Below are 115,343 nucleotides of genomic sequence, written 5' to 3' on the forward strand. Positions count from 1 at the left end.
CCCCCAAGCAGATCATTTGTGCTGCGATGCGCAAGCTGCTGCATTTTGTTTACGCCGTGCTCAAGTCGGGCCAGCCTTATGACCCGAATTTTGCTCTTGTCCGGTGAGGTTCAAGACGGTATCTACGAATACCAACCCCATCAAGGCCCACCCCCGTAGCAGCTGCCGAGCGCAAGCGAGGCAGCGTCAGGCGCGCTGCCGATTCAAGCCCGAGTCGCGGCCAACGCAGCCTCGCCGGGGCTCGGCAGCTGCTACGAATGCCAACCCCATCAAGGCCTCCCCCCGTAGCAGCTGCCGAGCGCAAGCGAGGCTGCGTCAGGCGCGCTGCCGATTCAAGCTCGAGTCGCGGCCAACGCAGCCTCGCCGGGGCTCGGCAGCTGCGAATGCCAACCCCATCAAGGCCTCCCCCCGTAGCAGCTGCCGAGCGCAAGCGAGGCTGCGTCAGGCGCGCTACCGACTCAAGCTCGAGCCGCGGCCAACGCAGCCTCGCCGGGGCTCGGCAGCTGCTACGGGGTTTTACGCGGTGCTGGATAAGACGGTATCTACGCAAGGGAATCGAGTCGGGTGCTCAGCAGGTTTCCCGATACTGCCTCGGCGTAAACCCGGTCGACGCCTTGAACTGCCGCGTAAACGCGCTGTGGTCGGTATAGCCGCATTGCAGCGCCACTTCGGTAATCGGCATGTCGCTGTGCAACAGACGATGGGCGTGTTCCAGGCGCACTTTCTGGATCATCTGCCGGGGCGTCAGGTGGAACACGCGCTTGCAGTAGCGCTCCAGTTGCGCCACGGAAATCCCGGCGATGCGCGTCAGCTCGCCAAGGGTGACGCGACGATTGAAGTGCGTGCGGATGTGCTCGTCCACGGCGGCCAGGCGTTGGTAGGCCGGGTGGGTTTGGCTGGCCGATTGCAGGTCGACCGAGATCCCGGCCAGGCCGATGATGCGGCCCTCGTGGTTGTACAGCGGCCATTTGTGGGTGAGGCACCAGCCGGGTTCTCGGCTGCCGTAGAGGTGCAGTTCGAGTTGGTCTTCCAGCACAAAGCCCTGCTCCAGCACGCGCCGGTCCTGCTCGGTGTAGCCCGGCCCCAATTGCGCGGGAAAGACGTCGGCGCTGGTCTTGCCCAGCAACGGCTGCAACTGCTTGAGGCCGCAACGTTGCACCAGGGTGCGGTTGGCGAGGACGTAACGGGCGTCCAGGTCCTTGATGAAGATGGCGGCATTGGGGATCACGTCCAGCATCGGCAGCAGTTGCACCACACCGGCTAATAGCTGCTCGATGCTGTGGGGAGGGCTAGCCCCGTGCCCTTGGCAAAGGCTCGCAAACGCGCTTTGAAGCATGAGTGTCACTCCCCGCCTTTCACCTCGATGGCAAGCAGATTGCCCCATGCCCGGGGTGCTGTCGAGCGTGGCGAACTGTGCTGAATTCGTCATCGTTGCCGGCAAAAAACATCAATCGCCGCCGCGCTTGCGCGTTCACGATAGGGCCGCTGCATACCTATCCATACACTCACAAGAAGGCCCCCCACAGCTTTCATAGAGGGCGCGCGTTATGAAGCGACTGCATGTGATCGACTCCCACACCGGCGGCGAACCCACGCGCCTGGTGATGACCGGCTTCCCCGCGCTCAAGGGTGCGAGCATCGCCGACCAGTTGGAAAACCTACGCACCGAGCACGACCCATGGCGCCGCGCCTGCCTGCTGGAGCCGCGTGGCAATGACGTCCTGGTCGGCGCGCTGTACTGCGCACCCGTCACCCCAGGCGCCACCTGCGGGGTGATCTTCTTCAACAACGCCGGTTACCTGGGCATGTGCGGCCACGGCACCATCGGCCTGGTGGCGTCCCTGCACCACTTGGGGCGCATCCAGCCGGGCGTGCATACCCTCGACACCCCGGTGGGGCCGGTGGTCGCCACGTTGCACGACGACGGCGCCGTGACCCTGCGCAACGTGCCTGCCTATCGCTACCGCCAGCAGGTAACGGTGGATGTGCCGGGCCATGGCGCAGTCCAGGGCGATATTGCCTGGGGTGGTAACTGGTTCTTCCTGGTTTCCGAGCACGGCATGGCGCTGGAGATGAACAACGTCGACGCCCTCACCGACTACACCTGGGCGATGCTCAAGGCCCTCGAGGCCCAGGGCATCCATGGCGCAGACGGCGCCCTGATCGACCATATCGAGTTGTTCGCCGACGACGCCGACGCCAACAGCCGCAACTTCGTCATGTGCCCCGGCAAAGCCTATGACCGCTCACCCTGCGGCACCGGCACCAGCGCCAAGCTGGCGTGCCTGGCAGCCGACGCCAAACTCGCCCCCGGTGCAACCTGGGTACAAGCCAGCATTACCGGCAGCCGCTTTGAAGGCCGTTATGAATGGGACGGCACACGTGTGATCCCCTTCATCACCGGCCGCGCCTACATGACCGCCGACAGCACCTTGCTGATCGACGAGCAAGACCCGTTTGCCTGGGGCATCTGAGCCCCTCCCTTTTGATTGAACGCTGTAAGGAGCTAGCACCATGAGCGACAACATCTTCACCGGCTGCATCCCCGCGCTGATGACCCCGTGCACCGCCGCGCGCAAGCCGGATTTCGACGCGCTGGTCGCCAAGGGCCGCGAGCTGATCGATACCGGCATGAGCGCCGTGGTGTACTGCGGCTCCATGGGCGACTGGCCATTACTCACCGAAGCCGAACGCCAGGAAGGCGTGGCGCGCCTGGTGGCGGCCGGCGTGCCGACCATTGTCGGTACCGGCGCGGTGAACAGCCGCGAGGCAGTGGCCCACGCCGCCCACGCGGCCAAGGTCGGTGCCCATGGCTTGATGGTGATTCCGCGCGTGCTGTCCCGTGGCGCTTCGGCCACCGCGCAAAAGGCGCATTTCTCGGCGATCCTCAAGGCCGCGCCCAACCTGCCGGCGGTGATCTACAACAGCCCCTACTACGGCTTCGCCACCCGCGCGGAGTTGTTCTTCGAACTGCGCCGCGAACACCCGAACCTGATCGGCTTCAAGGAGTTCGGTGGCGGCGCCGACCTGCGCTACGCCGCCGAACACATCACGTCCCAGGACGACAGCGTGACCCTGATGGTCGGCGTCGATACCCAGGTGGTGCACGGTTTCGTCAACTGCAACGCCACCGGCGCGATCACCGGTATCGGCAATGCCTTGCCCCGCGAAGTACTGCAATTGGTGGCCCTGAGCAAGCAAGCGGCCAAGGGCGATGCCAAGGCCCGGCGCCTGGCCCGTGAGCTGGAAGCCGCGCTGGCGGTGCTGTCGTCCTTCGACGAAGGCTGCGACCTGGTGCTGTATTACAAGCACCTGATGGTACTCAACGGCGACCAGGGCTACGCCCTGCACTTCAACGAGACCGATGTGCTCAGCGATGCCCAGCGGCGTTACGCCGAGCATCAGTACGCGCTGTTTCGCCAGTGGTATGCCAACTGGTCGAGAGAGGCGTAGCTGATGCACGACCCTGACCCTGCAGATATCGCCGTAATCGGAGCCGGCATCATTGGCGTTGCCTGCGCCCTGCAGCTGGCGCGCCAGGGGCGCAAAGTGCTGGTGATCGACCAGCAGGCACCCGGCATGGGCGCCTCCTATGGCAACGCCGGGCACCTGGCGACCGAACAGGTGTTCCCGATCGCCGACCTGTCGATCCTCAAGCGCTTGCCCGCCATGCTCATGGACCCCATGGGCCCGCTGCGCCTGGACTGGAAATACCTGCCGCGCGCCCTGCCCTGGTTTATCCGCTTGCTGCTGAACCTGCGCCCGGCGAATTACCAGCGCACGGTGACGGGGATTCGCGCGCTCAATGAAGCAAGCCTCGGCGCCTGGCAGCGTTTGCTGGCAAGCCTCCAGCGCGGGCACCTGTTGCGTGAAGACGGCTCGCTGCTGGTATTCGAACGTTCGGACTCGCGCGCAGCCATCGATGGGTTGCAACGCCGCATGCAGGCGCAAAACGTGCCGGTGGATTTCTGGTCGGGGGATGCCATACGCGAGGTGGCCCCGCAATTGAGCACGCAGATCCAGGGCGGCCTGTTTTTCCCAGGGACAGGGCACTTCCTCGATCCTTACCAACTGGTCTGCGAACTGGTGGAGGCGGCCAAGGCCAGTGGCGTGCAGTTCCTCAAACGTCAGGTGCTGGATGCGCGGGTTGAAGCCGACGGCGTCACCGTGAACACCGATCAAGGCACCTTTGCCGCCCGCCAGGTACTGATCGCCTGCGGCGCCCACTCGGCCAAGCTCACCGCCGCCCTGACCGGCAAGAAAGTCCCGCTGGACACCGAACGGGGCTATCACCTGATGCTGCCCCATGAACAACAACGCCTGCCGTTTGCCGTCACGTCCCTGGAACGCAAGTTCATCATGACCCCAATGGCAGGCGGCCTGCGCCTGGCCGGCACCGTTGAATTCGCCGGCCTCGACCGCCCACCGAACATGGCCCGCGCGTGGCAGTTGCATCGGTTGAGCCGGGGGCTGTTTCTTGAGGACCTGAGCGTCGAGGATGCGACGCCGTGGATGGGCTTCAGACCGTCGCTGCCGGATTCGCTGCCAATTATTGATCGGGTGTGTGACGGGAAGGTGCTGCTTGCGTTTGGGCATCAGCATTTGGGGCTGACCCAGGCGGCGGTGACGGCGGAGATGGTGGGGCAATTGGCCTCAGTGGCGCCTGTGTGTTCAGGGTTGCCGGCGCTTGCGCCCTATCGACTGGAGCGGTTTTGAATCTTCGACGCAGCGCTGTCGCGCAGCAAACTGGGACCTCTGTGGCGAGCGGGCTTGTCGAATCGTCGCACCGCCTGCGTTGGGGGGCGAAGCGCCCCTGATGAAGGCGAATGCGGTGTATCAGGCACTCCTCTGCGCCTGGTTTTGGGGCTGCTGCGCAGCCCCACGCGGGACAAACCCGCTCGCCACAATTCAGCTCGACAACTCCCACATTTGAGCTTCAGGGTTTTGCAGACGGTGCTCGTTTCACTGAACGAGATTTCGGGTCGCGGCCGCCAACAGGGCATCCGCCATGCCTTGGATTTCCTCGCGCATCCACAGCTTTTCCAACCAGCCGCCAGGAATCGCTTGGGCGCCATAATACGCACCGGCCAGTTGGCCAACGATGGCTGCGGTAGTGTCCGCGTCATCGCCCAAATTGGCCGCCATCAGCACTGCCGCCGCAAAGCTGTCGGTATGCTGGAAGCACCAGAGTGCCGCCTCAAGCGAGGCAACGGCGTAGCCGGTGCCGACGATGTCATCACGTGACTTCTCCCGGTAGTCCCCTTTCGCAATGCCGGCGACTTTGGCGGTCACGAGGTCCATGTGCGCCAAGTGCAATACCTGATCCTTTGAAACACCCTCAAGCGCATTGCTGATTGCCTGTGCCAGCACCAGGCAACATTCGATGGCCTCCTGAGCCGCGTGAGTGGTGCGCGAGCTTTCGGCGGCGTAATGGCGGATACGTTGAAGGTCAGGAAAGTAAAACAACACCACCGGTGCGAGGCGCATCATCGAACCATTCCCGGCGGAATACGGATCCGTAGAGCCTGAAAATGGGTTTGCACTGTCTTGATAGGCCGTCAGCGCATTGCTAACCGTCAGGCCAATATCGAAGCAGTCGCCGGTGGAGCTCAAATAGCCCCATTTCCACCAATTCAGATAGCGGCCCATCTGGTCTGCCGCGTCAAAACCCTCTTTGCGCAGCAGACTTTCAGCCAGGCACAGCGCCATTGAGGTGTCGTCGGTCCACTGGCCAGGCTTGAGGCTGAAAGGCCCGCCTCCCACCAAATCGGTGAGCGGTGTAAAGGTGCCACGGGGCATGAACTCGACCGTGGTACCAACTGCATCACCACAGGCCAAGCCCAGCAGACTGCCGCGATAACGATCCAAACGTGTCAGAGACATCGGTCTTCCTTGAAAAATCATGCCGGGATGCATGAAACGGCAGCCACTTTACTTGACCAACCGCTTCTCCTTGGAGGGGCGATATCCGAAATATGAGCTGTAGCACTTGCTGAAGTGGCTCGGCGAGACAAACCCGCACGCCACCAGCACTTCCACCTGTGACAGTTCGGTGTGCTGCAACAACCGGCGTGCTTCGGTGACGCGCAGTTCCATGTAGTAGCGCTGCGGCGTGGTGCCCAGTTGTTCCTTGAACAGGCGCTCCAGTTGGCGGCGCGAGCGGCCGGCATAGACGGCGAGTTGGTCGAGCTCCAGCGGTTCTTCGAGGTTGGCGTCCATCAGCTTCACCACTTCGCGCAGGGGCGCGCTGACGCTGACGTTTTCGGTGGGTTTGATGCGCCGGTAACGCGACTCTTCGAAGGCCAGGATGTCTTCGATACCTTCGACCAGAGCCTTGTCGTGCAAGCTTTTGATCCAGTCCAGGGCCATGTGGAAGGCACCGGAGGGGCTCGACGCGGTGAGGCGGTCGCGGTCGATCACGTAGGGTTCGCTGGTGACGTGGGTGGCCTTGGACACTTCCGCCAGGGCCGGGCGGTGTTCGGGGTGGATGGCGCAGCGGTAGCCTTGCAACAGGCCGGCACGGCCGAGGAACCATGCGCCGTTCCACAACCCCGCGAGGCTCACGTCCTGCTCGGCGGCGCTGCGCAGCAGTTGGATCAAGTGGTCGTCGGCCTTGAGCTCGGTGCGAAAACCGCCGCAGATCACCAACAGATCCAGGCCGTGCAGCGCAGAGGCATCGAGACGCGCATCCGGGCGGATCACCAGGCCCAGGTCGCTGATCACTTCCCCGTCGTCACAACCGAAGGTACGCGTGGCGAACAGATCAGGCCGCAGCAGGTTGGCGGTGACCACGGTGTCGAGCGTCTGGGTGAATGCTGGCAGGGAGAAATGTTCGAGCAGCAGGAAGCCGACGCGAGTGACCGCCGCCGGCTGGGAGGTTTCGTTGAGGTAGCGCAGGTTCTTGCCTTTCATGCCACCGCTGAACTGGCGTCTTTCCATCGAGGGTTGGCCCACTTTTATTGTTGATGCAATGGGCGCCATCTTAGGGGGAAAAACGCTGGCTGTCTCAGGCACTGATCTTGAAAAAACCACAGGCCCCAAAAGCCCGTGACAGAACACTCGCAAGCGCATCTGATACGGTTTTTTCTTTGTTATCTGCGCCTGTATTGAAAACCCGACCGGGCGGACAATAGCCCACATCCCCACCCCCTTCCCTTCGGAGGCCTTATGACCAAGATGGCGATTTTCCTGTTCGGTTTTTTAGTGCTGACCATCGGCATCGGCCTGCTGGCGACCATCTCGCCGGTCTGACGCCTAGCCGGCAAACAACATCGGGTACAGCGACAGCACCAACAGCCCGGCCATGGACCAATTGAACAGCCTCAACCAGCGCGGCTCGCGCAGCACATTACGCAAGCCGCTGCCACATCCGACCCACACGCACACGCTGGGCAAGTTGACCACGGCAAAGACCAACGCAATCACCAGCACGTTGGTGACATACCCCTCAGCCGGCGTATAGGTGGTGATGGCCCCCAGCGCCATGATCCACGCCTTGGGGTTCACCCACTGAAACGCCGCCGCGCCGAGGAAGGTCATGGGCTTGCCGTGTTCATCATTGCTATCGGACATGCCGCCCGCCGTGGCGATCTTCCAGGCCAGGTACAGCAAGTACGCCGCCCCCACGTAGCGCAACACCGTGTAGGCCCACGGGAATACCTTGAACACTTCGCCCAGCCCCAGGCCGACCGAAATCACCAACAGCATGAAACCGATACTGATCCCCAGCGCATGGGGCATCGAGCGGCGAAACCCGAAGTTCACCCCCGAGGCGAGCAACATGGTGTTATTCGGGCCAGGGGTGATCGAGGACACGAAGGCGAACAGCACAAAGGCTGACAACAGGCTGGTAGACATGAACATGGTGCGGCATCCGAGCGGTGTGATATGCCTGCGACAGTAGTGGGTTATGCGCCGCGGCGCCCCGTACAGCCAGGCACGGATCGAGGCATACACTTCTGGTGCAAAATGGCTCAGGCGCTTTCACAAACCTTTCACAGACGCCCCCTTATGGTGAACCCAGCTCCTAATGAACATCCCTTTTAGCCCGTGCTCCCCATCGCGGGCTTTTCTTTGCCTGGGATTTATCCCGAGCAAAAAAAGAGGTGGGTCATTGTTCATGGCCCACCTCTCGTTGACTGACCGTTAACGCGGACCGCCACCAGGGCCGCCGCCTTGACCATGACCACCACCGCCATGGCCACCCCCACCGCCCGGCGGCATGAATATCCAGCAGCCCGACAAGGTCGACAACAGCGCGACAACAACAGCCGCCTTGGTTAGGTAATTCAACTTCATGACAACGCTCTCTGCTTTACAAGGTTGGGTGTACGTAAAGTAAGACCGCCGCCACTGAAGTCCGTCACGGGTTTCGTGTAACGTCTTGGTAGGGTTTGTGTGGGGGTGGATACACGTCAATTCATTGGGTACGCGTTAACCGGGGGAAGAACATGCTCAACATTCGTGCAGCGACTAAGGCCGATCTCGATAGCCTGCGTGCGGTCGGCTGCGAGACCTATCAAGCGCATTTTTCGACACTCTGGTCTCCCGCAGGCATGCAGGACTTTCTCGAACAGGATTTCTCACGGGATTCGCTCAGCCGCTCACTTGACCGGCCCGCCCGTCATTCGTGGCTTATCGCCTCAGACAACGAGGGTGCACCCCTGGGCTTCGCCAAGGTCAACTGGTCAACGCCGGCACCGATCACCGGTGAACTGGGTGCAGAGCTGCAAAAAATCTACTTTCTCAAATCTGCTGCGGGGCTTGGCTATGGCAGGCAACTTTTGCAGTTTATCTGCGATCAGGCGGTGCAGCGCGCTGAACACTTGCTGTGGCTGGATGTGCTTAAGAGCAATTCAAATGCCCAGCGATTTTACGCAGGGTTTGGGTTTCGACGGATCGGTGAAATCCCCTTCAGCACGGATTTGGCAGAAATAGGGATGGTGGTCATGGGCCTTGAACTGAATCAGCACCAGGCGGAGAAGTAGATGAAAGAGTTGATACAGGGCCTCGACGGACCCAGGACTGCCCAGCAGGAATTGTTTTATGACCTGGAAGATGCAGCGGCCGTTATTGGATGGTCGGTGATGGAACTGACCACCCTGGCGGCGAGTGACAAGGCGCCGAATGACACAATGGCATTGCAGAAGATATGTGCGTTGCTGAAGGCTCAGCAGGACAAAATAGTGGCGTATGCAGGTGAAGTTAAGCGCCAGCGTATTAACAGGTCTGAGGTGATTGGCTGAAGCAACTTACTTATCAGATAGTTGCATCAGCATCAATTCCGCGCCGCCACTATTTACACGGTGCCAGAGCCTTTGCCCTACTTTTAAAGCCTGTTGCTATATCGGGCCTTTGATTATGGTTTGCTCGCACTTTCTTCTTCCCGACGTATCAGCCACGATAGCAATAACCCAGGAATAACGAACCCCACGGAAACAAGAAACCCGTGAATCAAGTGAGCGTAGGGCTCTTGGAGCTGTGCAGCAATTTTCATTGGCGACGCGATGGGTGATAACTGGAGAAACAGTAAGAGCAAAACCAGCGCGGGCCATTTAAGGCTAATTCCCTTACGTGCGCTGAGTGTCCAGGCATATCCCATCAAAACTGCTGAGAATAACCCCTCAAGCAACCAGGAAATATTGCCGAGCTTACCCCATAGCCCATAGCCATAATGTTCGGTAGAAAATGGGTAGAGGGCTAAATCCGCATTATGCATCGGCCAATCAGCGATAAAGTGGGAGAAGGCAGCCAAACCAGCAATAACAGCAACGGGACGATTCTTTAAGAAGAGCAATCCCCACACAGCTGACCAGAATAGCGCGGCGACCAGCGAATGATCCCAATCGATAAACGTCAAATCGAAGAACAGGTAGGGGCCACTGTTTAGATTGGGGGTAACCGTGTTCAGCCCCAGCATGATAAAGATACCGTCGAGCAGGTCGAGGAAGCCGACCCCCATCATGATCGGAATGGCTGGGATCTTCGGATAACGGGCTTTTAAAGCCAGGCCGATGGCGAAATGACCCACATACATATAGCGATTCCCTTGAAAAATTTTTGGCTTGGGGTGGATAAGCACTACTGATAATATCAAGCGCGCACCCGCCGAATTGTCAAATTATGGCATTTGATCATGACTCCTTTCTCCGCTGATCCGTCGCTTGTCCTGCCCGCTGAAATCGACAGGCTGCTGCTTGCGCATTGTTCAAGACGAAATCTCGTGTCGCACGAAGCTGTGTTCGCAAGAGGTGTCCAGCCAGCCACAATGTTTAAGGTGACGAGTGGCAACCTGCAAGTTACAAGCATTGGCAGCCGAGGCGATGAACTGACGTTGGCGACGTTGCGACCGGGGGATTGGTTCGGGGAGGTTCCTCTTATTGATAACCTTCCCAGGTACTATGAGGTGAATGCCTGTTGTCAGTCGGAGATCGCAGTCCTCCCAGGTAACGCCCTATGGCGAGTCGCACAATCAAATCCGGAAGTATGGCCCGCTTTATGCCAACTGGTTTGCCGGAAGCTCCGCTCTGCACTCTCCTGGATTGAAGGATCTGCGCTTTCTCCGTTACCCATCAGGCTGGCTAATCTAATCATTCGGCTGGCAGCTGATTCTCAAGGAGAGATTCCCGTGATTAATCTTTCCCAAGGCGAACTCGCGAAACGGCTAGGGGTTTCGCGGCAAACCGTTAACAATCAACTTCGTATTTGGGAGAAGTCTGGATATTTAGAACTTCGCTATCGTGGGGTATATCTCACCGATCCAGACTCCTTGGCCCAGCTTATGTCAGATCCGAAACCGTCCAACCAGATTGGTCAGCTCTACGGCAAGACGTGAAAGCTCATGACTGGCTGCATTGGTCTGCATTGATCCGGCCGCCGATTGCGCCGAGAGATCGCGAATGGCAACCAGGTTGCTGTCCACTTCACGCGCGACCTGGGCCTGCTCTTCGGCGGCAGTGGCGATCACCAGGTTGCGCTCGTTAATCTCCCCGATAGCGACGAATATATCCTCCAACACAACTCCAGAGGCTTGGGTGATCTCCAAGGCGCCATCAGCGCGTGCCGCACTGCTGCGCATCGACTCGACCGCCTGCTCAGCGGTATTTTGCACATTACCGATCATCTGCTCAATTTCCCGGGTCGACTCCTGAGTGCGATAGGCCAGTGTCCGCACTTCGTCCGCCACTACCGCAAAACCACGCCCAGCCTCACCTGCACGAGCCGCCTCAATCGCCGCGTTGAGCGCCAGCAGGTTGGTCTGTTCCGACACTGCACGGATGACATCCAGAACCTTGCCAATGTCGCGCACTTCTTCGGCCAAACGCTGGATGCGCCGAGCACTGTCCTGAATGTCGGCAGTCATCGATAAGGTGCCGTCTATGTTCTGCCTGACCTGCTGGCGGCTCTTTTCGGACAGGGTGTTGGAGGCCGTCGCTGCTTGGGAGGTAGAAACCGCATTGCGTGCCACCTCCTCCACGGCGCTTGTCATTTCGTTGACCGCTGCAGCGGCCTGCTCCAATTGCAGATCCTGCTGTTGCAAGCCGCGGCTACTTTCCTCTGTCACCGCGTGAAGTTCTTCAGCGGCCGAGGCCAGCTGGGTAGCGGACCCGTTAATCAAGGTCAACGTGTCACGGGAGCTGGCTTGCATACGCTGCAGCTCTGCAAAAAGTTCTCCAATCTCGTTGCGGCTCGGCACCCCCACTTCCTGAGTCAGGTCGCCACTGGCGATGCGCTTGAAATGCTCGCCGGCATCACGCAATGGGCGTAGTACGCGTCCGGCGATAAATATCCAGCACAGCACCACCAGCACCAGAGTGACTAAACCCAGGACGATTGCCAGGGCCTGCGAACTATTCAGGCGGCCTGCCGAATCTTCAGTAATGTCCTGGGCACGGGCATCCAGCGCGGCCACTAGATCCGTCCGAATCTTCTGAAGCTTAGTCATGCTGTTGCCAGCGTCGATATTGACTTGGAAATACTGGTCGGCAGAGCGTGCCCGGGTGGCCTTTCGCTGACCTGCGATGGCTTCGCCGTATTCACTAAAGGCCCGTTTCAACTCGTCAGACAAGGCCGCGAATTTGGGATCGCGAATATCAGCAGTAGCAGAAGTTACCTTGGCCATCGCATCTGTCCAGATACCCTCACTGCGCACCAGGCGCGCCTCGGCGGCGTCAAAGCGACTGCCCACGGTCTCTATGAAGGCTGACGATACGTTGGCGCTTGCACGAATCGCCAGCAAGAAAGCATTATTGATTCCATCAATTTGCTTAGACGTGCGGCTCAACTCATCAATTTGATCAAAGCTGCGCATTGCTGCCCACCAACTGGTGAGCACGGAGTACAGCAAGGCAACGGTGAACAGCAACAAGACTCCAGCCATACCCGTACGGATTTTGAGATGGGTGAACATTAGGAGCGCTCCGGAACATATGAATAGGGGTAACACTTCTATCCACCCGGACCGCCTAAACTTTAACTGCCCGACAGCCAATTTGTGCGATTAACGCACAGCATTACTAAGCGTCGTTATATTGGATTATTGTAATCAGCAGCAGGTAGGCCACAGCGCTCAAATAAAGCGAGAAATGAACTTAGACCCCGACCAACACATTACCGGATATGGTTGGAAGCCTTAACAACTCAAAGGACCGGCGTCAAAACATGCACTTGCCCTGGAGCATCGCAAACCTTAGTGACTCACGTGAATCGAGGGGGGGTGCGGGCGCGACCATCTTATTTCGAACAATAAAAAACCCCGTAGACGTTAATCTACGGGGTTTCTAAGAGTGGAGGCCGAGGTCGGAATCGAACCGGCGTAGGCGGATTTGCAATCCGCTGCATAACCATTTTGCTACTCGGCCTCAAACGATCAACGCCCTTGCTGCTGACATTCACCGCATAAAAACTTGAGTGGGCTATAAAACCCTGCCTCTACTCTAACTCATTGAATACATTGAAGTTTTTAATGCTTCGTTGCGTTCGATGGGCGCCATTATGTACTCATTTGCTTTTGCCTGCAACCCCTTGATTTCAAAAATATTTCGCATTGGCATCAAGGGGTTGCGTGCCTGCCCTACTCCTTGATGAGCTGCTGCTGGTACTGCGGGTCGGCCTTGATCTGGGCGTCGGTGAACGGCAGCGGGCGCAGCTTTTTTTCGGAGAACGCTTGGGTCTGGTCCTTCGAGTATGTCGAGGCCGGGTTGCTGGACAGGGAAAACGCGAGCACGCCTTGGGCGTGTGGGCCCTGGTCGTCGAAGGTGACGATCTGCAGGTAGCTGCTGCCGCTGACCACTTCGCGCTTGCCGTCGGCCCGGGGCACGGTTTGCATGGCGTTGTAGATCCCCAGCGCCTGCGGGCCGCCGTGGATTGGGGTCTGGCCGCTGACCTGGACATCTCCCCATTTAGTGTCGGCGCCAAGGCCGAGTTTGGCGACGGTTGCGGTGGAGGCCAGCATGGCTTCGCGCAGGGCCTTGGCCACGGGCGCACGGTCGATGGCCAGGCCGCGTGGGGTGGTCAGGGGCTGGGCCGGGTCGAACGGGACGCGCCAGGCATCGGGGATCTGTTGCAGGTGTTCGATCAGGTTGATGAAGTGCACCAGGCCCAGGCCGCTGTCGAGGTTGGCGTGCCGGTCCCAGTCGTTGAGGCTGGTGCACAGCGGCGTCAGGGCAGCCGTGTCGGTGCCGAGGTGTTTGGCGCAGAACGCCAGCAGGTCGGGCATGACTTGGCCGGCAAGGTAGACCTCATTGTCCATCACCATGTTTTGCAGGTCGGCGACGCTGATCGGTCGGCCCTCCAGGGATTGCAGGCGTTGCACGGCGAAGCGTGCGCGTGGGCCGAGGCCGATGTGGTCCTGGCTGATCACCGGGGAGAAGCCGGTCAACGGCGCCTTGGGGTTGGCCATCCAGGCCGAATCGTTGGAGTGCTGCACGTAGTCGCTACGCTCCAGCTGCGGCAGCTGGTCGGCGGGGAAGATGCCGGCCTGGGCGGCGCGCGGGTCGACGTCCCAGGCGCAGGCGCTGTGGGCACCGTCGAGCATGATCATCTGCAGGCCGGCACGCGGGTCGCTGCATTGCGCCAGTTTGGCCGCGCTGACGTTGGGCACCACCGACAGGTTCATGTACAGGCTCTGGCCCTGGTCATCGGCGGCCAGGGTGTTGACCCACGGGATGCCTTGCAGGGTGTGCACCGAGGCTTGCAGGTCCTTGAGGCTGGTGGCGCGGTTCATGGCGTACCACTGTTGCAGCACGCGGTCGTTGCCCAGGTTGGCATCGCGCAGGCTGAAGGCGTAGTGATTGTCCCAATCCAGCTTGCCAGGCCATTGCACCACGGGGCCGAACTGCGAGCTATAGACCGGATGGGTCACCGGTTTAATGCTGCCGTCCGCTTGCTTGACCTGCACCGTCACCGAGGTTTTTTCCAGGGGGATGGATTTTCCATCCAGCAGATAGCGCGTGGAATCCTTGGGATCCAACGTCAGGCGATACAGGGTGAAGTGCTTGGACGTATCAACGGTGTGCGTCCACGCCACATGCTGGTTGAAGCCGATATTGATCACCGGCAGGCCCGGCAACGCGGCGCCCATCACATCCAGCTGGCCGGGGATGGTCAGGTGCATTTCATAAAAACGCATGCCGCCCACCCACGGGAAATGCGGGTTGGCCAACAACATGCCACGCCCGTTAAACGAACGGTCACGCCCCACCGCCACGGCATTGCTGCCGCGATCGAGGCTGAAGCGCTGTTGATTGGCGGCGGCCAGTTCAAACGCCTTGGCGCTGGGCTGCACACTCGCCGTTACCTGAGGCGGCTTGGCGCCGACCAGGGCCTCGGCGAATTGGCCGACCCCGCCTTCCACCAACAGCCTGCGGGTCAATTTCACCAGGTCTTCAACCACCAGCGGCCGCACCCAGGCGGCCTGGCACTGGGCCGGCGCGCCCTGCTCTTTGAGGTAGCGGTTGTAACCGGCCACATAGCCTTCCATGCGCTGCTGGATCTGCGGGCTTTGCGCCTTCCAGAAGGCCGCCACGGCACCCGGCGTATTCAGCCAGGTAAAAAACACATCACTGGCCAGGTTGTTGCGTTCTTCCAGGGTCGACTGCTCGGGGCCGAAGAACCTGGCCCGTTCGCCGTTCACCGTGACCACTTCATTGGCCAGCAGGCACAGGTTGTCCTGGGCATAGGCGTAACCGATGCCCAGGCCCAGGCCGCGCTCATCGTTGGCGCGAATATGCGGCACGCCGAAACTGGTACGCCGGATGTCCGCCGACGCTTGCGTCACCTGTTCCCGCGCCGATGCAGCCAGGCTCAACCCCAGCAACAGCCCCGCCACGCACACCCTGGACAACCCGTTGGAAATAATCACACAGACTCCGCAGTCAAATTGAACACCCTCACCCGGGATTGCTACCCCACCGTAAGGACGCAAAAAACCGCGAAGAATTTAACCAGGCCAGACGTTTATTTAAGGCGCTACAGATGTGACAAAACCGATACCGACAAAATTTCTACATCGCTCACTTCATGATTTCGCTCGCTCGTTCGTCTTATTGGATAAGAGCGCCATCATTTTCCTGATCAGGCTCTGATAAGGAGTTTTTTGCATGTACAACCCGCAAGTGCCCACGGACGGACATTCATCGGTCGCCGAAGCCAATTTTGGCAACGGCGCGCAAGCATTCGGCAAATCGCCCGAACAGCAAGGCAACCAACGTATTCGGCATTTACTCAAGTGTTTTGGTTTACGCACCAGCCTGATTCGGCTGAAGGTCATCGACGCCCTGCTCACCGCCGCCGACAACCAGCGCGCCCTGGGGGTACGCGGCGTACACAGCCACCTGCTGGCGCTGGGCATCCCGTTGTCGTTCCTGAGTGTGCGCGAGGTGCTCAAGCGCCTGTGCAGCGAGGGGGTGATCACCCTCAATGCGGATAAAAGCTACAGCCTCCATGAAGAGGCTGCGAAGGTACTCGAAGGTCGGGCTTAGAGCTTGACCTTGCGGCGCATGATGCCGTTGATCACCACCACGACCACGGCGACGGCAATGGCGATGGTCTGGAACGTCTTCTCACTGATAAACCCGATGTTCTGCAGATAGGACAGGCCAAACATCGTCGCCAGTACCGCCAGGGCGATCAGAATCGAGTATTTCAAGCGTTGCTTTTGTGTCATGACGGGTTCCTGAACCGGAAGAATTATCCACTGTGTAACGCCGAACAGGCCGGGGCATACCCGGGCGACGGGATACACCGAGGTCGACAGGGGCTTATGTTACAGGTGATGAAAAGCTTTGGCTCGTCCGACCTGCCGCTCACTACGACAGCAATGGGGCCCCGGGCTCAGGCTATGTCTTCACTGGCTCCCCCCATGCACCCACCGCTGATGCAACCCGCGTGCAAGCGCATCCAGGGCAAACCCCAGCAGCCCGATCAACAACACCATCGCCATCAGTTCCGAATAGGCCAGACGATCACGCGTATCCAGGATGTAATAGCCAAGCCCTGCACTGACCCCGAGCATCTCGCACGGCACCAGCACGATCCACAGGATCCCGATGGCCAGCCGCACGCCGGTCAGCACGTGACCCACCACACCGGGGATGATCACTCGGCGCAAGGTTTCCCAGCGCGTGGCGCTCAGGCTGCTGCTCAACTGCAACCAGCGCGGGTCGAGCTGGCGCACGCCGGCCGCGGTGTTGAGCATGATCGGCCACACTGCGGCAAACGCCAGCAGGAAGTAGATCGGTTGGTCCCCTACCCCCATCAGCATCACCACGATGGGCATCCAGGACAGCGGCGAGATCATCCGCAGAAACTGGAAGGCTGGCGTGGTCGCCGCTTCCAGGTTGCGCGAACTGCCCACCAGCAGCCCAAGTGGCACCCCCACCAGCAAGGCCAGGAACAGCCCGACGAAGATACGCTTGAGGCTCACGGCGATATGCAGATACAGCTCACCGCGCCCCAGCAATTCCCACAGGCTGCTGCAGGTGGCCGCCAGCGAAAAACGCGCCGACAGGCCACCCGCATCCCCCCACACCTTCACCCCCAGCCACCACAGCAGTAACAAACCGCCCAGGCCACTCAGCCCGAGCAACCAACCCGGGATTCTGCGGTTGTTCAAACGCCAATCTCCTCGGTCCGCTCAAAGCCGTCGGGCAAGCCGAAGGTGCGCATGCCGCCGACCGCTTCGATGGCGTTGCGCACAAAGCGGTCATCCACCAGATCCTTCGCGACAAAGGCCGGGTCCAGGTCGGCGAGGAATGTCTTGTTGCCCTCGATCAGCGTGTCTTTCAAGCGCCGCACCAGTTCCTCGGTGTAGCTGGGGAATGGATAAGGTTGGAAGTCGATGCGGTGCTCGTCCCAGTTGGCGTGCTGGATCGCGCCATCAGCCAGGTAGGCAGCGCGGTCGGCAGCGGTCGGCGCCAGGACTTTGCTCAACACCGGCTCGGCATGTGGTGTGTAGCGGTTCGGACCGTCCTTGGACAGCAGCTTCACCGCCTCTGCGCGGTTATCACGGGTCCAGACCTGTGCCTTGACGATGGCGTTCACCACTTTCTGCGACCACTCCGGGCGATTGGTCAGGTCGTGTTCGTGCATGAACACCACGCAACAGGCATGGTTGCGCCAGACATCCCCGGTAAACCGCTGCACACGCCCGACCTTGAGGTTCTCCGCCAGGGCGTTGAACGGCTCGGCGACGATATAACCGTCGATGCGCTTGCTGGCCAGGGCCGGCGGCATGTCCGAAGGCGGCAGCACGATCAGGTTGACTTCGTTGGCGCCAATCGCACTACCGGCGGCACGCGCCACCGGGGTCAGGCCGTTGTCGCGGAACAGTTGCTGCACCACCACGTTATGAATCGAATACCAGAACGGGATCGCCACCGACTTGCCGCCCAGTTGTTTCACTTCGGTAATGCCCGGTGCCACGGTGAGGCCGGAACCGCCCACATGGTTCCACGCCACCACCTTGGCCGGCACCTGACTGCCATAACGCGCCCACACGGTCATCGGCGACAGCAGGTGGATCACGTTGACTTGCCCGGAGATAAACGCCTCGATCACCTGCGCCCAACTGCGCAGTAACACCGGGCGCTCGGCCTTGATGCCTTCGGCTTCGAACAGGCCGTTGTTATGTGCCACCAGCAAGGGCGTCGCGTCGGTGATCGGCAGGTAGCCGATGCGCACCGGCGCATCCGGCTCGCTGGCGGCACGGGCCTGCAGGCTGCTCAGCAGCGGCAAGGCACCGGCGGCACTGAGGACTGCGGAAAGTTTGAGAAAGTCACGCCGCGAGTGGGTCAGGTCATCCAGGCACATGGCTGGGCTCCAGCAGGTCAAGGGATTGGGGTTGAGGGCGGCTCGCCTGCCGTAGGGTTTTAAGAATCTCGATGCGCAGAGCGCCGATGGCTTCTACCTGTTCTTCGCGCGGTTGCGGCAGGTCGATGCGCCATTCGCCCAGCGTCCGCGCCGGGCGGTTGCCCAGTAGCAGGATGCGGTCGGACAACAACAGCGCTTCGTCGATGTCATGGGTGATCAACACCGCCGCCGAACCCTGCTCACGGTTGACCTTAAGCAACAGGTGCTGCATATCGGCACGGGTCACTTCATCCAGCGCACCGAAGGGCTCATCCAGCAACAGCACCTGGGGCTGGCGCGCCAGGCAACGAGCCAACGCGGTGCGCTGGGCCATGCCGCCGGACAACTGTGACGGAAATTGCTGGCGTGCGCGCTCCAGGCCGACCGCTGCGATGGCATGGTCGACGCGCTGGCGGCGCTCGTCAGCGCTCAGGTGCGGCTGGCGGGCGAAATCCAGGCCGAACGCAACGTTCTTTTCCAGGCTCAACCAGGGCAACAGACTCGGGTCCTGGAACGCTACGGCGACACGTGGATGGGGTCCGTTCAACGGCTCGCCCAACACCTGCACCTTGCCATCCTGGGGCGCCTGCAATCCGGCGAGCACACGCAACAGGCTGGACTTGCCGACCCCGCTGGGACCCAGGATCGACACCACTTCACCTCGCTGCAATTGCAGGTCGAAGCCTTGCAACACCGGGCCGCTGGCATACCCCAGGCAAATCCCCCGGGCACTCAATACCGCCCGGCTCACAGGTTGGCCTGGCGCTGCAACTCGGTGCGCAATTGCACCAGGCTGGGCGTGACGATCGGTACAAACGCCGACTCACGCCAGCGCCGCGCAAACCCACTGCCATGGGCTGTGAGGTAGGCCTTGCCACCGCTGGCCTGCAATTCCAGCTGTACGGCGCTGGCGGCGGTTTCGGCCAGGCCAATGCGCAACTTGAACAACGGCACCGGCTCAGCGGCGAAGCGCCCGGCGAGCAGGCCACTCTTCAGTTCGTTCACCCAGTGATCCAAGGTCACGCGCAACCCGTCAAGCTCTTCGCGCAACACCGTGCGTGCAGCGCCTAAGTGGTTGGCGACTTCCGCCAACGAGCGACGCGCCAGGCCGATCGACATACCGCACTGCAAACCGAGGAACGCTGGACGCACGGCCGGCAGGAACCTGCGTGCATCCTCGTGCAGCAACCAGTCGCGACTCAGCTCGACGCCTTCGAGGCCCAGTGCTGCGGTGTTGCTCGATTGCAGGCCGAGCAGTTCCAGGTCGCCGGAACGTTGCAGGCCCGCCACCGAATCCGGGATCGCCAGGATAAACGGCGCGCCGCCGCCGGTATGCTCGATCGCCGCCGCTGCCACAAAGCCGTTCTTGCGCAGGTTGGTCACCCAGTGCAGGCGACCGTTGAGGGTCCAGCCGTGATCGTTCGGCTCGGCGCTGATCTGCAGCGTCTCGATGCCCGACAGGAACTTCATCGCATTCGACAAACCGGTGGCCCCCGCCAGCCTGCCGCTGAGCAGGTCCGGCAACAATTGCTCGCGCAGCCGCTCATTCGGGCTCTGCAACAGATACTCGATAAACGAACGCTGGCCCCAGCACACAAAGGCCGCCGCCAACGAATGGCTGGCGACATTGGCGATGGCCTCGACCGCGCCCGCCACATCGCCGCCCAGTCCACCGAAGGCTTTAGGCACGCCGATACGCAGCACATTGGCTTGCGCCAGCCGTGGCAGCACTTCCTGGGGATCGCAACTGCCCACATCCAGGGCCTGCGCTTGAACATCGAGCCAACGGCTCAAGATTGGGTCAAGCATTCATGTTTCTCCTTGTCAAAGCAGCGGGACCACCAGCCATTCAGCTGGCCGGTTTTTCCCAACGGTATTGCGCCAACTCCGGGTTCAGCGGGGTACGGGCAAACACGTTAGCGAAGTTGCACAGGGTTGCCAGGCTCACCCCCAAAATAACTTCCAGGGCCTGGCCTTCGGTGAAACCGGCGGCGCGGAACGCGTCAAACCCTGCATCGCTGACATCGCCACGGGTAGCAATGACTTCCCGCGTGAAGGCGGCGAGTGTCTCATAACGGGCGTTGGGCAATTCGCCACGCTGGCGCAAGGCGTCGATGACGTCTTCCGGCAGCTTGGCCTTGTTGCGCGCCACGGCGGTGTGGCCGGCGACGCAGAAATCGCAGCCGTGGGTGGTGGCGGCAATCAACTGCACCACTTCGCGATCGGCCAGGCTCAGCTCGGCCTTGGCGTTCAGGCCCGAAACGGTGATGTAGGTTTCCAGCGCCGCCGGGGCATTGGCCAACACGGCCAGCAGGTTGGGGATGAAACCCGAGGCTTTCAGCGCGTTTTCCAGCAACGGCTTGGCGGCGGGTGGCGCGGTTTGCGGGGTGAGCAGCGGTACACGGGACATGGAGCGGTCTCCTGAGGGTTCGTGCATCCAGTCTGTTGGTTATAAGAAATCCTCTCAATAGGCTAAAGTAGCGATTACTTGCTCTTGAGTCTTTCCATTAGATGAATTCTTCCAGTGCACTTGTCGATTGGTTATTAGATAGCCTCGAACTCAACACCAGCCTGTTTCATGTGGGGCGCTACTGCGGTGACTGGCACGCCAGCACCCACGGCCTGGCGCGAGCGAGTTTCCACCTGGTCGTGCAGGGCGAGTGCTGGCTGCATATCGACGGCGAACCCACGCCCGTCGAGTTGAACAACGGCGACGCGGTGTTCCTGCTCCGTGACCTTGAGTATCGGTTGTCCGGGGAAGCCACGGCGGCCGGCGCGCGGGAATGTCCACGACGCCCGATGCTGCCCCTGGACAGCGGCGCCAGCGACGGCGTGGGGCTGGTGTGCGGGTTCTTTCACTTCCAGTCCGGTTTGTCGGCGATGATCGTCGATACCCTGCCCGCGTGGATCGTCCTGCGGGCCGGTGACCCGTCGCTGACGGCGGCACGCAACCTGTTCGAACTGATCCTGCAAGAGTGCAAACGCACCCCGGCACCTTCTAGCGCCTTGCTGGAGCGCCTGTGCCACCTGCTGTTCCTGTATGTACTGCGCCAGCAAGTGCTCGATAACAACGAACTCGGTGGTCTGGCCGCACTGGGTCGTCAGCCGGCGTTCGCGAACCTGCTGGAACGTTTGATCGCCCGTCCGGCGGACGCCTGGACGCTGGAAAGCATGGCGACCTGCACCGGCTTGTCGCGCTCGGCGTTTTTCAAGCGTTTCACTGAATTGTGCGGGCAGTCGCCCGGCCAGGTGCTGCTGATGATGCGCATGCGCCACGCCTGCCAATTGTTCAAACAGGACCAGACGGTGGCAGATGTGTCACTGGCGGTGGGTTATCAGTCCGTGGCAGCGTTTACCCGAGCCTTCCACAAAGTGACCGGGCAGCAGCCCGGCGCTTATCGCAAGGCCCAGGCCTAGCGTTGCAAACCGGTGCCAGGCCGGCCGCACAGCTCAACCAGCCAATCCACAAACACCCTCACCCGCTGTGACAGTTGACGATGGGGCGGATACAGCGCCGTCAGTGCCATTTTCGGCACTGGCAACTGCGCCAGCACGGGTACCAGGCTGCCCTGGGCCAGTTGCCGCATCGCGTGATAGTGCGGCGCCTGAATCAGGCCGTAGCCCGCTTCGCACGCGGCGAAATAGCCGTCGGAGCTGTTGACCGCCACGCGCTTGGACAAATGGATCGGGTGCACGGCGTTGCCGATCAGAAACTCCAGGCCGAACCGCTTGCCGCTGGCCGTGGAGACGTACTCGACCATCTGGTGATTGGCCAGGTCCTCGAGGGTCGCGGGTATGCCCGTGCGTTCCAGATACCCCGGGCTCGCCAAGGTCAACTGGTCCATCATTGCCAAAGGCCTGGCCACCAGCGACTCATCCAGGGCCAGGCCGCCACGCAGCACACAATCCACACCTTCACGGATCAGGTCCACCGGGCGGTCGTTCAGGCCTATGTCCAATTCGATCTGCGGATAGCGCGCGGTGAACGCCGGCAACGCGGGAATCACAATCAAGCGCCCGATGCCCGAAGGCATGTCCACACTCAAGACGCCGCGCGGGTTCTGCCGTTGGGTGGAGAACACCGCCTCGGTTTCTTCCAGGTCCGTGAGTAACTGCACGCAACGCTGGTAATACGCCGCGCCGTCGAGGGTCGGGCTGACCTGGCGCGTGGTGCGCTGCAACAGCTGTACGCCGAGGTGCGATTCCAGTTGCTTGATCAGGACGGTCACCGAGGCGCGAGGCAATTGCAGGCTGTCGGCGGCCTTGGCGAACCCGCCCAGCTCGACGATCCGAGTGAATACGCGCATCGCGTTAAAACGGTCCAAGGGCCACTCCCGCCTTCAATTATTTAGATATTACGAATAGTGATAGTGGTTTTAGCCTGTTTATCCCGATTTTGTCGAGAGCAACAATGGACGCCTTCATATAAAGGAGCTGAACCCCATGCACACTCGTCAACTCGGTAAAAACGGCCCACGTGTTTCCGCCATCGGCCTCGGTTGCATGGGCATGACTGATTTCTACACCCCCGGCAGCGACACCACGGAGGCCACCGCCACCCTGCACCGCGCCTTGGAACTGGGCGTCAACTTTCTCGACACCGCCGACATGTACGGCCCGCATACCAACGAACAATTGATCGGCAAAGCCATCGCCGGCAAACGTGACCAGGTGTTCCTGGCGAGCAAGTTCGGCATCGTGCGTGACCCGGCGAACCCGGCGCTGCGCGGCGTCAATGGCCGTCCCGAGTACATCCGCGACGCCATCAACGGCACCTTGCAGCGCCTCGGCGTGGAAACTCTGGACCTGTACTACCAGCACCGCATCGACCCGGACGTGGCCATCGAAGAAACCGTCGGCGCCATGGCCGAGCTGGTCAAACAGGGCAAGGTGCGTTACCTGGGACTGAGCGAAGCCTCGGCGGCAACACTGGAGCGGGCGCACAACGTGCATCCCATCAGTGCGCTGCAAAGCGAATATTCCCTGTGGAGCCGCGACCAGGAAGACAACGGCTGCCTCGCCGCCTGCCAACGCCTGGGCATCGCGTTTGTGCCTTACAGCCCCCTGGGCCGGGGATTCCTCACGGGTGCGCTGAAAAGCCCGGATGACTTCGGCGCCGATGACTACCGCCGCACCAACCCGCGCTTCCAAGGGGAAAACTTTGCCAAAAACCTGCAACTGGTTCAGCAGGTGCAAACCCTGGCGGCGGACAAAGGCGTTACCGCCGGGCAACTGGCGCTGGCCTGGGTATTGGCGCAAGGCGACTACATCGTCCCGATCCCCGGCACCAAGCAGCGCAAGTACCTGGAAGAAAACGTAGCCGCCGTGTCGATTGACCTCAGCCCGGCCGAGCTGGCGGCACTCGATGCACTCTTTCCCGCCAATGCAACTGCCGGCCTGCGCTATCCCGAAGCCGTGATGGCGATGCTGGACATCTGATCAGACTGCACAGGAGCACCGTTAAGCGGCGCTCCTGCTTTCTTGTACCACTGCGCCTAAAGCTCTTCCTTGCCAAGCCGATAGCCCTACGAAGCTCCAAAAAGCCGCGTCGATAATAAACGCTTCGTAAGGACGATCCCCATGCCCCCACTGCGCTCCATTCAAGCTCGCTATACCCTGTTTCTGGTGCTGTTCGTCCTGGTGCTATTCGTGTTGACCGTCGTCGGTATCGGCCAGTTGGTCGCGCCCACGCTGCGCCATACCGAAGAACAGGTGGTGCTCAACCGCATCAGCGAGGTGGCCGAACAGATCCAGGGCGAACTGAACAAGGTTCAGTCCCAGCAACGCACCATCACCCAAACCATTCCGCTGCTCGACAGCGATGCCATCGACAAGGTCCTGCCCGGCCTGGTCGACCAATACGGTGAGCTGAAGGTGTTCGGCGGCGGTATCTGGCCGCTGCCCAACCAGCGCACGCCGGGGCGCAACAAGCACAGTACGTTCTGGCACCGTGATGCGTCGGGCAAGCTGGCGGTGAACACGTTCTGGAACAGCGACCCCGCCCCCAATTATTACGACCAGAGCTGGTACAAGGGCGGCCTCGCTTCGCCACGCGGCCAATGTGCCTGGGCCGCGGCCTACAAGGACGACGCCAGCCAGGAGCCGCGCACCAACTGCGCCATGGCGATCCAGCGTGACGGCGCGGCGTACGGCGTGGCCACCATCGACGTGACCCTCGGCTTCTTCAACGACTTGGTTGCCAGCAAGGAAAAGGACATCGGCGGGCAGATGCTGATCGTCGAAGGCGACGGCAAGATCATCAGCAACAGCACACGCCTGAACAGCCCGGTGGTCCTGAAGAACATCAGTGAATTGACCGGCACCTCGGCCTTTGCCTCCCAGGTCAGCAAAGCCCTCGCCCATCGCGACCAGGCCTTGCAGCGCAGCGAGTTCGACAACCAGGGCGTGGCCAGCACCTTCTACATGCGCCCTATCGAAGGCACACCGTGGTTCCTCGCCACCGCCCTGCCCACCTCATTGATCACCGCCCAGCGCGATGACGTGCTCGGCAGCCTGGCCTTGCTGCAAATTCCCATGGTGTTGCTGCTGGTGCTGCTGGCGGTGTATGCGATCCGCCAATTGGTGCAGCGCATGAAAACCCTGAAGACCAACATCGACGCGCTGTCCACCGGTGATGCCGACCTGACGCGGCGTATCACCATCCGCGCCGAAGACGAACTGGGCGCCATCGGCCATTCGGTGAACCGCTTTATCGTCTACCTGCAAGACATGATCGGCGAAGTGACCCAAGCTACCGGGGCCATGTCATCGGGCCTTGAGCAATTGCAGCACACCTCGGCGCACACCAACAGCATCCTGGTGCGCCACGCCTCGGAGACCGACCAGACCGTCACCGCCATCACCGAAATGAGTTCCACCGCCGATACCGTGGCGCAAAACGCGGCGGAAACCGCCTCGTTCACCCAGCGCGCCAACGAACACGCCGACCGCTCCCGCGTGGTGGTGGGTGAAGCGTCCACCAGCGTCAGTGCGCTGATCGGCGAAGTCGCCAGTGCCACCCACACCGTCGAGAACATGCGCCAGGACGCCGCGCGCATCACCGAAACCCTCGGCGTGATCGGCGCGATTGCCGGCCAGACCAACCTGTTGGCCCTCAACGCCGCGATTGAAGCCGCACGCGCCGGCGAGCAAGGTCGTGGTTTTGCGGTGGTGGCAGACGAAGTCCGTGCACTGGCGGCGCGTACCCAGGCCAGCACCTCGCAGATCAATGAAATGCTCGCGCGCCTGACCACCGGGGTCAGTTCATCGGTGGCGGCCATGGAAAACACCCAAGCCAGTTGCCAGTCGGCGGCGGATGCCACGGCACGGGTGAACACCGGCCTCGACGAAATGGCCGGCTCGGTCAGCCATATCAATAACCTCAGCACCCAGATCGCCACCGCTGCCGAGCAGCAAAGTGCGGTGACCGAGGAGATCAACCGCAGCATGGTGCATATCCGACATATGGTCGAAGAGCTGGTGCAGAGCGGCCATGCCACCGAAACCAACACGCAGAGCCTGCTGGACGCCAATGGCCGGGTGATTGCGTTGATGAGCCGTTTCAAGGTGCGCTGATACATGGCTGAAACACTCCCGTGCAATGTGCGGGAGTGGGACTATTCTGACAGTTCACAGCCACACAGGAGGTGTGCCATGCGTGCTGTCAAGCAGTCGGTCCGCGTGGAGCGGATCAGTCAGGAACGTTTTATCCAGGCGCCTATCGATGCCATTTACGACTATGTGACCCAGCCGGATCGCTGGCACGAATGGCACCCCACCTCCCTCGGTGCCGACACCGGCACCACCGGTTCCCTCCCCGCCGGGGCGCGTTTTACCGAAATGATCGACTTACTGGGAGTGCGCGTGCCCATGAGCTACCGCGTGCAGATCGCCCGGCGTCCCGACGAGTTCAAGACAGTGTTCACCTCACTGGCCGTCGATGGCTCGATTCACTACTTCTTGCAGCCCTTTCGCGACGGCACACTGTTCAAGCGCGTGCTGACCTATGAAACCGAATTGCAGTTGGCCAGCCTCCATGAACGCATGATCGAGCTGTCGGCGATTGCGTTGGACCGGCTCAAGCAGCGGATGGAAAACGCACTCTCCGTATAATTTTGAAACATTAACCCAACGTCCCACGGATAAAAGCAGGGAGAATGCCCGGCTTACTGCCCGGTATTGGACGAGACCTCAATGAAAACCCCGTTGCGATTGGCCCTGCTTTCAGCGTTGTTCACCACCACCCTGGCCCAGGCCGCCGACCTGATCCCCATCGACGTGCACCGCGACGCCAATTGCGGCTGCTGCAAAAAGTGGATCAGCCATTTGGAAAGCAACGGCTTCAAGGTCAATGACCATGTCGAAGCCGACATGAGCGCGGTCAAACAACGGCTGGGCGTGGCCCCGCGCCTGGGCTCGTGCCATACCGCCGTGATCGACGGCAAGTTCGTCGAAGGCCATGTGCCCGCCGAGCAGGTGCTGGCGTTGCGCAAGCGCGACGACCTGCTGGGAATCGCCGCACCGGGCATGCCCATGGGTTCGCCGGGCATGGAAGTGGATGGGCGCGGTGAGGCGTATCAAGTCATCGGCCTGACCCACGACGGGCAGGACGTGGTGGTGGCGGACTACCCGGCGCACTGATCGGTGCTGATGGGTTACCTGGGGCTGTTTCTCGCCGCGTTTGGCGCGGCGACCCTACTGCCATTGCAATCGGAGGCGGTGCTGGTTGGCCTGCTGGTCAGCGGGCGTTACAGCCTGTGGTTGCTGCTGGGGATTGCCACCTTGGGCAATGTCCTCGGCTCGCTGGTCAATTGGTGGCTGGGACGCTGGGTGGAGCACTTCAAGCAGCGTCGCTGGTTTCCAGTCAGCGACAAGCAGCTGGAAAAAGCCCGCAACCATTACCAACGCTGGGGCCATTGGACGCTGCTGCTCAGTTGGGTGCCCGTCATTGGCGACCCGCTGACGTTGGTGGCCGGGGTGATGCGTGAGCCGGTGTGGCGATTCCTGCTGCTGGTGACCCTGGCTAAGGGCCTGCGTTACGCGGTGCTCGCCGCCGTGACCTTGCAGTGGTTGTTAATCCCCCGTTAATCCCCCGCAAACAGCATCCGGGCACCCTGTTCGGAGCCCCGCCCATGCCTCTATCCCGCGTCTTTTGCATCGCCGGCCTGCTGACGGCCAGCATCTCCCCCGCGTTCGCCGCCAGCTATGGCCCTGAGCTGCAAGGCTTCCAATACCCCTATCCCCTGGAACATTTCCACTTCCAATCCCAAGGCAAAGCCCTGCAAATGGGCTACATGGACGTACCGGCCAAAGGTCAGCCCAACGGGCGCAGCGTGGTACTGATGCATGGCAAGAACTTTTGCGGCGCCACCTGGGAAGGCACGATCAAGGCCCTGAGCGACGCCGGTTATCGGGTGGTCGCACCGGACCAGATCGGTTTCTGCAGCTCCAGCAAGCCCGACCACTACCAGTACAGCTTCCAGCAGTTGGCCCTCAACACCCATCAACTGCTGGAAAAACTTGGCATTCAAAAGGCCACGCTGCTCGGCCATTCCACCGGTGGCATGCTCGCCACCCGTTACGCGCTGATGTACCCCGAGCAGACCGAGCAGCTCGGGCTGGTGAATCCCATCGGCCTGGAAGACTGGAAAGCCTTGGGCGTGCCCACCCTCAGCGTCGACCAGTGGTATGCGCGGGAGCAGAAAGTCAGCGCCGAGGGGATTCGCAAGTACCAGCTCAACACCTATTACGTCGGACGCTGGAAGCCCGAGTACGAGCGTTGGGTCGACATGTATGCGGGCCTGAGCAATGGCCCCGGACACACGCTGGTCGCATGGAACTCGGCGTTGATTTACGACATGATCTTCACCCAACCGGTGTACTACGAGTTCAAGAATCTGCAGATGCCCACCCTGTTGCTCATCGGTACCGCCGACACCACCGCCATAGGCAAAGACATTGCGCCGCCGGCGGTCAAGGCCAGGATCGGCAACTACGCGGTATTGGGCAAGCAAGTGGCCGAGCTGATTCCCCGCGCGACCCTGGTGGAGTTCCCAGGCCTGGGCCATGCACCGCAGATGGAAGAGCCCGCGAAGTTTCACCAGGCGCTGTTGCAGGGCTTGAACGCCCTTTAATCCAACTTTTTCGAGGCACGCGTGAATGTCGGTACAGATCGCAGTCATTGATGATTGGCAGAATGTGGCCAGTGACGTGGTGGATTGGTCGGTACTGGAGGCCGTGGGACGGGTGCACTTCCTGCACGACTACCCGGCCGATACCGCCACGATGATTGAGCGTTTGAAGGGGTTCGCGGTTATTTGCGTCATGCGCGAACGCTCGACCTTCGACAAAGCCCTGCTGCAAGGTTTGCCCCACCTCAAGTTGCTGGTGACCGGCGGCATGCGCAATGCCGCCATCGACATTGCCGCCGCCAAGGCCCTGGGCATCCAGGTGTGCGGCACCGACAGCTATAAGCAGGCGGCGCCGGAGCTGACCTGGGCGCTGATCATGGCGTCTACGCGCAATCTGCTGGCCGAAGCCAACTCACTGCGCGCCGGTGGCTGGCAGGTCGGCCTGGGCGGCGACCTGTATGGCAAGACGTTGGGGGTTCTCGGGCTGGGCAGCATTGGCCAGAAGGTCGCGCAGTTCGCCCAGGTATTCGGCATGCGGGTGATTGCCTGGAGTGAAAACCTCACGCCGGAGCGCGCCGCGCAAACCGGGGTGACCTGGGTCAGCAAGCGCGAGCTGTTTGAGCAGGCCGACATACTCAGCGTTCATTTGGTGCTCAGCGACCGCAGCCGTGGCCTGGTCGACGCCGAGGCCTTGAGCTGGATGAAGCCGACCGCCCGCTTGGTGAATACCGCGCGCGGGCCGATTGTGGATGAGCAGGCGCTGGTGCAGGCCTTGACCGCTGGTCGCCTGGCGGGCGCGGCACTGGACGTATTCGCCGAGGAGCCGCTGCCGGTCGATCACCCGTTCCGCCACTTGCCCAACGTCCTCGCCACGCCTCATGTGGGGTACGTGAGCGAGCAGAACTACCGGCAGTTCTATCAGCAGATGATTGAAGACGTCCAGGCCTGGGCCAAGGGCGCGCCCATTCGCGTGCTCGGCTGACGCACCAATACAGGGCAGCCGCACTCCTATGGAGAGGGAGCTTGCTCCCGTTGGGGCGCGAAGCGGCCCTGAAATCCAGGGAGCACTTCGCACTCCAGCGGGAGCAAGCTCCCTCGCCACAGGCCCCCCGCCCCCCGCAGAAATCTCGTCGCGTACAACTTCGCATATCGTTACAAGTTTTTTGTCCTACAAAATTCCCACATAAACCCTACAGGCTCTAGGATCTGTCCTAGACTGATGACCGATGGGTCCGTTCCAAAACAAAAACCCCGCAAAAAATCGAAACTTTCGAACTCTGCCGTAGGTCCAGTTTTAAGGTAAGGCGAGCGCACACGGTTCAGACCCGATGCCCGTCTATCCAATCTATTTAAGCCGACCGTGCAACTGGCATAAGCCTTGCCAGTTTGTATAGCGCTTGTGCGCCTGGCCGCAGGATGCGGTCTTCGGAGCTAGTGGCAGCGGGCCACTAGCCAACCAACATTGGGAGAGAACTATGATCAGTGCCGCTGTAGATACTCAGGGAGAGCGTTTTAGTAAGGCGGCAGAGGGGCCAACGTCACTGGCCGACCTGCCCAACACTGTGCGGCCGATCGTGAGTAATAATCCCAATCGAAAGAAGGTATTGTTCGTCACCTCCGAGTTTGCCGACCTGGTGAAAACCGGTGGCCTGGGCGACGTGTCCGCGGCCCTGCCCCGCGCCATGGCCCACTTGCACGATGTGCGCGTCCTGATCCCCGGTTACCCGCAGGTGATGGAAAGCGACAACCCGATCCATATCATCGGTGAACTGGGTGGCCACGCCGCGCTGCCGCCGTGCAAGATCGGGCGCATGGACCTCAAGGACGGCCTGGTCATCTATGTGTTGATCTGCCCCGAGCTCTACGAGCGCGAAGGCACGCCGTACGGCGCCAACAACGGCCGCGACTGGCCGGACAACCATATTCGCTTCGCCCGCCTGGGCCTGGCCGCTGCCGACATGGCCGCCAACCTCGCGCAAATCCACTGGTGCCCGGACCTGGTGCACGCCCACGACTGGCCCGCCGGCCTGGCACCCGCCTATATGCACTGGCGTGGGTCACGCACACCGACCCTGTTCACCATTCATAACCTCGCCTATCAGGGCGTGGTCAGCCTGGCCTCGACGCCGGAGTTGGGGATTCCGCCCCACGCGCTGCAGCAGGAAGGCATGGAGTTCTACGGCAAGATGTCGTTCCTCAAGGCCGGCATGGCGTATTCCAGCCATATCACCACCGTGAGCGCGACCTACGCCCAGGAAATCACCACCCCGGAATTCGGCTGCGGCCTCGACGGTTTCCTCGCCGCCAAGACCCAGCAAGGCCTGCTCAGTGGTATCCCCAACGGCATCGATGAAAGTTGGGAAACCTCCACCGACACGCACCTGACCCACAACTTCAATATCGGCGACTGGGAAGGCAAGGCCATCAACGCCGACCACGTGCGCGAACTGTTCGGCCTGCATGACTCCAGCGGCCCGCTGTTCGCCGTGGTCTCGCGCCTGGTTTACCAAAAAGGCCTGGACCTCACCGAAGCGGTGGCCAGCTTTATCGTCGAGAACGGTGGCCAGATCGCCATCATTGGTCGCGGCGAGCCAGAAGAAGAACAGGCCATGCGCGAACTGGCGTTGCGCTTCCCCGGCCAGGTCGGTGTACGCATCGGCTTTAACGAGACCGACGCGCGCCGCATGTTCGCCGGCAGTGACTTCCTGCTGATGCCTTCGCGTTACGAGCCTTGCGGCCTGAGCCAGATGTATGCCCAACGCTTCGGTTCGCTGCCGGTGGCACGCAATACCGGCGGGCTGGCGGACACCATCGAGAATGGCGTCACCGGCTTCCTGTTCAATGAATCCACGGTAGAAAGCTACGAAGAAGCCCTGAGCCGCGCGTTCCGGGTATTCGCCAATAAAGGCCTGCTCAACGCCATGCGCAGCCGCGCCATGACCCAACCCTTCAACTGGTGCCAGGCGGTGGAACCGTACGCCGAGCTGTATGAACAACTGGTCGCCAAGGCCTTGGGGAAATCGACTAAATAATCAAGGGAGGTCTTCATAGATGCCGTTACGGACTTTGGAAACCTGGCCCCACGGCGCAATCATGCTGGACGCGCAACACACGCGTTTTGCCTTGTGGGCGCCAGACGCGTTTTATGTCAGCGTTGAATTGGAAACCGGTAAATCCATCGCCATGCTGCCCCAGGCAGATGGCTGGTTCGAGACCGAAGTGAAGTGCCCGGCGGGCACGCGCTACCGCTACAACATCGATGGGGAAATGGAGGTTCCCGACCCCGCGTCCAGGGCCCAGGCCTCGGATGTGCATGGCTGGAGCCTGGTAGTCGACCCGCTCGCCTACTCCTGGCGCCACGCCAATTGGCAAGGCCGCCCCTGGCACGAAGCCGTGATCTACGAACTGCACGTAGGCGCGATGGGCGGCTACGCCGAAGTCGAAAAACACCTGCCACGCCTGGCTGAGCTGGGCTTTACCGCGATCGAATTGATGCCGCTGGCGCAATTTCCCGGTGAGCGCAATTGGGGGTATGACGGCGTGCTGCCCTACGCACCGCAATCCTCCTACGGCTCCCCCGAGCAACTCAAACACCTGATTGACAGTGCCCATGAGCACGGCCTCGCCGTGATCCTCGACGTGGTCTACAACCACTTCGGCCCTGACGGCAATTACCTGGGCCAATACGCCAAGGGCTTCTTCCAGGAAGACGTGCACACGCCGTGGGGCGCCGGTATCGACTTCGAGCGGCGTGAAGTACGGAATTTCTTCCTCGATAACGCGCTGATGTGGCTGCTCGAGTACCGCTTCGACGGCCTGCGCCTGGACGCGGTGCACGCCATCGACAACCCCGGTTTCCTCCAGGAACTCGCGCATCGCGTACGCCAGCAGTCGGACATCGGGCGGCATGTGTGGCTGGTGCTGGAAAACGAGCTGAACCAGGCCAGCCTGCTCAAGGAGGATTTCGACGCGCAATGGAATGATGACTTCCATAACGTGCTGCACGTGTTGCTGACCGGCGAAACCGATGCCTATTACAGCGACTTTGCCCAAGACCCCACGGCCAAACTCGCCCGTTGCCTGGGCGAAGGGTTTATCTACCAGGGCCACACTACCCGTCATGGTCATGAACGTGGCGAACCGAGCGGTGAACTGCCGCCCACGGCGTTTGTTTCCTTCCTGCAGAACCACGACCAGATCGGCAACCGCGCCCTGGGCGAACGCCTGCACCAGCTCTGCTCGCCACAAGCGCTCGAGGCCGCGACCGCCCTGCTGCTGCTGTCGCCGATGATTCCGCTGATGTTCATGGGCGATGAAGTGAACGCGCGCGAGCCGTTCCTGTTTTTCACCGATCACCACGGCGAACTGGCCGAAGCGGTACGTGAGGGCCGGCGCAACGAGTTTGCCGACTTCGCCGCGTTCCACGATCCCGAGCGACGTGAACGCATCCCGGATCCCAACGCGCTGTCGACATTCGAGCAATCGGCCCCGGTGATCGCCGACCACCCACACGCCCAGCTCTATCGCCAACTGCTCAGCCTGCGCCACCGGCATATCGTGCCGCACCTGCCTGGCGCTCGGGCATTGGGTGCGCAGGTGCTGGCCGACAGCGCCGTCAGTGCGCGCTGGCGCCTGGGCAATGGCAGCCTGTTGCAGATCGACCTGAACCTGAGCGCCACGCCGCTGGATCACCCGGCGACCGCGCCGGTCCTGTTTCAAACGCCGGCCCTGCAAGGTGCGCAACTGCCGCCCTTCAGCGCCCGCGTCACCCTATCCCCTGTTGGAGAGCAGCCTTGAGCGAAGCGAACCTGGAAATCCTCGCCAGCCGCGCGGGCCTGGCCGTCGATTGGATCGACGCAAACGGCCGCCCGCAACGAGTGACACCCGACGCCTTGCGCGCGGTTCTCAAAGGCCTGGGCCACCCGGCCGACAACGATGCCGACATCAACGCCAGCCTGCTTGAACTGGAGCGCGTACAACAAGACAAACACCTGCCGCCCCTGATGACCGTCGACAGCGGTGAAGGCCTCGACCTCGCACGCTACTTCGAGCCCGACACCCTGTGCCGGGTCAACCTCGAAGACGGCGAGGCCCTGGAGCTGCGCCTCGACGGCGACTCGGTGTTGCCCGGCGTTATCGCCCTGGGCTACCACCAGGTGCATATCAACGACCAAAGCTTCACCCTCGCGGTCGCACCCAGCCATTGCTACAGCGTGGCCGAAGCGGTGGACAACCGGCCCGCCCGCGCCTGGGGCCTGAGCGCCCAGCTGTACTCCCTGCGCCGTTTGGGCGATGGCGGTTTCGGCGACACCCTGGCCCTGGAACACCTGGCCCGTTCCGCCGCCGAACGCGGCGCCGATGCTCTGGCGATCAGCCCGATGCACGCGATGTTCAGTGCCGACACCGAGCGCTACAGCCCGTACTCGCCGTCCAGCCGACTGTTCCTCAACAGCCTGTATGCCTCGCCCGCCTGTATTTTGGGTGAACGTGAGGTGCGCAATGCGATTGAAGCCATTGGCCTGGAAGAAGAGTTGCACGCGCTGGAACAGCACACCCTGATCGACTGGCCCGTCGCCGCCCAGGCCAAACAGCGCCTGTTGCGCGCGCTGTATGAAGACTTCCGCCACGGCCATCACCCGCAGCACGCGGACTTTCTGAGTTTCCGCCAGGCCGGCGGCGAAGCCTTGGAAAACCATTGTCGCTTCGAAGCCATACAGGCTGTGCGCGCCGCTGCGGGCGAGGACCTGGACTGGCGCCACTGGCCTGAAGAGTGGCGTTCGCCGCAGAGCCCTGCTCTGGCTTCGTTCGCCGAAGAGCACCACGCCGAGATCGGCTTCTACGCCTTCGGCCAATGGCTGATCGCCCGTTGCCTGGAGCGCGCCCAACAAGCCGCCAAAGGCAGTGGCATGGGCGTTGGCTTGATCGCTGACCTGGCCGTCGGCGCCGACGGCGGTGGCAGCCAGGCCTGGAGCCGCCAGGATGAGTTGCTGGCCGACCTGACCGTGGGCGCGCCGCCCGACATCCTTAATCGCGCCGGCCAAGGCTGGGGCATTTCTGCATTCTCGCCCGAAGGCCTCAAGCGCAACGGCTTCCGCGCCTTTATCGAGATGCTGCGGGCCAACTTCGCCCATGCCGGCGGCTTGCGCATCGACCATGTGATGGGCCTGCAACGCCTGTGGGTGATCCCCATGGACGCCTCGCCACGCGAGGGCGCTTACCTGTATTACCCGGTGGACGACCTGTTGCGCCTGCTCGCGTTGGAATCTCACCGCCACCAGGCCATCGTGCTCGGTGAAGACCTGGGCACGGTCCCCGATGGGCTGCGCGAAAAACTCATCGCCCGCTCGATCCTCGGCATGCGCGTGCTGCTCTTCGAACAAGGCCACGACGGCCAGTTCAAGCCGATCCTCGACTGGCCGGACAACGCCCTGGCCACCACCAGCACCCACGACTTGCCGACCCTCAACGGTTGGTGGCACAGCCGCGATATCGACTGGAACGTCCAGTTGGGCCTGATCGATGCGCCCACCGTGGAGCAATGGAGCGAACACCGCTTGCGTGAACGCCAGGCGCTGCGCCAGGCATTGAGCCAGGACCCGCAGAACTTCGTCGATGAGATCCGCAACGAAACCGACCACATGATCGACGCCAGCGTGCGCTACCTCGGCCACACCCGTGCGCCGCTGGTGCTGTTGCCGCTGGAAGACGCGCTGGGCCTCGAAGAACAAGCCAACCTGCCCGGCACTACCGATACCCACCCTAATTGGCGCCGCCGTTTACCGGGCGAGGCCTCGAGCCTGCTCGACAACGCCGGTGCCGCGCGCCGCCTCGAACTGCTGGCGGTCGCACGCAACCAAGCCTATGAGCGTGACCGATGAAAGCCCTGCCCCTGCGCGCTACCCAGCGCCTGCAATTCCACAAAGGTTTCACCCTGGATGACGCGGTCCCCCTGGTACCGTATTTCGCCCAATTGGGCATCAGCCACCTGTATGCCTCGCCCTTGTTGAGCGCCCGCGCCGGTTCCATGCACGGCTACGATGTGGTCGACCCCACCAGCGTCAACCCCGAGTTGGGCGGCGAACCGGCCTTGCGCCGTCTGGTCGCGGCCCTGCGTGAACACGATATGGGGCTGATCCTCGATATCGTCTCCAACCATATGGCCGTGGGCGGCGCCGACAACCCTTGGTGGCTGGACCTGTTGGAATGGGGGCGCCTGAGCCCCTACAGCGAGTTCTTCGACATCCAGTGGCATTCGCCCGACCCGCTGCTCAAGGGCCAATTGCTCATGCCCTTCCTCGGCAGCGACTACGGCGAAGCCTTGCAGAGCGGCACGCTGACGCTGCATTTCGATGCAACCCACGGTGCGTTTTACGTTGAGCATTACGAACACCGCTTCCCGATCTGCCCACGGGATTACGCGGCGATCCTCGGCTCCGATGAACGACTCAAACCCCTGGCCGACCGCTTCAGCGCCCTCGCCTATCAGGATGACGCCTACGCCGAAGCCGCCTGGCTCAAGCAGGTATTGGCCGAGCGCGCCACCGAAGTCCTGGAGGTCATCGAACAGCGGCTGACCGAGTTCGACGCACGCACACCCGAGGGTTTCCAACGCCTGCATCACCTGCTGGAGCAACAGGCCTATCGCCTGGCCAGCTGGCGCACGGCGGCGGACGACATCAACTGGCGGCGCTTCTTCGACGTCAACGAACTGGGCGGGCTGCGGGTCGAACGCACGGCGGTGTTCGAAGCCACCCACGGCAAGATCTTCGAACTGATCAGCGAAGGCCTGGTGGATGGCCTGCGCATCGACCACATCGACGGCCTGGCCGACCCACGCGGTTATTGCCGCAAGCTGCGCCGTCGGGTGGACGCGTTGTCGCCCGAACGGCACTTGCCGATCTTCGTCGAAAAGATCCTCGGTGAGGGCGAAACCCTGCGGCGCGACTGGCAGGTGGACGGCACCACCGGCTACGAATTCATGAACCAACTGTCGCTGCTGCAACACCATCCCGAGGGCTTTGCGCCACTGGCGGACTTATGGACGCGCCATAGCGAACGGCCTTCAGCGTTTATCGAAGAGGCGCGGCTGGCCCGCCAGCAAATCCTCAACGGTTCCTTGGGCGGCGACTTTGAAAGCGTGGCCCAGGCCCTGTTACAAGTAGCCCGCGACGACGTGATGACCCGCGACCTGACCCTCGGCGCGATCCGCCGCGCGTTGCAGGAACTGATCGTGCATTTCCCGGTGTACCGCACTTACATCAGCGCCCGCGGCCGTAGCGCCGATGACGACACGGTGTTCCAGCAGGCCATGGACGGTGCCCGCACGACCCTCGGCGAGGGCGACTGGCCGGTGCTCGAACATCTGGAAAAATGGCTCGGAGGCCAACCCTGGCGCAATCGCCCGGTGGGCCGTGAGCGCAAGATCCTCAAGCATGCCTGCGTGCGCTTCCAGCAACTGACCTCGCCGGCTGCGGCCAAGGCCGTGGAAGACACCGCGTTCTACCGCTCGGCCGTGCTGCTGTCGCGCAACGACGTGGGCTTCAGCACCGAGCAGTTCTGCGCGCCGCTGGCCGAGTTTCATGCCGTCAACCAACAGCGTTTGCAGCGTTTCCCCGACAACTTGCTGGCTACCGCCACCCATGACCACAAGCGCGGCGAAGACACCCGTGCGCGCCTGGCAGTGCTCAGCGAGTGCGCGCCGTGGTACGTCGAGCAAGTGGAGCATTGGCGCACCCTGGCAGCGCCGTTGCGCGACGACGCGACCACACCGTCGGCCGGCGATGAGCTGATCCTGTATCAGGTGTTGCTGGGCAGTTGGCCGCTGGACCAGGCCGAGGACGTCGAGGGGTATCACCAGCGTCTGTGGCAGTGGCAACAAAAAGCCCTGCGCGAAGCCAAGTTGCAGAGCAGCTGGAGCGCGCCCAACGAGGCCTATGAACAAGGCGTCGAGGCGTTTCTTACACGCCTGCTGCTGACTGAGGAAGGTCGGCCGCTGCGCAACGCAATCGGCAGCGCCGCCCAGGCCATCGCCCCCGCCGGCGCGGTAAACGGGCTGGCGCAAACCTTGCTTCGCATTACCGTGCCGGGTGTGCCGGACCTGTACCAGGGCGATGAGTTCTGGGACTTCAGCCTGGTGGACCCGGACAACCGTCGCCCGGTGGATTTCACCGCGCGGCAACACGCACTCAACACCCCGCCGGACATCGGCGAACTGTTGTTCAACTGGCGTGACGGGCGTATCAAACAGGCATTGATCGCCCAAGTACTGGCCTTGCGCAAGGCCCATCCGGACGTGTTCCGCAGCGGCCGCTATACACCGCTGGAAGTCGTCGGCGAACACGCCGAGCGGGTGGTCGCGTTCTGCCGTGAACACCAGGGCAAACGCCTGCTGGTGGTGGTGCCACGTTGGCCTTATCACCTGCTTGAAAACGGTGTGCATCCCCAGATCAATGCGCAGGTTTGGGGCGATACACGGGTGAAATTACCGTTCGCCGCGCCAACGCAAAACTGGAAGGGACTTTTTCATACAGGCGCAGTCACACCAGACAAGGAGCTGTTGATCAGCACTGCCCTGGGGGATTTCCCGGTCAATGTCTTTATCAATCCTGATGATCAAGAAAGCTGAAAATTTTCTGTGAGGAGCATTGTGATGAGTACTGAAGACAAACGCATACGCGAACTGGCGCATCAGATCTGGGAGTCTGAAGGTAAACCCCACGGGGAAGACGCGCGCCACTGGGAGATGGCGCGCAAGCTGGCCGAAGCCGAAGCGCTGACGCCGAGCAAACCCAAGCCCGCCGCCAAGCCCAAGACCGCACCCAAGCCTGCGGCGAAGGCCAAGCCACCGGCGCCCGCCGCAAGCAAACCGGCGCCCCCGGCGGCCAAGAAGCCGCCAGCGCCGAAAAAGCCCAAGGCTTAACGCGCACGGGGCCACGAACCTTTTGCCGGCGCTGTCGGCAAAAGGTGATTTCACTCTTCTTCTCATCCGCTGAAAACTCGTCAGCAGGGCCGCGTTCGGCCCGAAAAAAAATAGCCTTGCAGGAGCAACAAAATGAGCAAACCCCATAAGACCCCATCGACGCCGGGTAACGAGCCGTCGCGGATTCGTGAAGGTTTGCCCTTCCCCCTCGGCGCGACCTGGGATGGCCTGGGTGTCAACTTTGCGCTGTTCTCGGCCAACGCCGAGAAAGTCGAACTGTGCCTGTTCGACGACAGCGGCGAAGTGGAACTCGAGCGCATCGAATTGCCCGAATACACCGACGAAATTTTCCACGGTTACTTGCCCGACGCCCACCCTGGGCTGATCTACGGCTACCGCGTGTACGGTGCTTATGACCCGGCCAATGGGCATCGTTTCAACCACAACAAATTGCTGATCGACCCCTACGCCAAACAGTTGGTGGGCGAACTCAAATGGTCCGAAGCGCTGTTCGGCTACACCATCGGCCACCCGGATGACGACCTCAGTTTCGACGAACGTGACAGCGCGCCATTCGTGCCCAAATGCAAGGTCATCGACCCGGCGCACACCTGGGGCAACGACCAGCCGGTGCGGGTGCCGTGGGACCGTACGATCATCTACGAAACCCACTTGCGCGGCATCAGCATGCGCCACCCCTCGGTGGGTGAATCGGTGCGCGGCACCTGTGCCGGGTTGATGGAAGATGACGTGCTCAAGCACATCCGCCAGTTGGGCATTTCGTCCGTGGAACTGCTGCCGGTGCACGCCTTCGTCAACGACCAGCACTTGCTGGAAAAAGGCATGACCAACTACTGGGGCTACAACAGCATTGCGTTCTTCGCTCCTGACCCGCGCTACCTGGCCAGCGGCAAGATCGCCGAGTTCAAGGAGATGGTCGCGCACCTGCACGAGCAGAAGCTGGAAGTGATCCTCGACGTGGTCTACAACCACACCGCCGAAGGCAACGAGCGCGGCCCGACCCTGTCCATGCGCGGCATCGACAACGCCTCCTACTACCGGCTGATGCCCGACGATAAACGCTTCTACATCAACGATTCCGGCACCGGCAATACCCTCGACCTGAGCCACCCGTGCGTGCTGCAGATGGTCACCGACTCCCTGCGTTACTGGGCCACCGAGATGCACGTCGACGGTTTCCGCTTCGACCTGGCGACCATTCTCGGCCGCTACCGCGACGGCTTTGACGAGCGTCACAGCTTCCTCGTGGCCTGCCGCCAGGACCCGGTGCTGCGCCAGCTGAAAATGATCGCCGAGCCTTGGGACTGCGGCCCCGGTGGCTACCAGGTGGGCAACTTCCCACCGGGCTGGGTTGAATGGAATGACCGTTTCCGTGACACCGTGCGCGCCTTCTGGAAAGGCGATGACGGCCAGTTGGCAGACTTCGCCGGGCGCATGACCGCCTCGGGCGAGATGTTCAACCATCGCGGTCGCCGCCCGTACAGCTCGGTGAACTTCATCACTGCCCACGACGGTTTCACCCTGCATGATCTGGTGTCGTACAACGACAAGCACAACGAAGACAACGACGAGAACAACCAGGACGGCAGCAACAACAACCTGTCCTGGAACCATGGCGTCGAAGGCCCTACCGACGACCCGGAAATCAACGCACTGCGCCTGCGTCAGATGCGCAACTTCTTTGCCACGCTGCTGTTGGCCCAGGGTACGCCGATGATCGTGGCCGGTGATGAATTCGCCCGCACCCAGCACGGCAACAACAACGCCTACTGCCAGGACAGCGAGATCGGCTGGGTCAATTGGGAACTGGACGACGACGGCAAGGCGCTGCTCAAGTTCGTCAAGCGCCTGATCAAGCTGCGCCTGGCCTATCCGATCCTGCGTCGTGGGCGCTTCCTGGTGGGCGACTACAACGAAGATATCGGCGTGAAGGACGTCACCTGGTTATCGCCGGACGGCAATGAGATGACCACCGAACAGTGGGAAGACAGCCACGGCCGTTGCCTGGGCATGCTGATGGATGGCCGCGCCCAGGAAACCGGGATCCGCCGTGCCGGCGCCGACGCTACCCTGCTGCTGGTGGTGAATGCGCACCACGACATGGTCAATTTCCGCCTGCCACCGGTGCCGGAGGGAGAGTTCTGGACCTGCATGCTCGACACCAACGAACCGGCGGTGCGCGGCCAGGAACGCTTTGAGTTCGAGCACGAGTACGGCGTGACCGGCCGCTCGCTGCTGCTGTTCGAACTGCAGCGTGACGACGAGGTGTGACATGGCGTTGCATGCATTACTTCAAGACTACGAGGGCTACGCGGACACGCAGGCCCTCGGCGAGGTCCTGAAGGCGCTCCAGAGGGAGGGGCTGGACCAACTGCCCCTGCCCGGCAGCGGCCAGACGTTGGTGCGGCTCAGTCAGCTGGCGCAGGTGGCCAGCCATGACCTGCGCCTGTGCAAGTTGTTCGAAGGCCACACCGATGCGTTGGCAATCATGGCCGAACTCAACTGCTCGTTGCCGCCGCTGGGCAGCATCTGGGGCATGTGGGCCGCGGAACCGCCGAACGCCAAAGTCCAGGTGCGCCAGGACGGTCGACGCTTGCGCCTGGAAGGGCGTAAAGCCTGGTGCTCCGGCGCAGCCGTGGTCAGCCATGGGTTGTTGACGGCCTGGGATGATCAGGGGCGCCAGCAACTGGTCGCGGTGCAAATGGACCAACCCGGCGTCAGGGTTACAGACGAGGGTTGGGACGCAGTGGGCATGGCGGCCACCGGCAGCGTCGAGGTCATATTCGACGGCGCCAGTGGGATTGCGGTCGGTGGCCCCGGCGACTACCTCGCTCGCGCCGGGTTCTGGCACGGCGGAATCGGTATCGCGGCCTGCTGGTACGGTGCTGCACAACGCCTGGCTCAAGCCTTGCGCGATCATTGCCGCAAGCGCCCGGAGCCCCATGCCCTCGCCCACCTTGGCGCGGTCGACAGTGCGCTGCACAGCGCCGCGTGTGTGCTGCGGGCCAGCGCCAAACAGGTGGATCGCACGCCCAAGGCCGATGCCCGACAACTGGCCCAGCAGGCCCGGGCCTGTGTCGAAGACAGCGTTGAACAGGTGATCCGCCATGTTGGCCGGGCTGTGGGCGCGGGGCCGTATTGCAAGGACCGGCACTTTGCCCAGTTGATGGCGGACCTGCCGGTGTATGTACGCCAAAGCCATGCCGAGCGTGACCTCGCGGCCCTCGGTGAACGGGTTGCCGGCGAATCCTCAGGGAGGTGGCAGCTATGAAACCCAACCCCATCGTTGGCCAGGGCACACCGTTGCATCGCTGGCAGGACTCGCCGCTGATGGCCGACCTGCCGACGATCAGCGTCGAACAGTTGGTGCCCGAGGGCCATCGCGCCGTAATCATCGCCCCGCACCCGGACGACGAAGTGTTGGGCTGCGGCGGCCTGCTGCAAGGCTTGGCGGCGCTGGACCGGCCTATTCAATTGATTTCGGTGACCGATGGCAGCGCCAGCCATCCGGGCTCCACCCACTGGTCGGTGGAGCGCTTGAGCGTGGTACGCCCGCAGGAATCGGCGCAGGCCCTGCATCGCCTCGGTGTACCGTTGCACAGCCTGAAATGGTTGCGGGCCGGTTTCACCGACAGCCAGGTGGCGGCGCGGGAAGAACAGCTCAGTGCTTTTATCCAGCGCCACCTCAAGCCCACGGATGTGGTGTTCACCACCTGGCGGGAGGACGGCCATTGCGACCATGAAGCGGTTGGCCGTGCCAGCGCCAAGGCGGCGCAGGCGGTGGGTGCAACGCTGTACGAACTGCCGGTGTGGACCTGGCACTGGGCGTCCCCCGAAAACAGCCTGGTGCCGTGGCACCGCGCGCGCAAAATCCCGCTGACCTGCGAAGCCGTCGCGCGCAAGCGCCACGCCATCCATGCGTTCGCCAGCCAACTGGAGGGTGACCCGCACATCGGCCTGCCGCCGGTGCTCGCGCCCTATGTGGTGGAGCGCCTGCTACAACCTTTTGAAGTGGTATTTGTATGAGTGTGGCGACGCCCTATTTCGATCAACTGTTTGCCGGTAACGACGACCCTTGGGCCTTTCGCCAACGCTGGTATGAGCGACGCAAACGCGCACTGACCCTGGCGCTGTTGACCCGGCCGCGCTATGCCTCGGTGTTCGAACCCGGTTGTGCCAATGGCGAATTGAGCTTTGAGCTGGCGCCACGCTGTGATCGCCTGTTGTGTTGCGACACCGCCTCGGCTGCCGTCGCCCTGGCGCGCAGCCGCCTGTTGGGCTTTGCCCACGCCCAGGTGCAACAGAGCCGCTTGCCCGAGCAATGGCCGACAGGCGAGTTCGAGCTGATTGTATTGAGCGAGCTGTGCTACTACCTCGACGCCGATGACCTGCGCCACTTGATCGACCGCGCCCTCAACAGCCTGACCGCCAATGGCCAGGTGTTGGCCTGCCATTGGCGCCCGGCTATCGAAGGTTGCCCGCAGACCGCCGAACAGGTACACGCCCTGCTCCATGAACGGCTGGCAATGCCCTTGGTCGCCACGCACCACGAACCCGATTTCCTGCTCGACCTGTGGAGCCGCGACGGCACTTCGGTCGCCACCCTCGAGGGCTTGCGATGATCGGCATTCTGATCCCGGTGCATAACGAAGAGACGTTGCTCGGCGACTGCCTGGAGGCAGCATTGGTCGCCGCCAGCCACCCAGGCTTGCAGGGTGAAGCGGTGCAGATCCTGGTACTGCTCGACAGTTGCAGCGATGCCAGTGCCGCGATTGCCGAAGGTTTCCCGGTGCAGCGCCTGGAGGTGCAGGCCCGCAATGTGGGCCACGTGCGCGGGGTGGGCGCGCGGCATCTGCTCAACCAGGGTGTACGCTGGATTTCGTGCACCGACGCCGACAGCCGCGTGGCCCCCGATTGGCTGGTGGCGCAATTGGCACTCGGCGCCGACGCGGTGTGCGGTACGGTGACCGTGGACGCCTGGAGCGACGACTTCGACCCGGCGGCGCAGATCCGTTACCAGCAGGCATACCAGGCCCGCGACGATCACCGGCATATCCATGGCGCCAACCTGGGCATCAGTGCCGGTGCTTATGTTCGCGCCGGTGGGTTCGAACCGCTGCCGTGTCATGAAGATGTGCAACTGGTGCGCGACCTCGAACGCTGCGGCGCTTCCATCGCCTGGAGCCACGCGCCGCAAGTCATCACCAGCGCGCGCCTGGAGGCCCGTGCCCAAGGCGGATTCGGCGACTATTTGAAGAGCCTGATGATCCCTTCTTGAAAAAACGACATTACAGAATGTAAAAATGACCAATCCTTGTCTATGCTGAGGGTGCCTTGCTGGTCATTCAGGATTGGATTGCCACGCACACACCGCGGCGGAGTCTGTGGTGAATAAATAGAGTCGTCCCGTCAACGGGCCACGACCCAGCATCAATCGACAAGGATGTGTCACCCATGAAGCTTGCCTCCTTAAGCGACGGCCGCCGCGGCCCCGCGCAAATCTGGAACAGCGCACCGCAGCTGGCACAAATTCCCCCGATCACGCCGACCTCACTGGTGCCGCCTGGCGCCCGCGTAGTGGTGATTGCGCCCCACCCCGGCGACGAAGTGTTGGCCTGCGGCGGGTTACTGCAATTGCTCAGCACCCTGGAATATCCCCTGCAACTGATCTCCATCACGGACGGCAGCGCCAGCCACCCCGGCTCGCACGTCTGGCCGGCCAGCCGCCTGAGTGTCGTGCGGCCCCAGGAAAGCGCCGAAGCACTGCGCCGCCTGGGCATGCCTCTGCACAGCCTGAAGTGGATTCGCGGCGGTTTTTGCGACAACGCGCTGGCAACCCGTGAACCGCAGCTGAGCCAATTTATCGCGCGTTACCTGCAACCGGGCGATGTGGTGTTTACCACCTGGCGCAACGACGGCAACACCGACCACGACGCCGTCGGCCGTGCCAGTGCCAAGGCCTGCAGCCTGGTGGGTGCGCAGTTGTATGAACTGCCGATCCGGGCCTGGCACTGGCCCGCGCGCGAAGGCGCGATGATCCCCTGGCAGCGCGCACGCAAGGTGCGCCTGGACATCTGGAGCGTGGCGCGCAAGCTCCACGCCGTCCATGCGTATGCCAGCCAATTGGCGGGCGACCCGCAGATCGGCCTGGCACCGATCCTGGCCCAGGAGCTGCTTGAACGTATGCGCGAGCCTTACGAGATTGTGTTTGCGTAAACGCCCACTCGTCTGTACCTGTTATTTCTGACAGTAGCGCTCGCCATGATGTGCGTCTAAGGTGCAAAAAGTGCTGCACAGGTTGAGGTGCAGTCGAGAAAGCCATGCCAACCCTTTGCATTGGCCGGTGTTTTCAGATCCAGGTATCCCGCCGTTCCTGATCCGTATCGCGTTTATCGTTGCCATGGTCTTAACCGTGCCTGTCACCAGGCACCGTCGAGATAGGTCGAGTTGAGCGAGGATGGATCATGAGCAAACGACTTCCCCCCCTGGCTTGCCTGAGCGTAGCGATTGCCGCGACATCATGGCTGTCTATCGGTTCTGACAGGGCGAATGCCTGCGCCTTTACGATCACCGCAGGCGATGACGTGATTAACTGCACCAGTGGTGCCGGCGGCAATCTCGTAGATACGCAAGGCAACAACAGCCTGATCTTTCCGTCAGGCAACGGCAGCGTACAGGGTGTGAACTACGGCGCTGGCAATGACTTGATCGAGTTGAATACACCGGACGCAGTGATCGAAATCAACGGGGTCAACATGGGGGATGGCGCGAATATCTTTCGGCTGTTTCAAGGGCGGGTCAACAGCGCGACTTTGCAAGGCGCAGGTAACGACATCGTGCAAATAAGCGGTGGGCAAGCCGCCAGCATCAGCCAGGGTGCCGGCGCCGACACGTTCTCAATGAGCGGCGGCACGATCAGCGCACTCTTCCAAGGGGACGGCATCGACCACTTCACTATGAGCGCCGGCACCATCACCGGAGCCTTTGAAGATGGCGACGTGGCGCTGATGACCGGCGGCAGCATCGGCCGTGTCGACATGAAGCTCGACGACAACGTGTTTGATATGCGCGGAGGCACCATCGTGGGCAACCTGGTGACAGGGTTCGGCAACGACTCCGTCCTGGTCTCGGGCAACAGTTCCATTGGCGGCAATATCAGCACCAGTGGCGGCGTCGATAACGTTACCATCACCGGTGGTACGGTGAATGGGCAAGTTCTTACCAGCTTTGGCGACGACGTCCTCGAGTGGCGCGACGGCGGCCAGATCAATTCGGCGGTGCTGATGGGCGGCGATAACGATACCGCCCTGCTACAGAACCTGACTGAAGCCATCGTGTCCCCTACCCCGGTGGTGGACGGTGGCCTGGGCCTGGATACCCTGACGTTCGATAACACCCAGGTCGGCACGCCGACGCGGTACCAGAACTGGGAAACGGTGAACCTGGATAACCGTTCGCAACTGACCCTTGGCGGCACATTCACCCTTGGCGATACCGCCACCGGTACCGGCACCCTGAACATTCATGGCGGCAGTGCGCTGCTGGTCAGCACAGGGGTCATCAGCCCCTTTACCGTGGGCCAGTTGGCGACGTTGAACAACAACAATGGCCTGATCGACATGACTACCGGCAGCTCCATCGCCACCGACACCCTGACGGTCAATGGCCACTACAGCGGCAGCGGTGGTCAACTCGCGCTGCAAAGTGTCTTGGGCGGCGATGGCTCGCCCAGCGACAAACTGATCGTCAACCAAGGCACCCTCAGCGGCGACACGACTATCATCGTCACTAACCTGGGCGGTGCCGGCGCGGCGACCCTGCAAGACGGTATCCAGGTGGTGCAGGCCCTCAACGGTGCAACCAACAGTGGCAGCGCCTTTACCCTCGGCCGCCCGGTGTCTGCCGGCGCGTTCGACTACTACCTGTTCAAGGGCGGCGTGACGGCCGGCACGGCCGACAACTACTACCTGCGTTCAACGATACCGGTAGTGCCGCCTGACCCGGTGATCGTCGTGCCGTTACCAATCCCCGTTCCCGGTGACCCGCCACTGCCGCCCAACCCCGGCACGACACCCATCCCCATTTACCGTCCGGAAGTGCCGATCTACGCCGCGCTGTTTCCCGCCGCCCAGCAAATCGTGCAGGGTATGCTCGGCACTTTTCACCAGCGCATGGGTGACCAGAGCCAGCAGCAGCAAACCGATGCATTTCCAGCAGGTTGGGGTCGGGTTTATGGCACCAGCAGCCGCCAGGGTTTCTCTGGGACGGTCAGCCCTACGCTGGACAGCTCGGTGACGGGCTTCCAGGTGGGCAGCGACGTATACGCCAGCACCAACGCCGATGGCCTTACCCAACGCAGCGGATTCTTTGTTGGCCACAGCACCCTCAAAGGCAACATCAAGGGTTTCAACGGTGGCTGGCAAGACAAGGACGCCGGCAAGACCACCCTGCGCGGGGATAGCCTTGGGGTGTACTGGACGCTGATCGGGGCCAACCAGGCCTACCTCGACCTGGTGTTGATGGGCACCCGCTTCAACGGCAGCAACGAGTCGGATCACGGTGTGAAGATGGACACCCATGGGCACAACGTCACGGCGTCCGCTGAACTCGGCTGGCCGTTTGCGTGGGTGGACAACTGGGTGGTGGAACCCCAGGCGCAACTGATCGTCGGCAAGACCAGGCTGGATAAGCAAAACGACGGTATCGCCGACGTCTCCTATGACGCCAACACCAACGTCACCACCCGCCTGGGGGTACGCCTGCGCGGCGACTACCAGGTGCGCGGCATGCCGCTGCAACCCTACGTACGGGCCAATGTCTGGCACACCAGCGCCGGGCAGAACACCGTGACGTTCAACGATGTGACAGCCATCGATACCGAGCAGAAATCCACCACGTTGGACCTGAGTGTCGGCGCCACGCTGAAGGTGGCCACGGCCATCAGCCTTTACGGTGAGGTGGGCTACAACCGCAACCTCGACAGCAACACCTTCAACGGCCGTCAAGGCACGGTTGGGCTGAAAATGGACTTCTGAGGACCGTGTGAATCACCGTTGACCGGCGTTGACCGCGCCAGAGGCCTTGAAGCGTGAAAACTGAAAGGCCACCGCCAGCCAGATAAACCAGGCCGGCATCACGCACAGCGCCAAGCGTGTATCCGGCCGCAATGCCAGCAGGCACAGCACGAATGCCAGGAACCCCAGGGAAAACCAGGCCATCGGCACCCCACCGGGCATCTTGTAGAGGGATTTAGCATGCAGGTCCGGGCGCTTTTTGCGGTAGGCGATGTAGGACGCGAGGATGGTCGACCAGGTGAAAATCACCAGGATCGCCGAGACCGTCGACACGATCGTGAAGGCGGTCATGACCTCCGGTACCACAAACAGCAACACCAGGCCGAGCAGCATCAACAAGGTGGTAAACGCCAGGCTGATAAACGGCACGCTGCTGGTCGACAGCCGCCGGAAAATGCCCGGCGCGTCCCCCAGGTCGGCCAGGCCGAACAGCATGCGGCTGGCGGAAAACACGCCACTGTTGGCGGACGACGCCGCCGATGTCAGCACTACGAAGTTCACGATGCCCGCCGCCGCCGGAAAGCCAGCGACCAGGAACAATTCAACGAACGGGCTCTTGCTCGGCGACACCTGCTGCCACGACGTCACCGCGATGATGCACGCCAGGGCCAGCACGTAAAACAGGATGATCCGCAGCGGAATCGAGTTGATCGCCTTGGGCAAGGTCTTCTCCGGCGCACGGGTTTCAGCCGCTGCGGTGCCGATAAGCTCGGTGCCGGCAAAGGAAAAAATCGCCATCTGGAACCCGGCAAAAAAACCGAACAGGCCGTTGGGAAACGCCGCCTGTTTATCCAGCAAGTGGCTCAAGGACGCCGTGACCCCGGTGGGCGAGACAAACGAGCTGGCAATCAGCACCACACTCACGCCGATCAGGGTCACCACGGCGATGATCTTGATGATTGCGAACCAGAACTCCACTTCGCCAAACAGCTTCACCGTCAGCACGTTTAACGCGAACAGCGTCAGCAACATGCCCACGGCAGGCATCCACGCCGGTACATCAGGGAACCAGTACTGGAAGAAGCCACCGACCACCACCGCATCCCCCACCACGGCCACGCTCCAGCTCAGCCAGTACGACCAACCGAGAAAGAACGCCGCGCGCGGCCCCAGGTACGCGCCGGCAAAATCGGCGAAGCTCTTGAAGTTAAGGTTGGACAGCAGCAGCTCACCCATGGCGCGCATCACGAAATACACGAACAGCCCGATGATCATGTAGATCAGGATGATCGAGGTACCGGACAACGCGATGATCTTGCCGGAGCCCATGAACAGGCCGGTGCCGATCGCACCGCCCATGGCCATCAGCTGGATATGGCGGTTGCTCAGGGTGCGTTGCAACGCAGGCTTTTCACACAGCCCGGACGTGGTTGTTTTCATCACAAAACCTCTTGTTATGTTTTTGAGTTTTGGCAGAAAAAAAGAATCGAGCGTTTGTTGTTATGGGGGTCAGGCGGTCTTGCTTTCGAAGCCGTGCAGGACGTTGACGGCATTGATGCCGATCTCGTCGACCATGTAGCCGCCTTCCATCACGAACAGCGTCGGTACGCCCACGCCGGCGATGAGCTCACCCATGCTGAGGAAGTCCTGGCTGTCGAGCAGGAAGTGGCTGATGGGGTCGTCCTTGAAGGTGTCGACGCCGAGGGAGATCACCAGCACCTCGGGGGCGAAGTGTTTCAGTTGCTGGCAGGCGTGGATCAGTGCGGTTTTGTACTGATTCCACGTGGTGTTTTTCGGCAAGGGGTAATTCAGGTTGAAGCCCTCCCCGGCCCCTGCGCCGCGCTCGCTGTCGGCACCGGAAAAGTACGGATAGGACACCAACGGGTCGCCGTGCAGGGAGATGAACAGCACGTCCGGGCGCTCGTAGAAAATATTCTGCGTGCCGTTGCCGTGGTGAAAATCCACATCGAGTACCGCGACGCGCCTGGCGCCTTGGGTGATGGCCTGCTGCGCGGCAATCGCGGCATTGTTGAGGTAGCAATAACCGCCCATGTATTCGCGGGCCGCATGGTGCCCCGGTGGGCGGCATAGGGCGAAAGCGCTGTTGTGGCCTTCGTCGATCAGCGCCAGGCCGGTGAGCGCAATATCCGCGCTGGTCTTGACCGCCTGCCAGGTGGTGGCGGTGATCGGCGAGCCGGCGTCCATGGCAAAGAAACCCAGTTTGCCGTCGATGAAGTCCGGCACCTGCTGATTGGCCAGGTCGCGTACCGGCCATACCAGCGGCAGCGCGTCATGGCTGCGGCCGATGGCGGTCCATTCGCCCCAGGCGGTTTCGAGGAAGCTGACGTAGCGTTCGCTGTGGGCGTTGACGTAGCAGGCACGATCAAAGCTGCGCGGCACGATAATATCGCCCAGCCCAACGTGCCGGACGCGGTCACGCACGGTGTCGGCGCGGCTGGGTTGTTCGAATGAGGGTTTGAGCACGCCATCCTTGAGTTCGGTGCCGTGGTGCAAACGGTGGTCATCACTAAAAACAGTCAGCATTTGGATACATCCGCCAGTAAAAGACAGGGTCTATTTTGTTCTGGCAGCGCCGGGCTTTCTTTGCTTTTACTTCTGGCACTGATAGCTTTATCGGGTGTTTTTACCCCGGTGATAGCCAAATATGAAAAATAAAACCAAGCAGGTCGTTCTTGACGACACCGATCTCGCCATCCTCGCCCTGCTGCAGGAAGACGCGAGTATTTCCAACGCCCAACTGAGCGAGCGTCTGTCCCTGAGCCTCACCCCCTGCTGGCGTCGGCGCAAACGCCTGGAAGAAGAAGGCGTGATCAAGGACTACCAGGCCAACCTCGATCGCAAGCTGCTGGGCCTGGACATCATGGCGTTTGTGCATGTGCGTTTTGCGATCCACACCGACCATGCGCCGGATGCGTTTGAAGCGGTGGTCAAAGAGCTGCCTCAGGTGCTGTCGTGCCACAAGATCACCGGCGATGCCGACTATCTGTTGCAGGTATTGGCAGAGGACCTGGACAGCTACAGCGAGTTTGTCGAGAGCGTGCTGCGGCGGCAGTTGGGGATTGCCTCGATCCAGTCGAGCCTGGCGTTGCGGGAGGTGAAGGCGACGAGTCGGGTGGCGATTCCAAAACGCGATTGAGCGCGCTAAAGAAGAAATGGCGCACGGCAGGTGATGGCTAAAAGCCTGCCCTCAAGATGTGAAAAATTCGTTAACTAATTATCCCCAAAGGCTTTTTCCTGTGGGTTTAATCTGCCAAACTAATGCGAATAATTATCAACAGATTTATTATTCGCCAAGGACGGTACTTAAGGGAGAGTCCGTTCCATGTCTGTGCAACAACACAGCGGTAAAGGTTTTACACCCAGTCTGATCGCGTTGGCGGTCTGTCTCGCCACCTCGCACGCGGCCTTCGCTGCCGACGCGCAGACGCCGACAACCACCCTGGAACTGGGTGCTACCCAGATCTCCGGCGAGCAGCAGTTGGGCGAAACCACCGAGGGCACACAGTCCTACACCACCGGCGCAATGAAGACCGCGACCAAACTGCCCCTCACCCTGCGTGAAACCCCGCAGGCGGTCACCGTCATTACCCGTCAGCGCATGGATGACCAGGCGATGACCAGCATCAACGACGTGGTCAACGCCACGCCGGGGCTGTTCCTTAATTACTCCAGCGGACCTGGCCGGCAGTCCTACACCGCGCGCGGCTTCGACATCGACAACCTGATGTATGACGGCATCCCCAGCGGCTATAACGGGGTTTCGGTCGGCGCCCAGCCGAACCTGGCGATGTTCGACCGTGTCGAGGTGGTGCGCGGCGCTACCGGCCTGGTGACCGGTGCGGGTAATCCTTCGGCGGCCATCAACCTGATCCGCAAACGGCCGCTGGACGAGCAAAAAGTCACCCTCACCGGCGCTGCCGGCAGCTGGGATGACTACCGTGGCGAACTCGACGCCTCCAGCCCGCTCAACGACAGCGGCACCTGGCGCGGTCGAGTGGTCACCTCCTACCGTGACGCCAACAGCTTCATCGACCACGCCGAGGACTATCACGGCCTGTTCTACGCCGTCACCGAAGCCGACCTGAGCGAAGACACCAGCCTGACCCTCGGCTTCTCGAACCAGAAGGACAAGACCAACTACTTCTGGGGCTCGTCAATGATCGGCCAGGACGGCCATCACCTGGACCTACCGCGCTCCTACAACCCCGGCACCGACTGGGAGAACAAAGACCAGGAAATCAACACGGTCTTCGCCGAACTGCGCCAGCGCCTGGCCAATGACTGGAAGCTTCAGGTCAACGCCAACTACGCCGAACAGAACGCGTTGTTCTCCGGCTCCTACCAGTCGCGCTGGGTCAACAACACCCTGGCGCGCACTGTCTACCAGGCCGCCTACGACGAAAACCAGGCCGGCGTCGACGCCTTTGCCAGCGGCCCGTTCCAGGCGTTCGGGCGCACCCATGAACTGGTGGTGGGCGCCAGCCGACGCATCTACGACATGACCACCCACGACTACAGCCCCTACAACATGAACTGGCCGCTCACTGCGGGCAAACCGGACTTCGTCCACACCTCCGATACCCGCGAAGTCACCACCCAGGATGGTTTCTACCTGACTTCGCGCCTGAGCCTGGCCGACCCGCTGAAACTGATCCTCGGCGCACGCCTGGACTGGTATGACTACGATGCCCATGGCGACAACACCGGCGACTACAAGGTCACCCGCAACCTCACGCGCTACGCGGGGCTGATCTACGAGCTGGACGACCAGCACTCGGTCTATGTCAGCTACAGCGACATCTTCACGCCGCAGAGTTCCAAGGACACGTCCGGTACCCCGGTCAAACCGATTGTCGGCAAGAACTACGAGGTCGGCATCAAGGGCGAATACCTGGGTGGCGCGCTGAATGCGAGCGTGGCGCTGTTCCGTGTCGACCAGGAAAACCGCGCCACGCAAGTGACCGTGCAAAACTGCCCGCAGACCGAGTGCTATGAAGCCTCCGGCGAGATTCGCAGCCAAGGTATCGACTTCGAACTGCAAGGCGCGCTGACCGAAAACTGGCAGGTCGGCGGTGGCTACACCTACGCCCGCACCCACACCATCAAGGACGACGCCAACCCGCAGAAGGTCAACAAGCAGTACGACACCGACACCCCGGAGCACCTGTTCAAGCTGACCACCCGCTACAACTTCCAGGGCCCGCTGGAGAAACTGCGCGTGGGTGGCAACATCTCCTGGCAGAGCCGCATGTACAACGACGTCAAACTGACTGATGGCAGCACCTATCGCCTACAGCAGGGCGCCTACGCCGTCACCGACCTGATGGCCGGCTACAAGGTCAACGACCACCTGGACCTGCAGCTCAACGCCAACAACATCTTCGACCGCCGCTATTACTCCACCATCGCCAACTCCGCGAGCTACGGTGGCGACGCCTACGGCACTCCACGCAATATGATGCTGACTGCCAAGTACAGCTTCTGATCCACCTGGCGAACGGGGGTCCTAATGTGGGAGGGGCTTGCTCCCGATAGCGTTGGGTCAGTCAATGATGCTGTGACTGTGCTACCGCTATCGGGAGCAAGCCCCCTCCCACATTCCCCCCCCGCTTGCCACCAGGAATGTCGTCTGCCCCCTCTGAACGCGTTCGCACTTAAAGTCCCCTCCCCCCATGCCGATAAGCTTTTTGGTTTCCCTGCACCTGCAAAGTGCCTGATACCTGCTTTGCTCTGTACCAGCGGGCCGTAGTGGCACGCCGCATGCTTTGATCCTTGCCAGACCACATGGAGTAAGAGTGAATGCCCGCACGCGCACGTTTCCTGGAGCACTACCGCAAGGCCGACCGCATCATGCTGGCGTTGATATGGCTGATGTTCCTGTTCTCCGTCGGCCTGGCGTTCTGGCACGACACCCTGATCCAGGCGATTGTCGTGGGGGCAGGCACAAGCGCCGTGCTCACCGCGCTCTACCGCGTCATCGGCGGCACTCGGGTGATGCGTTGCGCACTGGGCGCAGGCTTGATGGTCATGGCGGCGCTGCACATCAACCAGGCCCAGGGCGTGATCGAAGCGCACTTCGGGATTTTCGCGCTGCTGGCGGTACTGACGTTCTATCGAGACTGGCTGCCGATCCTGGTGGCCGCACTGACGATTGCAGTACACCACGTGGTGTTCCATGCATTGCAGCATCAAGGCTTCCCGGTGTTTGTGATGGCGCATCACGGCGGTTGGACCATGGTGTTCGTCCACGCCTTCTACGTGGTGATGGAAACCATCGCCCTGCTCTACCTCGCGGTAAACAGCCAGGCCGAAGCGGTGGAGAGCGAGGAAATGCTGGAAAAAATGCTCGCCGTCACCACCCAATTCACCGTGGATAGCGCCAAAGGCGAAGGCAAGGTGCACGTATCCCTCGCCAAGCGCTTCGACCATTTCCTGCAACAGATCACCCACCTTATCGACGGCGTCGCCCGCGACTCCCACGGCCTCGGCCAACTCGGCCAGGAACTGGCCCACGCCAGCGGCACCCTGGAAAAAGGCGCGCGCCACCAACTAGTCGAAATCGCGCAAATGACCGACTCCATGCAGCGCATGGAAGACGCCATGGGCCACATTACGGTGCACGTCGAAGAAGCGGTTGAACACGCGGGCGTCGCCAGCCAACAAATCCTGCGCGGCCAGGAAAGCGTCGGCCGCGCCCAACACGAAATCACCCAACTGGCCACCCGCCTGGAAGGCACCAACCACACCGTCCAAGGCCTGGCCGTTAAGGCCGAACAAATCGGCTCGGTACTGGAAGTCATCAGCAGCATCGCCAACCAGACCAACCTCCTCGCCCTCAACGCCGCCATCGAAGCCGCCCGCGCCGGCGAACAAGGCCGCGGCTTCGCCGTCGTCGCCGACGAAGTACGCAGCCTGGCGCAACGCACCGCCGTCTCCACCCAGGAAATCAAAACCATCATCGAGGGCCTGCAGCAAGGCAGCCGCCAGGCCGTGGAAGCCATGCACGACAGCCGCCAGGGCGTGGAACGCTGCGTGGAAGACAGCCAACTCGCGGTGGAAATGCTACGGGCGGTGGGCAATGACATCAGCCAGATCGATGCGCTGAATGGGCGGATTGTGATCACCACGCGGGAACAGACTTCAGCGAACCTGGAGATTGTCGGACGCTTGCAGTCGGTGCAGAGCATTGCGCAGAGCACGGCAGAGGATGTGGAGATGTTGGCCAGGAGCAGCGAGCAGTTGCCGCCGATTGCGGTGCGGTTGGATGCGTTGGGGAGAAGGTTTCATCAGTGAGGGGGATGGAGGGGCTGCTTTCGGTGAAAGTCCGTTATTTTTGAAGGGTTGCTATCGGCCAACCGCGGACAGTGACCGAATCGTTGCGAGCGACCCATCGCCACTCAAGGTCGCGCGCTCGGTGGTGGACCTTGAACGAGCTGACGGGATCAGACGCGAACACATGGCCCAGGGGCTGCAATATCGGCCGACAATGCTCCAGCCCGTGTCACCCCTTGGTAAGATCAACCAACGGCGTCTGCCGCACCTCAGTCTCCCGCCCATCCTGAATCTCGCTAACCTCCTTCAAGGCTCTATCCACCGCCGCCTTATCCGCCAACAAGCTATAGCTGATGCGGAACTGCTTGTGTTCCTTGGGCCCAATTGTCGGTACCAGATTCAGTGGCCGCTGATAACGGCGGTTGTAGGAAAAGCTTGTCCCCGGCTCCAGCCCCGTGACATAGCCCTGACCTTGGGTGTCGGTGTTTTTCCACAGGGAAAACACGGGCAGTGTCTGGGTATTGAAGCCGACCGAAACGCCCAGGCTGCCGGCCTTGTTATGCAACACGGTCAACGTATCGCCCTTGGCATCGGCATACGGCACCACGTTGTACACCGTTTCGTCGTAGTCCCTGGTCGGTGCACGGTAGGTTTGCCAGTCGGGGAGATCGTCCTTGGCCTTGTCGTTGAACGGCGACACCTGTTTCACCGGCGCGGCGAAACGAGCGCCCTGCTCCAGGAATGGGGTGCTGAAGTTGCTGTGATACAGCGCCTGGTATTCCTTCGGATAGTCGCCGTTGTTGGTCAGGGTGTCGTTGAGGGCGAACACCACGCTTCCGGGTTCGGTGACCAGTTCGGTCGCGACCGAGAAGTCGACCTTCTTGAACGCCTGCTCTTTCAGCTCGCCGCGCAGAGTGATGGCGTACGGTGGTTTTTCATCGATATGCAGCGTGACTTTATTCGCAGGAATGTTGGCGGCCCGACCGTGCAGGGTCAGCAGTTCGCCGTTGTCGACGCCTGGGTGGCCGACCCATTCGTATCCACAGCGGGTGACCAGCTCATTGAAACCTTCCAACCAGCCCAGACCACCGCGGCCATTGAGTTCGATGAAAGACGGATTGACCACTTCCTTGACCGGCGAATCCCAGCCCATGCGTACATTGCCAACCGAGGCCTGCAAGACGTTCATTCCGCGAGTCGGCACTACCGAGAGTTTCATCGTGCCATTATCGATGTCGACGATACTGACGCCCTCCTGCCGACCGCCGTGCAAGGTACGCAAGGTAACGCTGAAGGGTTTGTCGGTTTTTATTCCGAGTTGCTGACTGGTGATCCGCCAGCTCTGGGCGGCTTTGTCAGTGTCGAGCAGAACGTAATCCCAGGCCATGGCATGGGAGGCAGCGGACAGTGCGCTGATGGCAACAAAAAGTTTGAGCGGGGTCATGGCGGCAGCCTTTCTTGGAGTTGTGCCATTTTTATAAACGTGATGAAACGTTTCAGCAAGCTAAAAGATCGACAGGGTAATGTCGCTGATAGCCAATTTCTGTCTTCTGTGACCGGCTAAAATCGACCCTAAGCTGCTCTTCGCGAAAGGCAGCGATCGGCCAGAAGCGGGCATTCGATTTCGCTATTCATCAATCTCCCGAGCGTGCGAAATTATCAGCCTTTCCACTTCTCTCAAAGGCAGGCTCATGACCTCCACCCTGGCAGTTTCGGATATTTTAGGTCCATGGAGTGGGGATACCCCCACAGGACTCATTCAGCGTTGCAGGGAGGCATGGGACACACCTCTAGAGAGTTTGAATGATCTTATGGTCGCTACTTTTTTGAATCAGAACATCGCGACGAAACACTTGCTGATTGAGGCGAAGCGCCGCATGAAAGACCAGGAACGAGATGAAACCGAGTACTTCGACGGCCAGCTTCTCGAAGCTATCGAGCGCTTGCAATCCGGGGAGTAATTCATCCCGACAGTTTATTGCGTTCAACATGGACTATCTATATTGGGTCGCTTTCTGTCTCGCGCGACTGACAGAGAGCGGCCAAAAGCAGACATTAACGCCGGAGATAACTGGCGGTTGATAAGCTGGCAAAATCGACCAATCAGACGTTCATGTCGATCAATCCGTTAGTCCCTCTCATGCTCGGCCAGCCGGCATGAATGTCCCGCAAGTGGGGCTGTCAACGCCATCGCTCGCCATTCGCATAACCCCCTCGCCGCACGTTGGGCCAACCCGCCCAGCCATCTCGCATGGAGATCCGAGAATGAACTCGCCCCCCATAACCGGGAGCCATTTCTCGCAGCAACGCGGCTCGCGATGAAACGGCAACAGCCCCTGTCGCAGCGCATGCTCACAACGAGCGCGCCCTAGCTCGCCCCCCTACAAAATACCTGTACAGAAATAGCGCTACGCATTTCTACAGCACTCACAGGATTCTATCGGCCCAAAGATGGCCTTGGGCTGTATCGCCGCCAACAGTAGTCAGCCCGATAGCCAGGCCTCTATTTCTCGCGCCTGCCAGAAACCGGTGGTTACTGACCGTTCATCGGGATTGAATGATGTCATGACGACATCATCCCAATATAGTTGTACAAGACTTGTACATGAATAATAATTTGTACAAGTTTAAGCCAGCTAGGAAATAACGCCGCTACTCGTTGCGTCGAACAAAAGAATACCTGCGCAGGATGCGGACCAAGGGCGAATACATACCCTTGCAGGTGCCCCTAATTGCTCCTCCCATTACGCAGGTACATCATGCCATCGCACACTCCCCGGCTCTCGACACGTACCAGTCTCTATGCCGGCTATGCCAGCCTGCTCGCGTTTATGTTGCTGATCGCCGCTATCTCGCTGTACGCCCTGGCTAACAGCAATAAGGACTTTTTTCTCTACGTTAATGGCGTTGATGCACGTACCCGCCTGGCCAACACACTGAACGACGCCGCCGCCCAGCGTGCCATTGCCCTGCGTAACATCGCCTTGAATAGCAATGTCACCGCGAGAGGACAGCAGCGGGGCGCGATTGCCGTCAACGAACAAATGGTGGCCAGCAGCCTCGCCGCGCTACGCCAGGCAATTGATAACCATGGTGATGTGTCGCCCAAAGCACGTGAACTGTTCTCAACCATCGAGCAGGTCGAGAGCCGCTACAAACCGGTAGCGCACACCATTGCCGAGCACCTGTTCAAGGGTGAAAACGACGAGGCCCTGCGCATGGTCAGCGAGCAGTGCACACCATTACTGGCCGAGCTGACCCAGGCAATTGGCGAATACCTGCGCTACACCAACCAGAAGGCAGACCTGCAGGTCAGCGAAAATGACGCAAACTATCTGTCACAACGCAACCTGCTGCTCGCCATTACTGCGCTGGCCGTCTTACTAGCAGCGGTACTGGGCTACGTCATCAGCCGCAACCTGCTGCGCGCGCTGGGTGCCGAACCGAGTGAACTTAACCAGCTTGCCCAACGGGTTGCCCAGGGCGATTTGCGCGCTAGCGAGCACACGTTTGAGCCACCACAAGCCAGCATCATGGCCGCCCTGCTGAGCATGCAGGAGAACCTGCGGGACATGGCCAAGGGCATAAACCGGTCCTCACAGAGCGTGGCCGAATCCAGCCAGGAGCTTAGCCAATCGAGCCTGAGAAACGCCGAAAGCGTGGCCATGGCACAGTGCGAGGTCGAGCAGATCGTCACCGCCGTTCACCAAATGGCCGCCACCGTGCAGGATGTCGCGCGCAATGCCGAATCCGCCGCCAGTGCCGCCAGCGAGGCCGATAGTGCGGCCCTGTACAGCCAGCAGAAGGCCAAAGATGCCGTCAACATGATCGGCGAGCTGGCCGAGACAATCGAACAGTCCAACATGGCCATGGGCCGGCTGAAGAATGAAACCGGCAATATCGGCGGCGTGCTTGAAGTGATCAAGTCGGTGGCCGACCAGACCAACCTGCTGGCCCTCAATGCAGCCATCGAAGCTGCCCGTGCTGGCGAGGCCGGACGCGGCTTCGCGGTGGTAGCCGACGAGGTGCGCAGCCTGGCACAGCGTACCCAGAAGGCCACCTCAGAGATTGAGGGGCTGATCGCCAGTCTGCAGAAAATTGCCGACGAGACCTCGCAGCATATGCAACGCTGCAAGCGCTCCAGCGCGCAGTCGGTGTCCGGCGTTTCCGAGGCCGGTGACGCGGTAAGCACGATCGTAACCATGATCGAGCGGATCAACGGCATGAACCACCAAATCGCCGCTGCCGCCGAGCAGCAGAGTACCGTTGCCGAGCAGATCAGCCGGGGCATCGTGACCGTCAGCGAAAGCGCCGAGCAATCCGCTGCAGCCTTCCGCAGCGCTCAGCAGGAAAGCGAAGGATTGGCACGCACCAGCGTGACATTGCGAGAGAACATCTCGCGCTTTCAGCTCTAGGGGCTGCGTCGAATCAAGCTGGAGACCATTTCAACCGGCAAGCGCTGGCGTGCTTTGCAATAGCCGCCGGTATGCGTGCTGCACGCGTGCGGACCCAGGTTTCACCCTCAGAAGAAGCGCGGTCAAATCAGCTGAACGCGCGCTGGCCGGTTATTAACGCTTCACACACACAAACAACGCATTCCCGGTCACGCCTTCCCAAGGCGTGATCCGCTCATAGTCATGCTCAAACACCTGCACCTCGAAGTACGGCTGTAACAGCGCCTGCAATTCAGTGAAACTCAGCGCCACCATCGTGTGCTCATCCTGCCAGGCCTCCGTCACCCCCGCCGTGGTCTTCTCGATGCTCAGGCGCAGCGCCTGCTGCTGCCCTTCTCCGCTGTAATGCCAGCCGGAGCCGAAGGTGAAGTGGCTGCCTTCAAAGTCGACGCTATGGCGTACGAGCAAGCGGTTGTCGATGTGCAGTTTGTCCACCGCGTTGAAGCAGAACACGCCGTTTTCTGCGAGTGCGCCGTGCACGCTGGCGAGGCAGGCACGCAGTTGGGCCAGATCGGGGTTGTAATGGGTTGAGTACAGGAAGCAGGTGATCAGGTCTTGCGGTTCGTCCACCTGGAAACCGGCCATGTCCTGGCGGCTGAACTGTGCTTCGGGGCAGCGCAGTTGGGCGAGGTCCAGCATCGGTTGGCTGATGTCCAGGCCGGCGCTGTGGTAGCCGAAGTCGAGGAAGTGGCGCACATGGGGCCCGGTGCCGCAGGCAAGGTCGAGGTGGCGGTGCCCGCTGTTACCGAACAGTTGGTGCAGGCGGCGTACGCCGTGGCTCTGCGCGCGGTAGTCAATGTCGGCGCACATCAGGTCGTAGTAGATGGACAGGTCGGTGTACAGCGCGTTGGAGGACATAAGTGGCCAGAGGGTTCGGCGGGAATTTCGCGGCGCCATGGTAACCCAGTCCTGAGCGTAAACCGCTACACTCGCGCCTCAACCATCCGCCAAGGAGGCAACCATGAGCGTTCGCGGTCAAGACCGACAGATCGACAATATCGAGTTCAACGTAGGCGACATCGCCCGCAGCAAAGCCTTTTACGGCGCCGTTTTCGGCTGGGCATTCGTCGATTACGGCCCCACCTACACCGAGTTCAGCGATGGCAGGCTGACCGGCGGGTTCACTACCGGGGAGCCCGTTCGACCGGGTGGCCCGCTGGTGATCCTGTATGCGGATGATCTTGAAGGCACGCAGCAGCGGCTCAAATCCGTCGGCGCCGTGATCAGCCGCGAGACCTTTTCGTTCCCCGGTGGCAGCAGGTTTCACTTCATTGATCCGGACGGTTATGAACTGGCGGTGTGGACGGCGCAACCGTAGGTTGGCCACAACGCCAGGTGTGGAAGCGCAGTTGCGCTCCCACAAGCTGGCGAGCCCCGCTACTGCAACGGCACATAAATATCGGTCTGCCATTGATCCTGCGGTGTCTCGGGAGAAATGCTCAGGTACTCGAAAAACAAGGGCTGGTCTCGAAGCTCCTCGCCGCTGCCAGGCAGCCAGTCTCGGTAGATCGGATAGATCGACTCTGCGATGTGATCCGGTGAACCCACGTGACGCACCACCACACAGCGCCCGCCCGGGATGACGCGTTCAGTGACGCCGAACTTATTCGCTGCCAGCGCCTCTTGAATTTCGCCGCAAATGGCAAACCGGAACGCCTCGGCCGGGGTGGTATCAGGATTGCCGAAAGGAATACCAAAGCTGCGACTTGAAGCCACCGGCGACTGTCCGCTGTGCATGCGCCACGCGATGAATGTCTGCACGCTTTCATTCACGAGCCCAGGGTCGCCGCAGTGCTCGAATGCCGCCACCGTGACTGCGTGAAACTCCACAATTCTTACCTGCATGATGATGCTCCTGGAAAAATGAGGGACGCTGAACACCGCACGCCAGAGCTGCCAGTTCGGTCGCTTGCTGAATGCACTCGGCGCCATGCCGAACGCGCGCCTGAACGCCCTGGAAAAGGCTTCGGGGCTTTCGAAGCCGGCGCCCAACGCCGCCTCCAGCACCGAATAATCAGCGCGGGAAGACAAGCCATGCGCCGCGCGTCGTAGACGCATCAATTGCACATAGCGCGCAACAGGCATGCCCACGAACGCGGTGAATTGCCGATGGAAGTGAAACGCCGAAAAATGCGCCACTTGGCTCAGCGTCTTCACCGACAAGTCACCTTCAAGATTCGCGTCGATATAGGCGAGTACAGCGTCGAAGCGCTTTGTGTAGGCGGCGTTGCCTGGCAAGTCAGACACGGGTTGGAAGCTCCGGGGTATGCGTTGGACGATAGGATCGACTATACCGACATGCCTGCGCCTAGCCGTACTTGCTGAGGTGTATGTGCCTCGTCGCCCCCTTAAGTGATCGCTGGCCCCGGGGCTGGAAGCTTGGCAATCACCTTGATCTCGAACTGGTACCCATACAGCCACGTAACCCCTACGCCAGTCAGCGTCGGGTGTGGCGCCTCGCCCCAGAACTCCGGCACCACCTTCCAGATCGTCTCGAACCTGGACTCGGGATCAACGATAAACACCGTCACGTCAATCACATCGTCGAAGGTGCACCCGGCAGTGCTTAGGATCGCATTCAGGTTGCTGAACGCCAGGCGCACCTGATCCTCCAGATCGGGTTCGGGCGAGCCGTCTTCATGGCTGCCGACCTGTCCTGAGACGAATAAAAAGCCATTGGACTTGATGGCCGGCGAATAGCGATTGCGCTCATACAGCGCCTGGCGGCCAGGCGGAAAAACCACATCACGCGACGTCATGGATGCCTCCGGCAAAGGGTCGAAACTGACCCGCAATTAACGATGGGCAGACTCTAAGGGCTTGTGCCAGGGCGATAAACCAGCAACCTTAGCCAGCACTGTTTGTGAAACCCAAACAATTGATCGCCGAGGCCGTCATGGACCGTTTTGATGCAATGCAGGCATTTGCTCGTGTGGTGGAAGCCGGCAGCTTCACCAAGGCCGCCGAAACCCTGCACATGAGCAAGACCACCGTGACGCAACTGGTGCAGCAGTTGGAGGCACGCCTGCGGGTCAAATTGCTTAACCGCACCACGCGCAAAGTCAACGTCACGGCCGACGGAGCCGTGTATTACGAGCTCGTGCTGCAACTGCTGGCCGACATGGACGACGCCGAGACCAGCCTGTCCGGCGCGGCCACGCTGCCCAGGGGGCGCTTGCGCGTGGATGTGCCAAGCCCGCTGGCGAGCATGATCCTGGTGCCGGCATTGCCTGCGTTTTACGCCCGGTACCCGGACATCCAGATCGACATGGGTGTCAGCGACCGTATCGTCGACATGATCGATGAGAACGTCGATTGCGTGGTGCGCGGCGGCGAACTCATCGACCAGTCGCTGATGGCCCGCCGGGTAGGCGACCTGCCGCTCGGTGTCTTCGCCGCGCCGAGCTACCTGGCACGCGTGGGCCCGCCCGCGCATCCGCAGGAACTGGAAGACTCGAATCATCGTATCGTCGGCTTCCTATGGGCCCGCACCGGCAAACCCGTGCCCTATACCATGCGCAAGCAGCTTGAAAGCCTGCAGATCAAGGGCCGCTACGCCCTGGCGGTCGACGACGGCAACGCCTACCTCGCCGCCGGCCTGGCCGGTCTTGGGGTGCTGTGGCTGCCCACCTACATGTCGAAGGCCTTCGAGGCGCGGGGCGAATTAGTGCCGTTGTTCGAGGACTGGGACCTTGATCCGATGCCGCTTTACGTGGCCTTTCCGCCAAACCGGCATATCAGCCTCAAGTTGCGCGTGTTTATCGAGTGGGTGGCGGAGTTGATGGCAGTGCATGCGCCTGTCAGTGGGCGACAGGATGGATGCTGACGGACTCGTGCATGGGCTGGAGAGCTATGCTGATCGATGAAATGCAGCCGGAATGCCCCTCCTCTACTGCCTTTCAAGGCTTCTTTTCAGTCGCCGCAGATGACTACTGACGATCACTTTATGGGCAAGCCCTACCGGTAACATGTAGATGCGCCCATAGAGGTTATGCGTGATGACCGATGATGTGATGGTGAGCACCCGATCTGTTATCGAAAGGCAGATCATGACATCCAGGTGCCTGTCACGCTCTGTAAGAACCAGGATATCGGAGGCGCTGTGCTCCACTAGAAAGAAATCCAGGTGTTCGCCTGCGTGCACTGTTTTTCGCGCAACGCCGGAGAACCCGCCGATTCGCCTCACGCCGAATAACGAAGAAATGGCGTCCCTTATTCGGAAAGCCAGCCGCATGGCCAGTCCCGGCTCAGCCGTTGTGATGTTCCACGCGTCAAGCATGGTGATTCCAACGGGGAGCTGAACCGACCTGATGTGGTAGTAGTCGAGCTCAGACAGTGCACGCAACGTGTGAGCTGGTGATGTGATAGGCAAATTTCATCCCGTCCAGTGGGCCAATTTTCATTCCAGATAACATCCCAGGCTGAATGTTATGCGGCGATGCTACGTCAATGTACAGCCCCGCGCGCGCCGTAGCCGCCATGAACATCCCCCTCCCTGTCCCTTCCCGCGTGTATCGCAAGTGGGCGAACATATCCCCGCCATAGTATGGTTACGGCCACCGACCCTCACAGGATATGAAGGTTACCCATGCGTTTACTTTTTCCGCTGGCCGTCAGCTTGACACTGATCGGCTGCGCAACCACCAAAACCGACGTTCGCAACGAAGCACAAATCAGCCAATATGACCCGGCCAATACGGCTCGTGTCCGCCTGATCACGGGTGACACCACCCACGCGGGCTTCATCAGTGGCCAGACCTGCGAGAAGTTATACAACGAGACGCTGCTGACCAAAACGTCTGAAGAGGCCGGATGGCAAACAGCCCATGTCGACTCTGCAGGGCTCTACCCTTTCCGGGCGACAGACCGCCAGAACAGCGTGATTGGCATGCCTGCCAGCAAGGCGAGCAAAGCGATCAATCAATCGCCCAAGGTGTTTGACGAACATGTCATCCCGGCCGGTAAACCGTTTATTGCAGGGTTCGCCATGGGGGGATCGCAACTTTCCTGCTTTCCCGCGCCTGTCACGCTCATCCCCGAGCCCGGTAAAGACTATGAAATGGAACTTCAAATGATGAAAATCAGCACGTTCAAGGCCGGCTGCGTGATTGCCGTTCGCCAACTCTCCACCCAGGCCGACACAACCGTAGAAACACCGCTGAGACCGCAGGTGTGTGCCAAAACACCGTCGGGCTGGTACACCGTGACCCCTGCACCCTTGCCTTGATCTTCCGATGCATACCATGCGTAAAATCGCCGTGGATATGTAGGCTGCCTCTGGCGAAGTCGAAGCGACTCGGAAAACAATCACTGCTAATCAGCTCAATTATTCAGACGATCAGTAGTTTTGCGAGCTGTCTGACGCCTACTGGCCTTCACCAGCATGATATTCCTCGCCTGCGCGTGGCTGGCGGGTTTGCTGCAAATGTCAGCGTTGTTGTTCTGCCGGATCAAGATGTTAGGCACGGCGTATGAACGCTGGACGGGATCAGGCGCAGTTCTTGCCCGGCCGATTGACAGCGTCCCACCGGTTGATTGTAATAGCCGCCGTTTATGCATGATGCAAGGGACCTGCCATGACCACGACACCCTCTCCCGGGCGCGGCGATCTGCCCCGTGCGCTGATATTCATCCCGCTGGGCCTGTGCCTGCTCTACCTCACCCTATGGCTGGTCGAAGACCGGCTGAGCTTTCTGGCCCAGGCGCAACGCGCCGAAGGGCATGTCAGCGCCCTGAACGCGGGCGGCAGCCACCCACAAATTGATTTTACCGACGCCGCAGGCAAGGCGGTCAGCTACCCCGAGAGCGGGTTTATATTCGGCTACGCGGTGGACGACTCAGTGACGGTGTTTTATCGCGCCGATGCACCCTCCAGTACCGCAATCATTGAAGACCGTGGTGCGCTATGGGGCGCGAGCCTACTGACGGGCCTGTTCGCAATCGTGTTTATCGCAGGCGGCGGCTACCATGTGGCCGCGTGGATTCGTCGGCGCCAGATGGCGCGGCACCTATAAGGATATTCAAATGCAAATCCCATTACCTGTCACTGTCAGTGACTGGCGCTACAAGACAGCCAGCAGCGGCGGCTTGACCGTAGTATTCGCGGCCGCCGCTGGCGGTGCATTGACACTGACCGACCCCAAGGGAGTCGACCAGCAGTTTCGTTATGGCTCGGTCGGGGTCGGCATGGGCATCGGCGCGCGCCTGCCACGGTTCGGCAAGGTCAACTTGCACGTGCGCGGCAAGAGCGTCGGGGCCGCTGGCGCAAGCGAAGACTTTCCGGCGTTTGGCCAAGTGCTGGTTGCAGACTCGATCGCTGCCCGCGGTCTGACCCGGGAGGACTTCCAAGGCGCTTGTGTGTTCATTGAAGCGGGCGTGGGCCTGGTCGGCGGGGCCAGCGGCTCGGCCATGCTGTTCGGTCTGGACCCCAAGCTGCTGGCCATGGTCGCCGCCACACTGACGCCTATGGGCAACCTGCTCCTGCCCCACGACAGCACGACGCGCCTGCTGCGCTCGGCCAAAGGCGTGATCGTCGCCGCAGGCCTTAACGTTGGGCTGCAGGCTGGGGGCGGCGCGACGATTTCCTTGGGTGGGCTGTTCTGATCATCAGCCCTAGCGGGCGTGAGGCTCGCACTTCAATTTTGACGAAGCGTTTTTACACACTCTGGGCCAGAAACTGCCGCAGCATTCGCTGATGCCAGTACCCATCTCGTGGTCGGAGCACTGAAAAGGTCTATTGCTCGCCATACAGGTCACGGTAAAACTTCCCTCACAGCATTTCTTTCCGTGCAGCCCGCAGATGGATCGCCCATTTACAAGCGTTCATCGGTCTCAAGTATCTGGCTAATGAGGTTGCACACAATCGGCAGCCTCTCATGGCGGCGAAACAAAGCCCCCACCTCTGAAAAAATGGGAGGCCCAGCTATCGCCCTAAAGACAACATTCGGCATTTGGATAGTTTGAATCAGAACGCTGGGAATGACCGCTATACCCACGCCCAGTCCCACTTGTGTCAGTACTGCGACCAGACTTCCGGGAACCGAACCAATGTATGGATCGAATCTCCCGCGCTTGGCCACCTCACGCAACCCTGACGCTTGTTCAGGTAGCACAAACAACTCGCTCGCAAGCGCGCTTGGGCGAATGTCATCATCTGTTTTCGCCAGGATATGGTCAGCTGGCAACGCCAGGCAGAAGCGGTCTCGCGCCAAAATACGGCTGGAGATTGCATCAGGTAGATGCACGGGCATGCGTACAAAGGCTACATCAATCCGCCCATCCTCAAGGAGTGCCGTGAGCTGTTCGGTAGGGAATTCCTTGGTGTTCACCATGACGTCTGGCCACTGATTGCGAAAGCGCTGGACTTGGTCTTGGAGTACCCCGAAAAAGGCGGCTGAACCCACGTAGCCGATTTCCACTCGGCCAACCTGGCCTCGGCCTGCACGTTGGCCCACGTTAATAGCTCTCTCAAATTGTTCAAGGGTTGAGCGGGCTTCTGTCAGAAACGCTTCCCCAGCCGGCGTCAAAGCGACAGACCGCTTTGTTCTATTAAAAAGCCTGGCTTCTAACAAGCTCTCGACTTCCTGGATCTGCGCAGTGAGCGTTGGGGCAGAAACGCCCAGTTGCTCAGCTGAGCGTGAAAAATGTAGATTTTCCGCAACTGTGACGAAGGAGCGAAGATGGCGAATGTCCATGTCACTTGACTCCCATATTCAGTTTTTCTGAATTATATAGCCAGTAGGCTTTATTGTTCTGAATTGTCTCCCCTGTTTCAATCATTGGACTCGTCTTCCTAGGAGTTCACCATGTTCCGTCTCCCCCACATCGCAGTCGCTGTTGGCTTTGCTGGATCCCTCGCACTTGTTTCCTTGCCAGCAGCCGCAGCATTAGATTTGCCCAACCAGCCAGTTCTGACACTTGCCGCCGCTCAACAGATCCTCACAGCAGCGCAAACGAAGGCGCAAACGGCCGGGTGGCCGTGCGTGATCTCCGTTGTCGATAGTGCTGGTCTGCCCATTCTCCTGGCTCGCATGGACAACGCCGCTGTGCCAGCAGGCGTTGAACTGGCCCCCGGAAAAGCACGCACAGCCGCTCTATTCCGCCGTCCCAGCGGAGCATTAGAAGATGCTATCAACGGCACCCGACCTGCCGCCATCACCGCCCAGGGCTTCGTGCTGATGCGGGGCGGTTTTCCGATCGTCGTCAACGGGTACACCGTTGGGGCTGTAGGCGTATCTGCGGACACACCCCAGCACGATGAAGAGATCGCTCAGGCCGGGCTAGCGGCATTCAAATAAACGCCTTCTGATCTCGCTACTCGCATCCGCTGCGGTGTATGTGCTGATGCGTAGCAAAAAAAGCCATAGCCAAAGCCCTGCAATCTAGCCACAACCCTGCAAAACATGAGTAAAAATATATGTCGATAAATGGCCTGAAAATGACTCACTCGATTGGGACTGACGCAATCATTTTTGACCTTGATGGCACTCTCATCGACTCTGCGGGCGACATGACAGCGCAACTGAACACTATTCTTATCGAGCGGAATCTTGAGCCAATTTTGGTCGCAACAACTTCATTATTCCTCGGCGACGGAATGCGTTCATTTGCCAGGCGGGCGTTCTGCTTGCGGGGCGTGAATGATATGGAAGCAGCGATCGATACCTTCATCTCGCGCTACGAACAGACCGACCACCTGATGACAAAACCCTATGATGGGGTAATTGAAACCCTCAGCGCGTTGCGAGACGCGGGATGGAAAATATCGGTTTGTACGAATAAAAACGAATTGATTGCCATCGATATTCTCAAGCAAACCGACCTGTTGAGATTTATGGATGTGGTTTGTGGTGGGGATAGCGTGTCCTTTAAGAAGCCTGACCCTAGACACCTAAGTGCAGTGGTGGCGTTGGCCGATTATGAAAAGCTTTCCAAGATAATGATCGGAGACAACTGGAACGATTTTGAAGCCGCCCGTGCGTATGGAATTCCATTTGCCTTTGCCAGCTGGGGCTATGGATCTCTGCCCGACAATTGCAAAGCCATTAACCTCATAAAATTCAGTGACATTCTCGACATCGTTGGCTTGCCTGTGCATTGAACATCGCCTGCTAATTGCAGGCAGCGCAGTCAACGCTCTTTAAAGGTTCTTCGTGGGGTCCTCTACGTTGGGGACGGTGCAGTCGCGCCACAGAACGTATAAAAATCCAAGGCCTTTGGGTCGAAGTGTGTTTTTAACTGTCCCAGTGAAGATCTGGCTGGGGATTCCACTTCAGTCGTCGATCGCCACAGCACGCCTGGCCTCGGTAGGCACCATGGTTGCCGGACTGCGGCACTTCCATAATCAGGGAAAGGTCGATTATGCGTTGGCCGTTCCGGCTGCGGCACTGGGGTTGGCCGGGGCTCTAGGAGGTGCGAGCCTTCTTCTTCAAATAAATCCCGCGCTGCTGCACAAAGTAATTGGCGGGCTGACACTCTCGCATTTTTTAGATCCCGCACGCGCATTGTCCAACCACCCCCACTCCCCTTATCCTCGACGCTCCCGCCCGTCCAAACCCGGAGCCGCCATGGACCTCGCCACCCTCGCCCTCTTCATCCCCGCCTGCTTCGCCCTGAACATGGCGCCCGGTCCGAACAACCTGTTGTCCGTGAGCAACTCCACCCGCTATGGCTACCGCACCTCCTGCATCGCCGGTATCGGCCGCCTGCTGGCCTTCGCCGGCATGATCGCCCTCGCCTCTGCGGGGTTGGCGGTGGTGTTGCAAACCTCGGAACTGCTGTTCTACGCGATCAAGATCCTGGGCGCGGCGTATCTGTTGTATCTGGCGGTTCAGCTGTGGCGCGCGAATCCCCAGGCGGAGGTGGAGTCGGTAACCGCCAAGGTGAGCGTGTGGGCACTGGCGCGGCAGGAGTTTCTGGTGGCGGCGGGCAACCCCAAGGCCATCCTGATATTCACCGCGTTCCTCCCGCAATTCGTGGTCCCCGGCCAACCTGTCACCCCGCAGTTCGCCCTGCTGGGCGCGATGTTCCTGGTGTTGGAATGGATCGCCATCAGCGCCTATGCCTACATGGGCCTGCACATGCGTCGCTGGTTTGCCGAGCCGCGTGGCAAACGCCTATTCAATCGCTGCTGCGCGGGATTGTTATCGGCGGCGGCGACGGTGTTGTTGACCGCGCGCAGGGCTTGAGGGAAAAACATCACCCGCAACGAACTCTCCGACCTGTACCTCGGCTACATCGACTGCCTCAACCAACAGGATTGGAACCGATTGGGCGACTTCGTCCACCCGGACGTGAGCTACAACGCCAAGGCGGCTATCGAACAGCAGCTGGCCGTCTAAACTTCACGCACCCATTCTCACGTGGAGAGCCATCATGACCAGCAAAACCACGCTCTGCCTCTGGTACAACGGCACCGCCGAGGAGGCGGCCAACTTCTACGCCAAGACCTTCCCGGACAGCGCCGTGAAAGCCGTGCGCCTGGCACCGGGGGATTACCCGTCGGGTAAAAAGGGCGACGTATTGACCGTCGAGTTCAGCGTCTTGGGCATCCCGTGTATCGGCCTGAATGGCGGTCCGATATTCCCCCACACCGAAGCGTTTTCCTTCCAGGTCGCTACCGATGACCAGGCCGAAACCGATCGCTACTGGAACGCTATTATCGACAACGGCGGCCAGGCCAGCGCCTGCGGTTGGTGCAAGGACAAGTGGGGGGTGTCGTGGCAGATCACGCCTCGGGTGTTGACGGACGCGGTGGCGCACGCTGATCCGGCCATCGCCAAGCGTGCATTCGACGCGATGATGACCATGACCAAGATCGACATTGCGGCGATAGAAGCCGCGATAAAGGGCTGACCGGCCTGCACCGGGCCTTGCGCCAGGCGCGGGAGCCGGCGCAGCTGCATGTGTTCGAAGCGATGCCCCATGGCGGTTTCATGGGCGCGCCGGAAGAGGCAGAGCTTGCCGCAGAAATCCGCGCATTTGTGCGTGAACACCTGCAACGCGCTTGACACATTTACTGACATCCCCTGAAGATGGAGGCCTCATTCAGGGTGTGTCAGTTTATGTCCGCAACCTCAGTCGTTAACCGCTCCGTCATTGGCTTGATTGCCAAGGCGCAAGGTTGCGTTGCGCACGCCCTCAAATCGAAGAAACAGTCGCTCATGTGACCGGGGCGCGCTGTCCCGTCAGATGAGCTGACAGGACATTGAGCGCGGACTCCCTCCCCCTTGCACAATTCCCCATGCCTTTCTGACGGTGACTCAAGCGGTCAATCATCAGGAGAAAGTGCATGTCATCGTTTCAAGGTATCTGGGTTCCCGTGGTCACGCCGTTCCAGGATGGCGCCATCGACTTTGCCGGCCTGCACCGGTTGGTCAGCCATCTGCTGGCCAAGCACGTGGCCGGGATCATGGTGTGCACCACCACCGGCGAAGCCGCATCGCTCAGCCGCCAGGAACAACTGGCCGTGCTGGATGCGGTATTGCGACTGGTGCCCGCCCAGCGCGTGGTGATGGGCCTGGCGGGCAACAACCAGATTGAGCTGCTGCAATTCCAGGCCGAGATCCTCAAGCGCCCGCTGGCGGGTTTGCTGGTACCGGCACCGAGTTACATCCGCCCTTCCCAGGCCGGCCTTGAAGCGTTCTTTCGCACGGTGGCCGATGCGTCCAGCGTGCCGATCATTCTCTACGACATTCCCTACCGCACTGGCGTGACCTTCGAGCAGGCCACCTTGCTGAACATCGTCGCGCACCCGCGGATCGTGGCGATCAAGGACTGCGGCGGCAACCTGGGCAATACCCTGGCGGTGTTGGCCAGCGGTGAGGCGGATGTGTTGTGCGGCGAGGATCTGCAGATCTTCAATGCGCTGTGCCTGGGCGCCAGCGGCGCGATTGCAGCGTCGGCGCATGTGTGCACCGAACAGTTTGTGGCGCTGTGGCAGCAGGTACGGGATAACCAGTTGGCTGAGGCGCGGGCCACTTTCCTTGGGTTGGTGCCGTTGATCAACACGCTGTTCATGCAGCCCAACCCGGCGCCGGTGAAAGCCGCGCTGGCGCTGGAGGGCTTGATCGACAGTGAGTTACGTGCGCCGATGCAGCGGGCCACCGAGGCGGTGCTGGCGCGGCTCAACACCGTCAACTTGTGGCGAGGGAGCTTGCTCCCGTTGGGTTGCGAAACAGCCCCAGCCCAGTCACCGCAAACCTTCAGGTAAAACGTGCTGGCTTGATTTGGGACCACTTCGCGGCCCGACGGGAGCAAGCTCCCTCGCCACAAAGGCCCACCTTAGCTCGGGAGATCGGGCTGCCGGGCCATATGCAACCTGTGCAACGTGATCTCGCGCACCGCCTGCTTGCTGAGTTCGATATGCCGCTTCAGCAGTTGCTGCGCCTGGTCACCCTGCCGTTGCACGATGGCCGCGAGTATTTGCCCATGCTCTTCGTACGTCGCCGCAATGCGTGACGCCTGGGTAAAGTCGAGTCGCCGGATGATGCGGATCTGCTCCGTGATCGCGTAGTGCATGCGCGCCATCTCGCGGTTGCCGGTGGCTTCCACCAGGGTGCAGTGAAAACGTTCATCCAGCGCCGATACAACCTGGGCGTCCTGCAGGCGCTCGCGCGCGTGCACCTGCCAGGTGGCCTGCAGCGCTTGCAACATCGGGTTCGGTTCGTCCATCGCACATAAGCGGCTGACAGCGGCCAGTTCCAACACGATGCGCACGTCGTAAAGCTCTTCGAAATAGGCGAAATCAAACGGTTTCACCTGCCAGCCACTGCGAAAATACACCGCCAGGTAACCTTCCTTCTCCAGGCGATACAGCGCTTGGCGCACCGGCGTGCGGCTGGCGCGCATGCGCTCGGCCACCTCGCCCTCGCTGAAGCGATCACCCGGCAGCAGGCGAAACTCGAAAATGTCCGCCTTGAGCTGCGCGTAGATCTGCTCGGCCAGGCTGTCGGGGCGTGTCTTGGCCCGCATGCTTAACCGCGACTCGCAATAAAGGCGCGCCAGCCACCGAACTCGGTGATGTCGAGGGCATCCGCCAGCGCCCAGGGCTCGCAGATGAAGCCTTTGACGCTGCGCCCATCCGCCAGCAGCAGGTTGCCGATCCCCAGCGGCGCGGGGATCTCGGCGACGAACTCGCCGAAGCGTGCGAGGGGCATGTCCCAGAGCTCGACGATAATCGCCCGACCGCTGTCCGCCTTGGCCAGCCCGGGTTTGGGCGGCACGGTGCCGGGCAGCGCGTACAGGCGGTACGTGTCGGCGGTCAGGGTTTGCTCCACCAGCACCGCGTTACGGCGGGTGAGCTGCACGTTAAGCGGCATGCCGGTAAGGTGCGCGCCCACCACCGCCACGCGCACGCAGCCGGGCGCTTGGGCGGGTGCGGACGGAGCCGGCAGATAGCGCTGGGTGGCGCCCAAAGGCAGGTCCAGGCTGGCTTGCCAGCGCTTGCCCAGGTGCGCCAGCGCCGTGTCATGCCAGGCCGGCGCGAGCAAGGTAATGCCGCTGGGCAAGCCATCGGCGCGCAAACCGGCGGGCAGCGCCAGGGCCGAAAGGTCGGCCAGGTTGGTGAAGTTGGTGTAGTAGCCGAACTGCGAGTTGTAGCGCACCGGTTCTTCCGCCATCTCGGCCATGGTGCGCAGGGTTGGCGAAGTCGGCACCAGCAAGGCATCGAAACCGGCCAGGCTGTCATTGATACGGCGACTCAGTTCGGCCCGCAGGTATTCGGCTTTGTAGGCGTCGCAAGCGCTGTACTGGCGGCCATTTTCGACAATGCCGCGCACCACCGGGTTGATTGCCTCGGGCTGGTTTTCCAGCATGCTTTCCAGGGCCACGGTGCGCTCAGCGACCCAAGGGCCGAAGTACAGCTGGTCCGCCAGTTCCTTGAACGCGGTGAAATCCACCGGGGTGATTACCGCGCCCAGCGTCTTGAAGTGCTCCACGGCCTGTTCGAACACGACCTGGTTCTGGGTATCGCCGAAAAACTCCAGGGTCGCCGGGACGGCCAGCTTGATCGCAGCGCCCACCGCCACTGGTGCCGTGTTGGGATTGGCGCGGGAATAGGCATCGCTGGGGTCGTATCCCGCCGCGACGTGCGCCACGGTCTCGGCATCTTCCACGGTCAGCGCAAACACCGAGACGCAATCCACCGTGCGGCAAGCCGGTACCAGGCCGGTATTGGACAAGCGCCCCTTGGTCGGCTTCAAGCCGACGATATTGTTGAACCCCGCCGGTACACGCCCGGAGCCTGCCGTGTCGGTGCCCAGGGAAAACGCCACCAGCCCGCGGGCGACCACCGACGCAGAGCCAGAACTGGAGCCACCGCTGACGTAATCCCCATTAAAGCTGTTGCCCACCGCGCCATACGGCGAGCGTGTGCCCACCAGGCCGGTGGCGAACTGATCGAGGTTGGTCTTGCCCATCAGGATCGCGCCGGCTGCGCGCAGCTTTTGCAAGACCGAGGCATCCTGTGTCGCGCGGTAGGCAAACTCAGGGCAGGCGGCAGTGGTGTCCCAGCCCGCCGCATCGATATTGTCCTTGATCGCAAACGGCACGCCATACAACGGCAGCTTGGCCATATCGCCGCCCAGCGCTGCCAGTCGTTCGCTCAACTGTGCCAGTTGCTCGGCCAATGACGACGGCTGGGCGCGGGCGATCCAGGCGGTGTCCTCGGCGGGGTATTGCGCGGCCAGGGTCAGCAAAATATCCGTAGTGATCGCGCCGTTGCGGTAAGCGGCCTGCCATTCACCCAGGGTCCAGCCAAAAACGTTGTGCATGGGAAACTCCATCTTGTATCCAAGTTTGGATTTCTCTAAAGCAAAGCCCACGCCAGGTCACTCTGCCAATGATTACGCGGGTATCGCCGCAAAACGTGCGCGTAGATGGCGCACCCGGGCATCGTCCATGCGCCAAAAAAAGACATTCAGTGGCCCCCTCGGTTGCGACCGCCCCGATACCGACCTACTGTTCCAGACCATGCTGTGCCATTTGCTGTCCCCCCACCCTAAGCCCACAGGTGACGACATGCCCACGCTATCCCGCCCTGCTGTACTCGAACTGATCGGCAACACGCCGCTGGTGCGGGTCAGCCGTTTCGATACCGGCCCCTGCACGCTGTTCCTCAAACTTGAATCACAGAACCCCGGCGGTTCCATCAAGGACCGCATCGGCCTGGCCATGATCGACGCCGCCGAACGCGACGGCCGCCTGCGCCCCGGCGGTACCATCATTGAAGCCACCGCCGGCAACACCGGCCTGGGCCTGGCGCTGGTGGGCCGGGCGAAAGGTTATCGGGTGGTGCTGGTGGTGCCCGACAAGATGTCCACGGAAAAAGTCCTGCACCTCAAGGCCATGGGCGCCGAGGTGCATATCACCCGCTCCGATGTCGGCAAGGGCCACCCCGAGTATTACCAGGACATGGCCGCGCGGCTGGCCAAGGCTATTGACGGTTCGTTCTTCGCCGACCAATTCAACAACCCGGCCAACCCCCTGGCCCACGAAACCAGCACCGCGCCGGAGATCTGGGCGCAGACCCAGCACGATGTGGACGCAATTGTGGTGGGTGTCGGCTCGGCCGGCACCCTCACCGGCCTGACGCGCTTCTTCAAACGGGTGCAACCCGAGCTGGAAATGGTCCTCGCCGACCCGGTGGGTTCGGTGATGGCCGAGTACAGCCGCAGCGGCAAGCTGGAAACACCCGGATCGTGGGCGGTGGAAGGCATCGGCGAAGACTTCATCCCCTCGATTGCCGACCTGTCCAGCGTGCGCCACGCCTACTCCATCAGCGATGAAGACAGCTTCGACCACGCCCGCCAACTGCTCAAGGCCGAGGGCATTCTCGGCGGTTCATCCACCGGCACTCTGCTCGCTGCCGCGCTGCGTTATTGCCGCGAACAGAGCGTGCCCAAGCGCGTGGTCACCTTCGTCTGCGACACCGGCACCCGCTATTTGTCGAAGGTCTACAACGACCAATGGATGACCGATGCGGGCTTGCTGCACTACAAGCACTACGGCGACCTGCGCGACTTGATCGCGCGGCGTTTCGAGGACGGCCGCGTGATCAGCGTGAGCCCCGATGACACCCTGCTCACCGCCTTCCAGCGCATGCGCCTGGCGGACGTGTCGCAACTGCCGGTGCTGGTGGGCGGCCGCGAGCTGGTGGGGGTGATCGATGAGTCCGACATCCTGCTGGGCCTGCACCATGACGCGGCGGAATTTTCGATGATTGTCGCCAGCGCCATGAGCGACAAAGTGCACACCCTGCCCCCCGGCGCCAGCCTGGCTGAATTGCAGGCGGAACTCGACCGTGGCCTGGTCGCCATCATTGCCGACGCGGCGGGCTTTCACGGCCTGATCACCCGCGTAGACCTGCTCAACCACCTACGGAGATCCCTTGCATGAGCCAGCCCGATAAAAGCGCGTTTGCTACCCGTGTGATCCACGCCGGGCAGTCACCCGACCCGACCACGGGCGCGCTGATGCCGCCGATCTACGCCAACTCCACCTACCTGCAAGACAGCCCCGGCGTACACAAGGGCTTCGACTACGGCCGCTCCCACAACCCCACGCGGTTTGCCCTCGAGCGCTGCGTGGCCGACCTGGAGGGCGGCAGCCAGGCGTTTGCCTTCGCTTCCGGGCTGGCGGCGATCTCGACGGTCCTGGAATTACTGGATGCCGGCGCCCATATCGTGTCCGGCAACGACCTGTACGGCGGCACCTTCCGCCTGTTCGACAAGGTACGCCAGCGCAGCGCCGGACACCGCTTCAGCTTTGTTGACCTGAGTGATGTGGCGGCGTTCGAAGCATCCTTGCAGGACGACACGCGCATGGTCTGGGTCGAAACCCCGAGCAACCCGCTGCTGAGCCTTACCGACCTCAGCGCCATCGCACGTATCTGCCGCAGCCGCGGCATTCTCTGCGTGGCCGACAATACCTTCGCCAGCCCATGGATCCAGCGCCCGCTGGAGTTGGGTTTCGACATCGTGGTGCACTCCACCACCAAGTACCTCAATGGCCACTCCGATGTGATCGGCGGCATCGCCATCGTCGGCGACAACCCCGAGTTGGCCGAGCGTGTGGGCTTTTTGCAAAACTCGGTCGGCGCCATCGCCGGCCCGTTTGACGCCTTCCTCACCCTGCGCGGCGTGAAAACCCTGGCGCTGCGCATGGAGCGTCATTGCAGCAACGCCCTCGACCTGGCCACCTGGCTGGAACAGCAACCGCAAGTATCACGGGTCTACTACCCAGGCCTGGCGTCCCACCCGCAGCACGAACTGGCACGCCAGCAGATGCGCGGGTTTGGCGGGATGATTTCAGTCGACTTGAACAGCGACCTGGCGGGCGCCACGCGCTTCCTGGAAACCGTAAAACTCTTCGCCCTGGCAGAAAGCCTGGGCGGCGTGGAAAGCCTGATCGAACACCCGGCGATCATGACCCACGCCAGCATCCCGGCAGCGACCCGCGCGCAGCTGGGGATTGGTGATGGGTTGGTGCGGTTGTCGGTGGGGGTCGAGGATGTGGAAGACCTACGAGCGGACCTGGCGCAGGCCTTGGCCCGTATATAAATCCCCCAGAAAACAAAGATCAAATGTGGGAGGGGGCTTGCTCCCGATAGCGGCGTGTCAGGCACTGAATATTTGTCTGAACCACCGCCATCGGGAGCAAGCCCCCTCCCACATTGAGTATGCGTCACGCCTGGATTATGTTGGCACGCGCCGAATGCAGCTTCTTGTAGCTCTCGATCAAGCGCAAATGCCGGTCCAACCCTTCCAGCTTCATGCTGGTCGGTGTCAGCCCATGGAAGCGCACACTGCCGTTGACCGAGCCGATCACCGCGTCCATCCGCTCATTGCCGAACATGCGGCGGAAGTTGGCTTCGTAGTCCGCCAGTTCCAGGTCGTCGTCCAGTTCCATCTCCAGCACCGCGTTCATCGCCTGGTAGAACAGGCCACGCTCGGCGGTGTTGTCGTTGTACTGCAAGAACATCTCCACGCACTCCTTGGCCTCTTCGTACTGCTGCAAGGCGAGGAAGATCAGCAGCTTCAATTCGAGGATGGTCAGTTGGCCCCAGGCGGTGTTGTCGTCGAACTCGATGCCGATCAGGGTGGTGATGTCGGTGTAGTCGTCCAGCTCGCTTTCGATCAGGCGCTCGACCAATGCCTGCAGTTCAGCTTCGTCCAGGCGGTGCAGGTTAAGGATGTCCTCGCGGAAGAACAGCGCCTTGTTGGTGTTGTCCCAGATCAGGTCGTCCACCGGGTAGATTTCCGAGTAGTCCGGCACCAGGATGCGGCAGGCGGTTGCGCCGAGGTGTTCGTACACCGCCATGTAGGACTCTTTGCCCATGCCTTCGAGGATGCCGAACAAGGTCGCAGCCTCTTGGGCGTTGGAGTCTTCACCCTGGCCGGAGAAGTCCCATTCGACAAACTCGTAGTCCGATTGGGCGCTGAAGAAGCGCCACGACACCACACCGCTGGAGTCGATAAAGTGCTCGACGAAGTTGTTCGGCTCGGTCACCGCCTGGGCTTCGAACGTCGGCTGCGGCAGGTCATTCAAGCCTTCGAAGCTGCGGCCTTGCAGCAGTTCGGTGAGGCTGCGCTCCAGCGCCACTTCCAGGCTTGGGTGCGCACCGAACGAGGCGAACACGCCGCCGGTGCGCGGGTTCATCAAGGTCACGCACATCACCGGGAATTCGCCGCCCAGGGACGCGTCCTTGACCAGCACCGGAAAACCCTGGGCTTCCAGGCCTGCAATACCCGCCAGGATGCTCGGATACTTCGCGAGCACGTCAGCCGGCACGTCCGGCAGGGCAAATTCGCCCTCGATGATTTCGCGCTTCACCGCCCGCTCGAAAATCTCCGACAGGCACTGCACCTGGGCCTCGGCCAAGGTGTTGCCAGCGCTCATGCCGTTGCTGAGGTAAAGGTTTTCGATCAGGTTGGACGGGAAGTACACCACCTCGCCATCCGACTGGCGCACGAACGGCAGCGCAACGATGCCGCGCGCTTCGTTGCCGGAGTTGGTGTCGAACAGGTGCGAACCGCGCAGCTCGCCGTCGCGGTTGTAGACCTTCAGGCTGTAGGCGTCGAGGATTTCACCGGGCAGCTCGTCATTCGGACCCGGCTGGAACCAGCGCTCGTCCGGGTAATGCACGAACGGCGCGCTGGCCAGTTCCTCCCCCCAGAACTGGTCGTTGTAGAAGAAGTTGCAGTTGAGCCGCTCGATGAACTCGCCCAACGCCGACGCCAGGGCGCCCTCCTTGGTCGCGCCCTTGCCATTGGTAAAGCACATCGGTGAATGCGCATCGCGGATATGCAGCGACCACACGTTCGGCACGATATTGCGCCACGAGGCGATCTCGATCTTCATGCCCAGGCCGGCGAGGATCCCGGACATGTTAGCGATGGTCTGCTCCAGCGGCAGGTCCTTGCCCGCGATATAAGTGCCCGCCTCGCTGCCGGCGCTCGGCATCAACAAGGCCTGGGCATCGGCGTCGAGGTTGTCCACTTCTTCGATCACGAACTCCGGCCCGGCCTGCACCACTTTCTTCACGGTGCAACGGTCGATGGAACGCAGAATGCCCTGGCGGTCTTTATCGGAAATATCGGCCGGCAACTCCACCTGGATCTTGAAGATCTGGTTATAGCGGTTTTCCGGATCAACAATATTGTTCTGCGACAGGCGAATATTGTCCGTGGGGATGTTGCGCGTATCGCAGTACAACTTGACGAAGTACGCCGCACACAACGCCGACGAAGCCAGGAAGTAATCGAACGGCCCCGGTGCCGAACCATCGCCTTTATAGCGAATAGGCTGGTCGGCAATCACCGTGAAGTCGTCGAACTTGGCTTCAAGCCGGAGGTTGTCGAGAAAGTTGACCTTGATTTCCATGGGGGCACACCAGAATAACGGGCTAAACAAAAATGGCCGCCATTATGAGGTTTTTCATCGGGAAGTTTCAGGCTTTTCAATCATGCCAGGTGATGGGAGGCCGTTTTACCTCGGCGAATCCCCATTGAATACGCTGAATAGCAAGTGAATAGTTCATGAATTAACGCCCCTCAAGTGTTATCTCAATAGCATTTGATAAGCCACTGAAATGGTGACAGCATGGCTATGTGCCACTAACCAATTTCAGCGCTTCAGGTGAGGTTCGATATGGAATACCAACTCCCTGTAACGAAGACGATGAGATGGCTGACAAACGCAGACGCGCCGTATGACGCGCGCATACGCCGCGAACTTATATCCGGGCCTTTTTCTTCCAGGGGGGTGCTGTGGGTTGGCTGGTTTAACAGCTTGGTGATCTGCACGGTCGCGGTCACCCTGCAGCCCAGCCAATTCTTCATTGCCTGGCTTATCATTGATTCAATGATTTGGGTCTCTCGTTTAGCACTGCTGTATTGGATCACTAAACACGGCAGCCAAAAACATCCCTGTGCCATTGATTTATCGTTATTACTGGGCCTGGCCTGGGCGGCAGAGTTGGGCGTTGGCACCGCCGGTTGCCTGATCAGCGGTGATGCGATTCTTCAAGTGCTCGGGTGCACCTCAATGGTCAGCGTGAATGCTGCAATCGCCATGCGCAACCAGGGTGTACCGCGCTATGCATTTACTCAAATATTGCTGACTGATGTGCCCATGAAGCTCGCCACCTTGTTTCAGCCGGAACCGCTGCTGAGGATATTCCTGCTCCAGGCGCCGCTGTATTTAACAGGCATGTGGCTACTGCTCAACAAGTTGAACGATAACGTGGTGCGCGCTTTACTGGCCGAAGCCAAAAACGAAATCCGCGCGACCCATGACCCCCTCACGGGTCTGTACAACCGTGTGGGGATACTCGAATTGATTGAAAACACCCTGACCCGCAACCGGCATGCCGATAAACACTTTGCGCTGCTCTATATAGACTTGGATGGTTTCAAGAGCATCAACGATAACCACGGACATGCCGAAGGTGACAAGGCGTTAGCCGAGTTTGGCGCAACCCTTAAATCCGTTGTCAGGCTCAATCAGGATTCCGCCGGCCGATTGGGCGGAGACGAGTTTATCCTGCTGATGAATAATTCCGGCGTGACCTCTGCCACCCTGGCAGCGCAACGGATTATAGAAACATTGCAACAGGCCTCTGACCGCTGCGCGCGCCCCTACGCCTTGCAAGCCAGCATCGGCATTGCCCTCTTTGAAGGAGCAAACGGTGCGTCACCCACCTGCGCGCAAACATTGATTGCCCATGCGGATGGTGCGTTATACGAAGCCAAGCGCGCGGGCAAAAACTGTTTTCGTATCGCACAAACACAATTCGCCACCTAGGTGCGCCTGAACGCCGTTCGTCACGCGCCGGCATCGATCAGACAATCAGCCATCAACTTATTCCCTGTGATGCCGATGACCTAAGGCAATTCAGGGAGTAGTCGGAATGCGTAACAACCAGCCTGTAACACAGCGCGAGATTTCACTCGCGCCTTCGCAAAAACTCATCTCCGCCACCGATGTTCAGGGTGTGATCACTTACTGCAACGACGCCTTTGTCGATATCAGCGGCTTTGAACGAGCCGACCTGATCGGCGCCCCCCAGAACATCGTGCGTCACCCTGATGTGCCACCCGCCGTTTTTGCGCACATGTGGAGTGCGCTCAAGCAAGGCCTGCCATGGATGGGCATCGTCAAGAACCGCTCGAAAAATGGCGACCATTATTGGGTCAACGCCTACGTCACGCCGATCTTCGACGGCAGCCGAGTCGTTGGTTTTGAGTCGGTGCGGGTCAAGCCCACGGCCGATGAAATCCGCCGCGCCCAGGCCCTCTACCGGCGTATCAGCCAAGGCAAGCCGGGCGTGCCGCGCCAGGATGCGTGGCTGCCGGCGGCATTGAGCTGCGTGCCGTACATCGCCACCGGTGTGGCCGGCAGTGTTGCCGGGCTGTTCCTCAGTGCGCCGGTGGCCGTCGCAGTGGCCGTGGCAGTCGCAGTGCCGGTGGGCCTGCTGTGCTCACACTGGCGCCAGAGCAGCACCTTGCGTCTGTTGGAAGGGGTTGAGCCTTCGACGTCAGATGCCTTGATCGCGCAGATGTACAGTGACGCACGCGGCCCACAGTCTCGTTTGGAAACCGCGTTTCTCAGCCAGACCGCGCGCCTTAAAACCTGCCTCACCCGCCTGCAGGACAGCGCCGAACAACTGAGTACCCTGGCCGCGCAATCCGATCAGTTGGCCGCCGCCAGCGCCAAAGGCCTGAACCGTCAGCGCGTGGAAACCGAACAGGTCTCGGCGGCCGTCAACCAGATGGCCGCGACCACCCAGGACGTCGCCAGCCATGTGCAGCGCACCGCGGACGCCACCCAACAGGCCTATGTACTGACCGGGCGCGGCCGCGAAGTGGCGCGCGATACCCGTGAAGCCATCGAGCGGTTGTCCGCCATGGTCAGCGAGACCGGTACTACCGTGGCGCAACTGGCCCGGGACAGCGACGAAATCGGCAGCGTGGTGGACGTGATCAAAGGCATCGCCGACCAAACCAACCTGCTCGCCCTCAATGCAGCCATCGAGGCAGCCCGCGCGGGCGAGCAAGGCCGAGGCTTTGCGGTTGTCGCCGACGAAGTACGCCAACTGGCCCAGCGCACCTCGCAATCCACCACCCAGATCCATGCCTTGATCACCCAGTTGCAGACGTCATCCAACAACGCCGTGCAAAGCATGGAAAACGGCCAGCGCCAGGCCCAGGAAGGCGTCGCGTGGGTGCTGGAAGCGGACCAGGCCCTGGTGGGGATCAGCGAAGCGGTGTCGCATATCACCGACATGACCACCCAGATCGCCGCCGCCACCGAAGAACAAAGCGCGGTCGCCGAGGAGATCAGCCGCAACATCACCACCATCGCCGAACTGGCCGACCAGACCTCGATACAAGCCCATCAATCCACGGACCTGAGCAAGGAACTGACGAATACCGCGTCCACCCAATACGCGTTGGTTGAGCGCTTCAATCGCTAAAGGCTAGCGTGTCCCGAGCCCGCTTACTGTGGCGAGCGGGCTCGCCACACGATAACCACTCAAACGAAATACCTCCTTGCCCCTTTGACACAAACACGCTACAAATCCCACCTGCAAGTTGTACGACAACCTAAAAACAAATCGCCATCCCCGACGATGGTGTCAACTGCCCGAGTCCCTTCATGTCTGCCCCTGCCGCCCTGCAAAGCACCCCCGCCCTGTTTTCCCGCCCCATTGCCGTGTTGATTCTGCTCTGCATGGGCTGTGCCTTCGCCGGTAACCACATCGCCGCTCGCGTGGCTTTCGATGATGGCGCCGGTGTGCTGTTGGCCATTTTGATGCGCTCGGGCGGCACCTTGCTGGTGCTGGCCGTGCTTGTGCTGTGGCAACGCCAAAACCTGCGCCTGCCGGCAGGTGCATGGCGCTGGCAAGTGCTGCTGGGCCTGCTTATCGCCACCCAGAGCCTGTGTCTCTACTCCGCCGTCGCCCGCGTGCCGGTGGCGCTGGCGTTACTGGTGGGCAACGTGTTCCCGATCTTGCTCGCCCTGCTCACCTGGGCATTAGGCGGCCCGCGCCCGACGGCGCGCACCGCCTTGCTGATGGGCTTGATCCTGGTGGGCCTGGTGTTTGTGCTGGACGTACCCGGGCGCCTCTCAAGCAGTGCCGATATCGGTCCGCAATGGCTGCTCGGTGTCAGCCTGGCCTTTTGCGCCGCCTTCGTCTTCGCCTGCGCGCTATGGATCACCGACCACAAGTTGTCCCAGGTCCGCGGTTCAGTGCGCAGCCTGCTGACGATCTTCATCGTGTTCAGCAGCGTCAACCTTGCTGGCCTCAGCGGCGCCCTTCCGGGCGGCCTGAACCTGCCGGCCACCAGTACCGGCTGGCTGGCGCTGGCGACGTTGGTGGTGCTGTATGGCACCGGTTTTATCGTGCTGTTTATTTCGGTCCCGCGCCTGGACATGCCGCGCAATGCACCGGTCATGAACATTGAACCGCTGGCGACGTTGCTGATGGGCTGGATCGTGCTCGATCAAATGCTCAGCGCCGGGCAGATGCTCGGTGGCGTCATCGTAGTGACCGGGATTGTGCTGCTGACGTATCGCAAGTCTGCCCGGTAACGATAGATCCCCGCCTGACCTGGCCCAATTCCTGCCTCTTCCACTCCCTGCCAGTCGCTACTGACTATGCGGACGACTCTTTTGAGCCCGGTCGCCCACCCTCCTTCCCCGGATAATCCAGCATCCCCGACCCCTTCCGAGGCCTTCCCCATGACCAGCTCCTCCACCGAACAGGTAAGCCCCCAAACCCTGCGCAAGGTCATCATCGCCGCCGGCATCGGTAACTTCGTCGAATGGTTTGACTTCGCTGTCTACGGTTTCCTCGCCACCACCATCGCCCAACAATTCTTCCCCAGCGGCGACGCCAGCGCTGCGTTGCTCAAAACCTTCGCGGTGTTCGCCGTCGCCTTCGCCTTCCGGCCCTTGGGCGGGATTTTCTTCGGCATGCTCGGCGACCGCATCGGGCGCAAACGCACCCTGGCCATGACCATCTTGCTGATGGCCGGCGCCACCACCTTGATCGGCCTGCTGCCCACCTACGCCGCCATCGGCGTCGCGGCGCCGATTCTGTTGTCGCTGATCCGCTGCGCCCAGGGCTTCTCCGCCGGCGGCGAATACGCCGGTGCCTGTGCCTATCTGATGGAGCACGCGCCCCGCGACAAACGCGCCTGGTATGGCAGCTTCGTGCCGGTGTCGACGTTCTCCGCCTTCGCTGCCGCCGCCGTGGTGGCCTACGCCCTTGAAGCGTCGTTATCCGCCGAGGCGATGGGCAGCTGGGGCTGGCGCCTGCCGTTCCTGATCGCCGCGCCGCTGGGCCTGGTGGGCCTTTACCTGCGCTGGAAGCTGGATGAGACCCCTGCGTTCCAGGCCGTGAAGCAGGAGCACGCCGTCGCCCACTCCCCGCTCAAGGAAACCTTGCGCAACCATGGTGCGGCGATCTGCTGCCTGGGCGCTTTTGTGTCACTGACGGCGCTGTCGTTTTATATGTTCACCACCTACTTCGCGACGTACCTGCAAGTGGCCGGTGGGCTGAGCCGGGCGATGGCGTTGCTGGTGTCGCTGATTGCATTGATCTTCGCCGCAGCGATTTGCCCGCTGGCGGGGCTGTATTCGGATCGCGTGGGGCGTCGGGTCACGGTGATGACGGCGTGCGTGTTGTTGATGGTGGTGGTGTATCCGTCGTTCCTGATGGCCAGTTCCGGTTCCTTCGCGGCATCCATCGTCGGGGTGATGTTGCTGGCGGTGGGCGCGGTGTTGTGCGGGGTGGTCACGGCGGCGTTGCTATCGGAGACCTTCCCGACCCGCACGCGCTATACCGCCTCGGCGATCACCTACAACATGGCGTATACGATTTTCGGCGGTACAGCGCCGCTGATGGCCACGTGGTTGATCAGCACCACAGGCAGCAACCTGTCACCGGCGTTCTACCTGATTGCCGTGGCATTGCTGGCGTTGGCGGGCGGGTTGGCGTTGCCGGAAACGTCGAGGATTTCCCTGCACGACGTGGGCGCTGAGGATCAGGGCGCGGCGCCGCTGCTCTCGCGTTAAGCCCCCTGATGCCGTCTTACCCAACACCGTCCAAACCCGTAGCAGCTGCCGAGCGCAAGCGAGGCGGCGTCGGTCGCGACTCGAGCTTGAATCGGCAGCGCGCCTGACGCAGCCTCGCTTGCGCTCGGCAGCTGCTACGGGGGGTGAGGCCAGGATCGACACTCAGGCAGCATTGCTCCCTTGCCTCAGGGCTGCTTACGATAAAACCCGGTCAGATAGTCCTGGCTGTCCGGCGCCGAGTTGTGCTCGATCACGGCAAAGCCCTTCACCAGTTGGATGTGATACGGCCCGGCCCGAGGCGGCGCCTGGGGTGCGCGCACGATGATCAGGTTTTCGGTTTCCATCGGCACGCTTTGGTGCGTGGTGATGATGATCTTGTCGGTCCCGGTGTCTTTGAGCGTCACTGTGAGTTCCGCCACTTCCCGGCCCTGAGCGTCGCGGTCGGGAAGGATTTTCAGGTCCAGGTCACCGTCGCGGTCGAGGAAATCGTCGCGCATCTGGTAATGGCCCTCGCGCTGGTCGCGGGCCACGTCGCCGAGTTTGTCGTACTCAGGCTCGCGGTCCTGCCTCTGCAGTTGAATCTGCAGTTCAGGCTGGTCGCCCTTGGCGCCACTGACCCAGGTGCCCGCGTAGACATAGGGTTCGACGGTCTCCCGCGTGATGCGCCAGATGCCGGTTTGATGACCATCATCGGCATATTCGTGCAGGTAGATAAACGACTGGTCGCCGTATTCACCCTGATCGCCCACCAGCTTGATCGGCTTGCCGCTGCCACTTTTGGTGTAGCGCACTTCACCCATCAGCACCGCGCCCTGTTGCTGGTACCAGAGTTGCACCGGGATCTTGCCGTTGAGGGTGCCGGCCAGGAACTCGGGGTCTTCGTTTACCGGCCCTTCCAGCCTTGGCGTTTCCAGCCATTGGCCGTCCTTCCACTCGCCGGTGGTGCGCAGCATGTAGCCGCTGGGCATGCTGTTGTTGGCATCATCGTCGGTCGCGGGCACTTCTGCCTGGGTGTACGAGCTGAGTTTTACCAGTTTGCCGTCGCGCATCTGATAGCGGCTGGCGCGGGTCCAGCAGCAACCCCGGTCGGTCTGCGAATGGATAATGCCGTCCTTGGGATCGACCGAAAACATCCCGCCGAAGGTCTCGTTGGCCAGCGCGGTCAAGGGACCATTGAGCACCCAGTGGGGCTTCTGCGGGTCTTGCAGGTAGACGTCGTAACTCGATTGGAAGTCTTTATCCGCGCCGTTGCCGTTGCGGATTGCCAGGTCCTGGCGGCCATCCTGGTTAATATCGGCGAAGTACACCACCCCATTCTCCCCCATCAGGCGCCAGTCCAGGGTTTTGCCTTGGGCGTCCAGCGGCACCTGGGCGTCCGGGGTCTGCAGTTGCTGAAGGATTTCGAGGGAGCCTTTGTCACGCAGGGTGATGAGCGCCGGCGCCAGGTACTGCAAGTCCTGCGGCACCTCGGGGAACAACACGTCGACCAGGTATTGACCGCTGGGGTCATTGACCGAGAACGAACGGGGCTCGGCCATGACGGGAGCGGCCAGGGCCAGGGAGAGGAGTACACCGCTGAGTCGCGTACGCATCCAACGCATCCTTGCTGAAATTCGGGGGCGGCAGTGTAAAGGCAAATGCTGAAGGCTTCGAAAAAATCGTTGCTTAAGCACGTACATTGGCTGATATGTTTTGTGCCTCACAAGCCAAAGGACGTGCCATGGAACCGTTAGCCACCAATGCTGCACTGGTGATCATCGACATGCAGCAGGGCATGAATGATCCGAAGCTCGGGCGCCGCAATAATCCGCAGGCCGAGCAGCAGGTGCAGCAGTTGCTCGGCGCCTGGCGGCAGTCGGGGCGGCCTGTGGTACACGTCAGGCACATCTCCCGTACCCCCGGCTCGGTATTCTGGCCGGGCCAGCCGGGCTGCGAATTTCAGCCTGCGCTGCAACCGCTGGCCCACGAACACGTGGTGGAAAAGAACGTACCCTGTGCCTTCACCGCCACCGGGCTGGAACGCTGGCTGCACGCGCGTTCGATCAAGCAACTGGTGATCGCCGGGGTGATCACCAACAACTCCGTCGAAGCAACGACACGCACAGGTGGCAACCTTGGCTTTGACGTGATCGTCGCCGCCGACGCCTGCTACACCTTCGATCAAACCGATTTGTCCGGGCGCCTGTGGCCGGCCGAGGACGTGCACGCGCTGTCGCTGAGCACCCTGGCAATGGACTACGCCAGGGTGGTCGAGACGGCCGGGATTCTCAGCGCTCTGCGCTGAACACGCCGGGTTGCACCAGCATTTCAACCAGCACTTCGGGCCAGACCGTTTCCTCGGTGGCACGCAGCGCCTGGGCGGACCACCAATGATGGTCCGCCATCATTAGTTTTCCAGTAATTGCGCAATGTTCTTGCGCAGCTCCCCATGCACGTCTTCCGCGTACGGCAGCGCGTTTTTCCAGTCATAAAACCACGCCGGCATTTTGCGTTTGTCATCCGGCTCCGAGGCGTAGCGCGGAAAGATATGGCAATGCAACTCCGGCTCCGAATTACCCAGGATCTCGTAGTTCATCCGCAATGCACCGGTGGCTTGCAGCACCGCGTCGCCGATGCGCGCCATGTCGAGCAAATAGGTCGCACGGGCGTCGGCATCCAGGTCGTTCAGGCTGGCGACCACCGGGTCGGGCAATAGCAAGCAGTAGCCAGGCAGGAATTGCACATCGCCCATCACTGCCCAGCCTGAGGGCATGCGACAGATGACCTTGTCGTTGGTGCCGTTGCGGGCCTGTTCTACGCGTTCCATGATCAGCGGCATACCCTGTCCTTGCGTTAGGTGAGTGAGGGCTGCATCTTAACCATCGTCGACATTTTCAGCACTGGAAACAGCCCATGCGCATTGCCTGCCTTCATACCGCAGCCAGCAACATCAGCGTATTTGATACGGCGGCGAAAGCACTGGGTATCGGCCCTGGTGTGCTGCGCCATGAAGTGCGCGCCGACCTGTTGGCTGCGGCAGAAAACGCCGGACATCTGAGCGCAGACATCTGCGTATCCACCGCATCAGCCCTGCTTGCACTGGCTGAACAGGCCGACGCCGTGGTGCTCACCTGCTCGACCCTGGGCCCGGTCGTTGAAGGTATCTCCAGCAGTGTCCCGATCCTGAGAACAGACGAAGCGCTGGCTGCTTCGGCGGTGCAGGCTGGCGGAAAAGTCGCGGTATTGTGCGCGGTGAAAACCACCCTCGAACCCACCTCGCGGCTGTTTCACAAGGCGGCGCTGCAATCGAACGCGGTCGTCGAAGTGCGGCTGGTTCCAGGGGCATGGGGCCTGTTCAAGGCGGGCGATATCGAGGGCTACCTGGCGGCCGTTGCCATGGCCGCCGATCAGACCTACCGGGAGGGCGCATCAATAGTCGCGTTGGCTCAGGCCTCCATGAGCGGTGCTGCCGCCCATGTCACATCCGGCCCACTGCCCCTCACCAGTGCCCTCGCCGGCCTGGAAGCAGCGTTGCGCTCACTTCAAGACCCGCTGACGGCGCTGTTGGCCCAACAACACTGCTTGGACAGCTTGTGCTGAATCCACACACGCCTCTTCTCCGCACAAGCTACGTATCTGTTTGAAATAAAAGCAGTTATTCCTCTGGCATGGCGCGTGCAATCGCCTTCGCATACTGACGAAGGATACCCCCATGCCCCAGACACTGCCCCAGGCGCTGTTGCGCCAAGCCCACACCCGAGGGTCGGCGATTGCCTTGCGCTACAAGCGCCTGGGCATCTGGCATGAGCGCAGCTGGAGCGAGGTGGCACACGAGGTCAGCCAACTTGCCGCTGCCTTGCATCAGCGCAGTTTCGGGCCTGACGATAACCTGTTGATCCTCAGCCAGGCGCGTCCCGAAGCGTTGCTGCTGGCGCTGGCCGCGCAATGGTTGGGCGCCAGCGTCACGCTGCTCGACCCGGAGCGCGACAACCGCGCGCTGCTGGCCGAGCTGCGACCGCGCTTCGTGCTCGTGCAAGACCTGCAAGCGCTGCAACAACTCGGTGAGCGCGGGGTGGTGGTGTTCCTCGACGGGCGTGGCCTGAGCCAGTCCCCAGACACCGGCTTGATCAACTATGCCGAGTTAGGCGCCGACACGCCGGCACCCGCCCCACGGCCCGGCGACACCGCCTTCGTCTTTCATGCCGACACGCCTCAGCACTTGAGCCATGCGCAACTGCTTGCGGGCGCCCGGACGCTGGTCGACCGCGAACACCTCGGCGCCGACGACGAAGCCCTCGCCGCACGGGTGTTTGCCGCCAGCGGGCAGGCGCGCTACCTGCTTGCGCCCTGGCTGCACGCGGGCTTTCGGCTGAACTTCCCCGAGGCCCTCGCCACCCGCGACACCGACCGCCGCGAGCTGGGCCCGACCCTGGTGCTGGGCACCCGCGAATCCTATGCGCGCCTGGAGCAATGGGTGCGTGAACGCCTGCCACTGCCGGGCAGCTTCAGCCATCGTTTATACGCCTGGGCCATGCAGCCGACCCTATCCCCGGTGCGCCGCTGGCTGGGCCATTGGCTGGTGCGTCGCCCGTTGCTGGATGTGCTGGGCATGAGCCGCCTGCGCGTGCCCTTGCTGGTCGGGCCGCCGCTGCATCCGGAAAGTGCCGCCTTCTTCGCTGCCCTGGGTATTCGTCCCGGCCACTGGCAAGAGCCGTCCACCCGCCACGCACCCAGCGACCACTTGCTGCCTCAATCTGCCTGACGAGCCTTCCATGCACACACCCACTGAAGCGGTATTACTGCGGCTCGATGACATCTCCCTGTCGTTCAAGGGCATCAAGGCCATCACCTCGATCAGTTTCGAGGTCAAGGCCGGTGACATCTGCGGCCTGATCGGCCCCAACGGCGCGGGCAAAAGTTCGCTGCTCAACGTGATCAACGGCGTCTACCACCCCCAGAGCGGCAGCATCCGCTACGCCGGCCAGACCCGGCGGCGCATGCGCGCGCACCAGGCGGCCGAGGGCGGAATAGCGCGGACCTTCCAGAATATCGCGCTGTTCAAGGGCATGAGCGTGCTCGACAACGTGCTCACCGGGCGCAACCTCAAACGCCGCAGCAGTTGGCTGGAACAGATGCTGCGCCTGGGCCGCGCGCCACGCGAGGACGACGCCCACCGCCTGCACGCGGAAAAGGTGATTGCCTTCCTGCAGATCCATCCCTGGCGCCACGTGCTGGTCGGCACCCTGCCCTACGGCCTGCAAAAACGTGTGGAACTGGCCCGCGCCCTGGCCGCCGAACCTACCCTGCTGTTGCTGGATGAACCCATGGCCGGCATGAACGCCGAGGAGAAAGCGCAGATGAGCCAGTTCATCCGCGACATCAACCGCGAGTTCGGCACCACCGTGGTGTTGATCGAACACGACATCGGCGTGGTCATGGGCTTATGCGACCACGTGGTGGTCCTCGACTACGGTCGCAAGATCGGCGACGGCACCCCGCAACAGGTGCGCGCCAACCCCGATGTCATCGCCGCCTACCTGGGGACCTGAGCATGGAATTTTTCTTCGAAGTGCTGATCGGCGGTCTGCTGGCGGGCGTGATGTATGCCCTGGTGGCGATTGGTTTTGTGCTGATCTACAAGGCCTCCGGCGTGTTCAATTTTGCCCAGGGCGCCATGGTGCTGTTCGCCGCGCTGACGTTTGTCAGCCTGTTGGAGCGCGGCTTCCCGTTTGCCTGGGCGTTCCTGATCACCCTGGCGAGCATGGTGGTGCTGGCGCTGCTGATCGAAAAAGTGGTGCTGCGGCCCTTGGTCAATCGCCCACCGATCATCCTCTTTATGGCGACCCTCGGGCTGTCCTACATGATCGAAGGCTTTGCGCAGTTCCTGTGGGGTGCGCAGGTGCACGGGCTGGACCTCGGCATCGCCGACGAACCGCTGGAAATCCGCGGCATGCTGCTTTCGCAATTCGACCTGTTTGCCGCCGGCACCGCCGCCGCGCTGGTGATCGTGCTGTCGCTGCTGTTCAACAAGACGCGGGTGGGCCTGTCGTTGCGCGCGGTGGCCGATGACCCGCTGGCGTCCATGGCCATCGGGATTCGCCTGCCACGGATATGGGCGTTGGTGTGGGCCGTGGCCGGGTTCGTCGGCCTGGTGGCCGGGTTGCTCTGGGGCGCGCGCCTGGGGGTGCAGTTCTCGCTCTCGCTGGTGGTGCTCAAGGCGCTGCCGGTGCTGATCATCGGCGGGTTCTCGTCCATCGGCGGGGCGATTGTCGGCGGCCTGATCATCGGTGCCGCGGAGAAAGTCGCCGAGATATACCTCGGCCCGATCATCGGCAGCGGCATTGAAAACTGGGTGCCGTACGTCCTGGCCTTGCTGTTCCTGCTGGTGCGGCCTGCCGGGTTGTTCGGCGAGCGCGCCATCGAACGGGTTTGATTGTCCTTGGGGAAATGCCTGCATGCTGTATCAAGAAGTCGGTCAAATCAGTACCTCCTACGCGGCCGAGCGCCGCACCTTTCGCCTGCGCCAGGACCGGGTCGCGCTGTGGCTGCTGCTGGGCGTGGCATTTTTTGCGGTGCCTTGGCTGGGCAATGACTACTGGTTCAGCGCGATCCTGGTGCCGCTGCTGGTGCTGTCACTGGCCGGGCTTGGGCTCAACCTGCTGACGGGCTACGCCGGGCAACTTTCACTGGGCTCGGCGGCGTTCATGGCGGTGGGCGCGTTTGCCGCCTACAACCTGCAACTGCGCGTGCCTGGCCTGCCGCTGCTGGTCAGCTTCGCCCTGGGCGGCGTGATCGCTGCGCTGGTGGCGGTGTTCTTCGGTTTGCCGAGCCTGCGCATCAAGGGCTTTTACCTGCTGGTGGCGACCCTGGCCGCGCAGTTCGTGGTCGAGTGGGTGCTCACCCGCTTCAGTTGGTTTACCAACGACAACGCCTCGGGCGTCATCACCTCGCCGCCGCTGCTGATTGCCGGGTTGGATTTCAGCTCACCGCGCGGCCGCTATGTGCTGACGTTGACCGTGGTGGTGGCGCTGTTCTGGTTGGGCAAAAACCTGGTGCGCAGCGAACTGAGCCGTCACTGGATGGCCGTGCGCGACATGGACACCGCCGCTGCCGTCATCGGTATTCGCCTGTTGAAGGCCAAGCTGCTGGCATTTGCGATCAGCGGCTTCTACCTCGGCGTGGCCGGTTCACTGTGGGCGTTCGCCTACCTGGGCACGGTCGAGCCCCACGGCTTTGACCTGAGCCGCTCGTTCCAGGTGCTGTTCATCATCATTATCGGCGGCCTGGGCAGCGTGCTCGGCAACGTCCTCGGCGCCGCGTTCATCGTGCTGTTCCCCATTCTGCTGGGCAACCTCTTCGGCCTTTTGCCCGCCGGGCTGATGGATGCGGGCCAGTTGGAAAACATCCAGAAGATGCTGTTTGGCGCGCTGATCATCGCTTTTCTGATCAAGGAGCCGGAGGGGCTGGCCCGTCTGTGGCAGCGCTTTCGTCAACGGGCCAGGGTTTGGCCGCTGCGTTACTGAACTCAATAACCCCCCAGGAATGACCTCCATGACACACCGCTTATCGCTGCGCCGCCTGGCCTTGGGCCTGGCCCTGATCACCGCCGGGCTCACGGCCGGCGCCCAGGCTGCCAACGAACAATACTTCCCCTTGCAAAGCTACCGGGTCGGCCCGTACGCCGCCGGCGGCACTGGTTTCTTCGGTGGTTTCATCGACTACCTGCAATACATCAATTCCAAGGGCGGGGTGAACGGCGTCAAGCTGACCTGGAGCGAATGCGAAACCGAGTACGTGGTGGAAAAAGGCGTCGAATGCTACGAGCGCCTCAAGGGTGGGCTCAACGGTGCACCGGCCGCCGCCACCAACCCGCTGTCAGTCGGCATCGCCTATGCCACGCTGGAACGCTCGACCGCCGACAAGTTGCCGCTGATCACCATCAACCATGGCCGCACCGACTCCACCGACGGCAGCGTGTTCCCCTACGTGTTCCCGCTGCAGCTCAACCCGTATTCGGAAGTCTCGGCGATCATCAACTACATCGGCCAACGCGAAGGCGGCGCCGACAAGCTCAAAGGCAAGAAAATCGCCGTGCTCTACCACGGCTCGCCATACGGCAAGGAAACCAATGGCGTGCTCGAAACCCTGGCGAAAAACGCCGGCTTCGAACTGACCCTGCTGGAAGTGCCGCACCCCGGCAACGAGCAGCAATCGCAGTGGCTGAACATCCGTCGCCTCAAGCCCGACTGGGTGATCCTGCGCGGCTGGGGCGTGATGAACCCGGTGGCGCTTAAATCCGCGCAGAAAGTCGGCTACCCGGCCGATCACATCATCGGCAATATCTGGAGCAACTCCGAAGAAGACGTGGTACCGGCCGGAGCCGCCGCCAAAGGCTTTATCTCGATCACCACGCACCCCTCGGGCACCGACTTCCCGGTGCTGCAAGGCATCAAGCAAAGCGTGGTAGACGCCGGCAAGGGCAACCTGGCCGACCCCAAGCGTTTCGGCACCGTGTATTACAACCTGGGCGTGGTCAACGGCATTCTCAACGTCGAAGCGCTGCGCCTGGCCCAGGAAAAATACGGCCACCAACCGCTCACTGGCGAGCAAGTACGCTGGGGCTTCGAACACCTGAACCTCGACGATGCACGCCTGCAAGCCCTGGGCGCCAAGGGCCTGGTGCAACCGCTGAAACTGTCCTGCGCCGACCACGAAGGCGGCGGTGCCGTACGCTTCCAGCAATGGGATGGCCAGCGCTGGAACCTGATCAGCGACTGGGTACAAGCCGACCGCGCCTTGCTGCGGCCGATCATCGAAGCCTCTGCGGCGCAGTACGCCAAGGAGAAAGGCATCACGCCACGAGATTGCAGCAAAGAGCAGTAAAACGACCCAACTGTGGGAGGGGGCTTGCTCCCGATAGCGGAGTGTCAGTCAACTGATTCATTAGCTGATCCACCGTCATCGGGAGCAAGCCCCCTCCCACATTTAGACCGAGGTGTGTCAGCCCACGGCCAATTCCACCACGCCGCCGTTCAACCGCACCGGCCATACCCGCAAACGCTGGTGCGGTGCCTCCAGGCATTGGCCGTCGTGCAAACGGTAATGCTGCTTGTAGATCGGCGCGGCCACTACCAGGTCGCCCTTGATACTGCCGACCAGCCCGCGACCGATCACATTCGCGCCGGATTCCGGGTCGTGGTTGTCGATGGCGTACAGCGTCTGGTCCTGGGCGTCGGGCAGGTAGAACAGTGCGACTTGGGCACCGTCCAGCCACACCACTACGCCGGAATTACTCACCAGGTCGGTCTCGTTGCACACACTTTTCCAGGTGGCAAGGTTGCGCTGCGTGTTGGACTGGCTCATCAGGCAAGCTCCTCGGTGACGGCAATCAGGTTGAGTTCGGCGGCCATGATCGGCCGACGCTGGCCGCGTTCCTGGACAAAGTGGATGTCCGGGTCGGGGCGTTTGTCGTTGACGAAGGTGCGGAAGCGCTTGAGCTTTTCCGGGTCCTTGAGAGCGTTGGCCCACTCGCATTCGTAGCGGTCGACCACCAGTTGCATCTGCGCTTCGAGCTCGGCGCCCAGGCCCAGGCTGTCGTGCAGGATCACGTCCTTGAGGAAATCCAGGCCGCCTTCCAGGCTTTCGCGCCAGACCGAGGTGCGTTGCAACTTGTCGGCGGTGCGGATGTAGAACATCAGGAAGCGGTCGATGTACTGGATCAGCGTGGCGTCATCCAGGTCGGTGGCGAACAGTTCGGCATGGCGTGGACGCATGCCGCCGTTGCCGGCGATGTAGAGGTTCCAGCCCTTCTCGGTGGCGATCACGCCCACGTCCTTGCTCTGCGCCTCGGCGCATTCGCGTGTGCAGCCGGACACCGCGAACTTGAGTTTGTGCGGCGAGCGCAGGCCCTTGTAGCGGTCCTCGATCAACAGCGCCATTTTCACGCTGTCCTGCACACCGTAGCGGCACCAGGTGCTGCCCACGCAGGACTTCACCGTGCGCGTGGACTTGCCATAGGCGTGCCCGGTTTCAAAACCGGCCGCGATCAGCTCGGCCCAGATGTCCGGCAGCTCGTGCAACTGCGCACCAAACAGGTCGATGCGCTGGCCGCCGGTGATCTTGGTATAGAGGTCGTATTTCTTCGCCACTTCGCCAATCACGATCAACTTGTCGGCCGTGATCTCGCCGCCCGGAATACGCGGCACCACCGAGTAGGTGCCGTTCTTCTGCATGTTGGCCATGAAGGTATCGTTGGTGTCCTGCAACGGCACCAGGGACGCGTCCATGATCGGCTGGTTCCAGCACGAGGCCAGGATCGACCCCACCGCCGGTTTGCACACATCGCAGCCGGTGTGGCCACGGCCGTGCTTGGCCAGCAGTTCTTCAAACGTGAGCACCCCTTCCACGCGCACCAGGGCATACAACTCCTGGCGGGTATAGGCGAAGTGTTCGCACAGGCTTTTGTCGACGCTGACGCCGCGAGCGATCAGCTCATGCTCGAACACCTGCTTGAGCAACCCGGCGCACCCGCCGCAACCGGTGCAGGCCTTGGTCTGCGACTTGAGCAGGCCGAGGTCGCTGCAACCGGCGTCGATGGCCGAGCAGATCGCGCCCTTGTTGACGTTGTGGCACGAGCACACCGTGGCCGACTCCGGCAATGCGCCTGGGCCGAGGGTCGGTGCGCCGCTGGACGATGGCAGGATCAGGCTGGCCGGTTCGGCCGGCAGCGCGATGCTGTTCTGCATGTACTGCAGCAAGGTGTCGTAGTAGCTGTTGTCGCCGACCAGCACCGCGCCGATCACGTGTTTGCCGCTCGCATCCACCACCAGGCGTCGATAGCTGGCGCTCGCCTCGTCGATGAACTGGTAGCTGCGCGCACCCGGTGTGTGGGCGTGCGCGTCGCCGATGGAGCCCACGTCCACGCCCAGCAGCTTGAGCTTGGTGGACATGTCGGCGCCGACAAAGGGCTCAGCGGTGTGCTCGCACAACAGCGCGGCGACACCACGGGCCATTTGGTAACCCGGCGCAACCAGGCCGAACAGGCTGCCGTTCCAGGAGGCGCATTCGCCAATCGCGTAGATATTGGGATCGCAGCTCAAGCACTCGTCGTTGATCACCACGCCGCCGCGCGGGCCAATCTCCAGGCCGGCCTGGCGAGCCAGGGCATCCTGGGCGCGGATCCCGGCGGAGAACACGATCAGGTCGGTCTCCAGGAACTCGTCATTGGCAAAGTTCATGCGGTAGCGGTACTGCTCGCCGGCACTGATCGATTGGGTGGCGCGGGACAGATGCACACCGACGCCCAGCCGCTCGATCTGGGCCTTGAGCGCAAGGCCGCCGAAATCATCCAGTTGCACTGGCATCAGGCGCGGCGCGAATTCCACCACATGGGCTTCCAGGCCCAGGCTTTTGAGGGCGTTGGCGGCTTCCAGGCCGAGCAGGCCACCGCCTACCACCACACCACGGCGCGCATTGGCGGCCGCGGCGCGAATGGCGTCGAGGTCTTCGAGCGTGCGATACACCAGCCGCGAGTCGCCTTCGGCGCCCTCGATCGGCGGCACGAACGGATAGGAACCGGTGGCCAGCACCAGCTTGTCATACGCCACGCAGCCCTGGGCGGTGATCACCTCACGGCGCTCGCGGTCGATCTCCAGCACCGGCACCCCCAGGTGCAAGGTAACGCCCGGCACCTGGTACAGCGAGGCGTCGGACAATGCCAACGACTCGGCATCGCGGCCGGTGAAATACTCGGACAGATGCACGCGGTCATAGGCACGCATCGGCTCTTCGCTGAACACGTGCAGCCGGTAGTGATCCAACGCGCCGCGTTCGATCAGTTGCTCCACGCAATGGTGGCCGACCATGCCATTGCCGACGACGATCAGGGTTTTCATCTGTTTGTTCATATCAAGCACCCGACAACGTTCATCACGATTTAAAAAGCAAAAAAAAACGCCTGAAACCTTACGGTTCCAGGCGTCTTTGCCTGTTCTTATGCGGGATTGGATCGGCGACTGCGCCGGATCTACCGCTGTATGCCCCTGTTGTCGATCGTCGTTGACCGAGGTGGGTTGAAGGGGAGCTTGCAGGTGGCGTGCCAATTGGCCGCAAGCGAGTACTCACGGCGGCGACAGGCAATCAACTGCACAAAGCGCAGCCAATTTCGCCTCCAACTGGTGCGCCTTGCTTCAAAAAAGCGCACGTTCAAAGGCTCACAAATGCTTCTATGGTGAGCGGGACTGTTGTGGCGAGCGGGCTTGCCCCGCGTTGGGTGGCGAAGCCGCCCCATTACTGCCACTGCTTGCTTCCTGTAAGGACTGAGGTGCCTGGGTTTGGGGCTGCTGCGCAGCCCAACGCGGGGCAAGCCCGCTCGCCACAATTAACCTGTGCTTAAGAAATTGGCGCGTGACTTGCTAGGAGTACACACAGAGCAGTCAACGCTGATTGCCCATTCACGACAAAGGCGCCGTGCAATCCCCGTTTCCAACGGAGGGTTGCAGGGCGCTTTTTTGTTGGCGGGCAGAAAAAGTTTCGAGGGTTACCGATGGCAAACCAAAGCGTACGCAGTGTGTGTCCCTATTGTGGTGTGGGCTGTGGCATCGTCATGCAGGTGGAGAACAATAAGGTGGTCAAGGTGATCGGCGACAAGGCCCACCCCACCAACTTCGGCCGCCTGTGCACCAAAGGCACCACCTGCGCGCAGGCTATCGCCGAGTCCGGGCGGATGGAGAACGCCTACCTGCGCGAGAAGCGCGACCACGACCCGGTGCGCATCGCCATGGACACCGCCATCAGCGAAACCGCCGGGCGCCTGCGCGACATCCTCGACAGCCACGGGCCGGATGCCCTGTCCTTTTATGTGTCCGGGCAAATGTCCCTGGAAGCCCAGTACCTGATCAACAAATTGGCCAAGGGCTTTGTACGCACCAATAACGTCGAGTCCAACTCACGCCTGTGCATGGCCAGCGCCGGCAGCGGCTACAAGCTGTCCCTCGGCTCCGACGGGCCGCCGGGCTCCTATGAAGACTTCGACCGCGCCGACCTGTTCTTCGTGATCGGCGCCAATATGGCCGACTGTCACCCGATCCTGTTCCTGCGCATGATGGACCGGGTCAAGGCCGGCGCGAAGCTGATCGTGGTCGACCCACGGCGCAGCGCCACCGCCGACAAGGCCGGCCTGTACCTGCCGATCAAACCGGGCACCGACCTCGCCCTGCTCAATGGCCTGTTGCACCTGCTGGTCAAGGACGGCCACACCGACCCGGCCTTTATTGCCGCGTTCACCGAGGGCTGGGAGGCCATGCCCGGCTTCCTCGAAGACTACCCACCGCACACGGTCGCCGACATCACCGGCCTGGCCGAAGCGGACATCCGCCAGGCCGCCGACTGGATCGGCGCAGCCGCCGAATGGATGAGCTGCTGGACCATGGGCCTCAACCAAAGCACCCACGGCACCTGGAACACCAACGCCCTGTGCAACCTGCACCTGGCCACCGGCGCCATCTGCCGCCCCGGCAGCGGGCCGTTTTCCCTCACCGGCCAACCCAATGCCATGGGCGGCCGTGAGATGGGCTACATGGGCCCTGGCCTGCCGGGGCAACGCTCGGTGCTGGTGGAGGCAGACCGCACATTTATCGAAGACCTCTGGCAGATCCCCGCCGACAGCCTGCCGCGCCAGGTCGGCGGCGGCACCGTGGCGATGTTCGAGCAGATGAGCGCCGGGCAGATCAAGGCCTGCTGGATCATCTGCACCAACCCGGTGGCCAGCGCGCCCAATCGCCGCAAGGTCATCGAAGGCCTGCAAGCCGCCGAACTGGTGATCACCCAGGACGCCTTCCTCGACACCGAGACCAACCGCTACGCCGACATCCTGCTGCCCGGCGCGCTGTGGGCCGAGGCCGAAGGGGTGATGATCAACTCCGAGCGCAACCTGACCTTGATGCAAAAAGCCGTCGAACCTCCGGGCCAGACCTTGCCCGACTGGCAAATCATCGCCAGGGTCGCGTGCGAGATGGGCTTTGCCGACGCCTTCACCTATGCCAGCGCCGCCGAGGTCTTCGACGAGATCAAGCGCGCCTGGAACCCCAAGACCGGCTACGACATTCGCGGCGCCAGCCATGCACGGCTGCGCGAACAACCGCTGCAATGGCCCTGCTCTTCGGAGGCTGGCGCGGACCGCAACCCGATCCGTTACCTGAATACAGGCACGCTCAGATTCGCCACCGAAACCGGCAAGGGCCAGTTCCTTGCGCGCCCGCATATGCCGCCGGCGGAGATGCCCGACGCAGCCTTCCCCTTCGTGCTCAACACCGGCCGTTTGCAGCACCAGTGGCACACCCTGACCAAGACCGGCAAGGTCGCCACGCTGAACAAACTCAACCCCGGCCCCTTCGTCGAACTGCACCCCGAAGACGCCGCCAGCCTGGGCATCAAGGACAACGACCGCGTGGAGGTGCGCTCCCAGCGCGGGCGGGCCGTACTGCCTGCGGTGGTCACCGACCGCGTGCGCCCGGGCAACTGTTTTGCGCCCTTCCACTGGAACGATGTGTTTGGCGAAAACCTCGCGATCAACGCGGTGACCAACGACGCGGTCGATCCGATTTCCCTGCAACCCGAGTTCAAGTTCTGTGCCGTTGCCCTGGCCCGGGTCGAGTTGATCAATCACCAGTTTCTCGATAGACCGGCCACGAATGATTTTTCCCCCTTAGCAGAGGACCTCGCCATGTCGCGCCTTGACGCCTTCGCCGATATTGCCGGCATCCGCAACGTGCCGGCCCCGTCATTGAGCGACAGCGAACGCACTTACCTCGCGGGTTTCCTCAGCGGCCTGCGCTCCGACGCCGGGCGCCAGGCAGCCGGTGTACCGGTGATGCCAATCGATGCGCCGCTGGCCAAGGATTCCCGCCTGTGGCTGGACGGTTTGCTCGGCGGGCTGTTCAGCCGCACCGACACCAGCACCTCAGCGTTACCGCCCGCCCCGGCCGTCACCCTGTTATGGGCCTCGCAGACCGGTAACGCCGAAGCCCTCGCCGAACGGTTCGCCAAGCGCCTGCGCGACGCCGGCATCAGCGTCGAGCTCAGTGCGATGGCGGATTTTCCCGCCAGCAAGCTGGCAAGCACGCAAAACCTGGCGCTGATCAGCAGCACCTTCGGCGACGGCGACCCACCGGACAACGGCGAAGGCTTCTGGCACAGCCTGAGTACCGCCGAGATCCGCCTGGAGTCGCTGCGCTTTGCGGTACTGGCCCTGGGCGATCCGAATTACGACCAGTTCTGCAAGCACGGCAAACGCCTTGACCAGCGCCTGCTGGAGTTGGGCGCAACCCGCCTGCTGGAGCGCGTGGACTGCGACACCGAATTCGAAGAACGCGCCTACGCCTGGCTGGCACAGCTGCAACACACCCTCAACCCGGCCAAGCCCGCAACGCTCGCCCCACCCGCCACCCCGGCGGGCAAAACCAAGCTGCATGGCTCACGGCTGCTGCTCAACCGGCACCTGAATCCGCGGAGCCCCCACAAGGAAACCCGCCAGTTCGCCCTGGACCTGACCGACTCCGGGCTGAGCTATGAAGCCGGTGATGCCCTGGGGGTCATGCCGCGCAACTGCCCGGAACTGGTCAGCGAACTGCTCGACCTGACGCGCCTGGATGCCACGGCCTGCGTAAACATCGACACCTTCGGCGATGTACCGCTGCACCAGGCACTGACCCAGCGTTTCGAAATCGCCCGCCCCAGCAGCGACACCCTGGCCTTTATTGCCGAGCGCACCGCCAACCCAGGCCTTAAACACCTGCTGGGCCCTGAGCACAAGGCCGAACTGCAAGACTGGCTGTGGGGCCGGCAACTGGTGGACGTGCTGCACGAGTACCCCATCGATTGTTCGGCGGACGAACTGCTCGGCACCCTCAAGCGCCTGCAACCACGCTTGTACTCAATCGCCTCAAGCGCCAAAGCCTACCCGCAGCAAGTGCACCTCACCGTGGCCGCCGTGCGTTATGGCAAGCGCAAGGGCGTGTCGTCGACCTTCCTCGCCGACCGCGCCGCAGACAGCGAGGTGCCGTTGTTCGTGCAGCCGTCCAAGCACTTCCGCACACCTGCCGACGGCGACGTGCCGATGATCATGATCGGCCCCGGCACCGGTGTGGCGCCGTTCCGCGCGTTTTTGCAGGAACGTCGGGCCCAGGGGCATCAGGGCCGCAACTGGCTGTTCTTTGGCGAGCAACACGCGGCCAGCGACTTTTACTACCAGGACGAACTGCAAGGCATGCAGCACGACGGCTTGCTCACTCACCTGAGCCTGGCGTTCTCTCGCGACCAGGCGCAGAAGGTCTACGTGCAGGACCGCATCCACGAACACGGCGCCGAGCTGTGGCGCTGGTTGCAGGACGGCGCGCAGTTGTACATCTGCGGGGATGCCAGCCATATGGCCAAGGACGTCGACCAGGCCCTGCGCCAAGTCGCGCAAACCCACGGCGGGCTTGGCGTTGAGGGCGCCGTGGAGTACTGGCGCCAATTGAGCGAACAGAAGCGCTATCTGCGTGATGTCTACTGATTGGATACAGAACAATAAGCACTTTGTATTGTGTACAAAAAACCCTAAAGTTTCACCGGCGCTGGGCCGAAACAGCGGTGATAGCAAATCGCCGCGCTCTTTTTCCGGAACGAGACGATTTGACCGCCCCCTACGCTGATGGTCGTCTCGATGAAAATAAAAAATAAGCTGGTGCTGGCTTTTGTCTCGGTCGCGTTTATCCCGGTAAGCCTGGTGGCGGTCATCTCCGTGATGAACACACGGACCCAGGCCGTTGACCAGTTTATCGATGGCAGCACCCGGGAAATCCGCCAGATCGATGGCAATATCCGCCAGTTCTTCGACGGCACGCTGCAGAACGTCGATCAAATGGCCACGGATCCTGTATACACCTCCGTGGAAACGCTGAAGAACTACCAGCCCGCCGACGCGGCCAGCCAGCCAATGCCGGCGGCGGCACAAGCGGTCATCGAGCGCTTTGCGCGCTTTGGCGCCACGCACCCGGCAGCGGCCATCCTGTCCGTCGGCCTGGAAGACGGCACCTACGTCAAATGGCCGGATGACCCGCAACTGGCCAAGTACGACCCACGCGCCCGCCCGTGGTACAAGGCCGCCATGGCCAGCCCCGGCAAGACCGTGCGCACGCCGGCTTACTATTACGACAAAGACGACGTGGCGCTGGTGGGAACCGCGCGCGCCTTGCTGGATAACGCCGGCAAAGCCAAGGGCGTGTTCGTGGTCAGCGTGTCGCTGAAGAACCTCACCGAACTGGTCAAGAGCATCAAGCTCGGCGAAAGCGGCTACGTGATGCTGATCGAAGACGGCGTGGTGCTGGTCGACCCACGCGATGCCGCCCACAGCTTCAAGCCGCTCAAGGACCTGGGGGCCGCCTATGCACACCTGGCCGAAACCTCCCAAGGTTCTACCGAGGTGGAAATCAACGGCGTGCGCTACATGGCTAACGTGTGGACCTCCCCCGGCCTGGGCTGGCGCTATATCGGCCTGATCGAACACCGCGAAGTCATGGCCGAAGCCATGCGCATGACCTACCTCACCGCTGTCATCGTCGGCGTGCTGGTGCTGATCTTCGGCGTGCTCGCGGCGGCGTTTTCCAAAGTGATCGTCAAGCCCATCGGCCAGGTCAGCAGCGGTTTGCAGTCGATTGCCGAAGGTGAAGGCGACCTGCGCCACGCCCTGCAGGTGCAGGGCAAGGATGAAACAGCTGAACTGGCCGGCTGGTTCAACAAATTCCTCGCCGCCATTCGCCAACTGATCCAGCACATCGGCGCGGCTTCGGCCAATTTGCATAACGCCTCCAAGGTCAACAGCGAAGTGGCGCACAACATGAACGAAGCCGCCGGGCGCCAGCGCGAGGCGGTGGAACTGGTGTCCACCGCCTTCAACGAAATGGTCGCCACCGCCAACGAGGTCGCGCGCTCCTGCAGCAGTGCGGCAGAGTCGGCGGAGAACGGCCATCGCCGTGTGGCCGAGGGCAAGCAACAGATCGAAGTCACCACCGATAACGTCAACCGCCTGGGCCGCCGCTTGACCGAGTCGTCCGACGCCATGGTCGAACTCGAAGCCGGCAGCCGCAGCATCAACCAGATCATCGGCACCATCCGCGCGATTGCCGAACAGACCAACCTGCTGGCGCTCAACGCCGCCATCGAGGCCGCCCGTGCCGGTGACCAGGGCCGTGGTTTTGCCGTGGTCGCCGACGAAGTGCGCGCGCTGGCCAAGCGCACCTCCGACTCCACCGGCGAGATCGAGCACCTGCTCGGCACCCTGGAAAACAAGACCCAGGAAGTCACGCAAAAAATGGGCAGTTGCCTGGACCTGTCACGAGCCAGCGTGTCGTCCATCGAAAGCGCGCGCGACAGCTTTGAAGGCATCCAGTTGTCGGTCAACGAAATCCGCGACCAGAACCTGCAAATCTCCGCTGCCGCCGAGGAACAACACAGCGTGGCCGAAGAGATCAACCGGCATATCCAGCAGATCTACGACGAAGCGCGACTGGTGGAAAGCCTGGCCAACTCGGCGCAGGACGACTCGGGGCGCTTGTCGAATCTGTCGGATGAGTTGAATGGCCTGGTGGGGCGTTTCAAGTCCTGATGATTGTCGCCATCTGATCATCCGACTCCCCCCGTAGCAGCTGCCGAGCGCAAGCGAGGCTGCGTCAGGCGCGCTGCCGATTCAAGCCCGAGTCGCGGCCAACGCAGCCTCGCCGGGGCTCGGCAGCTGCTACGAATGCCAACCCCATCAAGGCCTACCCCCGTAGCAGCTGCCGAGCGCAAGCGAGGCTGCGTCAGGCGCGCTGCCGATTCAAGCTCGAGTCGCGGCCGACGCAGCCTCGCCGGGGCTCGGCAGCTGCTACGAATGCCAACCCCATCAAGGCCTCCTCCCGTAGCAACTGCCGAGCGCAAGCGAGGCTGCGTCAGGCGCGCTGCCGATTCAAGCTCGAGTCGCGGCCAACGCAGCCTCGCCGGGGCTCGGCAGCTGCTACGGGGTTTTACGCGGTGCTGGATAAGACGGTATCTACGCAGGGGGCTCGGCTCAAGATGTGTAGATACCTATGCCCCGATGAGGGAGTGTCAGTCCCTTATTTTTTAACTGACCCGGCGCTATCGGGGGCAAGTCGAATCGTCGCACCGCCCCTCCCACATTTGGATCTCCATCCAGCAGGTAGGCCTCAGCCTGCTTTTGCTCTGGCTTTTGATCTTGATCCTAGGCGCCCCGTTAAACACGCTGGCCTTCGTTCGGGCACACCGAGCCTAAGCGAGGTGCCGAGTGTTGGGGCAAGAGCCCTTTTTTACTTTTGGGGCTCTTTTCCAAAAGTGACCCGCCGTAAGGGCGGAACCCATATCAGCCGTTACCGCAGCAATGGATATGTACTCGCTCAAATCCAACGACATGGCCGGCCCGAAGGCCGCCACAGTTTTGAACCCGCTCAGCCTCAGGCTTTCGCCGGGCCATTGCCGATCTGCCACACAAACGGCGGCTCGGTGCCATTGATCACCCAATCCCCCACGATGCGCGCCTTGTAGATCACCGGGTTGTGTGACGACACGGTCCGTGCATTGCGCCAATGGCGGTCGAGGGACTTGCCCTGGCGCACATCCGAGGCCCCCAGTGCGTTGAACAACTCACTGGTGGCGCGCTGGATCAGTTCCGACACCACCACCTGCGCCGTGGCTGACTCGATTTCGGCGGCCACGTTGGCTTCGCGCTCGACCTCCTCATCCCCACCGAAACGCGCCAGGTACGCCCGCTGTGCCGGTATCGCAGCCCTCAGCGCGCTGGCTTCGGCGGCGTAGACCAAGGCGGCGACTTCGCCCACCACCTGCTGGATTTGTGCATCCTGGCTGACGTGCTGGGCATTGCCATGGCTGTAGATGCGCTTGCGGTTGCGCACCTGGTGGGCCACATCGCGCAAGGCGGCACGGCCGATACCGGCGAGGCTGGCCAGCAGGACAAGTTGGTAGAACGCGGTCTGGTATTTGAAGCGGGTCGCAAAGTCGATGACGTTTTCCGCCTCCACCACCGCATCGGTAAAGCGCGAGGTGCCGCTGCCGGTCGTGCGCTGGCCAAAACCGTCCCAGTCATCGCTGTGTTCCACGCCGGGTTGGCGCGCGCGAGTGGCGGCGATCACATCGCCGCCGGTGTCGCTGCGCTGGGCGTACACGTCGATCCAGTCAGAGAAAATGCTGCCGGTGCTGTAGAACTTTTCACCGTTGAGTTTCCACTGATCGCCGTCCGGACTGACCTTGGTGACAACGTCGCCGATGGCCACGGCGCCGATTTCGGTCCAGGCGCAGCCGACGATATCGCCGTCGACAAAGCGCTTGAACCACAGGTCGCGGCCGGCACTGGGCGGCGCATTCAGGCGGTCTTCGGCAAAGGCGAAATGCCCGCGCAGGGCCTGGGGTACGTTGGAGTCGGCTTCGGCCAGTTCGATCAGTAGTTCGAACAGTTGCGGCAGCGAAGCACCGCCACCGCCATATTCCACCGGCACCCGCACCGCACCGAAGCCGGCTTCCTTGAGCCACTGGATCGGCTCATGGGGCAGGGCGCGGGTTTGTTCGCGTTCCACCGCGCCATCGGCGATGCGCTGGAAAATCGGACGAAAGCGTGCTGCCAGCGTGGGGTAGTCGACGCCGACGGACAGCGGGTTGATAACGTGGTGTTCGGTCATGGGCAAGGCTCCGGGGCAGTGATCGGTGCAGGGAGTGATTGCACAGTCCGTGCCGGGTCCCAGGGCCAGTGTTTACGGGAGATGCATGCTGTTTACTGTTGCCCTGGCAACAGCAAATCGACAAACCGTCGCAATCCCTGACATTGGCATGCAATGCCTTGCGGCCCCGAATACGTGTCCCAACCCCTGCGGCGCGGGCGTTTGCGCCTGCCTGGCACGCTTGCTGCTCCACCCCTCGGTACATTCCTTAATGCGAGGTACCGTTCGATGAGTCAGCAAGCCGTGAAATTTGCCTATTGGGTGCCCAACGTCAGCGGTGGGCTGGTGGTCAGCAAGATCGAACAACGCACCCACTGGGGCATCGACTACAACCGTAAACTGGCGCAATTGGCCGAAGAGGCCGGCTTCGAATACGGCCTGACCCAGATCCGCTTCACCGCCGGCTATGGTGCGGAAAATCAGCATGAATCCGTGGCGTTCAGCCATGCATTGCTGGCCGCGACCACTAAGCTCAAAGTCATCGCGGCGATCCTGCCCGGCCCGTGGCAGCCGGCGCTGGCGGCCAAGCAACTGGCGACCATCGACCAGCTCACCAATGGCCGCATTGCGGTGAACATCGTCAGTGGCTGGTTCAAGGGGGAGTTCCAGGCCATCGGCGAACACTGGCTGGAGCACGATGAGCGCTATCGCCGTTCCGAGGAATTTATCCGCGCCCTCAAAGGCATCTGGACCCAGGATGACTTTACCTTCAAGGGCGACTTCTATCGGTTCAACAACTACACCCTCAAGCCCAAGCCGTTGGGCCAGCCGGAAGTGTTCCAAGGCGGCAGTTCGCGGGCCGCGCGGGACATGGCAGCGCGGGTGTCGGACTGGTATTTCACCAACGGCAACACCCCGGAAGGCATCAAGGCCCAGGTCGACGACATTCGCACCAAGGCCGCGGCGAACAACCATTCGGTCAAAGTCGGCGTGAATGCATTCATCATCGCCCGTGATACCGAGGAAGAAGCCCGCGCCGTGCTCGCGGAGATCATCGACAAGGCCGATCCGGACGCCGTGAATGCCTTTGGCGACGCGGCCAAGCAGGCCGGCAAGGCGTCACCCGAAGGCGAGGGCAACTGGGCCAAGTCCAGCTTTGAAGACCTGGTGCAGTACAACGATGGCTTCAAGACCAACCTGATCGGCACCCCGCAGCAAATTGCCGAGCGCATCGTTGCACTCAAGGCCGTAGGCGTAGAACTGGTGCTGGCGGGGTTCCTGCACTTCCAGGAAGAAGTGGAGTACTTCGGCAAGCGTGTACTGCCGCTGGTGCGCGAGCTGGAAGCCAAGGCCGGGATCAAGCAGGTGGCCTGACCAAGGGGTTTTCCAGGCGCAGGGCCGGAGTGTGGTCTGGTGAGTGGCGCCGAGTAGCCGCTGCCGAGCGCAAGCGAGGCTGCGTCAGGCGCGCTGCCGATTCAGGATCGAGTCGCGGCCGACGCAGCCTCGCCGAGGCTCGGCAGCTGCTACGGATTTGCGAGGTGCTGGATAACACGGTATCTACGGTGGTGGTTGAGTCAGTGGGATGTTTGCAAGGTCAGCACTTCAAAGCCATCCGCCGTCACCGCCACCGTATGCTCCCATTGCGCCGACAGGCTGTTGTCCTTGGTCACTACCGTCCAGCCATCTTTCAGGCTGCGCACCTTGGAGCTGCCCTGGTTGAGCATCGGTTCGATGGTAAACACCATGCCTTCGCGCAGTTCCAGCCCGGTGCCGGGCCGGCCGAAGTGGAGGATTTGCGGCTCTTCATGCATCTGCTTGCCGATGCCGTGGCCGCAGTATTCACGCACTACGCTGTAGCCATTGGCCTGTGCATGGCTCTGGATCGCATGGCCGATGTCACCCAGGCGCGCGCCGGGCTTGACCTGGCGGATTCCGGCCCACATCGCCTCAAAGGTCATGTCCACCAGGCGCCGCGCCTTGGGGGCGACGTTGCCGATCATGTACATCTTGCTGGAATCGGCGATAAAGCCGCCTTTTTCCAGGGTGATGTCGATGTTGATGATGTCGCCGTCCTTGAGGATCTCCTTGGCGCTGGGCATGCCATGGCACACCACCTCGTTGATCGAGGTGTTGATGGAGAAGGGGTAGTCGTATTGTCCGAGGCTGGCGGGGCGGGCCTGCAGATCCTTACGGATATAGGCTTCGACGGCGCTGTCCAGCTCCAGGGTGGAGCGGCCGGCGGCGACAAAACCATCGAGCATGTCGAACACCTGGGCCAGCAGGCGCCCGGATTCGCGCATCACAGCCAGTTGGGCGGCGGTCTTGATCATCAGCTGCGCCCCCGGATCAGGTCGGGCTTGTCCAGCAACAGTTTGTTGATCAACTCGTGGTAGGGCAGGCTGGGGTTCAATTCGGCGAGCAGGCCGACCTTGATCCAGAATTCGGCCTGGGCGTTGATGGAGCGGTCCATGGCCGCGCTGGCCAGACGGAGTTGTTCGTGCAGTTGGTCGCTGATCTTGACGATGCCCATGGTGTTCACTGTGAAGGGGTGGATATACAAAGCGTATATGGTTCGTATATCAATCGTAAACCCCCGTGCGCTAAATGGCGCATGGCCATTGACTTGCCCGGTCGCCTCCGGTTAATTTCGTGACATGACATTTCAAACCTTGCACAGTCAGCCAAGCATTATTACCGCCATTCCTCATATGGCGGGATAGCACACGGCTGCACCCAAACCCGCCTTAGAGGCGGGTTTTGTTTTTCCGTCTCCAGGGCCCTTCAAAAACCAGGAGACACCTATGAGCACGTGCCCCGTCCCTCACACCGCTGATACGGCATTGCTTGAACACTATGTGAAAAAGATCCTCGCCGCCCCGGTCTATGACCTGGCAGTGCGTACGCCCCTGCAAGCCGCGCCGGCGTTGTCGGCATTGCTGGGCAACCAGGTGCTGCTCAAGCGCGAAGACCTGCAACCGACCTTTTCCTTCAAGATTCGCGGCGCCTACAACAAACTGGTGCAGCTTACGGCCGAGCAGAAAGCCCGTGGTGTGGTGACGGCATCGGCGGGTAACCATGCGCAAGGCGTGGCACTGGCGGCGAAGGAGTTGGGGATCAAGGCGCGGATCGTGATGCCGTGCAGTACGCCGGAACTGAAGGTGCTGGGCGTACGCTCCCGAGGCGCCGAAGCGGTGCTGCACGGCGAGAGCTTCCCGTTTGCCCTGGCCCATGCGCTGCAACTGGCCGAGACATCCGGGTGCACGTTCGTTTCGCCCTTCGATGACCCGGATGTGATCGCCGGCCAAGGCACAGTGGCCATGGAGATCCTGCGCCAGCAACAGGGGCCGTTGGACGCGATCTTCGTGCCGGTGGGCGGCGGTGGCCTGATCGCCGGCATTGCCGCCTACGTCAAATACCTGCGGCCCGAGGTGCGCATCATCGGTGTCGAACCCGAAGGCTCCAGTTGCCTGCTCGCCGCACTACGGGTCGGGGAGCGGGTGGTGTTGCCGAGTGTCGACGGGTTTGCCGATGGCACCGCGGTCGCGCAGATCGGCGCCTATGGCTTTGAGATCTGCCGCGATTGGGTCGACGAAGTCATCACCGTCAGCAATGACGAATTGTGCAGCGCCATCAAGCTGATCTACGACGATACCCGCTCCATCACCGAGCCGTCCGGTGCGTTGGCGGTGGCGGGCATTCGCGCCTACGTCGCCCGTCACGGTCTGCGTGGGCAAACCTTGGTGGCGGTCAATTCCGGAGCGAATATCAACTTTGATAGTTTGCGACATGTTGCTGAAAGAGTCGCGGCGCAAGGCGCCGTTTAATCCGAAGTCCACGGTTAAACGTTTAATCGAAGTGGTTCGGCGATGATGCGCACGGAGCCAAATCCAGTTGAACCAAGTTATACAAAACCCTATGTCGCTTATGAGGAAAAGTTACAACGGGATCGGATTTTGCCGAGTACGCTTTGTGATTGTAAGCGTCTTCCAGGGTTGGCAAGACGTAGCAGGCACGCGCCTGCAGACCTACAACAATCGATTGGCAAGTCTCAAAAAAGGAGAGGTTGGCCATGCTTTCGGAATTAGAGCTTCGCAGCATTATCGAAGGAAGCTTCCTGCCCAAACGGTGTGAATGCACCAAAGCCGAAGATGCTTCGCTGACGATCAAGGTCTATGACGACCGCGACCGTGACCGGGTGGATTTGGAAGTCAAAGGTATAAACGCTGACAAACTCGACAGCAGTCGAGCTATTTGCAACCTGATTACCGGGTTGCGTGAAGACCTGAAACACACCCATGCACCTGCTCAGCAGAGAGCCGGAGCGCGGGGTTACTACTGATCGTTGGATATGAACGGTGGGCCTGGTAAATGCCAGGCCCAATGCGGTTCATGTTCGCCCATCAATTCTGGAAATCGCAGGCTTCGGACATTTTCCGGTAGCTCACGTCTTCCACTTTGCCCGCCTTGTCCAGGAACTTGATATCCGCCTTGATGACTTTGCAGTCGTTAGTGGGGGGTTCGTTCATGGCCAGGACCTTGGCAATGTTCATCGGCATGCCGTAATGATAAGGCACGGGTTTGGCCGCCTGTGTTTGATCGTCAGCCTGGGCCAGGCCCGACACTGCAGCCAGCGCCAGGGCGCCGCCGAGCATTAGGGTACGCAGTTTCATGGTGGTGCTCCGCAAGTGGGTACACCTTCACTCTCGACTTGCGGGATTAACCATCGATTAATGTTGCCCTGGCTGACAAAACCTTCATAAACGCTGGATTCAGCCCACTTGGTGGCGATAGGGCAGGTCCGGCCCGGTCTTGCCGCAGGTCAGGGCGGCGGCGCGGATGGCGAAGCCCAGCATGGCGTCGATCTGCGCGCGGGTGAGCTGTTGCAGGCCCGCCACCGAGTCCAGCTGTTGCTCGGTCAGCCAGGCAATCAACGCGGCCTGGAAGGTATCCCCGGCGCCGACGGTATCGGCCATCACCACCTTGAGTGCCGGAGCAGACCATGTGCCGTGCTGACGGCTGAACACACTGGCACCTTCGCCGCCACGGGTCAGGAACACCAGTTGGCAACGGTGTTGCAGCCAGCCCTGCAGCACGCTTTCCGGCGACTGGCCGGGGTAGAGCAGGTGCAGGTCTTCATCGCTGACCTTGATCAGGTCGGCATGCTTGACCAGTTCGGCGACGCGGTCACGCCACAGCTGGATGTTTGGCTGCGGGTTGAGGCGCACGTTGGGGTCGAGACTGATCAGGCGCTTGCCGCTTTCGCGCTTGACCAGCGCCAGCAGGGTGTCGCCAATCGGTTGCACCACCAGTGAGAACGAGCCGACATGCAGACCGCGCACCTCATCGCCGAGGACCGGCAAATGCGCGACTTCCAGCAGCCGGTCCGCACAGCCTTCACCGCGGAAGTTGTACTGCGGTGAGCCATCGGCGCCCACAGCGACCATCGACAGGGTGGTCGGCGCGGCGAATTCCACCAGGAACTGCTGGCTGACACCTTCATCTTTGAGCACCTGCAACAAGCGTCGGCCGAGGAAGTCGGTGGACAGGCCGCCGAACAACCCGGCCTCAATGCCCAGGCGGCGCAAACCCACCGCGACGTTGAACGGTGAGCCACCGGCAATCGCCTTGTAATTGACCTTGGAGGCCAGCCCGCTGGCATCTTCCTCGCTGAAAAAATCAAACAGCGCTTCACCACACACCAGATACATAGTCGTTCGCTCTTAAAGGGTTGCCACGTGCTGTTGATAGCGTTCGTAAGCCAGTTGATAGGCGCTGACACTGGCCGCCACCGGCAGGGTACGGCTGGCCGGGTCGACGCTCACGCATTTGTCGCACAGGCTGGCCAGGGATTCGCCGGACTGGCTCCACGCCGCCTGGATCGCCGCGCCCAGGGCGGCGGCTTCGCTTTGTTCGGTGCAGATCACTTCGGTGTTCATGATGTCGGCGACCATCTGCCGCCATACCGGGCTTTTCGAGCCGCCGCCGATCAGGCGGATACTCTGGCTTTGCAGGCCGGTGTGGCGCAGCAGATCGAGGCCGTAGCGCAGGCCGAAGGTGGTGCCTTCGACCACCGCGCGGCACAGGTTGGCACGGGTCAGGTTGGTCATGGTCAGCCCATGCAGGCTACCGGTGGCGTGGGGCAGGGCAGGCACGCGTTCGCCGTTGAGGAACGGCAGCATGCTGACGCCATCGGCGCCAATCGGGGCTTGCTCGACCAGCGCGTTGAAGGCGTTGAGGTCCAGTTCGAACAACTCGCGAATCACCCCGGTGGCGTTGGTCAGGTTCATCGTGCAGATCAACGGCAACCAGCCGCCGCTGGATGAGCAGAAAGTGGCGACCGACGCCTGCGGGCTTACGTTGGGCTGGTCGGCAAAGGCATACACGGTGCCGGACGAGCCCAGGCTCATGGTGATCACGCCGGGGGCGATATTGCCGGTGCCGATGGCGCCCATCATGTTGTCGCCGCCGCCGCTGGACACGATGGCATTGGGGTTGATGCCCAGGCGCTCGGCGATGGCCGGCAGGATGCTGCCGACGGTTTGATCGGCTTCGATCAACGCCGGCAGCGCAGCTTCGAGGCGGCCGCTGGGGTCTAGGTGCTTGAGCAGCGCCACATCCCAGGCGCGGGTGCGCACGTTGAAGTAACCGGTGCCCGAGGCATCGCCGTATTCGGCGACCGCGCGGCCGGTGAGCCAGTAGTTGAGGTAGTCGTGGGGCAGCAGGGCATGGGCGATGCGCGCGAAGATGTCCGGGTGCTGCTCGCGGGTCCACAGCAGCTTCGACACGGTGTAGCCCGGCGCAATCGCCACGCCCAGGCGTTCCAGCGAGCCACTCTCGCCGCCCAGGTAGGCCAGCAGGCGCTCGTTCTCCGGCGCGGTTTCGGTATCGCACCACAGCTTGGCCGGGCGCAGCACCTGGCCGCTGTCATCCAGCAACACCAGGCCATGCTGCTGGCCGGACACGCCGATGCCAAGGATGGCCTGGCCGTCCACGCCGGCCTGTTGCAAGGCGCGGTGGGTGGCTTCGGTAAAGGCATCCAGCCATTCCTGGGGGTGCTGCTCGCGACGGCCATTGGCGCCGCTGATCAGGGTGTGCGCGGCGGCGCCCAGGCCCAGCACCTTGCCGCTGGAGGTGTCGAGGACGATGGCCTTGGTGCCTTGGGTGCCGCAGTCGATGCCGAGGAACAGGTTTTGCTGGGTCATGATGGTGTGCTCAGCGGTGTTATTTTTTTTGGATTGGCAACCCGGTCCAGTGTGGGAGGGGGCTTGCCCCCGTTGGCAGTGCGTCAGTGAAAGGTATTTGACTGACACACCTTCATCGGGGGCAAGCCCCCTCCCACAGTTTTAAGCCGGTTTCTTCAGGAGGTTCTGTAGGGTAGTGGTGACGCCGTTATCCCGCAGGCTCCCATAGCACCGCTCGAACGCTGCCACAAACTCAGGCGAGTTGGGAATAGCCATCCCGAAAATCTCTTCCACCCCCAGCAACCGCTGGCTGATCAGCGCATCGTCACTCACCAGCCCCTGGCAGAACGCCGCGCGCGGATCCGGGATCTTGTAGCTCACCCCATTCTCATCCACGCCCTTCAAATACAGGGCCCACGCCGCGACGACCAGTGCCGCGCGCTCGGTCTCGCGGCCATCGGCAATCAGGCGATTGATGGTCGGCACGGTGAACTTGGGAAACTTCGACGAGCCATCCGAACACACCCGTTCCAACTGGTCGGCAATCGCCTGGTTGGAGAAGCGGTCCACCAGGGTCTGCTTGTAGTCGCTCAGGTTGATGCCCGGTACCGGCGCCAGGTGTGGGGTGACGTCGAGGTCCATGTAGGCGCGCATGTAGGCCACGAACAGCGGATCGTTCATGGTCTCGTGCACAAACCGATAGCCTTTGAGAAAGCCCAGGTACGTCAAGGCCAGGTGGCTGCCGTTGAGCAAGCCGATCTTCATTTCCTCATAGGGCGTCACGTCGTCGGTGAACTGCACGCCGACCTTTTCCCACGCCGGGCGGCCGTTGACGAATTTGTCTTCCAGCACCCACTGCACAAAGGGTTCGCAAACCACTGGCCAGGCATCGTCGATGCCGTGTTCGTCGTGCAGTTGCAGGCGGTGGGCGGTGCTGGTCATCGGTGTGATGCGGTCGACCATGGCGTTCGGGAAGCTCACATTGGCCTTGATCCAGTCATGCAGCTCGGCATTGTGCAGGGCGGCGAAGGCCAGCAGTGCCTTGCGCGTGACGGCGCCGTTGTGCGGCAGGTTATCGCAGGACATCACGGTAAACGCCGGGATGCCGGCCGCGCGGCGCTGGGTCAAGGCCGCACAGATAAAGCCGAACACGGTTTTCGGCGCGCTCGGGTGCGCCAGGTCATGCTGGATCTGCGGCAGGTGGGCCATGAACTCGCCGTTGCTGTCGTCGATGCAGTAGCCGCCTTCGGTGATGGTCAGCGAGACGATGCGAATCTCGGGGCTGGCCAGTTTATCGATCAGCGCCTGGGCGCCGTCTTCGGCCAGCAGCATGTCGCTGATCGAGCCGATCACGCGTACTTCGGTGTCGTCGGTGTCGCCCAGCTCATAGAGGGTGAACAGGTAGTCCTGGCCGGCCAGGTCGTCGCGGGCCTTGCGGTCTTCGGCACGCAGGCCGACGCCGCAGATGCTCCAGTCCAGGCCCTCGCCGGTATTCATCAGCGCATCGGTGTAGTACGCCTGGTGCGCACGGTGGAAGCCGCCGACGCCGATATGGGCGATACCCTGGGAGGTACTTGCAATGGCGTAGGCCGGCAGTTTGATTTCCGGCGCCAACTGGGTGAGGTTGTGTTTATTCAGTTTCATAACGTAATACTCGCGAAATCAGGCGGCAGCGCGCAGTGGGCGGGCCACGGCAACACCGTCGGTGTCGAACAGATGGCAGTGTGCCGGGTCCAGGTGCAGGTGCAGCGTCTCGCCATACTGGCTGGCCATGTCGCCGCGAATCCGCATGGTCAGCGGCTCGCCGTTCGAGGTGATGACGTGGCAGAAAGTGTCGCTGCCCAGGCGCTCGCCGACGTCGGCGGTGACGGTCAGGGTGGTTTGCCCAGGCGATGCGATTTCCAGGTGCTCTGGACGAATGCCCAGGGTCACCGCGCTGCCCACGCTCAAGCTGGCGCCGCTCAACGGCAGGCTGATCAGGGTGCCGGCGTCCAGTTGTACCTCACAGGCCTGGCCTTCGACACGGGTGACCTTGCCCTTGAGGAAGCCCATTTTCGGTGTACCGAGAAAGCCCGCCACAAACAGGTTGGCCGGCTGGTGGTAGAGCTCCAGCGGCGAGCCGACCTGCTCGATACGCCCGCTGTTCAACACGACCACCTTGTCGGCCAGGGTCATGGCTTCGACCTGGTCATGGGTCACGTAGATCATGGTTGCTTGCAGCTCTTTGTGCAGGCGCGCCAGTTCCAGGCGCATCTGGACGCGCAGGGCGGCGTCGAGGTTGGACAGCGGTTCGTCAAACAGGAAGATCTTCGGGTTGCGCACAATGGCGCGGCCAATCGCCACGCGCTGGCGCTGGCCACCGGAGAGTTGCTTGGGCTTGCGCTCCAGCAACGGCCCCAGTTCGAGGATGCGCGCCGCTTCGTTGACCTTGCTCTCCACCAGCTTCTTGTCGACGCCGGCCAGGTCCAGGGCAAACGACATGTTCTTGCGCACGCTCATGTGCGGGTACAGGGCGTAGGTCTGGAACACCATCGCCAGGTCGCGCTTGGCCGGGGTGACTTCGGTGATGTCGCGGCCATCCAGTTCGATGGTGCCTTCGCTCACCTCTTCGAGGCCGGCGATCAGGCGCAGCAGGGTGGATTTACCACAGCCCGAGGGGCCGACGAAGACCACGAATTCCTTGTCGTTCACTTCCAGGTCGATGCCCTTGATGATCGAGAA

The 115,343-nt window shown here is 61.7% G+C and carries 99 protein-coding genes, 1 tRNA gene and 3 pseudogenes (1 of these 103 running past the window's edge); 64 read left to right on the forward strand and 39 right to left on the reverse strand.

The annotated features are described in order from the left end of the window. Nucleotides 1-568 precede the first annotated feature (568 nt). Nucleotides 569-1,336 carry a helix-turn-helix domain-containing protein gene (locus tag AB1462_RS20300; protein ID WP_367247753.1) on the reverse strand — a complete coding sequence of 256 codons (768 nt, stop codon included), beginning with the start codon at nucleotides 1,334-1,336 and terminating at the stop codon, nucleotides 569-571. Between the two features lie 211 nt (nucleotides 1,337-1,547). Between AB1462_RS20300 and AB1462_RS20305 the strand changes: the two genes are divergently transcribed. The 3 genes from AB1462_RS20305 to AB1462_RS20315 are packed head-to-tail and all read left to right on the forward strand — an operon-like array spanning nucleotide 1,548 to nucleotide 4,716. Next, nucleotides 1,548-2,474 carry a 4-hydroxyproline epimerase gene (locus tag AB1462_RS20305; RefSeq protein ID WP_259192947.1) on the forward strand — a complete coding sequence of 309 codons (927 nt, stop codon included), beginning with the start codon at nucleotides 1,548-1,550 and terminating at the stop codon, nucleotides 2,472-2,474. Between the two features lie 40 nt (nucleotides 2,475-2,514). Next, on the forward strand, nucleotides 2,515-3,453 hold the full coding sequence (locus AB1462_RS20310; RefSeq protein ID WP_367247755.1) for a dihydrodipicolinate synthase family protein: 939 nt from the start codon (nucleotides 2,515-2,517) through the stop codon (nucleotides 3,451-3,453). 3 nt (nucleotides 3,454-3,456) lie between these two features. Continuing rightward, nucleotides 3,457-4,716 (forward strand): FAD-dependent oxidoreductase, encoded by a 1,260-nt coding sequence (locus tag AB1462_RS20315; RefSeq protein WP_367247757.1) that lies wholly within the window; start codon nucleotides 3,457-3,459, stop codon nucleotides 4,714-4,716. 246 nt (nucleotides 4,717-4,962) lie between these two features. On the opposite strand, the gene AB1462_RS20320 is transcribed toward AB1462_RS20315, so the two are convergent. The 4 genes from AB1462_RS20320 to AB1462_RS20335 all read right to left on the reverse strand — a co-directional run bounded on the left by AB1462_RS20320 (nucleotide 4,963) and on the right by AB1462_RS20335 (nucleotide 8,298). Further along, nucleotides 4,963-5,883, reverse strand: coding sequence for an ADP-ribosylglycohydrolase family protein (locus AB1462_RS20320; RefSeq protein WP_367247758.1), 921 nt, complete (start codon nucleotides 5,881-5,883; stop codon nucleotides 4,963-4,965). Nucleotides 5,884-5,931: 48 nt separating this feature from the next. Then, a complete protein-coding gene (locus tag AB1462_RS20325) occupies nucleotides 5,932-6,939 on the reverse strand; it encodes a GlxA family transcriptional regulator (protein WP_367247759.1) in 1,008 nt (335 codons plus the stop codon). Between the two features lie 315 nt (nucleotides 6,940-7,254). After that, entirely contained in the window at nucleotides 7,255-7,863 is a 609-nt protein-coding gene (locus AB1462_RS20330; RefSeq protein WP_090403747.1) for a LysE family translocator, read from the reverse strand. 282 nt (nucleotides 7,864-8,145) lie between these two features. Further along, nucleotides 8,146-8,298 (reverse strand): hypothetical protein, encoded by a 153-nt coding sequence (locus AB1462_RS20335; RefSeq protein WP_305392946.1) that lies wholly within the window; start codon nucleotides 8,296-8,298, stop codon nucleotides 8,146-8,148. Between the two features lie 152 nt (nucleotides 8,299-8,450). Here AB1462_RS20335 and AB1462_RS20340 point away from each other — a divergent pair, with 152 nt between their 5' ends. After that, nucleotides 8,451-8,987 carry a GNAT family N-acetyltransferase gene (locus AB1462_RS20340; RefSeq protein WP_090409947.1) on the forward strand — a complete coding sequence of 179 codons (537 nt, stop codon included), beginning with the start codon at nucleotides 8,451-8,453 and terminating at the stop codon, nucleotides 8,985-8,987. Beyond that, the gene (locus AB1462_RS20345; protein ID WP_090403745.1) at nucleotides 8,988-9,245 is read left to right on the forward strand and encodes a hypothetical protein; all 258 of its coding nucleotides are present in this window, start codon (nucleotides 8,988-8,990) and stop codon (nucleotides 9,243-9,245) included. It begins immediately after the preceding gene. 113 nt (nucleotides 9,246-9,358) lie between these two features. On the opposite strand, the gene AB1462_RS20350 is transcribed toward AB1462_RS20345, so the two are convergent. Beyond that, the gene (locus AB1462_RS20350; protein ID WP_259192954.1) at nucleotides 9,359-10,036 is read right to left on the reverse strand and encodes a hypothetical protein; all 678 of its coding nucleotides are present in this window, start codon (nucleotides 10,034-10,036) and stop codon (nucleotides 9,359-9,361) included. Between the two features lie 99 nt (nucleotides 10,037-10,135). Here AB1462_RS20350 and AB1462_RS20355 point away from each other — a divergent pair, with 99 nt between their 5' ends. Continuing rightward, complete coding sequence (locus AB1462_RS20355) at nucleotides 10,136-10,834, forward strand: Crp/Fnr family transcriptional regulator (RefSeq protein WP_367247760.1); 699 nt, start codon at nucleotides 10,136-10,138, stop codon at nucleotides 10,832-10,834. Here AB1462_RS20355 and AB1462_RS20360 read toward each other — a convergent pair. From AB1462_RS20360 to AB1462_RS20370, 3 genes are all read right to left on the reverse strand, one after another. Beyond that, complete coding sequence (locus AB1462_RS20360; protein ID WP_259192955.1) at nucleotides 10,784-12,409, reverse strand: methyl-accepting chemotaxis protein; 1,626 nt, start codon at nucleotides 12,407-12,409, stop codon at nucleotides 10,784-10,786. The genes AB1462_RS20355 and AB1462_RS20360 overlap by 51 nt on opposite strands. Before the next feature lie 377 nt (nucleotides 12,410-12,786). Continuing rightward, nucleotides 12,787-12,860, reverse strand: a tRNA-Cys gene (locus AB1462_RS20365). A 212-nt stretch (nucleotides 12,861-13,072) separates the two neighbouring features. Further along, on the reverse strand, nucleotides 13,073-15,361 hold the full coding sequence (locus tag AB1462_RS20370) for an acylase (RefSeq protein WP_367247761.1): 2,289 nt from the start codon (nucleotides 15,359-15,361) through the stop codon (nucleotides 13,073-13,075). A gap of 238 nt (nucleotides 15,362-15,599) precedes the next feature. On the opposite strand from AB1462_RS20370, the gene AB1462_RS20375 reads away from it, so the two are divergent. Then, nucleotides 15,600-15,980 carry a fe2+ zn2+ uptake regulation protein gene (locus AB1462_RS20375; protein ID WP_090403736.1) on the forward strand — a complete coding sequence of 127 codons (381 nt, stop codon included), beginning with the start codon at nucleotides 15,600-15,602 and terminating at the stop codon, nucleotides 15,978-15,980. Here the strand turns inward: AB1462_RS20375 and AB1462_RS20380 are convergent. From AB1462_RS20380 to AB1462_RS20405, 6 genes are all read right to left on the reverse strand, one after another. Continuing rightward, entirely contained in the window at nucleotides 15,977-16,165 is a 189-nt protein-coding gene (locus AB1462_RS20380; protein WP_027606724.1) for a hypothetical protein, read from the reverse strand. The two genes, AB1462_RS20375 and AB1462_RS20380, sit on opposite strands and share 4 nt — an antisense overlap. 180 nt (nucleotides 16,166-16,345) lie before the next feature. After that, nucleotides 16,346-17,113, reverse strand: coding sequence for an ABC transporter permease (locus AB1462_RS20385; protein ID WP_259192960.1), 768 nt, complete (start codon nucleotides 17,111-17,113; stop codon nucleotides 16,346-16,348). After that, on the reverse strand, nucleotides 17,110-18,309 hold the full coding sequence (locus AB1462_RS20390) for an ABC transporter substrate-binding protein (protein ID WP_259192961.1): 1,200 nt from the start codon (nucleotides 18,307-18,309) through the stop codon (nucleotides 17,110-17,112). The genes AB1462_RS20385 and AB1462_RS20390 overlap by 4 nt, the downstream gene beginning before the upstream one ends. Further along, complete coding sequence (locus AB1462_RS20395) at nucleotides 18,296-19,099, reverse strand: ABC transporter ATP-binding protein (protein ID WP_090403730.1); 804 nt, start codon at nucleotides 19,097-19,099, stop codon at nucleotides 18,296-18,298. Before AB1462_RS20395 ends, AB1462_RS20390 begins: the two co-directional genes overlap by 14 nt. Further along, on the reverse strand, nucleotides 19,096-20,157 hold the full coding sequence (locus AB1462_RS20400) for an acyl-CoA dehydrogenase family protein (RefSeq protein WP_367247763.1): 1,062 nt from the start codon (nucleotides 20,155-20,157) through the stop codon (nucleotides 19,096-19,098). The genes AB1462_RS20395 and AB1462_RS20400 overlap by 4 nt, the downstream gene beginning before the upstream one ends. Nucleotides 20,158-20,197: 40 nt before the next feature. Continuing rightward, complete coding sequence (locus tag AB1462_RS20405) at nucleotides 20,198-20,758, reverse strand: carboxymuconolactone decarboxylase family protein (RefSeq protein ID WP_090403725.1); 561 nt, start codon at nucleotides 20,756-20,758, stop codon at nucleotides 20,198-20,200. Between the two features lie 101 nt (nucleotides 20,759-20,859). Between AB1462_RS20405 and AB1462_RS20410 the strand changes: the two genes are divergently transcribed. After that, nucleotides 20,860-21,765, forward strand: coding sequence for an AraC family transcriptional regulator (locus AB1462_RS20410; RefSeq protein WP_259192963.1), 906 nt, complete (start codon nucleotides 20,860-20,862; stop codon nucleotides 21,763-21,765). Here the strand turns inward: AB1462_RS20410 and AB1462_RS20415 are convergent. Then, the gene (locus AB1462_RS20415; RefSeq protein ID WP_315338242.1) at nucleotides 21,762-22,673 is read right to left on the reverse strand and encodes a LysR family transcriptional regulator; all 912 of its coding nucleotides are present in this window, start codon (nucleotides 22,671-22,673) and stop codon (nucleotides 21,762-21,764) included. The two genes, AB1462_RS20410 and AB1462_RS20415, sit on opposite strands and share 4 nt — an antisense overlap. A 118-nt stretch (nucleotides 22,674-22,791) precedes the next feature. On the opposite strand from AB1462_RS20415, the gene AB1462_RS20420 reads away from it, so the two are divergent. The 19 genes from AB1462_RS20420 (at nucleotide 22,792) to AB1462_RS20510 (ending at nucleotide 47,453) form a co-directional block, all read left to right on the forward strand. Next, on the forward strand, nucleotides 22,792-23,787 hold the full coding sequence (locus AB1462_RS20420) for an aldo/keto reductase (protein ID WP_315338241.1): 996 nt from the start codon (nucleotides 22,792-22,794) through the stop codon (nucleotides 23,785-23,787). A 141-nt stretch (nucleotides 23,788-23,928) separates the two neighbouring features. Beyond that, on the forward strand, nucleotides 23,929-25,923 hold the full coding sequence (locus AB1462_RS20425) for a methyl-accepting chemotaxis protein (RefSeq protein WP_367247765.1): 1,995 nt from the start codon (nucleotides 23,929-23,931) through the stop codon (nucleotides 25,921-25,923). A 78-nt stretch (nucleotides 25,924-26,001) separates the two neighbouring features. After that, complete coding sequence (locus tag AB1462_RS20430) at nucleotides 26,002-26,460, forward strand: SRPBCC family protein (protein ID WP_090403714.1); 459 nt, start codon at nucleotides 26,002-26,004, stop codon at nucleotides 26,458-26,460. Nucleotides 26,461-26,541: 81 nt separating this feature from the next. Beyond that, nucleotides 26,542-26,988, forward strand: a complete 447-nt coding sequence (locus AB1462_RS20435) for a DUF411 domain-containing protein (protein WP_315338237.1) — start codon at nucleotides 26,542-26,544, stop codon at nucleotides 26,986-26,988. A gap of 3 nt (nucleotides 26,989-26,991) precedes the next feature. Continuing rightward, nucleotides 26,992-27,435, forward strand: coding sequence for a YqaA family protein (locus tag AB1462_RS20440; protein ID WP_367247767.1), 444 nt, complete (start codon nucleotides 26,992-26,994; stop codon nucleotides 27,433-27,435). A gap of 44 nt (nucleotides 27,436-27,479) precedes the next feature. Next, complete coding sequence (locus tag AB1462_RS20445) at nucleotides 27,480-28,481, forward strand: alpha/beta hydrolase (RefSeq protein ID WP_090403708.1); 1,002 nt, start codon at nucleotides 27,480-27,482, stop codon at nucleotides 28,479-28,481. Between the two features lie 25 nt (nucleotides 28,482-28,506). Then, nucleotides 28,507-29,460: a D-2-hydroxyacid dehydrogenase family protein gene (locus AB1462_RS20450; RefSeq protein WP_367247769.1), complete on the forward strand. Its 954-nt coding sequence runs from the start codon at nucleotides 28,507-28,509 to the stop codon at nucleotides 29,458-29,460. 493 nt (nucleotides 29,461-29,953) lie between these two features. Further along, nucleotides 29,954-31,510 (forward strand): glycogen synthase GlgA, encoded by a 1,557-nt coding sequence (gene glgA, locus AB1462_RS20455; protein WP_259192969.1) that lies wholly within the window; start codon nucleotides 29,954-29,956, stop codon nucleotides 31,508-31,510. Between the two features lie 19 nt (nucleotides 31,511-31,529). Then, nucleotides 31,530-33,275: a malto-oligosyltrehalose trehalohydrolase gene (gene treZ / locus AB1462_RS20460; protein ID WP_259192970.1), complete on the forward strand. Its 1,746-nt coding sequence runs from the start codon at nucleotides 31,530-31,532 to the stop codon at nucleotides 33,273-33,275. Next, a complete protein-coding gene (gene malQ, locus AB1462_RS20465) occupies nucleotides 33,272-35,356 on the forward strand; it encodes a 4-alpha-glucanotransferase (RefSeq protein ID WP_315338230.1) in 2,085 nt (694 codons plus the stop codon). The genes treZ and malQ overlap by 4 nt, the downstream gene beginning before the upstream one ends. Beyond that, complete coding sequence (locus tag AB1462_RS20470) at nucleotides 35,353-38,103, forward strand: malto-oligosyltrehalose synthase (protein ID WP_259192972.1); 2,751 nt, start codon at nucleotides 35,353-35,355, stop codon at nucleotides 38,101-38,103. The genes malQ and AB1462_RS20470 overlap by 4 nt, the downstream gene beginning before the upstream one ends. 24 nt (nucleotides 38,104-38,127) lie before the next feature. Next, nucleotides 38,128-38,397, forward strand: a complete 270-nt coding sequence (locus AB1462_RS20475) for a DUF2934 domain-containing protein (protein WP_065925222.1) — start codon at nucleotides 38,128-38,130, stop codon at nucleotides 38,395-38,397. 132 nt (nucleotides 38,398-38,529) lie between these two features. After that, nucleotides 38,530-40,689: a glycogen debranching protein GlgX gene (gene glgX / locus AB1462_RS20480; protein ID WP_259192973.1), complete on the forward strand. Its 2,160-nt coding sequence runs from the start codon at nucleotides 38,530-38,532 to the stop codon at nucleotides 40,687-40,689. 1 nt (nucleotide 40,690) lies between these two features. Continuing rightward, nucleotides 40,691-41,689 (forward strand): acyl-CoA dehydrogenase, encoded by a 999-nt coding sequence (locus AB1462_RS20485; RefSeq protein WP_367247771.1) that lies wholly within the window; start codon nucleotides 40,691-40,693, stop codon nucleotides 41,687-41,689. Next, nucleotides 41,686-42,444 carry a PIG-L deacetylase family protein gene (locus AB1462_RS20490; protein WP_367247772.1) on the forward strand — a complete coding sequence of 253 codons (759 nt, stop codon included), beginning with the start codon at nucleotides 41,686-41,688 and terminating at the stop codon, nucleotides 42,442-42,444. The genes AB1462_RS20485 and AB1462_RS20490 overlap by 4 nt, the downstream gene beginning before the upstream one ends. Then, entirely contained in the window at nucleotides 42,441-43,040 is a 600-nt protein-coding gene (locus tag AB1462_RS20495) for a nodulation S family protein (RefSeq protein WP_259192976.1), read from the forward strand. Before AB1462_RS20490 ends, AB1462_RS20495 begins: the two co-directional genes overlap by 4 nt. Further along, a complete protein-coding gene (locus tag AB1462_RS20500) occupies nucleotides 43,037-43,696 on the forward strand; it encodes a glycosyltransferase (protein WP_090403688.1) in 660 nt (219 codons plus the stop codon). The genes AB1462_RS20495 and AB1462_RS20500 overlap by 4 nt, the downstream gene beginning before the upstream one ends. Nucleotides 43,697-43,872: 176 nt before the next feature. Then, nucleotides 43,873-44,634 (forward strand): PIG-L deacetylase family protein, encoded by a 762-nt coding sequence (locus tag AB1462_RS20505; RefSeq protein WP_259192978.1) that lies wholly within the window; start codon nucleotides 43,873-43,875, stop codon nucleotides 44,632-44,634. A 248-nt stretch (nucleotides 44,635-44,882) separates the two neighbouring features. Next, entirely contained in the window at nucleotides 44,883-47,453 is a 2,571-nt protein-coding gene (locus AB1462_RS20510; RefSeq protein WP_367247774.1) for an autotransporter outer membrane beta-barrel domain-containing protein, read from the forward strand. Nucleotides 47,454-47,465: 12 nt separating this feature from the next. Here AB1462_RS20510 and AB1462_RS20515 read toward each other — a convergent pair whose 3' ends face one another. Both AB1462_RS20515 and AB1462_RS20520 read right to left on the reverse strand, forming a co-directional pair. Beyond that, nucleotides 47,466-48,872, reverse strand: coding sequence for an amino acid permease (locus tag AB1462_RS20515; RefSeq protein WP_259192980.1), 1,407 nt, complete (start codon nucleotides 48,870-48,872; stop codon nucleotides 47,466-47,468). Between the two features lie 69 nt (nucleotides 48,873-48,941). Beyond that, nucleotides 48,942-49,976, reverse strand: coding sequence for a histone deacetylase family protein (locus AB1462_RS20520; RefSeq protein WP_259192981.1), 1,035 nt, complete (start codon nucleotides 49,974-49,976; stop codon nucleotides 48,942-48,944). Between the two features lie 121 nt (nucleotides 49,977-50,097). Here AB1462_RS20520 and AB1462_RS20525 point away from each other — a divergent pair, with 121 nt between their 5' ends. From AB1462_RS20525 to AB1462_RS20535, 3 genes are all read left to right on the forward strand, one after another. Then, nucleotides 50,098-50,589 carry an Lrp/AsnC family transcriptional regulator gene (locus AB1462_RS20525; protein WP_259192982.1) on the forward strand — a complete coding sequence of 164 codons (492 nt, stop codon included), beginning with the start codon at nucleotides 50,098-50,100 and terminating at the stop codon, nucleotides 50,587-50,589. Between the two features lie 186 nt (nucleotides 50,590-50,775). Next, nucleotides 50,776-52,938, forward strand: coding sequence for a TonB-dependent siderophore receptor (locus tag AB1462_RS20530; RefSeq protein ID WP_367247776.1), 2,163 nt, complete (start codon nucleotides 50,776-50,778; stop codon nucleotides 52,936-52,938). Between the two features lie 314 nt (nucleotides 52,939-53,252). Then, complete coding sequence (locus AB1462_RS20535) at nucleotides 53,253-54,746, forward strand: methyl-accepting chemotaxis protein (protein WP_090403675.1); 1,494 nt, start codon at nucleotides 53,253-53,255, stop codon at nucleotides 54,744-54,746. Between the two features lie 208 nt (nucleotides 54,747-54,954). On the opposite strand, the gene AB1462_RS20540 is transcribed toward AB1462_RS20535, so the two are convergent. Further along, nucleotides 54,955-56,169 carry an aldose 1-epimerase family protein gene (locus AB1462_RS20540; RefSeq protein WP_367247778.1) on the reverse strand — a complete coding sequence of 405 codons (1,215 nt, stop codon included), beginning with the start codon at nucleotides 56,167-56,169 and terminating at the stop codon, nucleotides 54,955-54,957. A gap of 247 nt (nucleotides 56,170-56,416) precedes the next feature. Here AB1462_RS20540 and AB1462_RS20545 point away from each other — a divergent pair, with 247 nt between their 5' ends. After that, nucleotides 56,417-56,686 carry a hypothetical protein gene (locus tag AB1462_RS20545; protein ID WP_367247780.1) on the forward strand — a complete coding sequence of 90 codons (270 nt, stop codon included), beginning with the start codon at nucleotides 56,417-56,419 and terminating at the stop codon, nucleotides 56,684-56,686. 798 nt (nucleotides 56,687-57,484) lie between these two features. Further along, on the forward strand, nucleotides 57,485-59,140 hold the full coding sequence (locus AB1462_RS20550) for a methyl-accepting chemotaxis protein (RefSeq protein ID WP_090403668.1): 1,656 nt from the start codon (nucleotides 57,485-57,487) through the stop codon (nucleotides 59,138-59,140). Between the two features lie 153 nt (nucleotides 59,141-59,293). Here the strand turns inward: AB1462_RS20550 and AB1462_RS20555 are convergent, their stop codons facing one another. Beyond that, a complete protein-coding gene (locus AB1462_RS20555) occupies nucleotides 59,294-60,037 on the reverse strand; it encodes a class I SAM-dependent methyltransferase (RefSeq protein ID WP_259192986.1) in 744 nt (247 codons plus the stop codon). 103 nt (nucleotides 60,038-60,140) lie between these two features. On the opposite strand from AB1462_RS20555, the gene AB1462_RS20560 reads away from it, so the two are divergent. Further along, nucleotides 60,141-60,497 (forward strand): VOC family protein, encoded by a 357-nt coding sequence (locus AB1462_RS20560; protein ID WP_367247782.1) that lies wholly within the window; start codon nucleotides 60,141-60,143, stop codon nucleotides 60,495-60,497. A 59-nt stretch (nucleotides 60,498-60,556) separates the two neighbouring features. On the opposite strand, the gene AB1462_RS20565 is transcribed toward AB1462_RS20560, so the two are convergent. Together AB1462_RS20565 and AB1462_RS20570 are read right to left on the reverse strand one after the other, a co-directional pair. Then, nucleotides 60,557-61,426, reverse strand: coding sequence for an AraC family transcriptional regulator (locus AB1462_RS20565; protein WP_259192988.1), 870 nt, complete (start codon nucleotides 61,424-61,426; stop codon nucleotides 60,557-60,559). A 101-nt stretch (nucleotides 61,427-61,527) separates the two neighbouring features. Next, on the reverse strand, nucleotides 61,528-61,938 hold the full coding sequence (locus AB1462_RS20570) for a RidA family protein (RefSeq protein ID WP_315338219.1): 411 nt from the start codon (nucleotides 61,936-61,938) through the stop codon (nucleotides 61,528-61,530). A gap of 137 nt (nucleotides 61,939-62,075) precedes the next feature. Between AB1462_RS20570 and AB1462_RS20575 the strand changes: the two genes are divergently transcribed. Continuing rightward, nucleotides 62,076-63,005: a LysR substrate-binding domain-containing protein gene (locus AB1462_RS20575; RefSeq protein ID WP_367247783.1), complete on the forward strand. Its 930-nt coding sequence runs from the start codon at nucleotides 62,076-62,078 to the stop codon at nucleotides 63,003-63,005. Nucleotides 63,006-63,068: 63 nt separating this feature from the next. On the opposite strand, the gene AB1462_RS20580 is transcribed toward AB1462_RS20575, so the two are convergent. Further along, nucleotides 63,069-63,551, reverse strand: coding sequence for a DUF2867 domain-containing protein (locus AB1462_RS20580; protein WP_367247784.1), 483 nt, complete (start codon nucleotides 63,549-63,551; stop codon nucleotides 63,069-63,071). Between the two features lie 216 nt (nucleotides 63,552-63,767). Here AB1462_RS20580 and AB1462_RS20585 point away from each other — a divergent pair, with 216 nt between their 5' ends. From AB1462_RS20585 to AB1462_RS20600, 4 genes and pseudogenes are all read left to right on the forward strand, one after another. Next, nucleotides 63,768-64,406, forward strand: coding sequence for a hypothetical protein (locus AB1462_RS20585; protein WP_367247786.1), 639 nt, complete (start codon nucleotides 63,768-63,770; stop codon nucleotides 64,404-64,406). A 129-nt stretch (nucleotides 64,407-64,535) separates the two neighbouring features. Then, nucleotides 64,536-64,652 (forward strand): annotated as a pseudogene (locus tag AB1462_RS20590) (LysE family translocator); the annotation flags it as partial. A gap of 103 nt (nucleotides 64,653-64,755) precedes the next feature. Beyond that, nucleotides 64,756-65,193 carry a DUF3592 domain-containing protein gene (locus AB1462_RS20595; protein WP_367247788.1) on the forward strand — a complete coding sequence of 146 codons (438 nt, stop codon included), beginning with the start codon at nucleotides 64,756-64,758 and terminating at the stop codon, nucleotides 65,191-65,193. 10 nt (nucleotides 65,194-65,203) lie between these two features. Next, a complete protein-coding gene (locus AB1462_RS20600) occupies nucleotides 65,204-65,782 on the forward strand; it encodes a hypothetical protein (protein ID WP_367247790.1) in 579 nt (192 codons plus the stop codon). A 209-nt stretch (nucleotides 65,783-65,991) separates the two neighbouring features. Here AB1462_RS20600 and AB1462_RS20605 read toward each other — a convergent pair whose 3' ends face one another. After that, nucleotides 65,992-66,873: a LysR family transcriptional regulator gene (locus AB1462_RS20605; protein ID WP_367247791.1), complete on the reverse strand. Its 882-nt coding sequence runs from the start codon at nucleotides 66,871-66,873 to the stop codon at nucleotides 65,992-65,994. 111 nt (nucleotides 66,874-66,984) lie between these two features. On the opposite strand from AB1462_RS20605, the gene AB1462_RS20610 reads away from it, so the two are divergent. The 8 genes and pseudogenes from AB1462_RS20610 (at nucleotide 66,985) to dapA (ending at nucleotide 71,390) form a co-directional block, all read left to right on the forward strand. After that, on the forward strand, nucleotides 66,985-67,476 hold the full coding sequence (locus tag AB1462_RS20610) for a heme-binding protein (protein WP_367247793.1): 492 nt from the start codon (nucleotides 66,985-66,987) through the stop codon (nucleotides 67,474-67,476). Nucleotides 67,477-67,616: 140 nt separating this feature from the next. After that, entirely contained in the window at nucleotides 67,617-68,279 is a 663-nt protein-coding gene (locus tag AB1462_RS20615) for an HAD hydrolase-like protein (RefSeq protein ID WP_367247795.1), read from the forward strand. A 127-nt stretch (nucleotides 68,280-68,406) separates the two neighbouring features. Further along, a pseudogene (locus AB1462_RS20620) lies at nucleotides 68,407-68,667 on the forward strand (TSUP family transporter); the annotation flags it as partial. Nucleotides 68,668-68,745: 78 nt separating this feature from the next. Further along, entirely contained in the window at nucleotides 68,746-69,366 is a 621-nt protein-coding gene (locus AB1462_RS20625) for a LysE family translocator (protein WP_367247844.1), read from the forward strand. A 9-nt stretch (nucleotides 69,367-69,375) separates the two neighbouring features. Next, nucleotides 69,376-69,483: pseudogene (locus AB1462_RS20630) on the forward strand (ester cyclase); the annotation flags it as partial. A gap of 70 nt (nucleotides 69,484-69,553) precedes the next feature. Beyond that, on the forward strand, nucleotides 69,554-70,033 hold the full coding sequence (locus tag AB1462_RS20635; RefSeq protein ID WP_090403647.1) for a VOC family protein: 480 nt from the start codon (nucleotides 69,554-69,556) through the stop codon (nucleotides 70,031-70,033). Between the two features lie 17 nt (nucleotides 70,034-70,050). Then, nucleotides 70,051-70,188, forward strand: coding sequence for a hypothetical protein (locus AB1462_RS20640; protein ID WP_259192991.1), 138 nt, complete (start codon nucleotides 70,051-70,053; stop codon nucleotides 70,186-70,188). A gap of 281 nt (nucleotides 70,189-70,469) precedes the next feature. Continuing rightward, nucleotides 70,470-71,390 (forward strand): 4-hydroxy-tetrahydrodipicolinate synthase, encoded by a 921-nt coding sequence (gene dapA / locus AB1462_RS20645; RefSeq protein WP_367247797.1) that lies wholly within the window; start codon nucleotides 70,470-70,472, stop codon nucleotides 71,388-71,390. Between the two features lie 71 nt (nucleotides 71,391-71,461). Here the strand turns inward: dapA and AB1462_RS20650 are convergent, their stop codons facing one another. Both AB1462_RS20650 and atzF read right to left on the reverse strand, forming a co-directional pair. After that, nucleotides 71,462-72,151, reverse strand: a complete 690-nt coding sequence (locus tag AB1462_RS20650) for a GntR family transcriptional regulator (protein WP_367247799.1) — start codon at nucleotides 72,149-72,151, stop codon at nucleotides 71,462-71,464. Nucleotides 72,152-72,153: 2 nt separating this feature from the next. Then, a complete protein-coding gene (atzF, locus tag AB1462_RS20655) occupies nucleotides 72,154-73,950 on the reverse strand; it encodes an allophanate hydrolase (RefSeq protein WP_259192996.1) in 1,797 nt (598 codons plus the stop codon). A gap of 247 nt (nucleotides 73,951-74,197) precedes the next feature. On the opposite strand from atzF, the gene AB1462_RS20660 reads away from it, so the two are divergent. Next, a complete protein-coding gene (locus AB1462_RS20660; protein ID WP_090409939.1) occupies nucleotides 74,198-75,574 on the forward strand; it encodes a cystathionine beta-synthase in 1,377 nt (458 codons plus the stop codon). Further along, nucleotides 75,571-76,737, forward strand: a complete 1,167-nt coding sequence (locus AB1462_RS20665) for a cystathionine gamma-synthase (RefSeq protein WP_367247801.1) — start codon at nucleotides 75,571-75,573, stop codon at nucleotides 76,735-76,737. The genes AB1462_RS20660 and AB1462_RS20665 overlap by 4 nt, the downstream gene beginning before the upstream one ends. 124 nt (nucleotides 76,738-76,861) lie before the next feature. Here AB1462_RS20665 and AB1462_RS20670 read toward each other — a convergent pair whose 3' ends face one another. Further along, on the reverse strand, nucleotides 76,862-79,060 hold the full coding sequence (locus AB1462_RS20670) for an OsmC domain/YcaO domain-containing protein (RefSeq protein WP_367247803.1): 2,199 nt from the start codon (nucleotides 79,058-79,060) through the stop codon (nucleotides 76,862-76,864). A 267-nt stretch (nucleotides 79,061-79,327) separates the two neighbouring features. On the opposite strand from AB1462_RS20670, the gene AB1462_RS20675 reads away from it, so the two are divergent. From AB1462_RS20675 to AB1462_RS20690, 4 genes are all read left to right on the forward strand, one after another. Further along, complete coding sequence (locus AB1462_RS20675) at nucleotides 79,328-80,482, forward strand: GGDEF domain-containing protein (RefSeq protein WP_367247804.1); 1,155 nt, start codon at nucleotides 79,328-79,330, stop codon at nucleotides 80,480-80,482. A 106-nt stretch (nucleotides 80,483-80,588) separates the two neighbouring features. Continuing rightward, nucleotides 80,589-82,154, forward strand: coding sequence for a methyl-accepting chemotaxis protein (locus AB1462_RS20680; RefSeq protein WP_367247805.1), 1,566 nt, complete (start codon nucleotides 80,589-80,591; stop codon nucleotides 82,152-82,154). A gap of 182 nt (nucleotides 82,155-82,336) precedes the next feature. Then, nucleotides 82,337-83,272 carry a DMT family transporter gene (locus AB1462_RS20685; RefSeq protein ID WP_259193005.1) on the forward strand — a complete coding sequence of 312 codons (936 nt, stop codon included), beginning with the start codon at nucleotides 82,337-82,339 and terminating at the stop codon, nucleotides 83,270-83,272. Nucleotides 83,273-83,422: 150 nt separating this feature from the next. Beyond that, nucleotides 83,423-84,760: an MFS transporter gene (locus tag AB1462_RS20690; RefSeq protein ID WP_315338205.1), complete on the forward strand. Its 1,338-nt coding sequence runs from the start codon at nucleotides 83,423-83,425 to the stop codon at nucleotides 84,758-84,760. Between the two features lie 185 nt (nucleotides 84,761-84,945). Here the strand turns inward: AB1462_RS20690 and AB1462_RS20695 are convergent, their stop codons facing one another. Further along, entirely contained in the window at nucleotides 84,946-86,352 is a 1,407-nt protein-coding gene (locus tag AB1462_RS20695; RefSeq protein ID WP_367247806.1) for a hypothetical protein, read from the reverse strand. A gap of 128 nt (nucleotides 86,353-86,480) precedes the next feature. On the opposite strand from AB1462_RS20695, the gene AB1462_RS20700 reads away from it, so the two are divergent. After that, the gene (locus tag AB1462_RS20700) at nucleotides 86,481-87,044 is read left to right on the forward strand and encodes a cysteine hydrolase family protein (RefSeq protein WP_367247808.1); all 564 of its coding nucleotides are present in this window, start codon (nucleotides 86,481-86,483) and stop codon (nucleotides 87,042-87,044) included. 102 nt (nucleotides 87,045-87,146) lie between these two features. Here AB1462_RS20700 and AB1462_RS20705 read toward each other — a convergent pair whose 3' ends face one another. After that, complete coding sequence (locus AB1462_RS20705; RefSeq protein WP_315338202.1) at nucleotides 87,147-87,578, reverse strand: HIT domain-containing protein; 432 nt, start codon at nucleotides 87,576-87,578, stop codon at nucleotides 87,147-87,149. 74 nt (nucleotides 87,579-87,652) lie between these two features. On the opposite strand from AB1462_RS20705, the gene AB1462_RS20710 reads away from it, so the two are divergent. From AB1462_RS20710 to AB1462_RS20735, 6 genes are all read left to right on the forward strand, one after another. Further along, nucleotides 87,653-88,339, forward strand: coding sequence for an aspartate/glutamate racemase family protein (locus tag AB1462_RS20710; RefSeq protein WP_367247809.1), 687 nt, complete (start codon nucleotides 87,653-87,655; stop codon nucleotides 88,337-88,339). A 112-nt stretch (nucleotides 88,340-88,451) separates the two neighbouring features. Continuing rightward, a complete protein-coding gene (locus tag AB1462_RS20715; protein ID WP_259193010.1) occupies nucleotides 88,452-89,501 on the forward strand; it encodes an AMP-binding protein in 1,050 nt (349 codons plus the stop codon). 10 nt (nucleotides 89,502-89,511) lie between these two features. Continuing rightward, the gene (locus AB1462_RS20720) at nucleotides 89,512-90,288 is read left to right on the forward strand and encodes an ABC transporter ATP-binding protein (protein WP_090403617.1); all 777 of its coding nucleotides are present in this window, start codon (nucleotides 89,512-89,514) and stop codon (nucleotides 90,286-90,288) included. A gap of 2 nt (nucleotides 90,289-90,290) precedes the next feature. Continuing rightward, on the forward strand, nucleotides 90,291-91,172 hold the full coding sequence (locus AB1462_RS20725; protein WP_090403615.1) for a branched-chain amino acid ABC transporter permease: 882 nt from the start codon (nucleotides 90,291-90,293) through the stop codon (nucleotides 91,170-91,172). Between the two features lie 22 nt (nucleotides 91,173-91,194). After that, on the forward strand, nucleotides 91,195-92,262 hold the full coding sequence (locus tag AB1462_RS20730) for a branched-chain amino acid ABC transporter permease (RefSeq protein WP_367247811.1): 1,068 nt from the start codon (nucleotides 91,195-91,197) through the stop codon (nucleotides 92,260-92,262). Nucleotides 92,263-92,290: 28 nt separating this feature from the next. Further along, a complete protein-coding gene (locus AB1462_RS20735; RefSeq protein WP_090403611.1) occupies nucleotides 92,291-93,622 on the forward strand; it encodes an ABC transporter substrate-binding protein in 1,332 nt (443 codons plus the stop codon). Nucleotides 93,623-93,739: 117 nt separating this feature from the next. Here the strand turns inward: AB1462_RS20735 and nirD are convergent, their stop codons facing one another. Together nirD and nirB are read right to left on the reverse strand one after the other, a co-directional pair. Further along, nucleotides 93,740-94,102, reverse strand: coding sequence for a nitrite reductase small subunit NirD (gene nirD / locus AB1462_RS20740; RefSeq protein ID WP_090403609.1), 363 nt, complete (start codon nucleotides 94,100-94,102; stop codon nucleotides 93,740-93,742). Continuing rightward, on the reverse strand, nucleotides 94,102-96,645 hold the full coding sequence (gene nirB, locus AB1462_RS20745) for a nitrite reductase large subunit NirB (protein ID WP_090403607.1): 2,544 nt from the start codon (nucleotides 96,643-96,645) through the stop codon (nucleotides 94,102-94,104). The genes nirD and nirB overlap by 1 nt, the downstream gene beginning before the upstream one ends. 638 nt (nucleotides 96,646-97,283) lie before the next feature. Here nirB and AB1462_RS20750 point away from each other — a divergent pair. Together AB1462_RS20750 and AB1462_RS20755 are read left to right on the forward strand one after the other, a co-directional pair. Continuing rightward, entirely contained in the window at nucleotides 97,284-101,291 is a 4,008-nt protein-coding gene (locus AB1462_RS20750) for a molybdopterin-dependent oxidoreductase (protein WP_367247813.1), read from the forward strand. A gap of 150 nt (nucleotides 101,292-101,441) precedes the next feature. After that, entirely contained in the window at nucleotides 101,442-103,382 is a 1,941-nt protein-coding gene (locus AB1462_RS20755; protein WP_367247815.1) for a methyl-accepting chemotaxis protein, read from the forward strand. Nucleotides 103,383-104,223: 841 nt separating this feature from the next. On the opposite strand, the gene AB1462_RS20760 is transcribed toward AB1462_RS20755, so the two are convergent. After that, a complete protein-coding gene (locus tag AB1462_RS20760) occupies nucleotides 104,224-105,462 on the reverse strand; it encodes an acyl-CoA dehydrogenase family protein (RefSeq protein ID WP_367247816.1) in 1,239 nt (412 codons plus the stop codon). A 267-nt stretch (nucleotides 105,463-105,729) separates the two neighbouring features. Between AB1462_RS20760 and sfnG the strand changes: the two genes are divergently transcribed. After that, on the forward strand, nucleotides 105,730-106,815 hold the full coding sequence (gene sfnG / locus AB1462_RS20765) for a dimethylsulfone monooxygenase SfnG (RefSeq protein WP_367247817.1): 1,086 nt from the start codon (nucleotides 105,730-105,732) through the stop codon (nucleotides 106,813-106,815). Between the two features lie 200 nt (nucleotides 106,816-107,015). Here sfnG and map read toward each other — a convergent pair whose 3' ends face one another. Then, a complete protein-coding gene (gene map / locus AB1462_RS20770) occupies nucleotides 107,016-107,771 on the reverse strand; it encodes a type I methionyl aminopeptidase (RefSeq protein ID WP_367247818.1) in 756 nt (251 codons plus the stop codon). Beyond that, nucleotides 107,771-107,971 carry a ParD-like family protein gene (locus tag AB1462_RS20775; RefSeq protein WP_027606410.1) on the reverse strand — a complete coding sequence of 67 codons (201 nt, stop codon included), beginning with the start codon at nucleotides 107,969-107,971 and terminating at the stop codon, nucleotides 107,771-107,773. The genes map and AB1462_RS20775 overlap by 1 nt, the downstream gene beginning before the upstream one ends. Nucleotides 107,972-108,242: 271 nt before the next feature. Here AB1462_RS20775 and ilvA point away from each other — a divergent pair, with 271 nt between their 5' ends. Further along, nucleotides 108,243-109,265: a threonine ammonia-lyase, biosynthetic gene (gene ilvA, locus AB1462_RS20780; RefSeq protein WP_367247820.1), complete on the forward strand. Its 1,023-nt coding sequence runs from the start codon at nucleotides 108,243-108,245 to the stop codon at nucleotides 109,263-109,265. A gap of 245 nt (nucleotides 109,266-109,510) precedes the next feature. Next, the gene (locus AB1462_RS20785) at nucleotides 109,511-109,780 is read left to right on the forward strand and encodes a DUF1652 domain-containing protein (protein ID WP_090405126.1); all 270 of its coding nucleotides are present in this window, start codon (nucleotides 109,511-109,513) and stop codon (nucleotides 109,778-109,780) included. 61 nt (nucleotides 109,781-109,841) lie between these two features. On the opposite strand, the gene AB1462_RS20790 is transcribed toward AB1462_RS20785, so the two are convergent. The 5 genes from AB1462_RS20790 to AB1462_RS20810 all read right to left on the reverse strand — a co-directional run. Continuing rightward, nucleotides 109,842-110,111 (reverse strand): DUF2790 domain-containing protein, encoded by a 270-nt coding sequence (locus AB1462_RS20790; RefSeq protein ID WP_090405123.1) that lies wholly within the window; start codon nucleotides 110,109-110,111, stop codon nucleotides 109,842-109,844. A 99-nt stretch (nucleotides 110,112-110,210) separates the two neighbouring features. Then, a complete protein-coding gene (locus AB1462_RS20795) occupies nucleotides 110,211-111,149 on the reverse strand; it encodes a carbohydrate kinase (protein WP_090405121.1) in 939 nt (312 codons plus the stop codon). A 12-nt stretch (nucleotides 111,150-111,161) separates the two neighbouring features. Further along, nucleotides 111,162-112,643: a xylulokinase gene (gene xylB / locus AB1462_RS20800; protein WP_367247822.1), complete on the reverse strand. Its 1,482-nt coding sequence runs from the start codon at nucleotides 112,641-112,643 to the stop codon at nucleotides 111,162-111,164. 141 nt (nucleotides 112,644-112,784) lie between these two features. Then, nucleotides 112,785-114,266: a mannitol dehydrogenase family protein gene (locus tag AB1462_RS20805; protein ID WP_367247823.1), complete on the reverse strand. Its 1,482-nt coding sequence runs from the start codon at nucleotides 114,264-114,266 to the stop codon at nucleotides 112,785-112,787. 18 nt (nucleotides 114,267-114,284) lie between these two features. After that, nucleotides 114,285-115,343 carry the 3' portion of an ABC transporter ATP-binding protein gene (locus AB1462_RS20810; protein WP_259193782.1) on the reverse strand. It continues 45 nt past the right edge of the window, so only the last 1,059 of its 1,104 coding nucleotides appear in the window; its start codon lies beyond the right edge, outside the window; it ends in the stop codon at nucleotides 114,285-114,287.

It is taken from the genome of Pseudomonas sp. SB113 (genome assembly GCF_040754745.1).
Classification (GTDB): Bacteria; Pseudomonadota; Gammaproteobacteria; order Pseudomonadales; family Pseudomonadaceae; genus Aquipseudomonas; species Aquipseudomonas grimontii.

Bases quoted from the DNA above. Each gene is read 5' to 3' on its own strand.
- AB1462_RS20300 (WP_367247753.1), bottom strand. From the start codon at position 1,336: ATGCTTCAAAGCGCGTTTGCGAGCCTTTGCCAAGGGCACGGGGCTAGC.
- AB1462_RS20305 (WP_259192947.1), top strand. From the start codon at position 1,548: ATGAAGCGACTGCATGTGATCGACTCCCACACCGGCGGCGAACCCACG.
- AB1462_RS20310 (WP_367247755.1), top strand. From the start codon at position 2,515: ATGAGCGACAACATCTTCACCGGCTGCATCCCCGCGCTGATGACCCCG.
- AB1462_RS20315 (WP_367247757.1), top strand. From the start codon at position 3,457: ATGCACGACCCTGACCCTGCAGATATCGCCGTAATCGGAGCCGGCATC.
- AB1462_RS20320 (WP_367247758.1), bottom strand. From the start codon at position 5,883: ATGTCTCTGACACGTTTGGATCGTTATCGCGGCAGTCTGCTGGGCTTG.
- AB1462_RS20325 (WP_367247759.1), bottom strand. From the start codon at position 6,939: ATGGAAAGACGCCAGTTCAGCGGTGGCATGAAAGGCAAGAACCTGCGC.
- AB1462_RS20330 (WP_090403747.1), bottom strand. From the start codon at position 7,863: ATGTTCATGTCTACCAGCCTGTTGTCAGCCTTTGTGCTGTTCGCCTTC.
- AB1462_RS20335 (WP_305392946.1), bottom strand. From the start codon at position 8,298: ATGAAGTTGAATTACCTAACCAAGGCGGCTGTTGTTGTCGCGCTGTTG.
- AB1462_RS20340 (WP_090409947.1), top strand. From the start codon at position 8,451: ATGCTCAACATTCGTGCAGCGACTAAGGCCGATCTCGATAGCCTGCGT.
- AB1462_RS20345 (WP_090403745.1), top strand. From the start codon at position 8,988: ATGAAAGAGTTGATACAGGGCCTCGACGGACCCAGGACTGCCCAGCAG.
- AB1462_RS20350 (WP_259192954.1), bottom strand. From the start codon at position 10,036: ATGTATGTGGGTCATTTCGCCATCGGCCTGGCTTTAAAAGCCCGTTAT.
- AB1462_RS20355 (WP_367247760.1), top strand. From the start codon at position 10,136: ATGACTCCTTTCTCCGCTGATCCGTCGCTTGTCCTGCCCGCTGAAATC.
- AB1462_RS20360 (WP_259192955.1), bottom strand. From the start codon at position 12,409: ATGTTCACCCATCTCAAAATCCGTACGGGTATGGCTGGAGTCTTGTTG.
- AB1462_RS20375 (WP_090403736.1), top strand. From the start codon at position 15,600: ATGTACAACCCGCAAGTGCCCACGGACGGACATTCATCGGTCGCCGAA.
- AB1462_RS20380 (WP_027606724.1), bottom strand. From the start codon at position 16,165: ATGACACAAAAGCAACGCTTGAAATACTCGATTCTGATCGCCCTGGCG.
- AB1462_RS20390 (WP_259192961.1), bottom strand. From the start codon at position 18,309: ATGTGCCTGGATGACCTGACCCACTCGCGGCGTGACTTTCTCAAACTT.
- AB1462_RS20400 (WP_367247763.1), bottom strand. From the start codon at position 20,157: ATGCTTGACCCAATCTTGAGCCGTTGGCTCGATGTTCAAGCGCAGGCC.
- AB1462_RS20405 (WP_090403725.1), bottom strand. From the start codon at position 20,758: ATGTCCCGTGTACCGCTGCTCACCCCGCAAACCGCGCCACCCGCCGCC.
- AB1462_RS20410 (WP_259192963.1), top strand. From the start codon at position 20,860: ATGAATTCTTCCAGTGCACTTGTCGATTGGTTATTAGATAGCCTCGAA.
- AB1462_RS20420 (WP_315338241.1), top strand. From the start codon at position 22,792: ATGCACACTCGTCAACTCGGTAAAAACGGCCCACGTGTTTCCGCCATC.
- AB1462_RS20425 (WP_367247765.1), top strand. From the start codon at position 23,929: ATGCCCCCACTGCGCTCCATTCAAGCTCGCTATACCCTGTTTCTGGTG.
- AB1462_RS20430 (WP_090403714.1), top strand. From the start codon at position 26,002: ATGCGTGCTGTCAAGCAGTCGGTCCGCGTGGAGCGGATCAGTCAGGAA.
- AB1462_RS20435 (WP_315338237.1), top strand. From the start codon at position 26,542: ATGAAAACCCCGTTGCGATTGGCCCTGCTTTCAGCGTTGTTCACCACC.
- AB1462_RS20445 (WP_090403708.1), top strand. From the start codon at position 27,480: ATGCCTCTATCCCGCGTCTTTTGCATCGCCGGCCTGCTGACGGCCAGC.
- AB1462_RS20450 (WP_367247769.1), top strand. From the start codon at position 28,507: ATGTCGGTACAGATCGCAGTCATTGATGATTGGCAGAATGTGGCCAGT.
- glgA (WP_259192969.1), top strand. From the start codon at position 29,954: ATGATCAGTGCCGCTGTAGATACTCAGGGAGAGCGTTTTAGTAAGGCG.
- treZ (WP_259192970.1), top strand. From the start codon at position 31,530: ATGCCGTTACGGACTTTGGAAACCTGGCCCCACGGCGCAATCATGCTG.
- AB1462_RS20470 (WP_259192972.1), top strand. From the start codon at position 35,353: ATGAAAGCCCTGCCCCTGCGCGCTACCCAGCGCCTGCAATTCCACAAA.
- AB1462_RS20475 (WP_065925222.1), top strand. From the start codon at position 38,128: ATGAGTACTGAAGACAAACGCATACGCGAACTGGCGCATCAGATCTGG.
- glgX (WP_259192973.1), top strand. From the start codon at position 38,530: ATGAGCAAACCCCATAAGACCCCATCGACGCCGGGTAACGAGCCGTCG.
- AB1462_RS20485 (WP_367247771.1), top strand. From the start codon at position 40,691: ATGGCGTTGCATGCATTACTTCAAGACTACGAGGGCTACGCGGACACG.
- AB1462_RS20490 (WP_367247772.1), top strand. From the start codon at position 41,686: ATGAAACCCAACCCCATCGTTGGCCAGGGCACACCGTTGCATCGCTGG.
- AB1462_RS20495 (WP_259192976.1), top strand. From the start codon at position 42,441: ATGAGTGTGGCGACGCCCTATTTCGATCAACTGTTTGCCGGTAACGAC.
- AB1462_RS20500 (WP_090403688.1), top strand. From the start codon at position 43,037: ATGATCGGCATTCTGATCCCGGTGCATAACGAAGAGACGTTGCTCGGC.
- AB1462_RS20505 (WP_259192978.1), top strand. From the start codon at position 43,873: ATGAAGCTTGCCTCCTTAAGCGACGGCCGCCGCGGCCCCGCGCAAATC.
- AB1462_RS20510 (WP_367247774.1), top strand. From the start codon at position 44,883: ATGAGCAAACGACTTCCCCCCCTGGCTTGCCTGAGCGTAGCGATTGCC.
- AB1462_RS20515 (WP_259192980.1), bottom strand. From the start codon at position 48,872: ATGAAAACAACCACGTCCGGGCTGTGTGAAAAGCCTGCGTTGCAACGC.
- AB1462_RS20520 (WP_259192981.1), bottom strand. From the start codon at position 49,976: ATGCTGACTGTTTTTAGTGATGACCACCGTTTGCACCACGGCACCGAA.
- AB1462_RS20525 (WP_259192982.1), top strand. From the start codon at position 50,098: ATGAAAAATAAAACCAAGCAGGTCGTTCTTGACGACACCGATCTCGCC.
- AB1462_RS20530 (WP_367247776.1), top strand. From the start codon at position 50,776: ATGTCTGTGCAACAACACAGCGGTAAAGGTTTTACACCCAGTCTGATC.
- AB1462_RS20535 (WP_090403675.1), top strand. From the start codon at position 53,253: ATGCCCGCACGCGCACGTTTCCTGGAGCACTACCGCAAGGCCGACCGC.
- AB1462_RS20540 (WP_367247778.1), bottom strand. From the start codon at position 56,169: ATGACCCCGCTCAAACTTTTTGTTGCCATCAGCGCACTGTCCGCTGCC.
- AB1462_RS20545 (WP_367247780.1), top strand. From the start codon at position 56,417: ATGACCTCCACCCTGGCAGTTTCGGATATTTTAGGTCCATGGAGTGGG.
- AB1462_RS20550 (WP_090403668.1), top strand. From the start codon at position 57,485: ATGCCATCGCACACTCCCCGGCTCTCGACACGTACCAGTCTCTATGCC.
- AB1462_RS20555 (WP_259192986.1), bottom strand. From the start codon at position 60,037: ATGTCCTCCAACGCGCTGTACACCGACCTGTCCATCTACTACGACCTG.
- AB1462_RS20560 (WP_367247782.1), top strand. From the start codon at position 60,141: ATGAGCGTTCGCGGTCAAGACCGACAGATCGACAATATCGAGTTCAAC.
- AB1462_RS20570 (WP_315338219.1), bottom strand. From the start codon at position 61,938: ATGACGTCGCGTGATGTGGTTTTTCCGCCTGGCCGCCAGGCGCTGTAT.
- AB1462_RS20575 (WP_367247783.1), top strand. From the start codon at position 62,076: ATGGACCGTTTTGATGCAATGCAGGCATTTGCTCGTGTGGTGGAAGCC.
- AB1462_RS20585 (WP_367247786.1), top strand. From the start codon at position 63,768: ATGCGTTTACTTTTTCCGCTGGCCGTCAGCTTGACACTGATCGGCTGC.
- AB1462_RS20595 (WP_367247788.1), top strand. From the start codon at position 64,756: ATGACCACGACACCCTCTCCCGGGCGCGGCGATCTGCCCCGTGCGCTG.
- AB1462_RS20600 (WP_367247790.1), top strand. From the start codon at position 65,204: ATGCAAATCCCATTACCTGTCACTGTCAGTGACTGGCGCTACAAGACA.
- AB1462_RS20605 (WP_367247791.1), bottom strand. From the start codon at position 66,873: ATGGACATTCGCCATCTTCGCTCCTTCGTCACAGTTGCGGAAAATCTA.
- AB1462_RS20610 (WP_367247793.1), top strand. From the start codon at position 66,985: ATGTTCCGTCTCCCCCACATCGCAGTCGCTGTTGGCTTTGCTGGATCC.
- AB1462_RS20615 (WP_367247795.1), top strand. From the start codon at position 67,617: ATGACTCACTCGATTGGGACTGACGCAATCATTTTTGACCTTGATGGC.
- AB1462_RS20625 (WP_367247844.1), top strand. From the start codon at position 68,746: ATGGACCTCGCCACCCTCGCCCTCTTCATCCCCGCCTGCTTCGCCCTG.
- AB1462_RS20635 (WP_090403647.1), top strand. From the start codon at position 69,554: ATGACCAGCAAAACCACGCTCTGCCTCTGGTACAACGGCACCGCCGAG.
- dapA (WP_367247797.1), top strand. From the start codon at position 70,470: ATGTCATCGTTTCAAGGTATCTGGGTTCCCGTGGTCACGCCGTTCCAG.
- AB1462_RS20650 (WP_367247799.1), bottom strand. From the start codon at position 72,151: ATGCGGGCCAAGACACGCCCCGACAGCCTGGCCGAGCAGATCTACGCG.
- atzF (WP_259192996.1), bottom strand. From the start codon at position 73,950: ATGCACAACGTTTTTGGCTGGACCCTGGGTGAATGGCAGGCCGCTTAC.
- AB1462_RS20660 (WP_090409939.1), top strand. From the start codon at position 74,198: ATGCCCACGCTATCCCGCCCTGCTGTACTCGAACTGATCGGCAACACG.
- AB1462_RS20665 (WP_367247801.1), top strand. From the start codon at position 75,571: ATGAGCCAGCCCGATAAAAGCGCGTTTGCTACCCGTGTGATCCACGCC.
- AB1462_RS20670 (WP_367247803.1), bottom strand. From the start codon at position 79,060: ATGGAAATCAAGGTCAACTTTCTCGACAACCTCCGGCTTGAAGCCAAG.
- AB1462_RS20675 (WP_367247804.1), top strand. From the start codon at position 79,328: ATGGAATACCAACTCCCTGTAACGAAGACGATGAGATGGCTGACAAAC.
- AB1462_RS20680 (WP_367247805.1), top strand. From the start codon at position 80,589: ATGCGTAACAACCAGCCTGTAACACAGCGCGAGATTTCACTCGCGCCT.
- AB1462_RS20685 (WP_259193005.1), top strand. From the start codon at position 82,337: ATGTCTGCCCCTGCCGCCCTGCAAAGCACCCCCGCCCTGTTTTCCCGC.
- AB1462_RS20690 (WP_315338205.1), top strand. From the start codon at position 83,423: ATGACCAGCTCCTCCACCGAACAGGTAAGCCCCCAAACCCTGCGCAAG.
- AB1462_RS20695 (WP_367247806.1), bottom strand. From the start codon at position 86,352: ATGCGTACGCGACTCAGCGGTGTACTCCTCTCCCTGGCCCTGGCCGCT.
- AB1462_RS20700 (WP_367247808.1), top strand. From the start codon at position 86,481: ATGGAACCGTTAGCCACCAATGCTGCACTGGTGATCATCGACATGCAG.
- AB1462_RS20705 (WP_315338202.1), bottom strand. From the start codon at position 87,578: ATGCCGCTGATCATGGAACGCGTAGAACAGGCCCGCAACGGCACCAAC.
- AB1462_RS20710 (WP_367247809.1), top strand. From the start codon at position 87,653: ATGCGCATTGCCTGCCTTCATACCGCAGCCAGCAACATCAGCGTATTT.
- AB1462_RS20715 (WP_259193010.1), top strand. From the start codon at position 88,452: ATGCCCCAGACACTGCCCCAGGCGCTGTTGCGCCAAGCCCACACCCGA.
- AB1462_RS20720 (WP_090403617.1), top strand. From the start codon at position 89,512: ATGCACACACCCACTGAAGCGGTATTACTGCGGCTCGATGACATCTCC.
- AB1462_RS20725 (WP_090403615.1), top strand. From the start codon at position 90,291: ATGGAATTTTTCTTCGAAGTGCTGATCGGCGGTCTGCTGGCGGGCGTG.
- AB1462_RS20730 (WP_367247811.1), top strand. From the start codon at position 91,195: ATGCTGTATCAAGAAGTCGGTCAAATCAGTACCTCCTACGCGGCCGAG.
- AB1462_RS20735 (WP_090403611.1), top strand. From the start codon at position 92,291: ATGACACACCGCTTATCGCTGCGCCGCCTGGCCTTGGGCCTGGCCCTG.
- nirD (WP_090403609.1), bottom strand. From the start codon at position 94,102: ATGAGCCAGTCCAACACGCAGCGCAACCTTGCCACCTGGAAAAGTGTG.
- nirB (WP_090403607.1), bottom strand. From the start codon at position 96,645: ATGAACAAACAGATGAAAACCCTGATCGTCGTCGGCAATGGCATGGTC.
- AB1462_RS20750 (WP_367247813.1), top strand. From the start codon at position 97,284: ATGGCAAACCAAAGCGTACGCAGTGTGTGTCCCTATTGTGGTGTGGGC.
- AB1462_RS20755 (WP_367247815.1), top strand. From the start codon at position 101,442: ATGAAAATAAAAAATAAGCTGGTGCTGGCTTTTGTCTCGGTCGCGTTT.
- AB1462_RS20760 (WP_367247816.1), bottom strand. From the start codon at position 105,462: ATGACCGAACACCACGTTATCAACCCGCTGTCCGTCGGCGTCGACTAC.
- sfnG (WP_367247817.1), top strand. From the start codon at position 105,730: ATGAGTCAGCAAGCCGTGAAATTTGCCTATTGGGTGCCCAACGTCAGC.
- map (WP_367247818.1), bottom strand. From the start codon at position 107,771: ATGATCAAGACCGCCGCCCAACTGGCTGTGATGCGCGAATCCGGGCGC.
- AB1462_RS20775 (WP_027606410.1), bottom strand. From the start codon at position 107,971: ATGGGCATCGTCAAGATCAGCGACCAACTGCACGAACAACTCCGTCTG.
- ilvA (WP_367247820.1), top strand. From the start codon at position 108,243: ATGAGCACGTGCCCCGTCCCTCACACCGCTGATACGGCATTGCTTGAA.
- AB1462_RS20785 (WP_090405126.1), top strand. From the start codon at position 109,511: ATGCTTTCGGAATTAGAGCTTCGCAGCATTATCGAAGGAAGCTTCCTG.
- AB1462_RS20790 (WP_090405123.1), bottom strand. From the start codon at position 110,111: ATGAAACTGCGTACCCTAATGCTCGGCGGCGCCCTGGCGCTGGCTGCA.
- AB1462_RS20795 (WP_090405121.1), bottom strand. From the start codon at position 111,149: ATGTATCTGGTGTGTGGTGAAGCGCTGTTTGATTTTTTCAGCGAGGAA.
- xylB (WP_367247822.1), bottom strand. From the start codon at position 112,643: ATGACCCAGCAAAACCTGTTCCTCGGCATCGACTGCGGCACCCAAGGC.
- AB1462_RS20805 (WP_367247823.1), bottom strand. From the start codon at position 114,266: ATGAAACTGAATAAACACAACCTCACCCAGTTGGCGCCGGAAATCAAA.